Origin of the sequence: Mesorhizobium sp. WSM1293, from assembly GCF_000513875.1 — a bacterium.
Taxonomy (GTDB): domain Bacteria; phylum Pseudomonadota; class Alphaproteobacteria; order Rhizobiales; family Rhizobiaceae; genus Mesorhizobium; species Mesorhizobium ciceri.
In genome coordinates this window covers 836,521-945,643 of sequence record NZ_AZUV01000001.1, presented here as the reverse complement: position 1 = coordinate 945,643, position 109,123 = coordinate 836,521, and the positions used below count along the sequence as shown (strand labels likewise).

The following is a 109,123-nucleotide window of genomic DNA, read 5'->3' as shown; positions in this document are numbered from 1 at the left end:
CTGACCGTCGAGACGACGCAGTTCGCCACGGCCGAAAACCTCTTCAACCTGGTTGCCCAGGCGATGCCGCTGATCATCGCGGCGATCGGACAGCTCGTCGTCGTGCTCATCGGCGGGCTCGACCTGTCGGTCGGCTCGGTCATCAGCTTCACCACCGCGGTGCTGGCGCTCGACCAGCCAGCGATTGTGTTGATCCCGGCGGTCTTCGTGCTGGCGGCAGTCATCGGGCTGATCAACGGTCTGGCGATCACCCGTTTCAACGTCCATCCGATCATCGCGACGCTGTCGACGCAGTACATCGTGCTCGGCATCACGCGCATCCTGCGGCCCGTCTCCGGCGGCACGGTGCCGGAGATCGTCATCGATGCCGTCTCGGGCAGTTTCCTCGGCATTCCCTATCCGGTTTTCTGGGGCATCGTCGTGATCCTGGCAGCGTGGAAACTGCTCTACGGATCCCGGTATGGGCTGCATCTGTTTGCGATCGGCGGCGGCATCGCGTCCGGCGCCGAGAGTGCTGCCCGCAATTTCGGCGTCTCCGACCGCCGCAACATCATCCTCGCCTATGTGATCTGTTCCTGTTTCGCAGCCGTTGCCGGTGTCTTCCTGGCCGGGCGCATCGTGTCGGGCGATCCGAATGTCGGGCTGCTTTTCGAACTCGATACCGTCACCGCCGTGGCGCTTGGAGGCACCCAGCTTTCCGGTGGCATAGGCAGCCTGCACGGCACCGTGATCGGCGCGCTGGTCATGGCGCTGCTGGCCAATGGCATGAACCTCGCCAACGTCTCGCCGTTCGTCCAGACCGCGATCAAGGGCGGCATCCTGCTGGCGGTGGTCGGGCTGCAATCCCGCAAGAAGATGGGGCTCTGAAAGATGGCTGCCGTTCTCGCAAATCCGATCGCCCGGCGCCTGCTGCGCATACCGCCGTCCTATTTTGTCTTCCTCGTGCTGCTGGCCACGCTGTGGATCGCACGGCCGAACATGCTCAACCTCAACATCATGGGTATCTTCGTCAGGCAGATCGTCCCGCTCGGCATCCTGGTTATGGGGCAGCTCGTCGTCATGCGGGTGAAGTCGATCGACCTTTCCGGCGGCGGCATCATCCTGCTCATCAACTATTTCATTTCGTCAGGCACTTTCCCCGGCGCGTCGATGCCTTTCTTCGTCGTGCTGGCGCTCGGTACCGGCCTCGTCATCGGCCTGTTCAACGGCTTCATGATAGGGAGCCGGCGGGTGTCGGCGGTCATCGTCACGCTGGCGGTCAGCATCATCCTGGTCGGGCTGGTGCAGTTCCTGTCGAGCGGCAATCCGCCCGGCGATGTGCCGAAGCTGTTCAACGACCTCTACAACACGAAATTCCTGTCGGTTCCGACGCCGGTGCTGTTCTGGGTCTTGCTGACCGCTTTGGTGTGGCTGCTGCTGTCGCGGACCGTCTTTGGCCGCTACGTCGCCTCGGTCGGGGAGAATGCCGAAGCCGCGCATTTTTCCGGCGTGCCGGTCCAGCGCACGGTGATCCTTGCGCACACGCTCGCCGGCCTGATCGCGGCGATCGCGGCCCTGGTACAGACCGGTTCGATCGCCGTCGGCAGCGTCCGTGTCGGCCTCGACCTGCCGATCCTGGCGGTCGCGGCAACGATCCTCGGCGGCGTCGTCTTCGGTCGCGGCGACGGTGGCGTCTGGGGACCTTTCTTCGGGGCGTTGTGCTTTGCGCTGCTGTTCGTGGTGATGACCGTGCTCGGCATCGACGAGCCCGGCAAGCTTATCGCGCAGGGCGTCATCATCCTGGGTGCCGCGATCTTCTACGGAGTGCGGGTGCGAAACCCCTGACCTGAGACGGCGAAAGCAAGCCGACCGGTGTTCGCCGGGACCGACAAATCCACGCGTTCAGACAATTGCAAACAGATGGAGAAACATGGATGTCACCGCCAAAAAACATCATGTGCTACGGCGACTCGCTGACCTGGGGCTGGGTTCCGGTCAAGGAGGGGTCGCCGACCTACCGCTACCCCTATGACCAGCGCTGGACCGGTGTGATGGCGGCGGCGCTGGGAGGGGGCTACCACATCATCGAGGAAGGCCTGAGCGCGCGCACGACCTGTCTCGACGACCCCAACGATCCGCGCCTGAACGGGGCGAACTACCTGCCCTCGGCCATCGCCAGCCATCTGCCGCTGGACCTGGTCATCGTCATGCTCGGCACCAACGACACCAAGTCCTATTTCCGCCGGACGCCTTATGAGATCGCCAATGGAATGGCGAAACTGGTCGGGCAAATCCTGACCAGTGCCGGCGGCATCGGCACCCCTTATCCGGCCCCCAAGGCGCTGGTCATTGCGCCGCCGCCGCTGACCCCGATGCCCGATCCATGGTTCGAGGGCATGTTCGGCGGCGGGCACGAAAAATCCAGGGACCTGGCCAGGCAGTACAAGGCGATGGCGGATTTCATGAAGATCGATTTCCTCAATGCCGGCGATTACCTCACCACGGACGGTGTCGACGGAATTCATTTCACCGCCGCAAACAACGCCGATCTGGGACGCGCCGTCGCCGACAAGGTCAAGTCGATCCTCGAGCCGGGCCAGGTCAGCACCGCCGCTTGAAGCCGCCACGCCCGTCGGCTTGCGGCACACAGGCCCACGGCGCAGGTGTGTCGCAGGTTCCTCCGGCGATGCACATCGATGCGGGGCCGAACGATGCGTTTGGCCCCGCGTTGATATGGCGCCCGGCGCCGGCAGATGTGCGTCGATCTAGGGGCTTGGCCTCGGAACATCATCGGCCGATGCTTTGGTTTGACGATCGAAGACGACCGCCAGGCCGTTCTTGACGGCAAGTGAGGCGACCATGTCGTCGAGCTCGCGATCGGGAATGGCGGGTTTGAGGACCTGCCGGATGGCCCGATAGGCCTGCTCGGTCGACACATAGTCATAGCGCTTTTTACGCGCTTCCACATATTGCTCGATGAGAATGCCCAATCGGCGGGCGGCTATGTCATCTGGCTGCTGCAAGGGAGCCTCCTCAAGCGTCGATCGTTTGCAGACCCCTCGGATGTAAAAACCCACGCTGCGAAAGTTAAGGCCTGCGGCTGGTCCGAAGCCAAATAAATACGCTGTGGTCATCGACGATCCGCACGGCAGCCAAGCCAAGCGTCGGTCAAGGCCTTGGGCGAAATAGGGCGGCAGCGATCGGCTCCCAAGCGCGGAGCGATCCGCCCAGACGTGCATTCACAACAGCGCCGACAGAGCGGCCATGAAGTGGTCGTTTTCCGAAGTCGAGCCGATGCTGACACGCACATAGGTGTCAAAGCCCTGCTGCTTCCACGGTTTGACGATGACCCCTTGCCGCAGCAGGCCTTCGACGAAGACGGAGGCATCTTGCCGGCAGTTGAAGAACAGGAAATTGCCTCTGGAGGCGGCGACGTCGAGGCCCTTGCTCGCCAGGAAAGTCTCGACGCGTTTTCTCTCCGCCCTGGCCAGAGCTACGACCCTGGCGAGGTGTTCGTCATCGGCCAGCGCCGCGAATGCTGCGGCCTGGGCCATGCCGTTGGCGTTGAAAGGCGTGCGGACGCGGTCGAGCAGCGTGCGCAGCTCCGGGTCGCCGACGATGCCGAAGCCGATCCGCAATCCGGCCAGGCCGAACGCCTTGGAAAAGGTCCGAAGCACGATCCACGGCCGGTCGAGCTTTCCCAGATAGGGCAGGGATGACGCATAGTCGTCGCCCTTGGCATATTCGGCATAGGCTTCGTCGATGACGATCAGCGTCTCGTCGCTCGTCGCATCCAGAACCCTCGACAGATCGCCGCCGGAGAGCCAGCTGCCGACCGGGTTCATCGGGTTCGAGAACAGCAGCATGCGCGGCCGTTCGCGCACCGCCTCGACCAGCGCATCGACATTGATGGTCAGATCGTCGTTGACGACAACGCGCTTGACGGTAGCGCCCATCAACGTGGTGTAGTCCTCATGCAGCGGAAACGACGGATAGAGCGTGACGACGGCGTCGCCCGGCCGCAACACGGCGCGGCTGATGACGGAGAGAAGATCTTCGGAACCGTTGCCGAGGATAATCTGGTCCTCGGCGACGGCATATTTGTCGCCGATCGCCTGGCGCAGCTTGCGCCCGGCAGGGTCCGGATAGAGGCGGAACATCTCGGAGCCGGCATGCATCGTGGCGGCGAGGGTCGGGCTGGGCCCGAGCGGGTTTTCGTTCGAGCCCAGTTTGGCGATTCTGGCCGGTGCGTATCGTTTCCGCACCTCGTCAATGGTCAGTCCGGAATTGTAGGGCGACAGGCGGTTGACTTCGGTGCGGACCATATCCGAGGCTTTCGACACGGGCTGGCTCCTCTGCGGTGGATTTCGTCATCCGTACCGCAGCTGAAATGCTTTGTATATGCTTGTATATGTAAGCTGACCTGATAGTCTCTACGCCGAAGCGGAAACCGACACCGACCAGGAGGATCACATGCGCAACGCTTCTCTCTTCGATCTCTCCGGCAGGAAGGCGCTTGTCACCGGCGCCAGCCGTGGCATCGGGCGCAGCATCGCCGAAGCGCTGAGCGCTGGCGGCGCCGACGTCGCGGTCACGGCGCGCAGCCTGGCCGCGCTGGAGCACACGACGGTCGCCATCCGCGCGGCCGGTGGGGTGGCGCATGCCGTCGCTCTCGACGTCACCGATGTCGGCCGCTGCCGCGCAGCCACCAACGAGGCTGCCAGCCTGCTTGGTGGTCTCGACATTCTCGTCAACAATGCCGGGATGGAGGAGGTGCGGCCCTCGCTCGATGTCGACGAGGCGCTGTGGGACAGGATCGTCGACACGAATCTGAAGGGAGCGTTCTTCTGCGCCCAGGCCGCCGCGCGGCAGATGCGCGACGCCGGCCGTCCCGGCACCATCATCAACCTGTGCTCGCTGACGTCGGAAGTCGGAATCCCAACCGCGGTGCCGTATGGCTCGTCGAAGTCCGGCCTGCTCGGCATGACGCGGGCGCTTGCGGCCGAGTGGGCGGAGCTTGGCATAAGGGTCAACGCCATCGCGCCGGGCTATTTCAGGACGGCGATGACGGACGTTTTTTACAACAACGAGGCATGGCAGCACTCCATGCTGGCCAAGATCCCGCAGCGGCGTTTCGGTGATCTCTCCGACCTGCATGGCATCGCCGTGTTCCTCGCTTCGGATGCGGCGGCCTACATAACCGGCCAGTCCATTCCGGTCGATGGCGGCTTTCTCGCCTCGATCTGATGAGGCAGGTTTGTCTCGGTAGTTTCGACGGGAAGGATGACGGAAAAATCGCTGGCGACCGTCACATAGACATGTATATACTTTTGGCCGAGTGAAGCCTCTCGACGGCTTTGATCCTTGTCCAGGGTCGACCTGTCGGCCCGCAGCATATGGCCGGCCTGCGCCAGCCGTCATTGCGTTCCAAGAGTTCCAGGAGAACGAGCAGCCATGTCCGACATCAGCTTCCACGATTTGTCATCCATCGATGCCGACCAGCGCGCCAGTCTGCTGAAGCGCGCCGAGGCCGATCTGACGGTCTTCGTCGAGAAGGTCCGGCCGATCATCCAGGCCGTCAAGGACGAAGGCGACGCCGCCTTGATCCGCTTCGCCAGGGAACTCGACAAGGCCAATGTCGCCGAGGGCGAGCTGCAGGTGTCGGAAGCCGAGTTCGACGCGGCGTTCGACAAGGTGGAAAAGGACGTCGTCGAGAGCATCCAGTTCGGCATCGACAACATCAGGCATTTCCATGAGGAGCAGAAGCCGGAAACGATGTGGCTCAAGGAAGTCCGGCCGGGCGCCTATGCCGGCGACCGGTACACGCCGATCGCTTCCGTTGCGCTCTACGTGCCGCGCGGCAAGGGTGCTTTCCCATCGGTGACGATGATGACGTCGGTGCCGGCGGTGATTGCCGGCGTGCCGCAAATCGCCATCGTGACGCCGCCGACATCGGATGGTTCGGTGGACGCGGCAACGTTGGTCGCCGCACGCCTCGCCGGCATCGGAACCGTCTACAAATGCGGCGGCGCTCAGGCAGTTGCCGCCGTCGCCTACGGCACGGAGACGGTGAAGCCCGCGCTCAAGATCGTCGGCCCCGGCAGCCCCTGGGTGGTGGCGGCCAAGAGCGTGCTGTCTTCGGTCATCAACACAGGCCTTCCGGCCGGGCCGTCCGAAGCAATCATCTTTGCCGATGACAGCGTCGACGGCGGGCTTGCTGCGCTCGACCTGTTGATCGAAGCCGAACACGGGCCGGATTCTTCGGCCTATCTGGTGACGCACAGCCGCAAGATCGCCGAAGCCGCATTGGCTGCAATCCCGGAGCACTGGTCGCGGATGACCGAGCAGCGTGTCGAGTTTTCACGCGCGGTGCTGACCGGCAAGCGCGGTGGCATCGTGCTGACCGCGTCGCTGGAAGACAGCTACCGCTTCATCAACGACTATGCGCCCGAACATCTCGAGATCCTGTCGAAGGAGCCGTTCGCGCATCTCGGGCGCATCACGGAGGCGGCCGAAATCCTGATGGGGCCGCACACGCCGGTGACGCTGGCCAATTTCGTGCTTGGACCCAATGCGGTGCTGCCGACCAGCCGTTGGGCGCGGACCTACGGGCCGCTTTCGGTGACGGATTTCGTCAAGCGCTCGTCGGTCGGCTATGTCACCTCGGTGGCCTATCCGGAACTCGCTCTGCACGCCCGCAGGCTCGCCCGCTACGAGGGCTTCAGCTCGCATGAGAACGCGGTCTCGGAGATCCGCGACCGCTATCTTGCCGGCTGAGCGGAACCGATCGAGATGAAGGCGGCACGACTTTACGGGCCCGGCGATCTGCGCGTCGAGGACATCGCGACGCCGGGCGCGCCGGATGCAGGCTGGGTGAAGCTCAGGGTCGATGCCGCCGGCATCTGCGGTTCGGACCTGCACAATTTCCGCACGGGACAGTGGATAAGCCGGTCGCCTTCGACGGCCGGCCATGAACTCACCGGCACGGTGACCGCCACCGGCGCGGGCGTCGACGCCTTCGCTATCGGTGACAGGGTTGTCGCCGATTCCCGCTTCTGGTGCGGAGACTGCGCGCAATGCCAAGCCGGCAGGCGTCATCTCTGCGCGTCACTGGGCTTCGTCGGAGAGGTCTGCGACGGCGGTTTTGCCGAACAGGCCGTGCTGCCCGCACGGCTTTTGCATATCATCGATGCCGGGCTCGACGAGCGGGTCGCGGCAATGGCCGAGCCGCTGGCGGTGGCGCTGCACGCGGTGCGGCGCCTGCCGAAAACGACAGGCTCCGTGCTGGTCGTCGGTTGCGGACCGATCGGCGGTCTTGCCGCCCTGCTGTTGTCGCGGACCTTCGCCGGCACCGTGCTGATCGCCGACCGCAACCAGAGCCGCTGCGCCCGGGTGGCGCGGGTGACGGGTGCCCGGATCGTCGATCTGAGCCGGGACGCCGTTGCCGCCGCAACTGCCAATGCCCCGCTGCTCGCGGCCATCGAGGCGACCGGCAGCGTCGCGGCGCTCAATCAGCTGCTCGGCGTTCTCGATCCCGGCGGTACGATCGCCATGGTCGGCATCTTCCACGGCCGCCTCGACATTGATCCCAATACGCTGGTCGAACGCGAAATCGGGTTGCTGGGATGCCATGCCTTTGCCGACGAACTGCCCGAGGCCGTGCGGATGCTGGGTGAATTGAGCGAACCGCTGCTGGCGCTGATCGACCAGGAGATCGGCCTGGATGACATTCCGGCTGCCTATGGGCGGCTGTTGGCGGGGCGCAGCGACGGCTTGAAAACAATCATTCGCATGCGGCAACCTGTCGAGTCGTGATTTCCGATGAATCGCCGGAAAGGACTTTTGAAATGATCACTTTGCCCGACACCGCCAGCCCTCTTTACGAGAAGGTGAAGGACTACATCCTGGCAAACATCGGAACGGGCCGGTGGGGCAAAGATCGCAAGCTGCCGTCCGAGAATGAGTTGGTCGCTTCACTCGGCGTCTCGCGGATGACGGTTCACCGGGCGCTCAGAGAATTGACCTCGGCCGGGTTTCTGATCCGCCTGCAAGGTGTGGGGACCTTCATCGCGCCGCCTAGGCCACAGTCGACGCTGATCGAGATCAACAACATCGCAGCCGAGATCGTCGAGCGCGGCAACAGACATCGTTCCGAAGTCCTCGTCCTCGAAACCATCATGCCGACAAAAGAGCTGGCGCTGTCGTTCGAATTTCCAAAGCGCGTCTCGATCTATCATTCCGTCGTCGTCAATTTCGAGAACGATCTGCCGGTGCAACTCGAAGAGCGCTTCGTCAATCCGAGCCTTATCCCCGACTATGACAAGCAGGATTTTTCGAAGACGGCGACCTATGACTACCTCATGCAGAAAACCCCGGTGACCGAGGTCGAGCATATCATTTCCGCCGTCCCGGCGGATGCCGAGACGGCGCGGCATCTGGGCATCGATGTCGGCGCCTGCTGCCTTTTCCTGCACCGCCGGACATGGACGGGCGCGGTGGTGGCGACGATCAGCAAGCTGACTTATGCCGGCAGCCGCTACTCGCTCGGCAGCCGCTATTCCCCTTCAAAAAGCAGCTGACGGAAGCAGGTCGAATGCAAGAGCGACAGATGACGCCGGCACCGAGCCGCACGGCGCGGATCCGGGCACTCGCGCAGCATGATGTTGCCGAAGCACAAAGCGCGCTGGCGGCATTGCTGGGCGACCTGTTCGCGATGCGCCCCCGCAATGTCCGCATCAACTTCGATAAATACAGCCTCAATTCGTTGAACGGCTTCTTCGAGGACGACGGCAAGGCCTACTTCTTCAAGTTCCATCAGGAGGAGCGGGAAGAGGCGATGACGGGCGAGTATTACCGCGCCGAGATTCTGTCGCGCGCCGGCCTGCCGGTTGATCAACCCGTGCATATGTCGGTCCAACCGGGCGAGCAGATCCTTGTCTATCGCCGGCGCACGGATCCGAGGTTTTCGGATGTGCTGTTCGCGCTGGATGCGCAGGACGACGCCGGCAAACGGCGAGAAGCCGTTCTTGCCGAGCGCGACCTGTCGGCCAGGCTGCTCAAGGTCTACCTCGAAACGCTGCATCCGGTAACCGTCGAGGACGTGGCGGCGGAACCGATCCACAGGCTGTTTCATGAGCGGCTGATCGATGCCGACACGCGCTTGCCGCCAGGCGGCCGGCTGGCCGATTTCTATGTCGGCAAGCCGTTCGTCTTTCCCGGTGCCGAGCTGGATTGGGATAGGTTTTCCCGGCTGAAATTCGTCATCAATGGCGAGCAGTACACCGACAGCGTCGGTGAGCTTTTCGATGCCGCCGCTGTGCGCTTGCGGCCGGACCGGCTTGCCGATGCAGGCGGCGTGGTCGCGCATGGTGACGCCCACAACGCCAATGTCTGGTACACGGCGAAGGCGGGGAGGGCGGAGCTGTCCTTCTTCGATCCTGCCTTTGCAGGCTCGCATATCCCCACGCTGCTGGCGGAGGTGAAGGCGACGTTCCACAACATCTTCGCCCACCCGTTCTGGCTCTATGATCCGGCGACCGCGACCGAGGCTTTTCGCGCCCATGCGCGGCTGGACGGAAACCTGCTCCATGTCGACACGGACTGGGACCTGAGCCCGATCCGCCGCGACCTGCTGGAGGTCAAGGCCACAGCGCTGTGGCGGCCATTGCTGCTTGAGCTCAAACGGCGCGGCATGCTGCCGGCCGATTGGCGCGCGGTGCTCCGGGCCGGTCTCTTCCTGTCGCCGACGCTGGTCATGAACCTGCGCGCCGGCGCACGCAGCCACACGCCGGTTTCTTCCCTTATTGCCTTTTCGGTGGCGGTCATGGTCGGCAGCGAACCTGTTGCCGGAACCGATCGGGTGACCGGTTTTCTAGACCGGATCGATCCCGGAGAGCGTAAAAATTGAGTCTTTCCAACTTGTATATGCATGTATGTATTTTAGCCTTGACATCCGCTCCCGCTGACGCTGAAATATCCGAGCACTTCACCATGAAGTGGCAGGTAAGACGCCGAGGCACAGTGCCGCAAGAGCAGAAACCCGCAGTCTCACCGGACCGGCTACCTCAGTCAGAAAAAGCGGTCCGATCATCAAGGGGAACAAGGATGATGCGTAACCTAACAGGACAATTTCGCGCGCTCGTGATGGCCGCCGCCATCGGGCTCGCCGCCGCCCCGGCGGCCTACGCGGCCGATGCGGCCATTCCCACCACGCCCGAGGCAGGAGCGTTCAAGATCGGCATCGAGCCCTGGCTCGGCTATGGCCAGTGGCATGTCGCCGAGGCCAAGGGCCTGTTCAAGACGAACGGGCTGAGCGACGTCCAGATCGTCAACTTCGCCGAGGACAAGGACATCAATGCAGCACTTGCAAGCGGCCAGCTCGACGCCGCCAACATCGCCACCCACACGGCGATGGGCATGGTTGCGGCCGGCCTGCCGGTGAAGATCGTGCTGCTGCTCGACGTCTCCATGACCGCCGACGCGATCATCGCTGGCAAGGACGTCACCTCCATCGCGGACCTCAAGGGCAAGCAGGTGGCATTCGAGGAAGGCACGACGAGCGACATCCTGCTCAAATACGCGCTCACCAGGAACGGCATGTCGATCGACGATGTGAAGCCGGTTCCGATGCCTGCGTCCGACGCCGGCAGCGCCTTGATCGCCGGCCAGGTGCCGGTCGCGGTGACCTATGAACCGTACCTCACTGTCGCCATGGCGCAGAACAAGGACCTCAAGCTGCTGTTCACCGCCGGCGAGGATCCCGGCTTGATCAGCGACGTGCTGGTGGTGCGTGACGAGGTGATCAAGTCGCGGCCCGGCCAAGTGCTGGCCATGATCAAGAGCTGGGACGCAGCGCTCAAGGACTACAATGCCGATACGCCCGGTGGGCGCGCCATCATCGCCAAGGCTGTCGGTTCGGACGTCAAGGACCTCAACACCGCCTTTGACGGCGTGCGTTACTACTCACTCGCCGAAAACAAGGCGGCGCTGACCGGTGATTTCACCACCAGGACCTTCGCCGATGTCGAAGCCGCCGCCAAGAACGCCAAGCTGCTGCAGGCCGATGTGACGCCGGAGCAGATGATCGACCCGTCATTCGTCAAGGCGGCGGAATGACCAAGGCCGGATCGCGGTGGTGACGCAGATGCCCGGGGAGCGTCCCGCTCAAACGGATCCGGCTCGTCCCACGAAACAGGCGAGGCGTCGCCGATCCTCCGGCATCGGCGTGCCCATCGCCAGGTCGCGCTTCCTGGTGATCGCGGTGGCCGTGTTCGTCGGGCTCGGCCTTGCCTGGTGGGCGGCGACCGGACTGGGGTTGGTAAAGCCGATCTTCCTGCCATCGCCGGGCAGCGTCGCTATGCAGATCGCCAAGCTCGCGGCCGACGGCACGTTGTGGCTGGACCTCAAAGCCTCGATGTACCGTATCTCCATCGGCTTCCTCATCGCCTCGGCCCTGTCGATACCGATCGGCGTGCTGATCGGCAGTTTCCGTTCCTGGGAAGCGGCCATCGAGCCGCTGGTGGATTTCATCCGCTACATGCCGGTCGTCGCTTTCGTGCCGCTCTCCATCCTGTGGGCCGGCACCGGCGATTCGCAGAAATTCCTGATCATCTTTATCGGCACGTTCTTCCAGCAGGTGCTGATGATCATGGACAATGTGAAACGGGTTCCAGCCGATTTCATCGGCCTTGGGCGCACGCTAGGCCTGCCGGATCGCAAGATCCTGACGCGCATCGTCGTGCCCAGTGCCTTGCCGGGCATCTGGGATACGCTGCGCATCAGCCTGGGCTGGGCATGGACCTGGCTGGTGCTGGCCGAACTCGTCGCCGCCACTTCGGGGCTCGGTTATCGCATCACCGTGTCCCAGCGCTATTTCCAGACCAACACCATCATCGGCTACATCCTGCTGCTCGGCCTGCTCGGCCTCATCACCGACCAGGTGATGAAGGCGCTGGAAAAGGTGCTGTTCAAGCAAGAGGGCCGCTCGCAATGAGGTCCAGCCGATGAGCCCCAAATTGCGGATCGCCGGTCTCCACAAGAGCTTCGGCACGGGCGAGCGGCGCACGGAAGTACTGCGCGATATCAACCTCGATCTTGCCGACAACGAGTTCGTCTCCCTGGTCGGCACGTCGGGCTGCGGCAAGAGCACGCTGCTGTCGATCGTGGCCGGACTGCAGGACTTCGACGCGGGCGATCTCAGCATCGATGGCGCGCCGATCCTGCAGCCTGGTCTCGACCGTGGCGTCGTCTTTCAGTCCTACACGCTGCTTCCCTGGCTGACGGCGCGGCAGAACATCGAGTTTGCCCTCAAGGCCGCTGGTTACGATCGCCCGACCTGCCGCAGGATCGCGCTGGAGCATCTCGAACTCGTCAAGCTGTCTGGTAGTGCGGACCGCTATCCGGCCGAACTCTCGGGCGGCATGAAACAACGCGTCGCCATTGCGCGCGCGCTTTCCTACCGGCCCAAGATGCTGTTGATGGACGAGCCCTTCGGCGCGCTCGATGCCTTGACCCGGCATCAGATGCAGGAACTGCTGACCCAGATCTGGGAGGAACACAGGTTGACCGTCCTGTTTGTCACCCATGATGTGGAGGAGGCCGTCTATCTGTCGGACCGCATCGTCGTCATGGGCATCGGCCCGGGACGTATCACGCAGACATTCAACGTGGATATCGAGCGCCCGCGCCGCGAAGAGGTGATGGAAAGCCCTGTATTCATGGATCTGCAACGCGGCGTGCACAAGGCCATCCGCGAGGGGTCAAGACGCCCGGAAATGGCCTAGGCGCCTGCGGTCGTTTGCAGGTCCAATCACGTCGCCTTGCCGACTGCCGCGTCCAGTTCCAGCTCGCCTTCGGAAATGTCGTCGAACGAGGCGTAGTTCATGTTGTAGAGGCGGGCGTAGAGGCCTTTTCTTGCCATCAGCTGTTCGTGGTTGCCGCTTTCGACGATCTCGCCGTTCTGCAGCACGATGATGCGGTCGGCGCCGCGGATAGTGGCCAGACGGTGGGCGATGACCAGCCCGGTGCGGCCTTCCAGCAGCGTGATCAGCGCCTTCTGGATCAGCATCTCGGTGTAGGAATCGATGCTGGCCGTGGCTTCGTCGAGCACCAGGATCTTTGCATCCGCCACCAGCGCGCGCGCGAAGCTGATCAGCTGGCGCTGGCCCAGCGAGAGATTGCCGCCGCGCTGCTCGAGTTCGGTATCGTAGCCATCTGGCAGGTTCTCGATGAAATCGTGCGCGCCGACGGCTTGTGCGGCTCGGACCACCTCCTCGCGGCTGGCTGATGTCTTGTGGTAGCGGATGTTTTCCAGCACCGAGCCGGAAAACAGGAACGGCTCCTGCAGCACCATCGCGACCTGATCGCCGAGCGAATCCTGGGTCAGGTCACGCACATCATGGCCGCCGACCAGAACCTCACCCGACCAGACATCGTAGAAGCGGTGCACCAGCGCCATCGAGCTCGACTTGCCCGATCCGGTCGGACCGACCAGGGCCACGGTCTCGCCCGGATTGACGCGGAAGGAGATGTTCTTCAGCACCGGCTGGTTCGGCCTATAACCGAAAGTGACGTTCCTGAACTCGACCGAGCCGTCCATGTCGCGCGACAGCGCCACCGCACCTTGCCTGTCGCTGACGTCGACCGGTACGTCGAGCACTTCGGAGATGCGCTGGCCCGAAGCCATGGCGCGCTGCATGACGCTGTACTGCATGGTCAGCGAGCGGATCGGGTCGAAGAAGCGCTGGATGTAGAACAGGAACGCCACCATGACGCCGATGTCGAGGCTGTGCGAGAGCACCATCGACCCGCCGACGACGATGACAGTTGCCATGGCGATGCCGGTCAGCGTGTCGACGATCGGCACCATTACCTGCGCGTATTTCGCCGACCTCAAATGGGCATTGAGGTTGGCCAGCACCTTTTCGTCGTAGAGGTCGAAATTGACGTGCTGGCGCTCGAGGCTCTGCACCGTGCGCACGCCATGGATGCCTTCGGCCAGTGCGCCGTTGGCGATCGAGTTGGTTTCGTGCGCGGCCATGAAGGCGACCTTGGCGCGCGGCAGCCAGAAAAGGCGCACGATGAACAGCACCGGCATGGTCGACAGCGTCAGCAGGCCCAGCCGGAAATCGAGCCACAAAAGCACGCTGACAATGCCGAACAACAGCACGATGTCGCCTACCGACATGACGGATGTTTCGAGGAATTCCTGCATCGAATTGACGTCGCCCTGCAGACGCGACATCAGACGGCCGACCTCGGTCTTGTCCATGAAGCTCAACGAGGCCCGTTGCAGATGGCTGAACATGGCGCGGCGCAGGTCGGAGAGCACGTTCTCGGCCACTTTGCCGACGACGCTTTCCTGCACATAGGAGGCGGCATAGTTGATGAGGATGATCGCCGAGAAAGCGCCGATCGCGGCGATGATCACCGATTGGTCGAGCTTGCCTGCCGTCATGCCGTGGTCGATGGCGTAGCGGATGACCAGCGGGATCGCCAGTTGCGTCAGCGTGAACACCAGCACCGCGGCGACTGAGATGAAAATCCGGTTCTGATACGGCCTCACGAAGCTCCAGATACGCCGCACGATGCGAGGGTCATAAGCTTTGCCGAAGACCTCTTCGTCGTCGCGGTGCGAGCCCACGACCGCCTTTGTCGGTGGCCCGCTGGTGTCTTCCTCCTCGTCGTCGGCCGGTGTCTGCATCACGCGGCTCCCGCCACGGGCCGCTCATCGTCCGGCCGCAACTGCAGGTCATGGAGCGCGCGGTAGCGTCCACCGAGCGCCAGCAACTCCTCATGCGTGCCGCGCTCGACGATCCGGCCGCCCTCGACGAACAGGATCTGGTCGGCATGCATCAGCGAACTCAGCCGGTGCGAGATGATGAGCGTCACGCGATCCCTGGCGAAGCGCTTCATGGCCGCCCGGATCCGCTGCTCGGTGCCGGCGTCGATGGCCGCGGTTGAATCGTCGAAGACCAGCACCGATGGCCGCAGCATCAGGCTGCGCGCAATGGTCAGGCGCTGCCGCTGGCCGCCGGAAAGCGAGGCGCCGCGTTCGCCGACGACCGTGGTGTAACCGGCTGGGAGGCCCATGATGTAGTTGTGCAGCTGCGCGTACTCGGCGGCTTGCCCGATGCGGGTCTCGCGCGCCCAGGGATTGCCGTAGGCGATGTTGTTCTCGATCGAGGTGGTGAACAAGAACGCGTCCTGCTGCACGACGCCGACCGCCTTGCGCAGCGATTGCAGCGTCACCTTGCGGATGTCCTGGCCGTCGATGGTTATCGCGCCTGAGGTGACGTCGTAGAAACGCGGGATCAGGTGCGCGATCGTCGATTTGCCGCTGCCCGGCGGACCGACGATGCCGATGGTCTCGCCGGACCTCGCCTCGAAGGAGATGCCCGACAGAGTCGGCCGGTCGCCCGCGCCCTCGTAGCGGAAGCCGACATTGTCGAAGCGCAGCACGCCGTCTGTGACGACGAGATCCTTGGCGCCGGGCGCGTCCTCGATGTCGAGCTCGGCGTCGAGCAGTTCGAACAGCCGGCTGCCGCAGGTCGAGGCGCGCGCGAAGGAGTTGACCATAAGGCCGAGCTGGCGCACCGGCATCTGCAGGATGGTCATGAAGGTGAGGAACTGGGCCAGCGTGCCGACGCTGATCTGGCCTGCAATCACTTTCTGGCCGCCGAACCAGAGCACCAGCCCCATGGCGGCCAGGAACGAGAAGTTCATGGCGCTGGTGTTGGAGACGCGGATGTCGACGCGCTGATTGGCAAGCTCCAGCGCCGACAGCTTGGCGCGGTCGAATTTTTCCAGCTCATGCCGCTGTGCCGCAAAGGCCCGCACGACGCGGATGCCGCCGAGGTTCTCATCCATCACCCGGCTCAGCACAGACAGCCGCTCCTGCAAAGTCAACCAGGTGCTGCGCAACGCCAGCTGGGTGACCGAGGACCGCCAGGCGACGAGGGGCACGAAACTCAGGCTGAGCAGCCCGAGCATGAGATCGGTGCTGATCAGGAGATAGGCGCCGACGCCGATCAGCACGCCGAGCAGCACCACACGCAAAATGCCGGTGGAGAAGAACATGCGCACGCCGTCGAGATCGAGCAGGCCGAGCGTGATCAAATCGCCGGTGTGGACCCTGTCGTGGTAGGCGAAGCTCAGGCGCTGGATCTTCTCGTAGAAGGCCAGCCGCAGTTCATAGCCGGTGCGATGACCGACGGCCTCGCCATAGTAGTTCTGCGCCATGGTGAAGAGGCCGCGCAGGATCGAGACGACGAGCAGCGTCAGCGCCGTGTTCCACAGCGCCTGTTCCGCCGCAGCGCCGGCACCCGCGGCCATCACACCTTGCGCCTGGTCGATGGCGCGTCCCAGCAGGCGTGGAATGAAAAGCTGCAGCGTCGCGGCAATGAAGGTCGAGACGATGGTGATGGCGACCTGCCAGGGATGGCGCAGTGTCATGCGCACGATGCGAAGCAAGGTGCTGAGGCCCTTGCCCCAGGACGCTTCCGCCACATGGGCAAACGATTTGCCGCGCTCCGGTGCGCTGCTGGTTGCTTGCGTGTTCAAGGAAAATATCCAAACCAATCCGGACGTTAGCCCGGACTAATAAAGCAGACTCAATGTGAGCGGTTGACTTGGCGCTATGTTACGCGGGTCTGGCTTGGCCCTTCAAGAGCCAATGCCGGCATCGCACTGTGCCTGAAGGAAAGCGAACATGCGGCTGTGACCCGGCTGGCACCAGCGGCGTAATCCTGCCGATCTTGCCGAAGGGCGTTGGCCGGACGAGGTCAGCACCTAGTGTACGCAAGCGACGGCCGGACGGAATGCGACCTCCCATCCGGCCGGATTCCGGTTTGCTAGGCAGGTATCAGGACGGCGATCCGATGCACGCCGACCTCCTTGCTTGTATTTGTCGCCTCGTCGGTCTTGCCTTTGGCGCAGGTGTACATGTCACCCGTCTTGAGCTTGAATTCCTTGTCGGCCTTCTTGATCGTGAACGCACCTGAAGCAATGGTGCAGACCATATCGTTGTCCATCACCATCTGAGGCGCGTGTGCGCCGGGCTGAAATACCACGTCGACAATTGCGATGCTCTTGTAGGCGGGAATGTCGGAGTTGCCGGTGCTGACCTCAACCACCCTGACACCGGGCGCAATCTCCTTGCCTTCCTTCGGGCCGTATTTCTTCGCTGATGCCGCCAGGGTGAACAGAGGCGTTATCGCGGCAGCCGTCACACCGAGAGCAATTGCAGACCTGCGATTCATGGTTTTCATTGCATCCTCCCACGTCTTCGTCACGAACGAATGTGCATGACAGTTATATATTAGCACAAATGAATGTACTTGTATGCGAGGAAGCGGCCCAACCACGGCGGCAGGAACTCCGCAGCAGCCGTCGGAGAGGTTCCAGACATCGACGATCTGCTTGCCGCTAAAACCCTGCCACTGCTGCGGACCTTCGGGCGCTCAGACACCCTTGCCGTGCCGCCAGCAGGCGATCAGATGCCCTGCCGCGGTCTCTCGGGCCGGCGGCTCCGCCTTTCGGCAGTCGGGCAGGACCAGCGGGCAGCGGTCGGCGAAGGAGCACCCCGTATTCGGGACGCCGGCTGCCTCGATCTCGATTGGAGCGGATAGTCTCGGCGCAGCTTCGTCGGAGGACGCAGCCAAAAGCAGGGCCGTATAGGGGTGGTTGGGGCCGCGAAAAATCCGGTCGGAGGAGCCGGTTTCGACCAGGCGTCCGCGATAGAGCACGCCGATCCTGTCGGCCATGTAGCGCACCACCCTGAGGTCGTGGCTGATGAACAGATAAGTCGTGTCCTTGTCGCGCTGCAGGTCGTTGAGCAGGTTGAGAACGGTCGCCTGGACGGAGACGTCGAGCGCGGAGGTCGGTTCATCGAGCACGACGACCTTCGGCACGCCGGCGAAGGCGCGCGCGATTGCCGCCCGCTGCCGCTGGCCGCCGGACAGCGAACGCGATTTCTGCTCGGCCGTGGCGCCGGCGAGGCGAACCGATTGCAGCAGGTCGCCGACGCGGGCTCTCACTTCGCTGCGGCGCAGGCCGGCGAGCCTGCGCAGCGGGCGGCCGAGGATCGTGCCGATCCGCTGGCGCGGATTGAGCGTGCGATCCGGCGACTGGAAGACCATCTGCACGTCGCGGCGTTCGGCAAGGTTTCTCTTCTCGACGCGCGGCGCGACCGTCCTGCCGAACAGTTCGACCGATCCGGCGCTTGGCGTCTGCAGGCCGGTGACGATCCGTGCCAGGGTCGACTTGCCAGAACCGGACTCGCCGATCAGCCCGAAGGTCTCGCCCTGGCCGATGTCGAGATCGACGTGGTGCAGCACTGGCTGGCTGCCGAAGGCATGACTGATGCCTTTGCAGGCGATCGCGATGCGGCGTTCTTTTGGCAGGCCGGCGTCTTCCCCTTGGACCATTGGGTGCGCTGGCACGCCGTCCGTCTCCGCCAGTCTTCCGTCCCGCTTGGTGTAGTTGAGCGCCGGGATCGAGGCGATGAGCGCCTTGGTGTAGGCGTGAGAGGGGTTGTCGAAGACATCGCTCGCAACGCCGCTTTCGACCACGGTTCCCGCCTGCATCACCGCCACCCGGTCGCAGGAGCGGCGGATCATATTGATGTCGTGGCTGATCAGCAGGATGCTGGTTTTGTGATCCTTGCGTAAGTCGGAGAGGATGGCGATGATCTCGGACTGGACGCTGGCGTCGAGCGCCGTCGTCGGCTCATCCAGCACCAGCAGCGATGGGTCGAGCGCAATGGCAATGGCGATGTTGGCGCGCTGCTGCATGCCGCCGGAGAGTTCGTGCGGATAGAGATCCAGCACCCGCTCCGGATGGCTGACCCGGACGCGGCCGAGCAGTTCGGCGGCGCGCCCGCGCGCCTCTTCGAGGCAAACCGGGCGATGCCGCATGACCGTCTCGGTGATCTGGCGGCCGATCGTCATGCTTCGATTGAGGGCAGCACCGGGATGCTGGTAGACGGCGGCGATATGATTTCCCCTGAGCCGGCGCAGCTGCTCGGCGGAAAGGTCGCGGATTTCGCGGCCCTGGAATTCCAGCGCCGACGCAGCGATGCGGGCGTTTTTCGGCAGATAGCGCAATATGGCGAGCGCCACCGAGCTTTTGCCCGATCCCGACTCGCCAACCAGGCCGAGCGCTTCGCCTTCGCCGATGTGCAGTGACACGCCGCTGACGGCGGGATGCGATCCCTTGCGCCCGTCATAGGCCACGGACAGCTGGTCTACGTTCAGAACCGAGGAGGACATGGGGACTTGAAACCACTTTCTTCCAGCGCCGCCATCGAGGGCAATCGCTTCCGCTTTCGCAATGTATTATCTCTATAAAATTACTCGAATTAAGCCGGAGCGCAATCTACCTTTCTCGCATCAGCAGAGATTGTCGCCGTCTGCCGAGGCAGCGCGACGGTCTCCGGAGCAGATCTGGAAGGAGGCCCGGCATGGCTCGAGACCACATGATCCTCAGCGCATTCTTCTTCAACCCGCAGGGCGATCATCGGATGTCGTGGCGCCACCCGAGGGCGCCGGGGCGGGAGGTGCTGGATTTCGAATTCTACCGCGATCTCGTGCAGGCGGCCGAACGCGCCAGGATCGACACCATCTTCGTCGCCGACCACGTGTCGATCTGGGATTCAGTCAAGAGCGGCGTCGCCCATTACGCCAATGCCCGCCTCGAACCGCTGACGCTGCTATCGGCGCTGGCTAGCGTGACCAAGCATATCGGCCTGATCACCACGGCGTCGAGTTCCTACAGCGAGCCGTACAATGTGGCGCGCATGTTCGCCTCGCTCGACCATATCAGCAAGGGCAGGGCGTCGTGGAACGTCGTCACCTCGGCCATGGATGAGGAGGCGCGCAATTTCGGCCGCGACGGCAATATCGAACATGCTTTCCGCTATGAACGCGCGGCCGAATTCCTCGACATCGTCAAGGCGCTGTGGGACAGCTGGGAAGACGAGGCGCTGCTGATCGACAAGGCGTCAGGCCATTTCGCCGACCCCGACAAGGTCCATCCCATCGATCACAAGGGCAAGCACTTCAAGGTGCGTGGGCCGCTCAACGTCTCGCGGCCGCCGCAAGGCCATCCGCTAATCGTCCAGGCCGGCTCGTCCGAAGATGGCAAGAACTTCGCCACCGCCCAGGCCGATGCGCACTTCGCCATCTACAGCACCAAGGAGGATGGCATCAAATACCGTCAGGACATCAACGAGCGGCTGGCCCGCCACGGCAGGCGGCCGGAGAGCTTCAAGATCCTGCCCGGCATCCTGCCGATCGTCGCCGCCTCCGAAGCGGAAGGCCGGGAAAAGCAAGAATACCTGCAGACCTTGCTGCCGGATCAGGTCGGCATCGACCTTCTGTCGAGCTGGAGCGGGTTGGACCTGTCGCTGTTCCCGCCGGACGGGCCGCTGCCGCCGCTGCCGGACGAAAGCACGTTCAATGGCGGGCGCACATCGCTCAACCGGGTCAAGCAGTGGGCGAAGCAGAATCTCAGCCTGCGCGAGATCGCGCGCAAGCTCGCCAACAGCGGTTCGGTGCCGACGGTTGCCGGCACGCCGGTACAGATCGCGGACCAGTTGCAGGACTGGTTCGTTTCGGGTGCCGCTGACGGCTTCAACCTGATGTTCCCGCTGCTGCCAGAAGACTGGGTGAATTTTGCCGAACAGGTGGTGCCGGAGCTGCAGCGGCGCGGCGTCTTCCCGACCGAATACGGGCCGGGAACGCTGCGCGACCGTTTCGGCCTGGCGCGGCCCGCCAACCGCTTCGCCGAGCAGCGCGACAATGCGCGTGCCGTGTCCTGACCGGAAGAACGATCATGATCGTCGCACCAAGATTGCAGCCACGCGAAGCGACCGCGCCGCAGCTCGTCAATGTCCTGCACAGCCCCAAGCGTGTGCGCGTCAAATTCGGCGGCCGCACCATCGCCGACAGCCGCAACGTGCTGGTGCTGCGCTCCAACCATTTCCTGCCGATCTATTTCTTCCCGCCGTCAGCGGTCGACCCATCGGTGCTGAAACCTTCGCTGCATCGCGAGCCGCATCCGGTCGGTGGCGAGACCGCCTATTGGGATATCGACAGCGGCGACAGGCGCAGCGCCAACGCGGCGTGGTCGTTCGTGTCGCCGCCGGATGAAAACCTGGCGCCGCTGGCCGGCCGCATTGCATTCACCTGGAAGGCCGTCGACCAGTGGTTCGAGGAGGAAGAGGAAGTCTTCGTCCACGCCCGCGATCCCTATGCACGCATCGATGTTCTGCAAAGCTCGAGCCATTTGCAGATCTGGTTCGACGGCGAGCCGATCGCCGACAGCCACCGCCCGGTGCTGCTGTTCGAGACGCATCTGCCGACGCGTTTTTATCTGCCCGCGGAAGACATCCGGCTGGAGCGGCTGACGGCGTCCGTCACCACGACGCGATGTCCCTACAAGGGCATCGCCTCTTACTGGTCCGGCCTGCTGAGCGACGGTTCGGTGCGCCCTGATATCGCCTGGAGCTACCGGGATCCCATTGAGGAAATGCCGAAGATCAAGGGCCTCATCGCCTTCTATCCGCAGGCCGTCGACCGCATCCATCTCGACGGCGAGCCCGTCGCATAGATTTTCAATCTTCATTTCAAAGCAGGGTTTCAAAATGACCAGACGCAGAGATATCGACGCAGTTCGCAATCTGTCGGGGGACATCTGGAATGTCGCCGTCGACGAACATCAGGGCGGCTTTCTCAAGCGCCGCGATCTCCTCAGATATGCCGCACTGCTCGGCCTGACCGGCTTTGCCGCCTCGCAGGGGTTGGGAGGCGCACGCGCCGCGGCTGCCGGCGGCGGCACGGTTCGCGTCGGGCTCGGCCAGCCGACCAAGGCGATCGATCCGGTTTCGGTCACCGATCCGGCCAGCATCGGGGTGATCAGCCAGGTCGGCGAGTATCTGATCCTCGACGATCCGAAGGATGGTCTGCAGCCGAAGCTGGCTCTGTCCTGGGAGGCCAACGAGACGGCCAGCCGCTGGACCTTCAAATTGCGGCAAGGGGTAAAATTCCACGATGGCCGCGCGGTCACCGCCAAAGACGTTGTGGCGAGCTTCGAGCGGCTGGTCGATCCGGCCAGCGGCTCGTCGGCGTTGTCCGCCTACAAGGGCATCCTGTCCAAGGGCGGCGCCAAGCTGGTCGACGACGAAACCGTCGCCTTCGATCTCGACGGTCCGAACAGCAACTTCCCGTTCTATGTCTCCTCCGACGTCTACAATGCCGTCATCCTGCCTGCCGACTATGCCGGTGATTTCGAGAAGACTTTCAACGGCACCGGTCCGTTCAAGCTCGAATCCTTCCGCCCCAAGCAAGGCGCCAGCTTCGTGCGCAATGAGAATTACTGGGGCGACAAGGCGCTGCCCGACCGGATCGAGATCAAGTTCTTCGACGACGAGCAGGCACAGGTGCTGGCTTTGCAGGCCGGCCAGCTCGACGTGATCCCAAGCACGACGCGGCTGGAGCTGGCGATCGAGGGCAATCCCAACTTCAAGCTGCTGAGCGTGCAGGCGAGCTCGCACGACCAGGTGCATCTCAGGACCGACCAGGCGCCGTTTACCGACAAGCGCATCCGCCGCGCGCTGGCGCTCACGATCGACCGAGAGGCTGTGGTCAAGGGCCTGCTCAAGGGCCGCGCCATCGTCGGCAACGACACGCCGTTCGCGCCGATCTTCCCCTCGGCCGATCCATCGGTGCCGCAGCGCAAGCAGGACATTGCCGAGGCCAAGCGGCTGCTTGGCGAGGCGGGCGTGCCCAACGGCTTCGAGGTGACGCTGACCACCGAACGCGCCTATGACATTCCCGACTATGCGGTCATCATCCAGAACTTCGCCAAGAAGGCCGGCATCGACGTCAAGCTCAATGTCCTGCCGCAGGACGCCTATTACGGCTCGGCGACGTTCGGCAGTTCGCCATGGCTGGATTCGGTGCTCGGCATCACCGACTATGGCCACCGCGGCACGCCCGACATCTTCCTCAACGCCACGCTAAAGAGTTCGGGAGCTTGGAACGCGGCACATTTCAACAACCCGGCCTATGATGCGCTGCTGCTTGACTACTCGAAGGCGCGCGACCTGCAGGCACAGCGCCTTGTTGCCCGCAAGATCCAGACCTTGCTGCTCGACGAGACGCCGGCGATCATCAGCTACTTCTCGCAATACAGCCGCATCGTCAGCTCCAAGGTCGAGGGCGTGCGCTTCACCGCGATTTCGCATCTCCTGCTCGACCGCGTTTCCTTCGTCCAGGCATGATCGCGACATGCTGACCGGTCGCATTCTGTCAGCGCGTGTGGGCACACTTGTCCTCACGCTGTGGCTGGTCAGCATTCTGGTGTTCTTCGCCGGGCAGGTCCTGCCCGGCGATGTCGGCCGTGTCATGCTCGGGCCTTTTGCCGACGCGCAAGCGGTGGCGGAACTGAACAAGCGGCTAGGCGCCGACCAGCCGGTTCTCGTCCAGTATTGGCTCTGGTTCAGCAAAGCGGTCACCGGTGACTTCGGCACCTCGCTGTCGATGCGCGGGCCGGTGGCGCCCTTCGTGCTGGAAAGCCTCAAGCGCTCCGCGGCGCTTGCCGGGATTATTTTGCTCTTCCTCGTGCCGCTCGGCGTTGGTGCCGGCGTCATCGCCGGTCTCAATGCCGGCCGCCTCATCGACCGGCTGATCGTGATGGCGGGCGTCTCCTTCGGCATTGTGCCTGATTTCGTTTCCGGCCTGATGCTGCTCATCGTTTTCGGCCTGTGGCTGAACTGGTTCCCGATCTCCGGCGTTGCGCCCGATGGCGCGGGCTTCTGGACGCATGGCTATTATCTGATCCTGCCGGCGCTGCCGCTGGTGCTGAACCTTTCCGGCTATATCGCCCGGATGACGCGAGCGGGCGTGATCGAGGCGATCGCCGCCGATTACACGCGCACCGCCGTCCTGAAAGGGCTCGAGCGGCGCGAGATCATCTTTCGGCACGTGCTGCGCAATGCGCTGACGCCGACCGTCGCGGTGCTGGCGACGCAGACCGGATACATGCTGGGTGGGCTGGTGGTGATCGAGGCGTTGTTCGGCATCCAGGGACTTGGCAATCTGGTCCTGAACGCGGCCAAGGCACGCGATTTCCCGATGATGGAGGCAGGCGTATTGGTGATGGCGGCCATCTTCGTGCTGTCGGCGGCGGCCGGCGACCTCTTGCTGGCGCTGCTCGATCCGCGGCAACGCCGCCGGACCTCGCCATGACGGATCTGGCCGAGTTTCCCGCACCGCAGCGCGCCGTGGCGGGCTTTTCGACAATGCGCCGGATTCGCAGTGCTTTCGCCGGATTGCCGCCGTCGGTCGTGGTCGGATTGCTGCTGCTTTTGTTCTGGGTCGTTTGCGCCATAGCAGGCAACCTCTTCGTTCCCTACGATCCCTATGCCGAGGATTTCCTGGCGACGCTGACGCCGCCCGATGCGCTGCACTGGTTCGGGACCGATCAGCTCGGCCGCGATGTGCTGTCCCGCATCATCGTCGGTTCGCGCGACATCCTGCTGGTTGCGCCGTTGGCGACGCTGGCCGGGGTTGCCGCCGGCAGCATCATCGGCCTGGTGCTCGGCTATTTCGAGGGCCTCACTGATGCAATCGGGGCGCGGCTGCTCGATACGCTGATGGCGTTTCCGTTCATCGTTCTCGTCACCATGACGCTGGTGGCGATCGGCCCGTCGAACCTGACCGTCATCCTGGTGATCGGCATCGCCTACGCGCCGCTGGTGGCGCGCACCGTTCGCGCCGCCGTGCGTGAGCAGAAGCAGCGCGACTATGTCAGCGCCGCGCGCCTCGGCGGCGAAGGCCCGCTCGCCATCATGTTCCTGGAGATTTTGCCCAACATCAGGGAAACGATCCTCATCGAGCTCGTCACAAGGCTGGGCTACGCGTTCTTCTCGATCGCGACGCTGAGCTTTCTCGGCCTCGGCATTCAGCCGCCATCGGCCGACTGGGGACTGGCCGTCGCCGACGGCTATGGCTTCCTGACCGGCGGAAAATGGTGGGTCGTCGTCTTCAATTCCGGGGCAATCGTCTCGCTGGTGATGGCGACCAACCTGATCGCACAAGGCATTGGCGCCTTCGAGAATAGCGATGCATGAGCCTTGATCCGGGCGCCAAAAAATCTCTTTTGCATTGAAGCCTGACGCGCATCCTTATATCGCATGACTATGAAGAAATCGGTTTCCTGTCGTTCGGGCACTGGACGCCCTCGTCGCAATCGCAAGTGCGCTCGGCTTCGGACGCGCTTTTGCAATCCATCGACCTCGCCGTCGCCGCCGAGCAACTGGGCGCGGATGGCGCCTATTACCGCGTGCATCATTTCGCCCGCCAGCTCGCTTCGCCGTTCCCGCTGCTGGCGGCGGTCGGCGCCAAGACCAGCCGCATCGAGATCGGCACCGCGGTCATCGACATGCGCTACGAGAATCCGCTCTACATGGCCGAGGACGCCGGTGCCGCCGACATCATCGCCGGCGGCCGCTTGCAGCTCGGCATCAGCCGTGGCTCGCCCGAGCAGGTGATCGATGGCTGGCGCCATTTTGGCTACGCGCCGCCGGAAGGGCAGAGCGACACCGACATGGCAAGGCACCACGCCGAGGTCTTCCTCGAGACGCTGCGGGGCGAGGGGTTCGCCCAACCCAATCCGCGGCCGATGTTCCCCAATCCGCCCGGCCTCTTGCGCCTCGAGCCGCATTCGGAGGGTTTGCGCGAGCGGATCTGGTGGGGTGCGGCCACCAACGCCACGTCGGAATGGGCAGCCAGGCTCGGCATGAACCTGCAGAGCTCGACGCTCAAATTCGACGAGAGCGGCAAGCCGTTCCACATCCAGCAGGCCGAGCAGATCCGCATCTATCGCGAGGCCTGGAAGGCAGCCGGCCACAAGCGCGAGCCGCGCGTCTCGGTCAGCCGCAGCATCTTCGCGCTGGTCGACGATCGCGACCGCGCCTATTTCGGCCGCGGCAATGAGAGCCGCGACCAGATCGGCTTCATCGAGGAGAACACCAAGGCGATTTTCGGGCGCAGCTACGCGGCCGAGCCGGATGTGCTGATCAAGGAATTGGCGCAGGACGAGGCGATCGCCGAAGCCGATACGCTGCTGCTCACCGTTCCGAACCAGCTCGGCGTCGACTACAATGCGCATGTCATCGAGGCGATCCTGACCCATGTCGCTCCAGCGCTGGGCTGGCGCTGACGCCGGATCGATCAGGGCCGAGTTTTCCAGGGAGGTACACAATGCCAAAGAAGGCCTTGATCGCCTGGGGCGGCTGGGAGGGCCATACGCCGGAGCAGAGCGCGAAGCTCGTTCGCACCTTGCTTGAGCGAAACGGCTTCGACGTCACGCTGGGTGAGGGCACGGCGATGTTCGCCGGTCCGGAGCTTGCTTCCTTCGATCTCATCGTGCCCGTCATCACGATGTCGACGATCGAAAAGGCCGAGTTGCAGAACCTGACGCTTGCGGTTCGCGGGGGAAGCGGGCTCGGCGGTTTCCACGGGACGATGGGCGACAGTTTCCGCAATGAGCCCGACTATCAGTTCATGACCGGCGGCCAATGGGTGGCGCATCCCGGCAACATCATCGACTATCACGTCGCCATCACCCGGCCGGACGACCCGATCACAAAAGGCATCAGCGATTTCGCCTACCGATCGGAGCAATATTACATGCATGTCGACCCAAGCAATGAGGTGCTGGCGACCACCACCTTCACCGACGCGCATTTTCCGGGCATCGGCGGCGTTGTCATGCCGGTCGTCTGGAAACGGCGCTATGGGGCGGGGAAGGTTTTCTACAGTTCCCTTGGTCACACGGCGGATGAGTTCGCGGTGCCGGAAATGGCGCTGATGGTGGAGCGGGGTTTGCTTTGGGCGGCGCGGGGGTAGAAGCAGGCGAAGTTCGTGAAAATCTGATGGAATTCACAGGAAATCTACGGAGATATCCAATGAACGATTCCAGTTGGTCCGCTTCCGAAAAGAAGCTCGCCCGCCACGCCTTCGATAAGGCTCTTGAGGCGGCCCTCGCAAAGACGATGGCCGAATTCAAGAGCAAGGCCAGTGCGGTGACGGTTCCCTCCCAGATGTGGGAGCTGGAAGCCTATTTGCGTGAACAGCGGCGGGATATCGATCGGACGTTCGACTACCGCTATTCGCAGCTCCTTTATGTCTTCACTCATCTCATCCGAGCAGGCTGCCTCGATGAAAAGCTGCTTGCCGGTCTGTCGCAAGACAAGCGGGATGTCATTCGGCGGGACCTTGCCTTTGCGGCGGGACGCCCGGCCAGCGGATGACGACGGCAGGGAGTGCGGCCGCGTCCCAATCCCTGCCATGCTGGAAAGCGGCCGTTGTCGTACTACCATCCCGTCACATGGCGAGGGGGATGAGATGGACCATCAGCGTACTGTTTTTCTGATCGGAGCAGGTTCCGTTGGTGACGACGAGCAAGCCGTGTTCACGCTGCACGTGAACGGCGCTGCCTGCAATCTGAAATGCAGTTATCGGGACAAGGTGATCGAGGCAGAAGAGGAAGACTTTTTCGAGGCTCTGTTCCAAATCCGTCAGGCACTCGAAGTCGATGGCCTGCTACCCATCTGTTACGGAGCAAGCGCCAATGTTTATCCGGAAAATACCGTGATGGAGAAAAGTCGCGGATTGATAGCCTGCAAGGTGAAGACGGGGCAATTTCCGCAAGAGAGCGATCTGGTCGACATATTTGATGATGGCGTCGACGTGGTTCCGGTTTTCGTCCATATGCAGCAGGAATTTTGGGAAGAATGGCTGACTTCGCTGCCTTCCTAGCTGCTGGCGTTCATCCAATCCCGCCCGTAACCAGATAGGCGCCGGCGCTGCGCCCATCCTCCAGCCGCACAATAGCCGTCACGATCGAGCCATACGAGCCACGCCAGACGCTGTGGAACCGCTGGTGCTCTGCGGCCGGAACCAATGCCTGTCCACAGCAGCGCGCTCCGCTTCGCTGCATGGCGACAGGCTCGCCGTTGACATGCACCTTGACGCTGGCGTTTTCCGCCTCGGCGTCGATCGGCAGGTCGAGGGTGATGGTGATCTCGTCCTGATCGCCGGTCGTGCGCGTCTCGGCGGCAAGCGCGATGACGAGCGGAGGTGCCTTGCCGTTACCGGTTTGCGTGGGCCGGCGGGAAAATACATCTTCAGTCAGTTCCGGCGTGCGTGGGGGCAGGGTGCGGCGCCGGGTCGACAGTTCGTAGTCGCCGGCCATGCGCAGCAGCCTTTCGTCGTCATAGGCCTTACCGGCGAAGGTCAGGCCGACCGGCATGCCGATATCGGCCATGGTTCCCATGGGCACGGTGACGGTCGGGATGCCGAAATGGCGCCAGACCAGATTGCCGTTGGCGACCCAGGTGCCATTGCGCCAGGCAAGGGCGGCAGATGCCTCGTCGATGTCTGCATCGGCCGGTCCGACATCGGCGGCGGCGGGCAGCGCCACGGCGTCGATGTCTTGGCCGTCCAGCCAGTCCTCGAAATCGATCCGCCTTGTTGCTTCGAGGCCCTTCAGTCCGTCTTCCAGCGTTGGAATGTCTGCGAACGGCGTGACGCCGGACCGGGCCCGTTCCACATATTCTCTCAGATCGAAGCCGCCCTCATAGCGGTCGGGCAGCGTGCCGGGCGGCTGCGGGAAGATCTTTGGGCCGTCGACGGAGACGAGATCGGGCACGGCCGGGTCGGCATTGGCGCGCAAAAAGTCGTCCCAGCCCCAGATGCTGAGATCCCAGAGTTCGCGCTCGGCGAAGTCCTGCGGCACCAGCCCGCGCTCGACCATGGTGCGCGCCCCGGGGCGGTCGCGCTCGTAGTTGGAGACGACGGGGAAATCGACCTCGATCACCTCGGCGCCAAGCCGCTTGAGATCGGCCGCTGCCTGCTCCCACAGGGCAAGCACCGAGGCGCGGGTTTCGATCGGCGCATCGGCCTCGCTGTCGCGGCCGATATACATTCTGGGCACGCCCAGGCGCTTGCCTTTCAACGACCCCGCCAGTGCGAGATCGGTATAACGGGGCGGCCGCACATCGGAGCTTTTCGGCGGCTTGACCCAAGGCTGCGCGCGCCAGAAATCGCCTCGCGCCTCGGGATCGTCGGCGACGATCACATCGAGCAGTTCGAGCATGTCGGGCACGCTGCGCGTATGCGGCACGACGACATCCATGGTCGGCACCAGGGGCCAGTTGCCGCGCACAGAAATGACGCCGCGCGACGGCGTGTAGGCGACCAGCGCATTGTTGGTGGCCGGCGCGCGGCCGGACGACCAGGTTTCCTCGCCAAGCCCGAAGGCGCAGAAGCTGGCCGCTGTCGCCGTGCCGGAGCCATTGGACGAACCCGATGCGAAGGCGGCGGTGAGATAATCGCCATTGTACGGACTTTCGGCGCGGCCATAGACGCCCCGCTGCATGCCGCCATTGGCCATTGGCGGCATGTTGGTCAGCCCGAGCAGCACGGCGCCGCCGGCGCGCAGCCGGGCGATGGTGAAGGCATCCTCATTGGCAATGAGATGCTCGAAGGCCGGCGAGCCGGCGGCCACCGTCAGGCCTGCAACCTTGTAGCTGTCCTTGGCGGTGTAGGGGATGCCGTCGAGCGGTCCGAGCACGGCGCCATTGCGGCGGCGCCGGTCGGAGGCGGCGGCTTCCTCGAACATGTCAGGGTTGAGCACCGGGACGGCATTGAGGCTGATGCCGTGCCTGTCGAAATGCGCGATGCGCCTCAGATACGCCCCGACCAGTTCGACGCTGGTGACGGTGCCGTCATCGAGCGCGCGGCGCAGTTGGTCGATCGTCGCTTCGACGAGGTGAAGGCTGGCGTCGGTCATCACGGATCCCACATTTCCACGCACCATGGATGAGCGAGGCCGCAGGCTTCGGCAAGAGCCTATCGTGGTCTTCTCGGAACTTTTGTCCGGCTGGCGGTTTTGGATGTATGGTGCGATTCCGGAATGGCCAGAAGGGTGTGCCGATGACCACGAAATGCGTTGCGATCCTAGCTCTCGCGGTTGCTACGGGCGCGAGTCTTTGCGCCCCGGCCTTGGCTGGCGACCGGCATTACGACCGCCGGGTCCACTCCGAACGCTACGTTCCCGCCGAAGGCGATCTCATCGATATCCTGTTCGGCGGCCCGCACTACTACGATCAGCAGTTGGTGACGACGGCGGCTGGCGCGTGCTCCTACCATCGCGTTGGACCCGACGCGAATGCATTGAACAAGATCAACGATCATCACTGCGGGAAATAAGGCAGTAGGGCAGTAGGGCAGTAGGGAGCGCCTCAACGCTGGCCGCTCTCTTTCATACGCTCGATGATTTCGGCCATCAACGCCAGGTCGCGGCGGGAATCGGCGAGGTCGGTCAGCGGCTTTGTTCCTTCGGCGATGTGGCGGTGGAAAATCTCGAGTTCATTCGAGAAAGCATCGCCGTAGAGAGGGCCGAAGGCTTTCGTCACCGGGCCGAGCGGGCCGGCATCGGTGACCTCCAGCCGCGTCGGCAGGCTGCGGATGTAGGGCGTGTCGTAGATGATGCGCACGCGCCTGGTGTTGGAGCGCACCTCGATCATTGCGTCGAACAGGCCGAGATCGTCGACCACCGCGTCGTAGAGACAAGCGAAATGGCCGTAGTCGAAGGTGACCGATGTGTTGGCGCCGCCATTGGTGCGGTGCGCGGCCAGCACGCGCGCCGGCTCGCCGATCAGCCCGCGCATCGCTGAAATGTGGTGCGAGGAAAGCGCCGTCAGCCCGCGATAGGCGCGCACCAGGTCGGCCGGCGCGTCGGCACCGACGACTTCGCGGATCAGCGCGTCGCGCTCCTTGGCGCCATGCGCCAGCAGGGCCGGTCTATGTCGTTGGGATAGAGGACGTTCTGGCTCTTCTTGAGGAAATGCCGGCCCTCCGAGATCAGGTCGAAGATGCGGACATGGGTGATGTCGGCGAAGGCCGGCAGCTCGTCCCTGGCGGCCAGATATGCCGGCGCGTAGCGGCGCATATAGCCGACGAACAGGGTCTTGTCGTAGTCCGGCATCAGCGCCAGCAGATCGTCGATCTCGCGCACCGTCAGACAGGCGGGCTTTTCCAGCAGGATGTGCTTGTTGGCGGCAATCGCCGCGTGCACGAAGCGGCTGTGGGTGTCGTCGGATGACAGCACGAACACCGCGTCGATGTCGGGTGACGCTATTAGCGCCTCGGCCGTCTCGAAGGTTCTTGCCGTCGGGTGTTGCGAGGTGCACAGCGCCTTATAAAAGATTTAAAATGTGCGTAGCGATTTTTGACTGCGCGCCCTGCGGGCATGACTGTCCTGCCGGCATGCGCTACAACCAACGCGCGAAAAAAACTGCCGGCCTAGGGAACCACTGGGGGGTGTCCGCGTTGGTCGCTACTTTTGTGCAGAGGGAGGTTTGGGGTGGGGCGTTTCGAAATCGTGGAAGAGCCAACGGGTACGTTTTCGATTTTCGACACCGTCACGGAATTGCCGGCAACGGCCAAAGGGGGCGTGTGCATTGGGCTTTATCGGCACGAAGTGCCGCTGGCACTGCTTGCAGCGGTCGAAACGGTCCAGCCCGGCCATTTTTCGCTGCTGCCCTCATTGTCGGTGTTGAACGTCTGGCGGGCTCATCGAGACGATCTGCTGGCATGAGCAAAGCTGCCCGATGTCGCATCAAAAATCATACGGTATGGGAAATCACGCCCTGTTGTCGAAAGCGGCGGTGAGGCATGGAAAGCAAGGGGAGGTTGCAGTGCGTTGGGAGGTGAAGCAATGTCTGATCAGGACGACCTGATCCGAGCTGCCATCGGACGGCTGCTCGCCGAGAAGACAGGCGCCGCCGTCATATCGATGAGAGAGAGCGTCACCGAGCTTCTGGCGCAGACCGGTGCCGCACTGGACGAAAGACTCCAAGACCTGCTGCTGGAAATGGCCGAAGTCCGCGGTATGATGGTCGCTCTCGACTTCTGAACATATCCGGCTGGGATGCCGCTGCATGCACCGGCAGCGCTTTCATCGCCGGCAGCCTCTAACCTTACTGCGTCCAATATCGGGCATCGCGTTTTAGGCCCGAAAGCGGACAGGCAGTTTTGCACTTCCGATGAAGATAGCAGACCAAAGCCGAGAGTAGCGGTCGAACAATTTCGCGGGCGACCGGCAGTGTGATCGCCGTGCGCCGTCCAATGCACTATGCCATGGCGGCCAATGCGGCCGCTTTGACCGACAGGGTCGGGTGGACCATCACCCCGAATGCCGAGACAAATGCTCGTAAAGATTCGGGTTGGTGCGGGTTGAACTACTGAGCCCATGACTGATATTCGATTGTTGGGGTCTGACATGGGCGGCAAGATTGCGTGCGAAGTACTGCGGATGAAATCGGTTCCATTGGCTCGACAACGACGCCGGTGCGGGAATTGACGCCTGCCGAGCGCGACCGGATGTTTGCCTTGTATGAGACCTACTACGAGGCAGTCGATCGCAATGTCTTCGAACGTGATCTCGCTGAAAAGGATGCTGTCGTGATCATCCGGTGCGACCGGGAGATAATCGGCTTTTCGACTTACCTTGTCAGACCACAGACCGTCGGCGGGGAGACTGTCCACTATCTCTTCTCCGGCGATACTGTTCTCCATTCCGCGCGTTGGGGCGACCCCGTGTTGCTGCGCGGTTTCTTTCGCGCGGCCGGCGCCGCCAAGGCCGGGGTGGCGGGCCGGTTGTTCTGGTTCTCCATCATCGGAGGGCATAGGACGTTCCGCATTCTCCCCAATTTTTTCTGCGACTTCGTTCCAGCCGTCGATGGTCCGGTTTCGGCCCGCCTGCAGACGATCCGCGATGCCATCGCAACTGCCCGATACGGGCGTCAATTCGAGCCGTCGACCGGACTGATAGACTTCGGCCTGTCGCAAGGCCACTTGCGGGAACAGTGGGCGGATGTCGAGGAAACAGCATTCCGCAACCGTTTTGCCGCCTTCTTTCTCCAAGCCAATCCCTTCTACTTCCGAGGTGTCGAACTTGCCTGCCTCGCGGAATTCGAACTCGGCAATCTGAAGCGCTACGCCGCCGCGAGTTTCGCCGAAGGGCTGCAAGATGGGCGCTGAAGCCTGGGCACGGATTGCCGGCGCGACCGCGGCCGGGGATGCCGGTTTTCGGGCGCGGCTCGGTCAGATCGAGGCCGATGAAAGCGGTGCCACCCTTTTCGCGTGGCAGTCGGAGGCAGGCCTGGCCTGCGGGCCTATCGTGACCACAGGCTCCGGCCTCTATCGCTACGATACGCAAGACAAGGTCGAAGTCATTGGGGCCACCGGCGACACGCCGCGCCTGCGCCTCAGCGAGCGTACCACTCGGGGCCGCGCAAAGGCATGAAAACCGGACAAGCGACCATCCGGTCAGGCTGTCAGCCGCAAGGTCAGCGCATCCAGGCCGCGGATCGAGGAATTGTCCATCCAACGTGCAGCAACAGGCTCGACGGTTTTCCAGCGGTTGAGTGCGGCTTCCAGCACCGCGACACCTTCCATTTCGGCCAGCGCCCTGCCGATGCAGACGTGCGCGCCCCGGCCGAAGGCCAGGTTCTGCCTGCCGGCCCGGCCGAGGTCGAAACGCGATGCGTCGGCAAACTGGGCCGGGTCGCGGTTGGCAGCGCCGACAAGCAGCACCATCAGCCGGTTCTTTTCGATTTCCTGGCCGCCGATGATTACAGGCTCGAGCGGCCAGCGGCAGATCTTCTGCACTGGGCTTTCCAGCCGCAGCGTTTCGGTAACGGCACTGGCAGCAAGCCGGCGGTCGGCCCGCAGGGCCGCCCACTGGGCGGGCTGGTGAGCAAGATGGAACAACATGTTGCCGATGAGGTGCACCGTGGTCTCGTGACCGGCGAAGGCCAGGAAGGCGATGTTGCGACCGGCAGCCGTCAGCCCCAACGCATCGACCAGGCCGGCCAGCCCGGTCAGCAGCGGCGGCATTCGCCCAGTGGCAAGCAGATGGCGCAGATGCTCGACGAAATAGCAGGACATCTCGTCGGCGGAGTTGGCGCCGCCGAAGGCATCATCGAAACCAGTATCGAGAAGGGCGCGGATCGAACCCGACCATGCCCGGATCATCGGCATGTCCTGGTCCGGTACGCCAAGCAGGCGGCAGATGACACGTTCGGGCACGCCGCGCGTGAAGGCGGCCACGACTTCGGTCGTCCCGGACAAGCCGGAATCGCCCATGAGGTCTTCGATCGTTTCAGCTACAATGGGACGCAAAGCCGGCATGCCCTTGCCGACAAAGGGCTGCTGCAGAGCCTGGCGCAGGGCGGCGTGAGCGCTGCCTTCCTGATAGATCAGCCAGTCGCGTATCGCGGAATCCGGATCCGCCATTACATCGGCCGGCGGCACGTGCGAAAGCTTGCGATTGGCGAGGCTGCTCGAAACAAGATCGTAGCCGGTGAGATAGACATCGCCCCACGGCGCCTGCCAGACCGGAGCGCGCCGTCGCATTTCATCGTGAATAGCATAGGTGTCCGCGGCACCTTCGAAAGCACCGGCGCGAATCCCTTGCCAGAGATGCCGGCCGGAATTGAACACAGCATTGGAGGGGGATTCGGTATGCATTGCCTTGCGAGAAGTCCAATCTTGTCGGCCAAGACAGTGGTGTGTCGTGCACGCCCGGATATCGACACCCGGCCATGACCAACAATCAGGGGCCGATCTATTATTTCTGCACGCGCCAACACGCTTACACGATGGGCGTACTGCTTGGCTATTACCAGCATGGGCTTGGTGATCTTGTCCGGATCATTCCCTACGAGTTGGCCGCGAGGCTCGGCCCCCTCGCTCCCGGCACCTTCATCTTTACGGATTTTGAAAGGCTGGCGCCGGCTCAATTGCAGGCGGCGGTCTCCCTCCATGAGCGCATCGCCTCGCTCAATCCAGGCCTGTTGCTGCTCAACGATCCAGCAATCGTGCCACGCCGCTTTGACTTGCTGAAACGCCTGAAGGCCGCGGGCCTCAACCATTTCGATGTGCATCGGCTGGGTGAGCGCAAGTCGGTACGCCGGTTTCCAGTTTTCGTGCGCTGGGAAAGCCAGCATGAGCCGCCGCTGACCGGGCTGATCGACGGCGCGGATGCGCTGGAAGCAGCGATTGCCCGTCTGCCGGGCCATGTCCGTCAAGACCCGGACCTGATGATCGTCGAATACGGCGCGGCTCCCTCTGCCGATGGGCGGTTCCGCAAATATTCGGCTTTCAAGGTCGGCCCAACCGTCTATCCGCAGCACTGCTTCATCAATGAGAACTGGTACATCAAGTTTCTAAGCACCCGTTTCACAGAGGCGGACAGGGCCGAAAGCCGCGCTTACGTGGTCGACAATCCGCATGCCGAGCAGGTCGGGCGTGTCTTCGCCCTGGCCGGCATCGACTATGGGCGCATCGATTACGGCATCGTCGACGACCAAGTTCAGACCTTCGAAATCAATAACAACCCGTCCGTTCTGACGCGGCCGCCTGGCTGGGAGGCGGGGGTGGATTACAGCCGCTACGCCGAGATGCATGAGCGGGCTCTGCGTGGCATCATGCGCCCGGTCTCGGGCCCTGACCTTTTGCTCGGTAACGGCACCATGAGCGTCGATGCCATCCACGCCGATGCCATGCATGTGGTGCGGCAGAGGATTGCTGGATTCTCCCGGCGTCGGCGCCTGTCCCTGCGACCGCTCAAGAAGCGGCTGGCGCGGCTGTTTGGCTGGGGGTGACATGAGCGCAATTGGTGGGCTTCACACTTAATGCAATGCAGCCCCTAATCGCTCCACTGCCCACGCGGCGCGGCGTCCCACAACGAGGCATCGTTTGACCGCAGCGGAACCGCTTTGCACACTGCCGCGCTAACGCTGCTCGATCAGCGCGCGCGCCGCAGCTTTCCCTGCCGCAAGGATACGATCCGACAATTCCGTTCCCTCCACGGCACGGGCCAGCTGAAGCGTGCCAATGAGGGTCGCAAAGATAGCGAACGCAACGCCCTCCGGATCAGGAGTTTGCGGCGGCAGCTCTACCGACACCTGGTGCACCTGGGTCAGCAAACGCTCGGTATAAAGCTGACGCGTTTCGGGTGGCTCACGGGCGATTTCCGCCAGCAAGGCGGCAGAGGCGCAGCCCTTCCCGGGGTTATCCCGATGCGCCGCCGACAGATATGTGTCTATGGCCATTGCCAAGCCGCCGGAGGCCAATGCTTGCCGTATCTCGTCGGACTGATCCTCGAGAGCTGCAGCGACCGTTTCACGGACAAGCGCCGCCTTTGATTGAAAGTGGGGATAGAAAGCCCCGTTCGTCAGCCCGGCGTCGCCCATGATGGTTGCCAGCCCGGACGCCGCTATGCCGTTTTTCCGAAAGCGTTCCGCGGCGACCTCCAGGATCCGGCCGCGCGAGGCGTCCTTCCTGCCCTTTTCGTAGCGCATGGCTGCTATTCCTTTCTGCTATTGCATTATGGTCATAATCTGATATTACGACTGTAATTTAACGGATGAAAAAAAGCTAGCCCCCATGAGTTTGGAGCACGAAATGAAAACGAATGCCGGAAAAACCGCCGTTGTGACCGGGGCCTCTTCGGGCATTGGCCGCGCCAGTGCCGAAGCCCTTGCGCGGGCCGGGTTCACCGTCTTCGGAACCAGCCGGCGCAAGGCCGGCAACGATCCGGACGGGGTGACCATGCTGATCTGCGACGTGACCGACAGTGAGGCCGTTGCCGCACTCGTTTCGACGGTGCTCTCGCAGACCGGCCGGATCGACCTCTTGGTCAACAATGCCGGCGTCGGCCAGCTTGGAGGCGCCGAGGAATTCTCGATTACCCAGGTGCAGGCTCTGTTCGACGTCAATCTGTTCGGCGTCATCCGCATGACCAATGCGGTGCTGCCGTCGATGCGGCAGCGTGGCGAGGGGCACATCATCAATATCGGCTCTGTGCTGGGACTGGTGCCGGCGCCGTATTCAGCGCATTATTCGGCGGTCAAGCACGCGCTTGAGGGCTATTCGGAATCGCTCGACCACGAGGTTCGCGCCTTCAATATCCGCGTTTCGGTCATCGAGCCGGCATTCGTTCGTACTGTCTTCGACCAGAACGGGATCCAGCCGGATTCGCCGTTGCAGGAATACGATCAAGCCCGAGCTACGCTGGAAGCGCTGCTTCGCGACGTGATGCCTGTCGCCGACCGGCCGGAAGTGGTGGCGCAAGTGGTCGTCAAGGCAGCGACCGATGCCCGTCCGCAACGGCGCTACACCGCCGGCAAGGCTGCGCGCCAGGTCAGCCTGCTGCGTCGCTTTGCTCCCGCGGGGATATTCGACAAGAGCCTGCGGAAACAATTCCGCCTGCCCGTTTGAACACAGCGAGCAGAGGATTTCACGCACATGCGACACACCAAAATCACTCTCAGAAAGTCACTGCCATGAAGGCATTCGTCGTCGACAAGTACAGCAAGAACGGCACTCTGCGGCTGGCCGAAATGCCGGAGCCGAAACTCGGGGACAGCGATGTCCTGGTCGAGGTCCACGCCGCGGCGGTGAACCTGCTCGATTCCAAGGTCAAAACCGGAGAGTTCAAGCTGATCCTGCCCTATCGCCGGCCCTTCATCCTGGGTCACGACGTGGCCGGGAGGGTTGTGCGCGTGGGATCGAAAGTCCGCAAATTCAAACTCGGCGACGACGTCTATGCGCGGCCGCGCGATGGCCGGATCGGGACGTTCGCCGAGTTCATAGCCATGGATGAAGCCGACGTGGCCCTGAAACCCGGGAACCTCAGCATGGAGGAGGCGGCCTCGATCCCGCTGGTCGGCCTGACCGCCTGGCAGGCGCTCGTCGAAAGGGCCAAGCTGAAGAAGGGACAGAAGGTCTTCATTCAAGCCGGTTCCGGCGGCGTGGGGACATTCGCCATCCAACTGGCAAAGCATCTCGGCGCGACCATTGCGACCACCGCCAGCGCGGCGAGTGCCGGTCTGGTCAAGGGGCTCGGCGCCGATATCGTCGTCGACTACAGGAAAGACGATTTCGAGAAAGTCCTTTCGGGCTACGACGTCGTCTTGAACAGCCAAGACGCCAAGACACTTGAAAAATCACTGAATGTGCTGAAACCGGGTGGCAAGCTCATCTCCATCTCCGGCCCACCGGATCCGGAATTTGCCAGGGAAAAGGGACTGAACGTGGTGCTGAGGCTGGTGCTTCGCCTGCTGAGCCGCGGTATTCGAGCGAAAGCCAAGCGCCGTGGCGTGACGTTCTCGTTCCTTTTCATGTGGGCGCAGGGCGAGCAGCTGAGCAAGATCGCATCGCTCATCGAATCCGGCGCGATCCGCCCGGTCGTCGACCGGATATTTCCCTTCGAGGCGACCAATGAGGCGCTGGCCTATGTCGAAACAGGACGCGCCAAGGGCAAGGTCGTCATCAAGGTCAGATAGCAACTCAGCCGCGATCGAGGTCAGCCGCGCCGGGCTGCGTCGATCGCCGCGACGTCGATCTTCGTCATCTCCATCATCGCATCAAAGGCGCGTTTGGCTTCCTCGCCGCCGGCCGCCATGGCCTCGGTCAGCGTGCGCGGCGTGATTTGCCAGGACACGCCCCATTTGTCCTTGCACCAGCCGCACACGCTCTCCTGGCCGCCATTGCCGACGATGGCATTCCAGTAGCGGTCGGTTTCCTGCTGATCGTCGGTGGCGATCTGGAACGAGAAGGCCTCGTTCTGCTTGAATGTGGAGCCGCCGTTCAATCCGATGCAGGGAATGCCGGCGACGGTAAATTCGACCGTCAACACGTCGCCTTTCTTGCCGGACGGAAAATCGCTCGGCGCACGGTGAACGGCGCCCACGCTGGTGTCGGGAAAGGTCTCTGCGTAGAAGCGCGCCGCAGCCTCGGCGTCCTTGTCGAACCAAAGGCAAATCGTGTTCTTCGGTATCTTTGGCATTGCATGTTCCTTTCGGCGTTGGAGTTGGCGGAGGTCAACCCAGGAGATTGCGTGCCGTGCGCATGAAGATCCTTGACCCGATCGGGATCAGGTCGTCGGGAAAGTCATAGTCGGGATTGTGCAAGGCGGGGTGCCGCTCGCCCGCACCGAGGAAGAACATCGCCGACTTGGCACTATGGCCGAACAGGCCGAAATCTTCCGAGGCGCGCATCGGCAGGGCCTCTTCGCCGTGCGATACGCCCTCTTCATCGAGCGCGCGCCGCAGATGCTCCACCGCGTCCGGCGCGTTGACGCTGGCGACGAAGATCTCGTGATAGTCCCAGCGGGCGGTAAGGCGATGCTCGCCCGCGATCCTGGCGACCAGTGCTTCGGCAGCAGCACAAAGGTTCGCCATGCGCTCGTCACGCCGGGTGCGCAGCGTTGCCCACACCTGCGCATGAGCAGGCGCGATGCCGAACACGGCTTCGCCCATCGCGGCATGGGTGACGGTCAGCATGGAGAAGTCGTCGTCGGCGAAGGTTCCGCGCCCGAGCGCCGGCAGCGCCGGCATCAGCTCACTGATCGCCAGCATCGGCGAGGTGCCGGTCTCCGGCATGGATGAATGGGCGGTCTTGCCCTCCAGCACGATGCGCATGCCGCGTGACGCACAGTTGACCACGCCGGGCTTGAGCCGCACCTCGCCGAACGGCACGCCAGGCAGGTTGTGCAGCGAGAAAGCGAAATCCGGCGCGATCTCGCCGAAGCGGGGATCGGCAACGACGCCGGCTGCGCCATTGCCGGTTTCCTCCGCCGGCTGGAACATCAGCACGACGCGGCCGCTTGCAGGCCGCTCGCGCCCCAACTGCCGGCCGAGGGATGCCAGGATGGCGGTGTGTCCGTCATGGCCGCACATATGCGACTTGCCCGGCACGCGCGACGCATGCGGCACGCCTGAAAGTTCTTCGATAGGCAAGGCATCGAGTTCCGAACGGAACAGCACCGTCGGCCCTGCTTTGCCGCTGTCATATGTGACCGCGACGCCGTGCCCGCCGAGCTGTGTCAGCACCTTGTCCGGCCCCGTATCGGCGAGGAAGGCGACGACCTCCTTTGCCGTCTTCTCCTCTTCATTCGAGATTTCCGGATACTGGTGCAGCTGGCGCCGCCACGCCGTCAACTCGACGATGTCTCGGTTGGTCAGAGTCATGCTTTTTCAACCTCCGCTGCATTCTTCATCGACACGTCCAGGCACAGGGGTGCCGCAATGATGAATTGCTAGCGACAAAGGGCAGTTCCCGCCACAGTCCAAGTTTCAGGCTTCGGCAGGCCAGAAACGGCCGTTCTCCCGGCCATCCGCAGCCTACTGATTGATCTCGGGCTCGACGAGCTTTGCCAGATTTCTGAGCGATTCCTGCCAGCCGAGATAGCAGGCCTCGACCGGAATGACGTCCGGAATGCCGGCCTGGGTGATGTCGATTTCAGTGCCGACCGACACTTTTTTCAAGACCACGGTCACCCGTATCTCGCCGGGCAGGTTGGGATCGTCGAACCTGTCGGTGTAGAGCAGGCGCTCGCCCGGAACGAGTTCAAGGTATTCGCCGCCGAAGGCGTGGCTGTCGCCGGTGGTGAAATTGCGGAACGACATCTTGAACGTGCCTCCGACCTTTGCCTCGAAATTATGGACCGTGCAGGTGAAGCCGTTTGGCGGAAGCCACTTGGCCAGCGCGTCCGCTTCAACGAAGGCGCGATAGACCTTTTCCGGGCTGGTCGTCAGAACGCGGTGCAAACGTACGGTGCCGGGCATTGCTGGATCCTTTCATGAATGCCTGTTCGATACCCCAAGGACGGACGAAGCCTAGCCAGTCCGACATTGGTTTGCGAATTTTTTGACGGGAGGCGGCCTGCCTACGCCGCGGACATGCGTTCGACCCCGAGCTATCAACACGAAGCTCGGGCGAGGCGGCGGATGAACTGCACCGGCTTCGGAGCTGGCGCTCACCTGCTAAATCGAGCTCCTGAGCCATCTTGTTGTTCGGGGGCGGTTTTACCGAGCAGCGCGAATGGCCGCGTGCCCCGGTCAATGCTTCGAACGCCGCTAAATAGGGCAGCGCGTCTTTGCCGTCCATGTGCCGATCATTAGAATTTGCATCTGATCAGAGTTGATTTCCTATCAGGCCGTTAATGCGGCCATGCTGTTAATCAGCATTTGCTAATGAGTCTTTCGAACCTGAGGCAAGCAATGACCAAGAATCTCGGCAATGCACGTCATACGCCGGCGAAGGACCAGCAGGTCTCCCTTCTAGGCAAGGCCGCGCCGGCACTGTTTCCGCTGGTCGTAGCGGCGCTGGGCTACATGGTTGGCAAGCAGTTCTTCGGCATCTAGGCGCGAAGACGGGTCTTCCGTTCCCCAAACGCTCAACATCTCGGCGGACCGGCCACGCGCGGGCCGCCGTTTGCGTTGCCGCCATCTAATCCCGTTCCGACTCCAGCCGCTCGCGGAAATCGTCAAGCTCTGCCTGAGCCATGCCGGCGACCTCGGCGTTGCCGGGGTAGCTGCCGCCCGCGACCTCGTTGCGGAAGCCCGACAACGCTTCGACCCGCGCATCCCTCACTGCCTTTTGCAGCACGGCCAGGTCACCCCAGGCTCGCGCATGGCGGGGCAGGCGGGCACTCTCGCCACAGATGTCCGAGGTGAACAGGAAGACCACGTCGGCCTCGGCGCCCGAGCCGAGTGACACGGTAACCAGCGATGTGCGGCGGTTGATCTCGGCCATCACCTCAGCCGCGATGATCTCGCATTCGACGGCAAAGGCACCAGCGTCTTCCAGCCGGCGAAAACGGTCCCACAAGTCGAGCGCTTCGGCTGATGTCTTGCCGACGGCCCTGATGCCGCCGACCCAGGTGGATTTGCGCGGCACGAAGCCGAGATGGCCCATCACCGGGATCTGCTCGTTGGCGAGCATGCGCACGGTGTCGAGACCGCGCCCGGTGATGACGGCGTCGGCACCCGCCGTGATAGCGGAGAAGGCGGTTCGCAGGATTTCGTCCGATGTCACGGCATCGGCGAAGCCTAGCGCGGCGGTGACGAAGACGCGGCGCGATCCTTCGCGCACGCGGGGCACGTTGGCGGCGCGGCAGACGACCATCTCGATGCCGGCAGCCTCGGCGGCGGCTGCCTCTTCGGCGGTTTCGGCGGTCACCTGGGCGATACGCCGTCCGCTGCCCTTCAGCGCGCGCAGGCCAGCAACCGTCACGCTGCGCTCGACCTCGCGGCCGCCGAAGTCGAAGATGCGAGCCATCTCAGCCCTTCAGCTTCTTGGCATAGTAGTCGGGCGCGACGACGCCGGGCTTGGAGAACCATGCCGGCACGTCGACGCCGGAATAGAGCAGGATGTTGCCCCACGGGTCGAAGGCGCCGGTGCGCACGATGACCTTGGCCTTGGCAGCAATTTCGCCAAGGATGGTCTCGTGCGTCGTGGTCTCGAAGTCGGCGTCGGGGAACAGTCGTTTCAGCTTGGCCAGCAGCGGTGCGTTGTGCACCGGCAGTGTGTCGGCATAGCCGATGCGCTCGGCGATCAAATTGGCGGCGATCGGCGCCAGCACGGTTTCGAGATCGGGCACGTCGGGCGAGATGGCGAGGTCGATGCGCCAGGCGCTCGACGGGATCGGAAACCCCGCATCGCAGACGATCATCAGGTCGCCATGGCCCATCGAGGCGATGGCATGCGACAGTTCGGCGTTGAGCAGCCGGTTTCGGTTCATGTCGTTTCCTTCCATGTTGTCTTCATAGCCTCGGCGTAGAGCGCGTCGGCCTGTGCCCGTTCGGGCAGGCCGGGAATGACGCCGAGCCTTGTGCAGGCGATGCCGCCGCAGACGACGCCGAAGCGGACCGCATCGACGATATCGCGACCTTCGGCCAGCGCCACCGCGAAGCCGGAGTTGAACGCGTCGCCGGCGCCGGTGGTGTCGACCACGGCGACGGGCACGGCCGGTACCATGATGTCGAGATCGTCGGTCAGGATCAGCGCGCCGCTGCGGCCGAGCGTCACCACCACATTGCGCACGCCACGGCGGCGCAATTCGCCGGCAAGCTCGCGCGATGAGCGCGGATCGTCGGCGGGCAGGCCGAGCAGGATGCGCAGCTCGCTCTCGTTGGGGGTCAGATAATCGACGGAGGCGAAGATCGCGTCGGGAAGCTGGCGTGCCGGTGCTGGATTGAGGATGGTGCGGGCGCCATGCTTGCGGCCAAGCTGCATGGCGCGGGCGGCGGCGGCGATCGGCACTTCGAGCACGGTCATGACGACATCGCTCCCGGCGATGCGCTCTTCGGCCGCGTCGACGGTCGCGGCATCCATCAGCTCGTTGGCGCCCATGTCGAGGATGATGAAGTTCTCACCCTTGTCGTTGAGGATGATGAAGCCGACGCCGGTGGCGCGTTCGGTTGTCGTCGTGACCAGGCTCGCATCGACGCCCTCGGCGGCATAGAGGTCGGTTGCGATGCCGGCCAGCTTGTCGGTGCCGATGATGGCGACCAGCGCCGAGCGCGCGCCAAGCCTTGCGGTGGCCACCGCTTGGTTGGAGCCCTTGCCGCCGGCGCCCATGTCGAAGTCGGTGCCGAGCATCGTCTCGCCGAAGATCGGCAGTTTGGGCGCCCGCATGGTCAGGCCGACCGCGAAACTGCCGACGATTGTAATTCTTGGTGCGGTCTTGCTCATCAATGCCTCGTTCAGGATGCCATGGCGCGGGCCAGGATCGCTTCCTCGTTGATACCGGCTCCGGTCAGCTCGCCCGATATGCCACCATTGCGCAGCACCAGAACGCGTTCGGCGTTCATGATCAACTCGGGGATCTCCGACGAGATCATCACCACCGCGACGCCCTCGGCGGCGATGCCGCGCAATATGGCGTAGATCTCGGCCTTGGCGCCGACATCGACGCCGCGCGTCGGCTCGTGCAGCACCAGCACGCGCGGGTTTGTGACGAGGCTGCGCCCGAGGATGATTTTCTGCTGGTTGCCGCCCGACAGTGTCGCCAGCTTCTGGCCAAGATGTGAAATGCGCGCGTCGAGCCGCGCGACCTGCGCGCGGGCCTCGCGGCGCACGGCACCACGCCGCATGAAGCCAGCCAGCGAGAAGCGCGGCAGCGAGGCCGAGACGACATTGTTGGCGACGCTCATCGACAGCAGCGCACCGGCGCCGCGCCGGTCTGCCGGCACCAGCGCCATGCCACTGCGGATTGAGGCCTGCGGGTCGGCGGCGCGCAATTCCTTGCCGTCTACGGTGACGCGGCCGCTGCGCTGGCACAGGCCGAACAGCGCCTCGCCCAGCATGTCCTTGCCGGAATCCGGCAGGCCGCCAATGCCGAGAATTTCGCCGGCGCGGGCATGAAAGCTCAGCCTGTCCAGCCCTGGCGCGGTCAGCTTCTCGACCGACAGCACTATGGGCGCGTCATCCGACCGCGCTTCAGCTTGCAGCGACCATTGCGCCGCCGTATCGAGGTCGCGGCCGACCATGGCGCGGATCAACCGGTCCTCCGACAGGCCGTCATTGTCCATTGTCTCGATGGTACGGCCGTCGCGCATCACGGTGACGCGGTCGGCAAGGTCGAGCACTTCCTTCAGGTGATGCGAGACGTAGATCACGGTGACGCCTTCGCCGCGCAATTGCCTGACGATCTCGAACAGACGCTCGCTCTCGCGCTTGGACAGCGCCGAATTGGGTTCGTCGAGCACCAGCACGCGGGCGCGCTGGCGGATGGCGCCGGCGATCTCGACCAACTGCATCTCGGCCACCGACAGGCGCGAGACCCTGGTGTCGGGATCGAGCGCGCCCATGCCGAGCCGGGTCAATGCCGCGCGCGCCTCGCGCCGCATCTGGTCGCGCGGCACGAAGGATAGTGACGAGCGCGCCGCCATGTCCGACATCATGATGTTTTCGGCGATGGTCAGCGTCGGGCAGAGCGCCAGTTCCTGGTAGACCACCGTGATGCCGGCGGCGCGGCTGGCCAGCGGCGAGGCAATGGTGGCGGGGCTGCCGTCGATACGGATTTCGCCGCCGTCCGGCTGCAGGTCGCCGGCAAGGATGTTCATCAGCGTCGACTTGCCGGCGCCGTTCTCGCCGATGACGGCATGCACCTCGCCGGGCCGGAAGCCGACGGAAATGCGGTCGAGCGCCAGCACGCCGGGGAACCGCTTGGTCAGTCCGGAGATTTCGACGATGGGGGCGGGGGTCTGTTGCTCTGTCATTGGCGGGCTGGCCAAGCAGGTCCGCCGGCCCAAGGCCGGCGACCCCGCAGGGCTGGCTTGTTACTTCTTGGCCACCTCGGCGATGTTTTCCTTGGTGTAGATGCCGACGCCGGTGTCGACATTGTCGATCGGCTTGCCGCTGAGGAACTGCACGATCAGGTCGACCGCGGCAAAGCCCTGCTTTTCGGGCGCCTGGTCGATCGTGGCATCGACATTGCCGTCCTGGACCAGTTGCACCGTCTGGTCGAGCAGGTCGAAGCCGACCACCTTGACCTTGTCGGCGGCCTTGTTGCGTTCCACCCAGGTGCCGGCGGCCGGCGTCGAGCAGCATTCGAGCGACAGGACGCCGGAGATCGACGGATTGGCGAGCATGGCGTTCTCGATCGCCGCATAGATCTTCTGCGGGTCGGTGCCGGTGTTGAGCGTCGAGACGACCTCGATGCCGGGCTCGGCCTTCAGCGCCTCGCGCGCGCCCTTCTCGCGGTCGAGCGACCACTGCGCGGCAGCGTCGATGGTGGTGATCATCACCTTGCCCTTGCCGCCCAGCACCTTGGCCATCAGCTTGCCGGCCTCGCGGCCGGACTGGACGAGGTCCTGGCCGGCGAAGGCGAGGCGCTTGCTCTCCGGATTGTCGGTGTTGAAGGTGACGACCGGGATGCCGGCGGCGATGACGCGGTCGATCACCGGCGCCAGCGCGTCGGTGGAGACGGAGGAGATCGCCAGCCCGTCCATCTTGCCCATCAGCGTCTCGATCTCCGAGATCTGGCCGTCGGCATCGGCGCCGACCGGGCCGATGAACTGGGCGCCAACCTTGTCCTCCTTGGCGGCGCGCTCGACGCCGGCCTTCATGAACGGCGCGAATTCGTTGGAGACGTCATGGTAGGAAACGTAGATGTCGAGCGGCTGCCCAGCATCGATCTTGGCCTTGATGCGCGGCGCCAGGGCGAAATCGGCGAGCTTGGATTCGGCGTGGGCCGACAGGGGAAACAGACCGAGCGTGGCTGCGAGAATGACGTGTCTGATGTTCATGGATAGTCCTCCCTTTTTGGTTCTGGTTGCTTCTGTTTTTGCGATCAACCCGTTCGGCGCGTGCTCCATTTGTCGATGCCGACCGCGATGATGATGACCAGGCCGATCATCAGTTCCTGCACGAAGGGCGATACGCCCAACAGCACCAGGCCGTTGCGCATGACGCCGATGATCAGCACGCCCAGAATGGTGCCGAGGATGGTACCTTCACCGCCCGACAGCGAGGCGCCGCCGACGATGGTGGCGGCGATGACGTCGAGCTCCAGGCCGAGCCCGGTGCGCCCAGCCTGGCTGGAGGGCAGGAAGGCGAGGCCCAGAATGCCGGCGACGGCGGCGAGCACGCCCATCAGGATGAAGGCTGATATCTTGACCTTGTTGACGGAGATGCCGGAGACACGCGCGGCCTTGGCGCTGCCGCCGACGGCGTAGACGCGGAAGCCGAAATTGGAGAAGGACAGCACGATCCAGGCCAGCACCGCGACGATGACGAAGAACACCAGCTGCATGGGGATGATGGTGAACAGATAGCCCTGGCCGATGAAAGAGAAGGTCTGCAGCACGTCGGGCAGCGCGCCGTTGCGGGCGTTGACGGTCACCGGCTGGCCGTTGGTCAAGATGAGGGCGGCACCACGCACGATGGATAGCATGCCCAGCGTCGCGATCAGGGAGGGCAGGCGGCCATAGGTGGAGAGCACGCCATTGATGAGGCCAATGGCGACGCCGGTCATCAGGCCGACTCCGATCGCCGGCAGCAGCGCCCAGCCGGCAATGATCAGCATACCGGTGGCGAGGCCTGAGAACGCATAGGTCGAGCCGACCGACAGGTCGACCTCGCCGGCGATCAGCACGAACGTCATGCCGACCGCCATGATCCCGAGCAACGAGATCTGGCGTCCGACATTGAGCAGGTTCAGCGATGTCAGGAATCCATCGGTGGCGAAGGACAAAAACAGGCACAGCACGAGCAGCGCGATGAACACGCCCGCCTCGCGCGCCCGCAACAGCCGCGCCATCGTGAACCGGTCCGTGGCTGGCGCGCGCGCGCCGGTCCTGACCGCATCGGCCATACAACATCCTCCCTGTGCGTGGCCCGCCGGTCCTCACCAGCGTGGCCACTCTTCCGTTTCATCGACCCGAGCCGAGCTCGTGCGCGGGCCGTTGCCTCAGAGCCGGTCCCGAACTGATTCAGGATCGGGCTCTATCTCCCTGTTCGGCCATGATTTTTCGAAAAACCATTTTCGGCCCCCCGGATCATGGCCGGGCGTGGGCGTGACCGCCCATACCCTGTATTTGCAGCGTCAGGACGCCTCGCGAAAAGAGCCGGCCGGCACCTTGCGCATCTCGTCGAAGTTTCCGTAGTCGCGCACCTTCTTGAACGGCGCGTTCTCGACGGCGTTGTAGGAACAGATGTAGCCCCAGCGATAGGTGTCCGAACGGTTGGCATCGGAGCGGTGCAACAGATTACCGTCGAAGATCAGCGCGTCGCCGGCTTCCATCTCGACATAGATGTGCTCGAAGCGCTTCAGCGCCGCGTCCAGATGTTCCTGCTCGACATTTGTCTGGTCGTTCTCCCTGATATGGTTGAGGCGGCCGAGCTTGTGCGTGCCTTTCAGCACCTGCAGGCAGCCGTTCTCGCGGGTCGCCTTATCGAGCGCGACATAGATGCTCATCATCTCCGGTGCCAGGCAGCCGTAATTGTACCAGTAGCCGAAATCCTGGTGCCATTCCCAGGCGCCGCCCTCGTTGGGCTGCTTCATCGTCATCTTGTGGCTGTAGAGGTAGATCGGCTTGCCGACGGCGGCCTCGGCCAGATCGACCATGCGCTCGTCGCGGGCCAGAAGACCGTATTTGTCGTCTTCGGCCTTGGTCCACATCTTGAGAAGAGTGGTCTTGCCTTCCTTGTCGCCCTTGGCCATCACGGCGCCGCTCTTGTTCTCGGCCTCGAGCTGCTTGCGGGCGTGGTCGCGGAAATCGTCCACTTCCGCGACGCTGAGCAGCCCCCTGCGGATAATGTACCCGTCGCGGGCGTAGAGCTCGGTTTCCTGCTTGGTCATCGCCAACATCGTCCTGCCTCCCTGGTCTTTCGGGGCCGCCGCCGGCGCAAGGCGCCTGGTAAGCCCGCAAAACTCGAGGGATCCGGCCATTGCTTGCCGAGATCCCATCCTCTTGAGAGCGACCATAGCGGCGCCTGGCAGCAAACAAAATGGACAGCAAGGCACTCTCTTTGTATAAAACGCGCATGCAAGGAAAGACATCGGTTTTCGAGAGTTTCCACTATGTGCCGGCGGCCGGATGGACGCGCACGGCGTTCAGCGTGCTGCGCGCCGGCAAGGTTGCCGCGGCGCCCGATTATCGCATCGAGCGGCCCGTCTATCCCGGCCAGGACATCCTCTATTGCCTGTCGGGCCGGGGTTTCGTGGAGACGCTGGGGCAAAGGCTGGAGGTGCGCGCGAACCAGCTGGTGTGGATGGCCAACGAGGCGCCGCATGTGCACGCGGCCGATCCGGCCGATCCCTGGACCCTGCTCTGGTTCAGGCTCGACGGGCCCGATCCGGCCATCCTGCGGCGCAAATTGTTCGGCGAAGGGATATTGCGGACCGTGTTCACGGAAGGCACCGGCCCGGCGCCGTGGTTCGAGCGGTTGTTCGCGGCGCTGCGGCGACGTGACGCCGGGCTCGACCTGCGCCTCAACCAACTGGTCGCCGAATTCCTGCTTCTGGTCGACCGTGCGGTGAACGGCGCCGGCAATGACGATCTGCCGAAGCCGCTTGCTTCAGCGCTCGACGCCATGCGCGCCGCGCCCGGCTCCGCCTGGACGGCTCCCGACCTTGCCACCGTCACCGGCCTCGGCGCCTCACAGATAAGGCGGTTGTTCCAGAAACATCTGCGCACGAGCCCCCACCAATGGCTGATGCGCGAGCGGCTGATGCAGGCGCAATCGCTGCTGGTGCAGGGCGACCAGCCGCTGGCCGAGGTTGCCGAGGCCTGCGGCTTTTGCGACGTCTATCATTTCGGACGCGAGTTCAAGCGTTCGGTGGGAATTTCGCCGGCGGCCTGGCGGCGCAGCGAACTGAGTGCTGCGCCGGGGCGTTAGTCGATACTTACGAATGCTTTCAGGCGGTTGGCCGCAACCGTTCAGGTCTTGAGTCCGGCCGGCCCTTGAGAATCTCCGGTCCCTGGGCAACATGGCGACGATGGCCGGGGCACGAACATGAACAAGCCAATTTCCACCGCACCGCGCACGTCCGCGCCGCGCAAAGCGCCGATGGCTCTGACCGAGGACCTCATCGCCCACACCATGCGTGCTGTCGAGGATGCCGGGCCGACGCCGGGCATGGTTCACATGACCGATGCCGACTATGCGCGCATCCGCGAAGAGGTGCTGGCCGACGCTCCGGCCGGGCCGCTGAAACTATTTGCCTATGGCTCGCTGCTGTGGAAGCCCGCCGGCGAGGTGAGGGGCGGAGAACGCGCGGTGGCCAGCGGCTGGCATCGTTCGTTCTGCTTTACGGTGCAGCGTTTTCGCGGCACGATCGAGCAGCCCGGCTTGATGATGGCGCTCGATCGCGGCGGCCAGTGCCAGGGCATGGTGTTCGAGATCGCGGAGCCGGTGGCGGCTAACCTCGAAGCGCTGCTGCGCCGCGAAATGACCATCCTGCCCGCCGTCAACGTGCCGCGCTGGCTGCAGGTCAGGACCGAACGGGGTCCGTATCGCGCGCTCGGCTTCGTCGTCGATCCCGCCAATCCGCGTTATGCAGGCAAGCTCGACAACCAGGCGATCGCGGCGACGCTGGCCACCGCCGTCGGACATTGGGGCTCGGGCGCGCAATATCTTTTCGAGACGATCCGCCACCTCGAAGCCTGCGGCATCCGCGACCGCAATCTGTGGCGGTTGCAGGAACTGGTGGCCGTGGAGATCGGGCTGACGTCCCAACTCAGCCGTCCCTGAGCCATACCAGCATCTCGCCGGGCTCGCGGTTGTCCCAGGCGAAATAGGGAATGGCGGTCAGGCGCGTCTCGGCGGTGGCCGGCGGCTCGGGCCTGTAGAGCCCGTCCTGCCAGCCGTCGGAGACATCGGCAAGTGCCGCGGTCGACAGCGTCACCACGCCGCCGAGAAGTTCCGGCCGGTGCTGCGCTTCGATGGTGGCCGTCCGCGGCAGCGTCAGGCGATGCGGCTGGCTGTCATTGTCTGATGCCTCGACGCAATAGATCAGCGGGCCGCGTGACAGCGCGACGCGGCCAGCATCCTGGCGCACCTGCGGGTTGGCATAAAGCCGCTCGATCGGCATTTCGAGATCGAGCCGGACATTGTCGCCCTTTTTCCATGTCCGCTTGATCGCGGCGTAGCCGTCGCTGGTGATATCCGCCAGTCTGATGGCTTCGCCGTTTATCTTCAACCCGGCACTGGCGCTCCAGGCGGGAATGCGCAGGTGCAAAGTGAACTCGACCGGCGCCCGCGGTTCGAGCATGATGTCGACGGCGCCGTCCCAGGGATAGCTGCTGACCTGCGTCAGGCTCACCGGGACGCCCGATATATCGAAGCGCCCGGTCGAGTCGCCATAGAGGTGGACGGCCAGCGCATCGTCGGCCAGGCTGTAGAAATAGCTGCCGATCGAGGCGACCATGCGCCCGATATTGGGCGGGCAGCACGGGCAGCGGTGCCACTTCCACCTGTTGTGCTTGCCCCGGCTTTCCAATGGATTCTCGTAGAAAAACAGCGAGCCGTCGAGCGACAGGCCCGAGATCGAACCGTTGTAGAGGGCGCGTTCCATCATGTCGGCGTAGCGCGCGTTCGGCCCCATGCCGAGCATGCGGCTGGCCCAGAACACCAAGCCGACCGCCGCACAGGTCTCGGCATAGGCGCTTTCGTTGGGCAGGTCGTAGTCGCTGGTGAAGCCCTCATTGTGCGCCGACGGCCCCAGTCCGCCAGTGATGTAGAGACTCTTGGTGGTGAGATCGTCCCACAGAAGGTCGAGTGCTGCTCGCAGCGTATCATCGCCATATTCGGTCGCGATATCGGCCATGCCGGAATAGAGGTACATCGCCCTGACAGCATGGCCGACGACCTTGTTCTGTTCTCGCACCGGGATATGCGACTGGCTGTATTCATAGGTCTTGAAATGATAGGCCTTCGGGTCGGCGCCGCGGGCGCGGGCCTCCTCGTCGAAATAATGCGGCTGCTGACCGCGCTGGTCGATGAAGTATCTGGCCAACTCCATATATTTCCGCTCGCCGGTCACCCGGGCCAGCTTGACCAGCGCCAGCTCGATCTCCTCGTGGCCGCAATAGCCCTTCTTCTTGCCGGGCTCCGGGCCGAGTACCGACGCGATGTGGTCGGCATAGCGGCACATGATATCGAGCAGCTTGCGTTTTCCCGTCGCCTGGTAGTAGGCGACCGCGCCCTCGATCAGATGGCCGGCGCAATAGAGCTCGTGGCAGTCGCGCAGATTGGTCCAGCGCTTGCCGGGCTGGATGCGTTGGTACCAGCTGGAGAGATAGCCGTCCTCCTGCTGCAGCCTGCCATACATGTCGATGACGGCGTCGATCTTCTTCTCCAGTTCGGGATTCTTGCGCCGGTAAAGCGAATAGGCCGCGGTCTCGATCGTCTTGCCGAGATCGGAATCCCAGAACATCTGCGTGGTCACCGTCGATCCGGTGAATTCCGCGCCCTGGCGGTCGGCTTCGTCGGGAGAGGGCGAGTGGAAGGGGATGACTATGCCGGGCGAGGGACGGTCCGGATCGATCTGCTCCAGCATGCGGGCCTCCACGCAGCGCTCGTAAAGGATATCGGCGGTGCGGGCGGCGACAGCGTCGGCGCGATCGCCCCAGAAGCCGTGCACGTCGACCTGCGGCACCGGCAGCGGGCGGAAGGCGAGCTTCGGTTTCCCGGTTTTTGCGGATGGCGATGCGGTCATGAATTTACTCCATTCTATTTGACGGCCCCGGCCATCAGGCCGCGGATGTAGAAGCGCTGCAGCGCCAGGAACAGGATGAGGCACGGCACCATCATCACGGTGACGCCCGCCTGCACCGCGCCCCAGTCGATGGCGCCGAAGCGGCCCGACTGCAGTGCGGTCATCATCACGGGCAGCGTGAATTTGGATTGATCGGTCATCAGCACGAGGGCGGCGAGGAATTCGTTCCAGGCGCCGAGGAAGGCAAACAGGGCGATGGTGACGACGCCCGGCCAGACCAGCGGCAGCATCACCTTCCAAAGCATGGTGAGATTGCCGGCACCGTCCATGCGGGCGGCTTCCTCGATCTCGCGCGGCACCGCGTCGAAGGCGTTGCGCATCATGAAGATCGAGAACGGCAGTTGCAGCGTCACATAAACGCCGACCAGGCCGGTCAGCGTGTTGTGCAGGCCAAGCTTGGTCAGCACCAGGAAGATCGGCGTCAGGATCGACTGGAACGGGATCATGATCGTCGACAGGATGAGGATGAAGAACAGGTCCTTGAACGGAAACCGGAACCGCGAAAAGCCGTAGCCGGCCAGCACGCTGACGGCGACCGACAGCACGACGGTCATCACCGAGACGTAGATGCTGTTTTGCGCCGAGACCCACAGCCCGTCGCCGAAGCTGTTGAGCGTGGCGTAGTTCTCCAGCGAGAAGCCTGATGTCGGCCAGGGCGGCAGCGGCGGCAGGCGCGCTTCGGCCGCCGGCTTGAACGCCGACAGCACCGCCCACACGATCGGCGCGGCAAACAGCACCGAGGCGACGATGCCGGTCGAATGCTCGCCGATGCGGCTCAAGAGCCGGCGGTTGCGGGAAGCGGCCTGCGCCATCAGTCGAGCCCCTCCGGCTTGCGCAGCAGCCACAGCTGGACGAGGCTGAGCGCCACCAGGATCACCAGCAGCACCATCGACAAAGCCGCGCCGTAGCCGAGCTTGAACGACACGAAGGACTGGTTGAAGATCCAGTAGACCGCCGTCAGCGTCTGGTTGCGTGGGCCGCCGCGCAGGATGATGTAGAACTGGTCGAAGGCGAGGATCGAGCCGGCGACCGACAGGATCAGGGCCAGCGCCAGCGTGCGGCGCATCAGCGGCAAAGTGATCGCCCTGAACCTGGCGAACGGACCGGCGCCGTCGATGACGGCCGCCTCCTGCAGATCCTGCGGGATCGATTGCAGGCCGGCCATCAGAATGATCATGGTGAAGCCGGCGACCTTCCAGACGACCATGGCGATGATCGACCAGAAGGCCGGCTGGAAGGTGGCCAAAAGGTTGAACTTCCTGTCGATCAGGCCAAGGTCGTAGGCGGCCGGGCTGAACAGGCCGGAATCGACGTTCAACAGCCATGACCAGAGCAGGCTGGCCGAGGCAAAGCCGACAACCGCCGGCATGAAGAACATCGTCCGGTAAAGATTGGTCAGCGGCCGCGGCCGCTCGACGAACAGCGCCAGCGGAAACGCCACCACGAAGATCGCGATGGTGACGATCACGGTGTAGTAGGCGGTGAAGCGCAGCGCGTTCCAGAACCGGGTGTCGCGCAGGATGGCGACATAGTTGCCGAGGCCGATAAAGCTGTGCTCGCCCATCAGGGGCCAGTTGTGCAGCGACATCCACGCCGTCATGCCGAGCGGGATCAGGAAAAAGACGACGACCAGCGCGACAGCCGGCGCGACATAGAGCAGGCCGATCCATTGGTGGCGGCTGGCGACCTTGCGGGCGCGGGGCGGGGCAGGGGTTGCTGCGGTGATGACGGTCATGGCTGCGCGCTCGGTGCTATTGGGACATTGGCAAAGAACCCTCTCACCCGGATTGCCAACCGAATTGAAGAGAGCAATTCGGGGCAATCCGACCTCTCCCCGAGGAGAGGAGGTTGCCGGGGATGGTGCCAGCCTCTTCTCCCCAGCGGGGAGAAGGTGGCCGCGAAGCGGCCGGATGAGGGGGTCTTTTCTCAACGCGATAGCCCTGCCGTTGGCGATGCGGTATCCGGCCACCCGCCCAGGGAGACAGGCGGGCGGCCGGCAGGCGTCCGCTACTTCTGCGGCGCCTGGTCGATGATCGACTGCATCGTTTCCTGCGCATTGGCTATCGCGCCATCGACATCGTCGCCGAAGAAGACCTCGTTGATCATCTGCGTCCACGGGCCGTTGGCGGAGTTGATCAGGTCGTTGAACACCACCGAATAGGGCGTCTTGCCCTTGGCCATGGCTTCGGCGGCGATCTGGTAGCGCGGATCGAGATCCTTCAACGCGTCCTTGGCGATGTCGCCGCGCACCGGCAGGCTTCCGTATTTGGCAAGGATGGTCTGGCCCTCGAGCGAATAGGCGAAGTCGAGGAACTCCTTCACCACGGGCAGTTTCGTGGTGCCCTTGGTGACGACGAAATTGTCGCCGCCCGCAAAGGACGACCAGCCGCTGTCCTTGCCCGGCAGGAAGGTGACGCCGTAATCGATGTCGGGATACTGGGTGTTGAGCGCGCCGATGGCAAAGGCGCCGGACGGCGAGATGCCGATATTGCCGGCGGCGAAGGCGGCAAAGAAATTGGCGCCGGTGTCGGTCTGTGCGCCTGCCGGTACCAGATCCTTCTTGACCATCGAGCGGTAGAGATCGATGGCGCCGCGCAGCTGCGGGCTGTCCAGCGTCGCCTTCGAGCCGTCTTCGCTCAGGATGTCGCCACCAGACGCCCAGATCAGGGGCGTGAAGGTGAAGATGTTGCAGCCGCCGCAATTGCCGGAGAAGTAGAAGCCCTTGATGTTGCCGCCGAGCGCGTTGACCTTCTCGGCATCGGCCGCGATCTCGGCCCAGTTGGCCGGGCCTTTTTCGGGATCGAGGCCGGCCTGCTTGAACAGCTTCTTGTTCCAGATCAGCACCGAGGCGTCGGCGGAGAAGGGCAGGCCGTAAATGTGGTCTTTGTAGGTGCCGGTCTTCACATGCGCCGGCGACAGGCTGGCAAAATAGGGCAGGGACTTTGCCCAGTCGGTGATGTCCTCCAATTGGCCGGCTGCGGCGAAGGAGGGCGTGTAGATCAGGTCGAGCGACAGCGCGTCGGGCGCTGTGCCGCCGGCGGCCGCGGCACCGTATTTGGGGATGATCTCGGCATTGGGGATGATATCGAGCTTGACCTGGTTGGTGTGCGCCTTGTTGTAGGCATCGACGATCCTCGGCATGAAATTCGAACCGTCGGCGCGCACCCATATGTTGGCCGTCTCGGCGGCGGCAGTGCCGAGACCGCCGCCCAGAACGGCAGCGGCCAGGGCCAGTTTGGCAATCAGGTTCCTCATGTTCTCCTCCTCCAAGGTTGGCCGCGGTCCGCGGCTTGGCGCCGATTGCGCGGCGCTTCGTTTTCAGCCACCCGGCGGATGGCCGCATGACTGCCGCACCACCAGCCGGCACGGCAGTTTTCGAATGCCGGGCGCGGCGGGCTTGCCGCCGACCAGCGAAAGCAGGGTCAACCCGGCCTCGCGCCCGAGCGCGACCAGGTTCATGTCGACAGAGGTCAGCGGCGGGCGCGTCGCCTCGGCCACGATCTCCCAATTGTCGAAACCGATGACGCCGACATCCCTGGGTACGTCGAGGCCGCGTTCGCGCAGAGCATCGATGATGCCGCGCGCGATCTGGTCGTTGCCGCAGAAGACCGCGTCCGGCCTTTCGCTTTTGCCGTCGAACAGTTGCGCAATCGCCTGGTGACCCCAGGCTTCCGACCAGGAGCCGAGCAGCGGCTCGCTGACCGTCAGGCCGTTTTCGGCGAGCACGTCGCGGTAAGCCTGAACGCGCGCGTGCACCACGGCAAAGCTCGCCGGCCCGGTGACGTGGGCGATGCGCTTGCGGCCAAGCCGGCAAAAATGCTCGACGGCCAGCCGGGCGCCGCCAACATCGTCCGAGACGAAGGCAACGGCGTCGGGGTCGGGCTGCGTGAAGGCATAGATCACCGGGACGCGCAGATTGGAGAGGTCGACGGGCAGATGACGATCGATGCGCTTGCCAGTGGCGATGATGCCGTCAACGCGCTTGTCGAGCATGGCGTCGACATGCATCTGGCCCAGCCGCGGATCCTCCTCGACATTGCACAGGAACACCGAGACGCCATTGTCGACCAGCGCGTCCGAAATGCCCGACATCAGCGGCAGCGAGAAGCGGCCATAGGTATCGTTGGTGAGCAGGCCGACGGTGAAGCTGCGGCGTCGGAGCAGGCTTTGCGCCAGGCTGTTGGGCCGGAAGCCAAGCCGCCGGGCGGTCTCGCGAATGCGTTCGCGCGTCTCGGCTGTCATCCGGCCCTGGCTGTTGAGCGCCTTGGATGCGGTAGCGACGCTGACTCCGGCCTGCGCGGCCACGTCACGCAAGGTGACTGGCTTGGAAAAGACCGGAACAGGCAGATCGTCCGATGGCATCGCGCCGAGAGTCCTTAGTTGGAAAAAGGTTTTCTCTTACCGATCTGAAAGAGGCCCGGCAGGTGGCCGAGCCCGACTGAAATTGTTTGAGAAAACCTTTTCTCAGCTGAGGCTAGACCAGATTGGATCGCCGTTCAAGGGAAAAGCTGGTTGGGCCTCTGCTCTCTTCCTTCGAATGCAAACGCGGGTTAAAGCAGCGCCGGCAGCACTTAGCTCAGGGGAAGAGCGCCAGTCGCAGTGCTGGAGGCCCTCGGTCGAGACGGGGCGGGCTGCCGCTTGAGGCGTGAAGGATCGCAGCGTGCGCGGGATGCGAGGTCCGGCAAAGGGGTTGGCGCTGCCGGGCAGCAAACCTGGCCGCAATATGTGCTGGCGGACGGTCTGAAGATCGTGCCGAAAATTCTGAACAGTCCCTCGGGATTAACCTTTCCGTAAATATTTGGCCGCTACTTCAACAGCCATGGCCTCGTGGCGGAGCGGCTACGCTGGAGACGGCAAATCTCTGAAGCCTCGGTTCGATTCCGAGGCGAGGCCTCCAAAATTTCGCGTCGAACAGCAGTCCCAATCTGCCCCAAGGGCAGTCAGTCCCCACGAATAGATTTGTGCGTTACGAAGGCGGTGCGGACCGGACGTTAAAGCAGTCCTGTCTTGCATTTGGCATGCCGGCACGCGCGAAAAGAGTGGTATGGAAGGGAGCCGAGCGTTCTTGCTTCGCTTTTCCCTGACATTCGAGGCCTTTCGTGCGTGAACCGTCGCTGCTGCCCGTCTTTGGAAAACTTGGCCTTAAGGCCCCTGCCGCCCTGGCGGCGGCACCGGCCTCGTCGGCAGGTGTGTCGCACCTGCGGAAGCTTCTGGCCGTGCATGGCGGCATGGTGCTGAAACTGTCGGTCGTCGCCTGGACGGTGCTGATCCTGGGCGCCGTGTTTTTCACGATGCAAGGCTGACCGGCATGGCCAACCGCTACACGCTGCGTATGGAGCTTCCCCAGAGCTGGAGCATCATCGATGTCTTCACCGGCCAGCCTGCGGTGGTCCGGCAAAAGGTGATGGTCGGGATGGGGCCGCGCGAGGCCGAGGACATGGTCGTGCAGATGAATGTCCGCGATGTCAAACGCCGCGAACGGGCCGAGCGCAAGGCCTGATCCGTAGCGGCCCGCCGGCGGAAGCCTGCCGCACCGCAAATCAAGGGATTCCCGTGAGAGCCAGCCTGAAGCAGAAGATACTGGAGATTTGCGACCGCAAGATCTCCGAGAAGGGGGCCGGCGTCGGCGTGTCGTTCTATGCGTTTTTCGCCAACAGAAACGACAACCCCGAACTCCTGATGGAAGCCGCCGAATGGTGGATCAGAACCCACCGCCTCGACCATTTCGAAAAGGCTGCGAAGATACGCGCGATGGTCGAGGGGATGGATCTTTAATCGTCGTTTTGAGCGACATGCAATGGACTGATCAGCCGAAATCGGACGCCGTCAGAACATACATGCTCTTGTGGGTGCGGTCGTAGGCCTTCGACGCGACCTCGCGGATGGCACTGCTCTCGGTGTCGAATGTCTGGAGATAACCGGCTTCATCGGCCGCGGTTCCCGGCCGCATCTTGGCCATGGCGTCGGCGGCGACGGAGAACGAGATCTGGAACATGCCGTCATGGCCGACGAAACGGATGCGCTGGCCCGCCTCGTCATAGCTGCGGCTGCGGTTGGGGAAGGTGAGGCTCATGTCTTGGCCTCCGTGACTTTCTTGGTCACCCGCTTCTTCTTCGGCGTCGGGTTCAGGGCCTCGGCGACACGATCAGCCTCTTCCTTGGCCAGCCGAAGCTCCCTCAGCCTTGCCGTCTTGATCTCCCTGGCTCTTGCCTCGGACATATATTCGGCGGTCGCCTTGTTTTTCTCCGCTGTCTTCTTCTGCTTGTCGACAAAGCGGGCTTCAGCTTTTTCCATGATCGTCTGATTGCCTTCGGCCATCGAAGAAATCTCCCTTGTGCCTGAAATCGTGAAAGTGAACTTGTCCGATAAATAGGCACTCGATCGGCAAAATTCAATCTTTTGAATTATTTGACATTCTGCGGATATCACGAAACGGCCAGCTGAAATAATACTTTTGAATATTTAATTTGGTACGCGAATAATTTTTGGCACTCCTATCTATCGAGTGCCAACGCGTCTATAGAGGAGGGGCGTGGCCGCCTGTGCCGGCCCCCAGAAAGAAAGTTCCCATGAAATTTCGGCCACTCCACGACCGCGTCGTCATTCGTCGCGCCGAAGGCGATATCAAATCCAAGGGCGGGATCATCATCCCCGACACTGCCAAGGAAAAGCCGCAGGAGGGCGAAGTCATCGCTGTCGGCCCTGGCGCACGCGACGAAAACGGCGCGCTTGTTCCGCTTGACGTCAAGGCCGGCGACTTCATCCTGTTCGGCAAATGGTCGGGCACCGAGGTCAAGATCGACGGCGAGGACCTTCTGATCATGAAGGAAGCCGACATTATGGGCGTCATCGACAAGGACGAGACTGGCATCATCGACAAGGGCGAGACCGCTGCAACCGACAAGACCGTGGCCGCCAAGAAAGCTGCCTGACCTTATTTTCTCCGAACGTACTGGATAAAAATCATGTCTGCCAAGGAAATCAAATTCTCCACCGACGCGCGCGACCGCATGCTGCGCGGCGTCGAGATCCTCACCAATGCGGTGAAGGTCACGCTCGGCCCCAAGGGCCGCAACGTCATCATCGACAAGGCCTACGGCGCGCCGCGCATCACCAAGGACGGCGTCACCGTCGCCAAGGAAATCGAGCTTGCCGACAAGTTCGAGAACATGGGCGCCCAGATGGTGCGCGAAGTGGCCTCGAAGACCAACGACCTCGCCGGTGACGGCACCACCACCGCCACGGTGCTGGCCGCCTCGATCCTGCGCGAAGGCGCCAAGCTGGTCGCCGCCGGCATGAATCCCATGGATTTGAAGCGCGGCATCGACCAGGCGGTTTCCGCCGTGGTCAAGGAAATCCAGGCGCGCGCCAAGAAGGTCAAGTCGTCGGCCGAGATCGCGCAGGTCGGCACCATCGCCGCCAATGGCGATGCCAGCGTCGGCGAGATGATCGCCAAGGCTATGGACAAGGTCGGCAATGACGGCGTCATCACCGTCGAGGAAGCCAAGACCGCAGAGACCGAACTCGACGTCGTCGAAGGCATGCAGTTCGACCGCGGCTATCTCTCGCCCTATTTCGTCACCAATGCCGACAAGATGCGCGTCGAGCTGGAAGAGCCCTACATCCTCATCCACGAGAAGAAGCTCGGCAATCTGCAGGCGATGCTGCCGATCCTCGAAGCGGTGGTGCAGAGCGGCAGGCCGCTGCTGATCATCTCCGAGGACGTCGAGGGCGAGGCTCTGGCGACGCTGGTCGTCAACAAGCTGCGCGGCGGCCTCAAGGTCGCGGCCGTCAAGGCGCCTGGCTTCGGCGATCGCCGCAAGGCGATGCTGGAAGACATCGCCGTGCTGACATCAGGCCAGATGATCTCGGAAGATCTCGGCATCAAGCTTGAAAACGTCACCATCGAGATGCTCGGCCGCGCCAAGCGCGTGCTGATCGAGAAGGACACCACCACGATCATCGACGGTGCCGGCACCAAGGCGACCATCCAGGCGCGCGTCGCTCAGATCAAGGGCCAGATCGAGGAGACGACGTCAGACTACGACAAGGAAAAGCTGCAGGAGCGGCTGGCCAAGCTCGCCGGCGGCGTTGCCGTCATCCGCGTCGGCGGCGTCACCGAGTCGGAAGTCAAGGAAAAGAAGGACCGCATCGACGATGCGCTGAACGCCACCCGCGCGGCGGTCGAGGAAGGCATCGTGCCCGGCGGCGGCGTCGCTCTGCTGCGTGCCCGCTCGGCGCTTGGCGGCCTGACCGGCGCCAATGCCGATGTCACGGCCGGCATCACGATCGTGCTGCGGGCGCTCGAAGCGCCGATCCGCCAGATCGCCGAGAATTCCGGCGTCGAAGGCTCAATCGTCGTCGGCAAGCTCACCGACAGCAAGGACCACAATCAGGGTTTTGACGCCCAGAACGAGGTCTATGTCGACATGATCAAGGCAGGCATCGTCGATCCGGCGAAAGTGGTGCGCACCGCACTCCAGGATGCCGGCTCGATCGCAGCCCTTCTGATCACCGCCGAAGCGATGATCACCGACGTTCCGGCCAAGGATGCAGCACCTGCGGGTGGCGGCGGTGGCGGCATGGGCGGCTACTAAAACCCAGGATTTGTCCGATCTGTTGGAGATGTGAATGGCGGCCCCGATCGGGGCCGCTACGATTCTCAAGATGATCATCGCAAAGTTTACGCAGTCGCCCGGCTCAGTCCCGGGAGGCAATCATGATCTTGCGGCTTTCGAAGGGGACGCAATCCACGCTAGACTGTCCAGGCGGCCGTCTGGTTGCGGAGCTCGCCGGACTTTGGCAAGCGATCGGACGAACCGCCATCCCCGACACGGAGACACGTTCATGTTTGCGGCCAAGGCCATCGACACCTCAGACAAGCCCACGTTCTACCGCGACCTCGCCACCCAATTGAAGGCGCTGCTCGAGGGTGAGCGCGATTCGATCGCCAACGCCGCCAACACCGCAGCACTCATCTTCCAGATGGTGCCGGACCTCAACTGGGCCGGTTTCTATTTCCTGCAGTCGGACGAGGAAATGGTGCTCGGGCCGTTCCAGGGCAAGCCGGCCTGTGTGCGCATCGCCGTCGGCAAGGGCGTGTGCGGAACGGCGGTCGAACTCGGCACCTCGATGCTGATCAAGGACGTGCATGATTTTCCCGGCCACATCGCCTGCGATGCCGATTCGCGCTCGGAACTGGTGGTGCTGCTCGAGGACGATGAAGGCGTCTTCGGCGTGCTCGATCTCGACAGCCCGCTGCCCGGCCGCTTCGACAAGGCCGACCAGGCCGGCATCGAGACGCTGGCGGCGATCTATGCCGCGGCGAGTTCGTTCGAGGACTGATCAGCCTACGAACTTCACCAGCATCAGGCTGAAGCAGCCGATGAACAGGAAGGCCGAGAAGGCGAGCGCCAGCGGGCGCAGGCCGCGCGAGCGCAACTGAGAGATGTCGGCCTGCAGGCCCATGGCGGCCAGGCCCATGGTCAGCATGATGGTGGTGGCGAGCGCCATTGCCGATTTCACCTCGGTGGGCACCGTGACCAAGCTGTTCAACGCCACGACAGCGACGAAGGCGGCGACGAACCACGGCATGGGCGGCCGCGCCGCCACCTCACTGCTGCTCCTGCCGCGCGCCATCAGGCCGAGCGCGACGACCATCGGCGCCAGCATGGCGACGCGGGTCAGCTTGGCGACGGTGGCGATCTCGCCGGACTGGGTGCCGTTCTGAAAGCCGGCGCCGATGACTTGCGCCACCTCGTGGATCGAGGCGCCGGCCCACAGGCCGAAAGCGTGCTGGTCGAGGCCGAGCATGGGCGCCATGAGCGGGAAGCCGAGCATGGCGACGGTGCCGAACAAGGTGATCGAGGCGACGGCGTAGGTGACGTCCTCGTCGCGCGCATCGGTGACGATGTTGGTGGCGACGATGGCCGAAGCGCCGCAGATCGAGGTGCCGGCGGCGATCAACTGCGCCAGCTTGGCGTCGACGCCGATCAGCCGGCCAAGCGTGATGGTGAAAACGAAGGTGGCGCCAAGCGTCGCCGCGACAATGCCGACGCCGCCAGCGCCGATCGAGACCACCTGGCCGAGCGTCAGCTGGAAGCCGAGCAGCACGATGGCGAAGCGCAACAGGCGCTTTTGCGAGAATGCGATACCGGCTTTGGCGTGCACGGGCGTGCCGAGCACGTTGGAGTAGATCATGCCGGCGACGACGGCGAGGATCATTGGACTGAACAGCGCGAGGCCGGAAACATTGCGCGCCGAGAAGGCGACGGCAGTGATCATCGTGACCAGCACGATGCCGGGGACGATGCCATTCCAGCCAAGGGATTTTCGCCCTTGCGCGACATCGGCAGGAAACGCGCTTTTTGGAATATCGTTCGCGAAGTGGGAAACGGAAGACAATGCAATGCTCCAGGCGGGTATGCCGGGAGAATGCCATTCCTAAACCAATCTTTCCAACGAATTATTTTCGTTAGAATAATCGATTTTTACGAACGATCCACGGACGCTGCCGCGCAGACGTCGCTTTCTGGGCGACCTGGATTAAAGCTGCGCCTCGATCGCGGCCTTGTCGATCACCGACCAGACGTTCCTGATCCGGTCGTCGAGGAATTCATAGAAGACGTTCTCGCTGAAGGACACCTTCCTGCCGTTTACAGGGAGCCCGAAGAAGGTTCCCTTCGGCGTGCAGTTGAACTGAAGCCGGCTGGCTAGGAACGGCGGTTCGGCGATCAGCAACTGGATATCGAAATAGAGGTCTGGGATTTCCCGAAAATCGCGCTCCAGCATGTCCTGGTAACCCGACAGTCCGACGCGGTCGCCATTGTAGTGCACCTCGTCATGAACGAAGCGATGCAGCTTCTGCCAGTCCTGATTGTTGAGGCAGGCGATGTAGCCTCGATAGAGGTCGGTCACGGTCACGGCGATGGCTCCGGTGCTGATGCCCGCCATATTGCGACAGGGCTGAAGGCCAGGACGTACAATAAAAGCAACACATAGCGGGCCGTAGTCCTGTTGCCAGTGCCCAAGTTCAGGGAACAATTCCGAATTCGTGTCCGCTCATCACCTGGTCCAATGCACGCTGATCAACGTGCTCGCTGTCAACCGAGGCCTCAAGTTGGGTCAACGGTGCTTGCAGCGTCCAGGTGACACCGTGGCTATCATGCTCGAGAACACCGGTGCCGCTCACCGCGGCTGGAGCGACGCGCCGCAGCACCACGCTGCCGAAACCACCATGGCCGATCGTCTGTACTTCAGGACCATCTCTCTCTTTCCAGATCAGCTGGAACTGTTTCTGGCCGACCAGTCCGGTTACCTTCCATTGCACCGTTATCGTTCCCTCTGCGGCCGAAAGGACGCCGTATTTAGCGGAATTGGTCGCGAGTTCATGAAACGCTATGCCGAGGTACTGGACGGCATTGGGGCTCAGCGTCAGGGAAGGGCCCGACATTGAGATCCGCTCCTCGTTGCCGAACGGTTTGGCCTGCGCAAGCAGCAGTTCGAAGATCGTGGCGCCCTTCCAGTCGCCGGAAACCAGAAGGTCATGCGAGAGCGACAACGCCATGATGCGCTCGCGCACCTGACGTTCGAACTGGGCCGGCGTCGATGACCGCTTGCTGGTCTCCCGGATCATCGAGATGATGACGGAATACTGGTTCTTCACCCGGTGGTTGACCTCGCGCATCAGCATGCGGATGCGATATTCGTTCTCCTTGGCTACTGATATGTCGCGGGCGATCTTCGAGGCGCCGACGATCTGCCCGACGGCGTTGCGCACCGGCGAGATTGTCAGGGATACGGGCACAAGGCTGCCGTCCTTGCGGCGGCGGATGGTTTCGTAGGTCTCGACCTGCTCGCCTTTGCGGATGCGCTCCAATATGCGCGGCTCTTCGTCCAAATGGTCGTCCGGTATCAGCATAGTTACCGACCTTCCGATTGCTTCGTCGGCGGTGTAACCGAACAGACGTTGGGCGGCTGAGTTCCAGCTCCTGATGACTCCGTTCAAATCCTTGCTGACGATGGCATCGAAGGAAGACTCCACGATGGCTGACAGATGATGCCTGGCCTCGTCGGCATGATGGCGGTCAGTGAGATCGAACAGCATATTGACGGCGCCGACCAGTCTGCCCTGCTCGTCATGAAGCGGCGTGGGATAGGGAAGGAACGGCACACGCGTGCCGTCCGGGCGTTGGGAGATAGCCGACTGGTTTCTGACCGGCCGGTTCTCCTTTAGCGCGACAGCCATCGGGCATTGGTCATGCGGCAACATTTCACCGTCGGTCGTGAACAGCTTGTGCGTCACACACCATCGGTCTTTTCCGAGCTCGGGTTCGCGCCCAGCGAAATCTGCCGCGGCCCGATTGAAATAGGTGATCTTGCCTTCGGTGTCGGTGGTGTAGATTGCTACGGGAAGATTATCGAGGATTTGGTGGGGCAGATCAAAGGTCGAGCTCGAGGTTTTCGTCACTTGCGCCACGTATAGGAGTTCCAGTTAACCGCAGTGAACGCGGTGCCGCGGAAATGGTTCCGCGACCATTTCCGGGGATAGTCACCGCAGGCGGCGGCGAGTCAAAGCCGGGTGGAAGCTGCTCACCGACTTACACCTTGCCCCGGTATCGCAGCGCTTCGACCAGCAGCGAGAAGGCCGGCGTGGCTTGCCGGCGGCTGGGGTAATAGAGATGGTAGCCGGGGAAGGGCCCGCACCAGTCGGCGAGCACACGCACCAGCCGGCCGTTGGCCAGATGGGCCGTCACCTGCTCCTCAGGCAGATAGGCAAGGCCGAGGCCGGCGAGCACCGCGTTCATGCGCAGCGCGGCCGTGTTGAACACAAGCTGGCCTTCGACCCGAACCTTCAGCTCGCGTCCGGCCTTCTCGAACTCCCAGGCATAGAGCCCGCCATAGGTGGGCAGCCGCAGATTGATGCAATTGTGGGTGGTCAGGTCCTGCGGCGTGCGCGGCTTTGGTCGGGTAGCGAAATAGGCTGGCGAGCCGACCACCGCCATGCGCATGTCGGGGCCGATGCGCACCGCGATCATGTCGCGCGCCACCTGTTCGCCCAGCCGCACGCCGGCGTCGAAGCGCTCGGCGACGATGTCGGTCAGTCCATAGTCGACGATGATCTCGACCTTGATGTCGGGATAGTCGGGCAGCAGCGGGGCGATCGCCGGCCACAGGGTCGCATCGGCGGCGTGCTCACCGGCGCTGATGCGGATGGTGCCGGCGGGTTTTTCCCGCAATGCGCTCAAGGCAATGAGCTCGGTCTCGATCTCGTCCAGCCGCGGCCCGACGGTGCGAAGCAGCCGCTCCCCGGCTTCGGTGGGCGACACGTTGCGCGTGGTGCGGGTCAGGAGCCGTAGACCCAGCCGCTCCTCCAGCGCCCGCACCGTGTGGCTGAGCGCCGATTGGGAAACCCCGAGCTTGGCCGCCGCCCTGGTGAAGCTTTCCTCGCGCGCCACAGCGAGGAAGGCGGTTAGCTCATTCAGGTTGTCACGTGGCATTCATGAGCCCCCTTCATAAGATCATGCTGGATATAGCACCTAGTCGGCACCAATCGCAGACCCTAGATAGGCGTTATCACACCGGGCACCTCCGGCCGTCTCTAAAGCCGGGCGGTCGTGTCATGGCTGTTGCCAGGAAGGGACAAAACCATGGACATCACGCGAAACGGCTCTCAGGCCTCGGCCAAGGGATCGGCCGACTATTTCACCGGTGCGGTGCGCATCGACGCGCCGTTCAAGGGCAGCGAGCCCGCCCGGGTCGGCGGCGCCACCGTGACTTTCGAGCCCGGCGCGCGCACCGCCTGGCACACGCATCCGCTCGGCCAGACGCTGATCGTTCTCTCGGGCGCCGGCCTGGCGCAGCGCGAGGGCGGCCCGATCGAATCGATCCAGCCCGGCGACATCGTCTGGTTCGCGCCCGGAGAGAAGCATTGGCATGGCGCCGCGCCGACCACGGCGATGAGCCACATCGCTATCGCCGAAGCGCTCGACGGCAAGGTCGTCGACTGGTTGGAGCATGTCAGCGACGAACAATACGGGATTTGACCAGGTATCGGCGCGTGGCGCCGAGTTCAACGCCCGAACTCTACGAAGGAGACCACCATGACCGATGTTCCAAGGCTGAAAAGCCCATTCTCCGATATCGCTCCCGCGCTTGGCAGATACAGCCCTGGATCGTTCCGATCCCCGGCACCACCAAGCTCAATCGCCTCGAAGAGAACATCGGATCGGTCACTGTCGCGCTGACGGCGAACGATCTTGCCGACATCGAGAACGCGGTCTCGGCGATCGCCGTACAGGGAGCGCGCTATTCTCCGCAACAGGAAGCAAGGATCGATTGCTAGAGCCAGGCGCAGGCTGAGGGCACTCGACGACCGGGTAGCCATTCCGGCCGACGGCGCAGGAGTTGAGGGGATTGTGCGCGGATCGGGCGGCAGCGTTTCAGTTTGAAATTTGGCCTTCTGCGAACTCGCGTCTTGCGGCCGTGAAAACCTCGCGGGCAGCATCCGCATTCATGACGGCGATTGCCAGCCCAATGACAATATCGGGCCAAGCCGAATTCCACACAAATGCCGTGACCAGGCCGGCGGCAATGATTGCCACATTGGCCAGGACGTCGTTGCGCGCCGACAGGAAGGCGGCGCGGGTGAGGCTGCCGCTGTGATCGCGATAGCGAGCGAGCATGAGCGCGCACGACAGGTTGACGAGGATCGCGCCAGCCGCTGTGAGCGTTAGCGGAACGGGAGCTGGCGGAATTGGAATGTTGAATTTCTCCCAGGCTGTCCAAAGGGTCGCCAATGCGGGGATCAGAAGTATCCCGGCCAGCGCCATTCCGAGCCGCGCTCGATTGCGGACGGTCCAGCCCAACGCGACCATGATCAGGAGATTGACGGATGCGTCCTCCAGAAAATCGATGCTGTCCGCGAACAGCGATACCGATCCGATCCAAACGGCTACGGCAAATTCGATCCCGAAATAGGCCAGGTTCAGGATGGCCACCATCCGCACCGCTTTGTTCAGCGTCCCGGTCATAGTTTGCCCATCGATCAGCTGCCGTTGGCACAAAGCATATAGCGATTCTATGCCCTGCGGCGCGAGGACCAGAATCTTGTCGCCATTCGAGACACTGTCGATCGAGCGGTCGCCTTGACATCGCCGCGCTTCCTGTTCCAACTTGGCGCCATGTTCGTTTTCGCGCCCGCCAACACCAAGCGACGTCGCCCCTGCACAGTGCGGAGCGGCAAGCTGATTGCGCGACGACAAAGACCGGCAGGATAGACCCGGTTCTTTCGTTTCCAGCCCCGCCCGCGAAACCGCCGGCGGGATTTTTCATGTCTGGAGCAGTTTGATGACCAACAATTCTTCCATCCGGCTTCGGCCGGCCGCGCCCGCTGACGCCGCCGCGATCCGGGATATCGTGCGCGCCGCCTATGCCAAATGGGTAGCGGTGATCGGCCGCGAGCCTCTGCCGATGCGCGCCGACTACGAGAAGGCTGTTGCCGAGCATCCGTTCGATCTCGCCGTCGAGGATGATCGGATCGTGGGAATGATTGAAACCATGCTGGCCGAGGATCACCTGTGGATCGAGAATGTCTGTGTCGCACCGGATGCGCAGGGCAGGGGGATTGGCCGGCTGTTGCTGGAGTGGGCCGAGCGCAAGGCGATCGAGTCGGGCCGCGACGAGCTTCGCCTGCTGACCAATGGCGCGTTCGAGGCGAACGTATCGCTCTACAAGAGGCAGGGCTATATCGTGGATCGGGACGAGCCGTTCATGGGCGGCATGACGGTCTATATGAGCAAGAGGCTAGCGGGATCACCGGCGATCTGAGGAAGGATTTCGATAATGGCTGCCAAGGTCAGGCTTAAGCAACTCCCGGGGTCTTACGCGGTTTCCCGGCTGGCGGCGGGCGAGACCATTCCCGGTTGGGCGGACGGACCAGGCTTCGTCAGCATCACAAGGACCGACGACGAGTTTTCGATCGTTTGCCTGCAGGACCGCGTGCCGCATGCCGTCAAGCAGGATATCGACTGGGTGGCCTTCAAGCTCCTGGGCCCGTTCGCCTTCGACGAAACCGGTATCGTGCTGTCGGTCATCAGGCCGTTGTCGGAAAACGGGTTGGGCATCTTCGTGGTGTCCACTTTCGATGGCGACCATCTCCTGGTGAAAGCCACGGATCAGGCCGCGGCGAGGCGGTTTCTGGTCGAGGCCGGGCATACCTTGCTGTAGTCCATCCTCACCAAGCCGGTTGCTGCCCAACCGCTCTGGCTCAATCACTGCCGCACTGGCTCAACCACTTCGGGGGTTGTGTTTGACAGCGGCGTTTGTGCATCGTTATCTCCAGCCAGATATGACGGCCCGGCGCGACCATGCGGCCAAGGAGAAAACGATGTCACACAATCTGCAGTTCTACATCGATGGCGCGTGGGTCGATCCTGTTGTGCCCAACACATTGGACGTCATCGATCCCTCGAATGAGGACGCTTTTGCGCAGATTTCGCTCGGCTCAAAGGCCGATGTCGACAAGGCGGTGGCTGCCGCCAAGCGCGCCTTCAACGGCTTTGGTTTCACCGAAGTTAGCGAGCGGCTCGACCTGTTGAACCGCATCATCGCGGTCTACAAGAAGCGCAGTGGCGATCTTGCGGTTGCCGTGTCGCGCGAGATGGGCGCGCCGCGCCAGATGGCGTTGGACAGCCAGGTCGGCATTGGGCTGGCGCATCTGACCAAAATGGCCGAGACGCTGAAGGCTTTCGAATTCCGCCACGTGAAGGGCAATCATCTCGTGGTCAAGGAGCCGATCGGTGTCGTCGGGCTGATCACGCCGTGGAACTGGCCGCTCAACCAGATCACCTGCAAGGTGGGTCCGGCGCTCGCCGCCGGCTGCACCATGGTGCTCAAGCCATCCGAGATCGCGCCGCTCGACGCCATCATCTTCGCCGAGATCCTCGACGAGGCCGGCGTGCCGAAGGGCGTCTTCAACCTCGTCAATGGCGACGGACCGGGCGTCGGCCAGGCGTTGTCCAGCCATCCTGACATCGACATGATGTCGTTCACCGGTTCGACCCGCGCCGGCATCCTAGTGGCCAAGGCCGCCGCCGACACGGTCAAGCGCGTGCATCAGGAGCTTGGTGGCAAGTCGGCCAACATTCTGTTCCCCGACGTCGACCTCGCAAGCGCGGTCAGCAAGGGCGTGGCCGGTTGCTTCAGCAACAGCGGCCAGTCCTGCAACGCGCCAACGCGCATGTTCGTGCCGCGCGAGCGCCATGACGAGGCGGCCGGCTATGCCAAGGTTGCGGCGGAAAAATTCAATGTCGGTCCGGCCGACGTTGCCGGCACCAAGCTCGGCCCGGTCGTCAGCCAAGTTCAGTTCGACAAGATACAGGACCTGATCCAGGCCGGCATCGACGAGGGTGCGACGTTGGTCGCCGGCGGCCCCGGCCGTCCGGCCGAACTCAACCGCGGCTACTATGTCAGGCCGACAGTGTTCGCCGACGTCACCCACGACATGCGCATCGCGCGCGAGGAGATCTTTGGGCCGGTACTGGCGATCATGCCCTATGACAGCGTCGACGAGGTGGTCGAGACCGCCAACGACACCGTCTATGGCCTCGCCTCCTACATCCAGGCCAAGGACATGAAGAAGGCGCGCGAAGTCGCGGCGCGCATGCGCACCGGCAATGTCTACATCAACTATCCCCAGTGGGACGCCGGCCTGCCGTTCGGCGGCTACAAGCAGTCGGGCAATGGCCGCGAATATGCCGAATACGGACTTGAGGATTTCCTCGAGATCAAGGGCATCGCGGGATATGAGGCGGCTGAGTAGGCACCGTACAGTGTGATGCAATAAAGGGCGCGGCCTGCGGTGTGGGCCGCGCCTTTTCATTTTGCAGCCAAGCCTTGCCATCTCCCGCATTCTTGCCAATTGGCAAATACATGCTATATATCTGCCAATCAGCAAGGTGAACGCAATGCAGCTTCAGTCCATCGTCACCACGCCGGCCACGTTCGGAGCCGCTATCTCGGATGAAGAAGCGGGCGCGCTGGCGCGCACCACGGTCAATCTGTTCAAGGCCTGGAACCTCACCGACCTGGAGGCCTGCATCCTGCTTGGCGGTATGTCGGCGCGCACCTGGGCACGCTGGAAGACTGGGGCGAAGGAAGGTGGCATCGGCAGGATCGACCGCGACCTGCGCACCCGCATGGCGCATCTGATGGGCATCCACAAGGGCCTGCGCTACCTCTTCACGGAGCCGGCGCGCGGCTATGCCTGGATCCGCAAGCCCAATGCCACCTTTGGCGGCCAGTCGGCGCTCGACCTGATGCTGCGCGGCGAAATCTCCGATCTCTCGGCGATGCGCGAATGGCTCGATGCGGAGCGTGGTGCATGGTGAGTGGGCTTGCGGTCCGTCGCCGCGTCGACTGGCACCAGACCTTCCGCATCATCCGTTCCATCCACCCACCGATCGACCTGTTCGAAGACATTGCCGACCCGCGCGACTGGGAGGCGCTGGCCGCCGTCGAGGCGAAGACCAACCCGCGCGTACGGTTCGAGATCGGCGACCTCGGCAAGGTGGCTGCCGCAAGGCGGGTTTCCGGCCCCGGCGCCAGTTTCGTGATGGCGCCCTTCGTGCATTGTTCGACGCTGCGGCCGGGGCGCTTCTCGGATGGCAGCTACGGGATCTATTATGCCGGCGACAGCGAGGAGGTGGCGCTGGCCGAGACCATCCACCACCATCAGAAATTCATGGGCGCCACAAACGAAGGGCCGGGCTGGACGGCGGATTTCCGCGTGCTGATCGGCAACGTCGACCGCGATCTCGATGACGTCAACGCCGTGCCCGGCGTGCTCGACCCGGACGACTATTCCGCCTCGCAGGCGGAAGGGCGGGCGCTGCGGGCAGCAGGCAGCGACGGGCTGGTGTGGAACAGCGTGCGCATGCCGGGCGGCGGCTGCATCGGCATCTTCTGGCCCGACGTCATTGCCGTTCCAGTGCAGGGCCGCCACTACAGCTACCACTGGGACGGTGCCCGGGTGGACTTCGTGCGCCAGCACGATACGGGAAAGGTGCTTGCCGTCACATCATAGCGGCGGACATCCTTTACAGATCGTGGGGGAGTCGATATTCACGAATCCATAAATCCAAGGATTCGGATATATGAATAGGAAGGGCACTTTGAACGCGCTGGCCGCACTTGGCCAGGAGACGCGGCTGGATGTCTTCCGGCTGCTCGTGCGTGCCGGCCCGGAAGGCATTCCAGCCGGCGAGATCGCAACGAGGCTGGACACGATCCAGAACACCATGTCGGCGCATCTGAAGGTGCTCGCCCATGCCGGGCTGATCCGTCCCGAACGCGACGGAAGGACCGTGCGCTATGTCGCCGACATGACCGGCTTGCGCGACCTGCTGGCCTATCTGATGGAAGATTGCTGCAATGGCGCGCCGGAGCTCTGCCGCCCGGTCATCAATGCCGTGACCTGTGACTGCTGAGGGGCTTGTGACTGTCCGCCGCGCGCCGTTCGAACAAGGAAGCCATCATGACCGATCATGCTCTGAACGCAGCTGAGGCGGTGCGGCCCGGCATCGGCTTCGTCGAGAAATATCTGACGGTGTGGGTGGCACTGTGCATCGTCGCGGGCATCGCGCTTGGCCATCTGCTGCCGGGCGTGTTCGGCGCCATCGCGTCGACCGAGATCGCCAGGGTCAACATTCCTGTCGCCGTACTGATCTGGCTGATGATCGTGCCGATGCTCTTGCGCGTCGATTTCGCCTCGCTGGCCAAGGTCGGCACTTATTGGCGCGGCATCGGCGTGACGCTGTTCATCAACTGGGCGGTGAAGCCGTTCTCGATGGCGCTGCTGGGCTGGCTCTTCATCGGCTGGTTGTTCCGGCCGTGGCTGCCCGCCGTGCAGATCGATTCCTACATTGCCGGGCTGATCATCCTTGCCGCGGCGCCCTGCACGGCGATGGTTTTCGTCTGGTCGAACCTGACGCGCGGCGAGCCGAATTTCACGCTGTCGCAGGTGGCGCTCAACGACGCGATCATGATCGTCGCCTTCGCGCCAATCGTCGGCCTGCTGCTCGGCCTGTCGGCGATCACCGTGCCATGGGGCACGCTGATGCTGTCGGTCGCACTCTACATCGTCGCGCCGGTGATCGTCGCGCAGTTGGTTCGTGGCCGGCTGCTGGCAGCGAGGGGACAGGCCGGGCTTGAGGCCCTGCTTGCCACGCTGCAGCCTCTGTCGCTGGTTGCCTTGCTGGCGACGTTGGTGCTGCTGTTCGGCTTCCAGGGCGAGCAGATCATTGCGCAGCCGTTGGTGATCGTGCTGCTGGCAGTGCCGATCCTGATCCAGGTCTACTTCAACTCCGGTCTTGCCTATCTGCTCAACCGCCTCAGCGGCGAACGGCACTGCGTGGCTGGACCATCGGCGCTGATCGGCGCGTCGAACTTCTTCGAGCTGGCGGTGGCCGCCGCGATCGCGCTGTTCGGGCTGAATTCTGGCGCGGCCCTTGCCACTGTGGTCGGGGTGCTCATCGAGGTTCCGGTCATGCTCTCGGTGGTGTGGATCGTGAACCGCAGCAAGGGCTGGTACGAGATGGGCGGCGCCGTCCGGAATACCATGTCGGCTGAGAGGACCTCGAAATGACCATCACCATCTACCACAATCCCGATTGCGGCACGTCGCGCAACACGTTGGCCATGATCCGCCAGTCGGGCGAGGAGCCGGAGGTGATCGAATATCTGAAGACGCCGCCATCGCGCGAAAGATTGGTCGACCTGATCGCGGCGATGGGCATTACACCGCGCGGCCTGCTGCGCGAGAAGGGCACACCCTATGCCGAACTCGGCCTTGCCGACCCGAAATGGTCCGACCAGCAGATCCTCGATTTCATGCTGGCACATCCAATCCTGATCAACCGGCCGATCGTCGTCAGTCCGCTCGGCGTCGTACTGGCGCGGCCGTCGGAAAAGGTGCTGGACATTCTGCCCAATCCGGACATCGGCACGTTCACCAAGGAGGATGGCGAGGTGGTCATTTACGCCTCGGGCAAGCGCGCCGGCTGATGCTATTTCCATATTTTCGAAATTGGGTTGACGGCGCGAAAAGTGCCGCGTAGCTTATTTCCATGAAACTCGAAAAAGCAGCCGCGCAGCTTGAAGCGCTCGGCAATCCGACGCGGCTTCAGCTCTATCGCATCCTGGTGCGGGCCGGTGATGACGGGCTTGCCGTCGGCAGCGTCCAGGGCAGGCTCGACATTCCGTCCTCCACGCTGTCGCATCACCTCAAACGGCTGGTCGATACCGGGCTTGTCACGCAGGAACGGCAAGCGACGACGCTGATCTGCCGCGCCAACTATCCCGGCATGAATGCGCTGATCGGCTATCTCGCCGACGAGTGCTGCGCGGATGCTGTCTGCGCGCCCGCCGTCGGCAAAGCACTGGCCTGATTTTTCTGCGCGTATAATTCGAAGATACCGGAAGGATCGAACCTATGGACATGATGACAGATCTTCCCGTCGCGGTAATTGGCGCCGGCCCGGTCGGCCTTGCCGCCGCGGCGCATCTGGTCGAGCGCGGCATCCGCCTGCTGATCCTGGAGCGCGGCGAAAGCGTTGGTGCCGCACTGCTCGAATGGGGCCACGTGCGGGTGTTCTCGCCGTGGGAATACAACATCGACGCGGCGGCGCGGGCGCTGCTCGACCGCTCCGGCTGGACGGCGCCGGACAGCCAGGGCCTGCCGACCGGCGGCGAGATCGTGCGCGACTATCTGGCGCCGCTTGGCCGGCTTCCGGCGATCGCCGCCAATCTGAAGCTCGGCGCCGAGGTCACCGCGATCACCCGTCAGGGGCACGACAAGGTCGCCAATGACGGCCGCAAGGACGCGCCCTTCGTCATCCGCTACCGCGATGGCGGCGGTGAGCACCGCTTTCTCGCACGCGCCGTCATCGACGCATCCGGAACATGGTGGCGGCCAAACCCGATCGGCATCGACGGGCTGCCGGTTGCCGGCGAAGGCAAGGCGTCGGCACGCATCGCCTATGGCATTCCCGACGTGGTCGGCAAGGCGAGAGAAGACTATGCGGGCAAGCGCATCCTGGTCATCGGCGGCGGGCACTCGGCCATCAACGTCGCGCTGGCGCTGATGGAGTTGCAGGATGGCGCGCCTGGCACCGAGATCTTCTGGGCGCTGCGGCACGCCAGCATCGAGAGATTGCTCGGCGGCGGGCTGAACGACCAATTGCCGGAACGTGGTGCGCTTGGGCTGGCCGCCAGGCAGGCGATGGCGGACGGCAGGCTGAACATGCTGACGGGCTTCGCCGTCGACCGCATCGAGACGCAAGGCGAGAAGCTTGCCGTCGACGCCCACCTCGCCGGCAAGCCGTTCAGCATGGCCGTGGACCGCATCGTCGTCACCACCGGCTTCAGGCCAGACCTGTCGTTCCTCGGCGAAATCCGCATCGCGCTCGATCCCGTCGTCGAAGCGCCGCCGGCACTGGCGCCGCTGATCGATCCGAACTTCCACTCATGCGGCACGGTTCCCGCGCATGGCATTGCGGAGCTCGCGCAGCCCGAACTCGGTTTCACCATCGTCGGCTCGAAATCCTACGGCCGTGCCCCGACCTTCCTGATGGCGACCGGCTACGAGCAGGTCCGCTCGGTGGTGGCCGATATTGCCGGAGACCATGCCGCGGCCCGCGAGGTGCGGCTGGTGCTGCCGGAGACCGGCGTGTGCAGTGCCGTCGGTGTCGCGACGGTATCGGAAAGCGCCGGCTGCTGTGGCGGGCCTGCTCCCGCCGCTGTCGATGCCTGCTGCGTCAGGGATGCGGACGCCAAGGCAACCGGCGCATCGGGTTGCGGCTGCGCAACCGCGCCGGCCACCGAGACGCGAGAGAATATGGCGGCCGGCGTCGATGCCTGAACGATCCGTCCTGCGCAAGGCGATCTGGGCGCTTGGGCTGACCCAGATCATCGGCTACGGCACGCTCTATTACAGCTTCTCGATCCTGGCGCCGGCAATGGCACGCGAGTTCGGGCTCACGGAAGGCTGGGTATTCGCAGCCCTGTCGGCCTCGCTGTTTGCCGGCAGCCTGTTCGCGCCGACTGCCGGGCGGTGGGCCGACCGCTTCGGCGCCGGCCGCATCATGACCGCCGGCTCGGTCGCGGCGGCTGTGGCGCTGGCGCTGTGCGCCGTCGCACCCGGCCGCGTGAGCTTCGTTCTGGGATTGCTGGCGATGGAACTGGCCTCCAGCTTCGTCCTCTACAGCGCTGCCTTCGTGGCGATCGTGCAGGTCGGGGTTCCCCGGCCGCAACGCAGCATCACCCATCTGACGCTGATCGCCGGGTTTGCCTCTACCCTGTTCTGGCCGCTGACCTCGGCGCTGCATGCGCATCTCACATGGCGCGAGGTCTACCTTTTGTTCGCCGCTCTCAATCTCGGCCTATGCCTGCCGATCCACGCCTGGCTGATGCGCCTGTCGCGTCGCCACGCAACGGTCACGCCGCATGAGCGCGGTTCCGCCCCCCATGAAGCGGGAATGCCGCTCGATGCGCGGCGCGGCCGGGCCGCATTCCTGCTGATGCTGGCGGGGTTCGCCACCGAGGGCTTCGTGCTGTCGGCGATCCTCATCCACATGGTGCCGCTGACGGCGGCCCTTGGGCTCGGCACCGCAGGCCTCTTCGTCTCGACCCTGTTCGGGCCGGCGCAGGTCGCCAGCCGGTTGATCAACATGCTGTTTGGCGGGCGGCTGCAGCAGACGCACCTTGCCGTCATTGCCGCGTCACTGCTCACGGCCGGGCTGTGTGCGCTGTTGCTGACCACGCCATGGCTGCCCGGCGCCTTCGTGTTCGTGTTCCTGTTCGGCCTCGGCTCCGGCCTCACCAGCATCGTCGGCGGCACCTTGCCGCTCGAACTCTTCGGCCGCGAAGGCTATGGCGCGCGGCTGGGATGGGCGAGCGCTGCCCGCCAGTTCACCTCGGCCTTCGCGCCGTTCGCGCTCGCCTTCATGATGGCGCGGACATCCGTCGCCAATTCCTTGTGGGTGCTGGTGGTCGTCGCCGCGAGCGGGGTCATCGCCTTCCTCGCCATCGCGCTGCTCAGGCGGCGCGGCGGCCCGGCAGCGTTTGCGATTGGCGGCAGCGCGGAAGAGGCGACCTGACCGCCCGCCTTTAGTGCCGCAGAATCTTGCTCAGGAAAGCGCGGCTGCGGTCGGTTTTGGGGTGTGAAAAGAACTCGTCGGGCGTGCCGCTTTCGACGATGGCGCCGGCGTCCATGAACACCACGCGCTGGGCGACCTTGCGGGCAAAGCCCATCTCGTGCGTCACCACCATCATGGTCATGCCTTCCTCGGCGACCGCGACCATGACGTCGAGCACTTCGGAAATCATCTCGGGATCGAGCGCCGAGGTCGGCTCGTCGAACAGCATGATCTTGGGCCGCATGCCGAGGCAACGCGCGATCGCCACGCGCTGCTGCTGGCCGCCGGAGAGCTGTGCTGGATAGGCATTGACCTTGTCGGCGAGGCCTACCTTGGCCAGCAATTCGCGGCCGGCCTTTTCGGCTTCGGCACGCGGGATCTTGCGGACATGGATGGGGGCGAGCGTGACGTTTTCGAGTGCCGTCTTATGCGGGTAGAGGTTGAACGACTGGAAGACGAAGCCGATCTCGGTGCGCAGCTGGGTCATGTTGGTGGCGGGGTCGCCCAGGCGCTGGCCGTCGACGACGAGATCGCCGTCCTTGATCGCCTCCAGGCCGTTGACGCAGCGGATCAGAGTGCTTTTGCCCGAGCCGCTCGGGCCGCAGACGACGACCACCTCGCGGGGTTCGACGCTCAACGTGATGTCCTTGAGCACATTAAGCGTGCCGAACCATTTGTTGACGCCGCGAAAGTCGATCATGCCGGTTTTGGCGAGGCCCGTTTTGGTCATGTTTTCTGGACCTTTGGGGTTGGAAGTCACAACTGCACCTCGCCATGCGCCGCGCCCATGCGCTGCTCCAGCCGGCGGGCCAGCATGATCAGCGGATAGCAGACGATGAAATAGCCGACGCCGACGAGGAAGAACACCAGCAGGCCGTTGGGCACACGCTGCACCACCAGCCAGCCGACGCGGGTGAGGTCGGTCAATCCGATGGCCGAGACGACAGAAGAATCCTTGATCAGCAGCACATACTGCCCGACCAATGGCGGCAGCACGATGCGCATCGCCTGCGGCAGCACCACCTGGCGCATGCGCTGCCAGCGCGACAGGCCGGACGCCAGTGCCGCCTCGACCTGGCCGGTCGGTACCGAGCGGATGCCGGCGACGACGATCTCGCAGATGAAGCAGGCGGCGAGGTTGGTCAGCGCGATGATGCCGGCGGTGAAGGCGTCGAGCTCGACGCCGAACTCCGGCAGGATGAAGAAGATCAGGAAGATCTGCACCAGGAACGGCGTGCCGCGGATCAGGTCGACCCAGGCGCCGATCAAGCCCGAGATCAGCCGGTTGCCGCCGGTGCGCAAGATGCCGAGGCCGAAGCCGAGCATGGTGCCGAGCACCAGGCTGATCAGCGACAGCAACACGGTCATGCCGAGGCCGCGCAGGGCCAGTGGATAGGAGCCGGCGAGGCTTTGCAGTTGTTGCCAGATCATGTCCGCGCCCCCGCTGTGCCGAGCCAGCGGCTGGAGAGCCCAGCCAGTCCTTTCAGGCCGTAATAGAGCAGCAGATAGAAGGCGGCGATGGTGAGGAAACCTTCCGCCGGCATGAAGCGGTCGGAGGCGAGCAATTGACCGGCGCGCGTCAGTTCCGAAACCGAGATCAGCGACAAAAGGGCGGAATCCTTGACCAGCACGATCGCTTGGCCGAGCAGCGGCGGGATCGTCACCTTGAAGGCTTGCGGCAGGACGACAAGGCGCATACGCTGGACATAGGTCATGCCCGAAGCGACGCTGGCCTCGACCTGGCCGCGCGGGATCGACAGGATGCCGGCGCGAATGATTTCAGCGATATAGGCGCCGCTGTTCAGCGACAACGCGAGGATGCCGACGACGAGTTCCGGCAGAACGAAGCCGAGCCGGGGCAGGCCGAAATAAAGAAAATAGAGCTGCGCCAGCAAGGGCGTGGCACGCACCGCATCGATATAGGCCTTGGCTGGGGCGCGAAACAGCCAGCCGCGCTGCAGATTCATGGCGCACAGCACGATGCCGACGATAAGCGCGCCGACAAAGGACAGCGCCGACAGCCAAACGGTCGTGACCAGGCCCTGTCCGAACAACGGCAGGTATTCGACGATGGTGCGGAAACTGAAATTTTCGAGCATCGTTGGGTGAAATCCCCAGAGCGCAGGCAACGACGATGAAACGAAATTCCGGGCGGCTTCGCGGCGTTTAAGATGCGCGCGAAACCGCCTGGATTTATCGCTGCTTAGTGATCCTTCTTCCAGGCGTCGGAATTGACCCAGTAGTCGAGGTTCTTCTGCAGGCGGCCGTCGATAGTGACCTGGTTGAGGAACAGGTTCATCCAGATCAACAGGTCCGGCTCATCATAGCGGGTGGCGAAGGCAAGCGGCTCCTTCGACAGAAGGTCCGGCATGATGGTGAAGGTGCCGGCCGGATAGGCGGTCGACTGGCCCTTGACCGCCGAGACGTCGTTGACGCCGCAATCGGCCTGGCCGTTGTTGACGGCGTCGAGCAGCAGCGGACCGCCACCCTTGTAGCTCTTGATGTCGGCATCGGGGAAGGCGTTCTTGGCTTCCTTCTCGCCGGTGGCGCCGAGCAGCACGGCGATCTTGGTGCCCTTGGCCTTGCAGTCCTCGGTGGTCTTGAACTTGCTGTCGGCCTTGGTGAAGACGGTGCTGCCCGTGTACATGTAAGGCGTGGTGAACGCGACCTTCATGCCGCGCGCCAGCGTCGGTGTCATGTCGGCGACCAGCAGGTCGGCCTTGCCCGACAGCAGCGCCGGGATCAAACCATCCCAGTCGAAGTCGAGGAAGGTGATTTTCACACCCATTTCCTTGGCCATCAGTTCGGCCAGTTCGACCGAACTGCCGGTGCGTTCGCCATTGGCGCCGACCAGCGAGAAGGGCGGTCCCTGGGTCTGCACGGCGACGCGCAATTCGCCGCGCTTGGTGATGTCGTCGAGCGTACCCGCACTGGCCGCAGCGGTGAGCCCGGCGAGCGCAAGCCCGGCGATGAAAAGTCTTCCGGCGATGAAAAGTCTGGCAATCTTCATTTCGGTATTCCTCCCTGTTGTCGTTAATGTGTGCCCGCGGTTCTCCTTGGGCTCCTTTTTGAGCGGCAGCGCCGTTGCCGGCGGCAGCCACCGTTCGAAAATCTTTCGCCTCAGTCCCGTGCCACCGTCTCGGAAACCGTGATGCCACGCCTGGCCAATTCATCGAAGAACCTGATGTCGGGCACATCCAGCAGCGGGTTCAAAAAGCCGGGTCTGGTGATCTCGCCCCTCGCCAGCATCTGCGCCACGATGCTGGCGGGATAGCCGACGCCGAGGCTCATGCCGAACAGGCCGGAAACGAGATCGCGTTCGATGATCAGGTCCGACGTCACCGTCTTGGCGCGGCCGCCTTCGAGGCCGGAAAAGACATTGCGCATCACGCAAAGATCCTTTTCGCCGGGGCCGTATTGCAATTGCGGGTCGAGCAGCCGGCCAAGGAATTCGCGCGGGCTGTTGGAGGTGCCGGGCACCTTGTCCTCAGAGAGGAAACCGAGTTCCTTCAACGGCGCCCAGAAGGCCGACCATCCCGGCCAGCGCAGTGTGTAGCGGCCGGAGCGGCGCAGCCCTTTTGCGGCGTCCAGCATCTCGACATAGTGCAGCGCGTCGCCATTGGGGAAGGCCTCGAGCCTGCCGAGGCCGGCAACCTCGATTTCATGGATGAACGGATTGTCGTGCTGCTGGCCGGCAGGCACTGCGACACGGTTCCCGTCCTCGATCATCACGCTGTCGCGGTTCTGGCTGACCAGGACCATGTCGAAATTCCAGCTCACCTTGTAGCACAGCGGCTTGGCCATCGCCTGCGGCTCGGGGATGCCGCCGCAATAGGAATCGATCGAAGAAATCGAGTCGAACTGCCTGGCGGCGCGCGCGTAGAGCACGAGGTCGATGCCGGGGTCGAGCCCGCATTCGGTCATGATCGAGACACCGGCCTGTTCGGCGGCCGGCGCCAGGTCGGCGATCGACTTGGCGTAATTGGTGGTGACCAGCGGCGTGCGCGTGGCGATCGCGGCCTGCACCGCCTCGCGCATCAGCGGCTGCGGCAACAGGTCGATGACGGCGTCGACATCATCAAGCACAGTGGCCAGCGCCGGGCCGATCGCGCCCTCAGGCACGACGAAGCGCACGCGGGCAAGATCGGTCAGGCCGGCAAGCCGGGCCGGGCCGTCCGCTGCGGTATCGACGCAGACGATTTCCTCGACGCCGTCGCTGGCGACGAGGTCGGTGATTGCCGCCCGGCCCTGCAGGCCGATGCCGCCGAGTACCGCGATCTTCATGCCGGCTCCTTGCGGTCGTCCGACCAGCAGCCTTCCGGCAGGCTGACCCATTTGTTGCAGGACGCCATGACGACGAAGGTCTCGCTGCGCACCACTTCGCCCGGCTCGCCGGCGCCGGGGATCAGTTCGCTGGTGACGCGGTAGAGGTCGGCGACGTCACCGGCCACCGTCACGTCGACGATGATATCGAAGCGCCCGGTGACCACCGAAGCCGAGTTGACGAAGGGCAGTTCGGCAATGCGCTGCGCCAGTTCGCGGGCCCGGCCGCGCCCTTGGGCATTGATGCCGACAATGGCGGAGATCAGCTCGGGGCGCTCGGTCAGGTTCAGCAGCCCGACGATCTTGAGCAGGTTGCGGTCGAGCAGGTTGCGCAGCCGCGAGCGCACCGTCGGCACCGAAATCGCCAATATCTCGGCGATCCGGTTGATGCCCGGCTGGGCGTCCTGCGACAGCTGTTTGACCAGCCGCCGATCGGTCAGATCGAGATGTTCCCGCAAAGTCCCCGTCTTTCACAAAAGGAAAAAAGTTTGGCGATTTTTTTGCCAATGTGCAAACAAGCTACGTCACGAATATTTGAAAAGCAAGGCAATGATTCAGCGCTGATGGGGATAGGTGCTCGCTGTCCGGCTCACGCCAGCGCTGTCGCGAGCAATTTTGCCTGCGGTGTCAACTCGTCGAAGTGGCGGGCGCAGAGGTTGAGCTGGCGCGTTGCCCAGTCGTCGGTCAGCCGCAGTGTGCGTAGTGTCCGCGCCGAGCGGCGGGCGGCACTTTCCGGCACGATGGCGATGCCGGCCCCTTGCGCGACCAGCCGGCAGACATTGTCGAGGCCGGGAACGCGGATGCGGACATGCAGATGGCCGCCAAGGCGGGCCGCCTGGCGGGCGATGTGCTCCTGCAGCGCATGGCCGGTGCTGAGGCCGACGAAAGATTCGCCGAGAAGCTCAGTGAGGTTGACGGTGCGGCCTTCAAGGCCGGGCCGGTTTCGCGCGGCGATCACCACCAGCCGGTCTATGAAGAACGGTTTCTGCTCGAGGTGCGCAAGGCCGGCCCAGGTGGCGGCGATGCCGAGATCGGCCGCACCACTGGCCACGGCTTGCGCGATCTCATGGCTGGGGCGCTCGTCGAGCTCGATGTCGATGCCGGGGTGCGCGACAAGGAAGGCGGGCAGGATCTCGCGCAGCAACTCGGCTGTGGCGGCGGTGTTGGCCATCAGCCGGACGCGGGCGCGCAGGCCGGTGGCATAGGCGGCGAGGTCGCCGGCCATCGCCTCGATCTGGTTCTGCACCGCGCGCGCATGATGCAGCAGCGCCTGTCCGGCCGCCGTCGGCACCACCCCACGGCGCCGGCGCTCCAGCAGCGGCGCGCCGAGCCGCTCCTCCATGCCCTTGATGCGGGCGCTGGCCGACGCCAGGGCCAGTCCGGCAAGCTCGGCGCCATGGGTGATGCTGCCGCGTTCGGCGACCAGCAGGAACAGGCGGAGATCGACCAGATCGAAGCGCATTCTCTTGCTCCTGCGAATATTCAGCGCCGGGAAGGCGGTCGGCTCTCCAGCCTTCGCCCTGGCCGAAGGCTGGCAGCGCAACTTCCACATTGTGATCGGCCAGGATTTTCGTCAAACAGTTTCGAAGGAGATCTTGTGATGAACGAACGAACATCAGGGCGGCTCGGCATTCTTGAAAGCACGGCGATCGTGCTGGCCATTGCGGTGGCCGGCCTTGCCATGGCGCGAGCGGGATCAGGCCTGCGGGGATGCGCGGCGACGGTCGTATCCACCAGCCGCGATGCGGCGCCGGCAAAGGCCGTCAGCCCGGATGCCGAAGCAACCGATATGCTGCTGCATGACTGATCCGGCCCTGAAGATACGATCATGCTGAGCGCCGGCATCCTCGCCTGGATCGCCGCCGTGTTCCTCGCCGCCGGCTTCGTCAAGGGCGTCGTCGGCATGGGCCTGCCGACCGTGGCGATGGGCCTGCTGGCGGTGACGATGCCGCCAGCACAGGCCGCGGCACTGCTGCTGATCCCGTCGCTGGTTACCAACCTCTGGCAATTGCTGACCGGCCCGTCCTTCGGCCGGCTGTGCAAGCGGCTGTGGACGATGATGGCCGGCGTGATGCTCGGCACCGTTGCCGGCGCCGGCCTGCTGACCGGCACGCATACGGGCGCGGCCTCAGCGGGGCTGGGCGCCGCACTGGTGCTTTATGCGATCCTCGGCCTCGCCAAAGCCGGCTTCACCACGCCGGCGCGCCGCGAAGCCTTGATGTCACCGCTGGTCGGGGTGGCGACCGGGCTGGTCACCGGCGCCACCGGCGTCTTCGTCATCCCGGCGGTGCCCTATCTGCAGTCGCTGCGGCTGGAGAAAGAAGACCTGATCCAGGCGCTCGGCCTGTCCTTCACCGTGTCGACGGCGGCGCTCGCCATCGGGTTGTTCAAGGCAGGCGCCCTGGCGTCGCCGAGTGCGCAACTGGTGGGGTCGGTCGCAGCCCTTGTGCCGGCGCTGGCCGGCATGTTCGCCGGCCAGGCGCTGCGCCAGAAGATGAGCGTCGAGACCTTCCGCAAAGTGTTCTTCGCGGGGTTGCTGGCGCTTGGGGTCTATCTCGTGGGGGAGTTGGTGTTCTAGGCGCCGGACTTCCCCAGAGCACTGGCAGGAAGTCGTCAGCCAATGCTTTCGCTGAGATCAGCGAGCGTGACCATGAGTGTCAACGGCTCGACCGGCGAGGGCTCGAACCCGATGGTGATGTAGAAAGCTCGGGCATCGTCGGAAATCGCATGCACCACTATGCCTTTGATGCCCAGTATTTCAGCAGCCTGGAGAATTCGTAGACCGGCATCCCTTACCAGCGCCCGACCGATGCCCCGACCGTGATAGGCTTGGTCTACGGCCAACCTGCCTAGCACTGCGACGGGGATCGGATCGGGCATGTCGCGCCGGAAACGGCTGGAAGCTTCGACCATTTTCACGGCGCCGCTGGCAACGGCATAGTAGCCAATCACACGGTTGCCTTTGCAAGTCACATAGGTCCGGGATGCACCGCCCGCTTGATTGGTGCGAGCACGTTTTTTCAACCAATCGTCGAGCGCTGTAATGCCCGACGAAAATTCCCCGAGTTCGTGATGATCCGCGAGTGGAACCGGGACCGACAGCGTCACGCAGCTTCCCACGGAGCCTTTGTCGTCATCGTGCGGCGCAATCGGTCGTTGGGCTGCGGCGGCGCGTCGAGGCGTGCCAGAAACGCAGCGTAGACATCCGGTTCGACGGTAAACACGAGACGGTTGAGCAACGCTTCCTCAGCGGCGCGTTGCGAGGCTTCAAGCATGAAGTCGGTGCGATTCTTACCGAGCAATTCGGCTGCGCGGTCGATCAGATTGCGAACTTCCGGCTTGACGCGGATGTTGAGCGGAACGCTCTTCGGCACCGGATGATGTGACGTTGGCATGGACGGCTCCTTCGTTGCACATATCTAGCACAGCGTAACGACATTGTCATTACCCGGTTCGATGGAGCATGCGATCCGTAGTAGCCCTAGCGCACGACCAGCACCGGGATCTCCGTGTAGGACAGCACTTCCGCCGTCTGGCTGCCGAGGAGCAGCTTGCCCAGCCCGCGGCGGCCGTGCGAAGCCATGACGATCAGGTCGCAGCCCAGGGCCTGCGACAGTTCCAGAATGGCTTCGGCGGGCCGCTTGTCCTCGACATGCACGACCTCCGCCGAGACGCCGGCGGCGTCGGCCGATGCCTTGCACTTGTCAAGAACTTCCTTGGCGTATTTGCGCGCCTCTTCCTGATAGGCGGCCAGTTCATCGCCGGCGGCGTAGCCGGCCATGGCGCCGCCCCAGGCGAAGATCGGGAATTGTTCGGAGACGGTGATGAAAGTAACAGAGGCGCCGAGGCCCTTGGCCAATGTCAGGCCGTGGGTAACGCCCTTGTCGGCCAGTTCCGATCCGTCCGTGGCGATGAGCAAATGTTTGTACATGATGACATGACCTGTTGCGCAAGGGCCAATGCCCTTGAGGTGGCGGGAGCCTTGTGGAGGCTGGCCTTGATATAGTTGCGGCCTCGGGCCGATCACAGGGCCGGCCCCGCCGCGGATCAAGGCCAGGCGACCACGCAGTCTTGTACCAAGCGGATTCCCCTTTGCCGCATCGTCGCCTAAGGTGCGGGTGACATTGAAAGGCAGTCCATGAGCAACTCGTATCCGCAAATCCATCTGGTCCGGCATGGTGAGACGGCATGGAGCCTTTCGGGGCAGCATACCGGCCGCACCGACATGCCGTTGAGCCCGGTTGGCGAGGCCGCCGCGCGGGGTCTCGCGGACAGGCTCGAGGGCCTGTCTTTTTCGGCGGTATGGTCGAGCCCGTCGCAGCGCGCCTACAACACCAGCGTACTGGCTGGCTTCGGCGCGCAGAGCGTCAAGAAGGACGATCTGCAGGAGTGGGACTATGGCGCCTATGAGGGGCTGACGACAAAACAGATCCTGGCCGAGCGCCGCGGCTGGAATGTGTTTCGCGATGGGTGTCCAAAGGGCGAGATGGCGGCCGATGTCGGCGCGCGGGCCGACAGGATTATCGCTGGGCTGCGCGAGGCCAATGCCAGCACATTGGTGTTTTCCAGCGCACATTTTCTGCGCGTGCTGGCGGCGCGCTGGATCGGGCTGCCGCCGGAGGGCGGCGCGCTGCTGGTGCTCGATACGGCCAGCATCAGCGTGCTCGGCTACGAGCACGATTTGAGCGAGCCGGTCATCCGGAAATGGAACCAGAAATAGAGCAGCTTCGGCCAGCGGCGCCGCTTACGCCCTATCTGTCGAATTTCCTGATCGCCTCAGCGGTTACCGGCGTGAAGAAATTCACCAGATTGCCGTCAGGGTCGCGAAACAGCAGCGAGCGGTTGCCCCAGGGCATGGTGGTCGGCTTCTGCACAGTGATATTCCTGAGGAGGTCCGAGAGCCTGGCGAATTCAGCATCGACGTCGCCGACGCGGAACTCGATGATGGCGGTGTGGTTGTCGGCGGGGCGGGCGATGTCGCCGCCGAACAGCATCAAGGTGCGTGTGCTGCCGATCGCCAGCGTGCAGGTCGGCGTCGCCAGTTCGGCGAAGTCTTCCGTGTACACCGTCACGGGCATGCCGGTGATCTCACCGTAGAAGTGAACGAGACGCTGGACGTCCGACGTGATGATGCGGACGGAGACGAAATTCATTGCATTGGCTCCCTGATCGTTGAGGCCGTGGCCGGCTCCCATCCGACCTATAGGCCAAGCCTGCTGACAGCTTTCCGTCAGGAAGGATCGCCGTGCGCCTGCACCAGCGGCACGCCCTGCTTACCCCCTCAGCAGCGCCAACTCTTCTGCTGTCAAATGCCGTGCCGTACCCTTGGCGAGGTCGCCGAGCGGCAGGCGGCCGATAGCGATGCGGATGAGGCGCAGGACCTCGACGCCGTGCGCGGCGAGCAGGCGACGGATGTGGCGGTTACGGCCTTCGTCGAGCACGATCTCCAGCCAGGCGGTGCGGCCGCCACTGCGCAAAAGTTCGATCGCGTTCGCGGTGAGCACCTCGCCGTCGACGGTCACGCCCGCGCGTAACGTCTCCAGCATCGCCTCGTCCGGCACCGTGCCGATCTGCACGTGATAGGTCTTGGGCAGATGCGAGGCCGGGTCCATCAGCCGGTTGGCAAACCGGGTGTCGTTGGTCATCAGCAGCATGCCTTCGCTGGCTTTGTCGAGCCGGCCTACCGGCGAGACGAAGGGCAGATCGAGCCCTTCCAGGCAGGCATAGACGGTGTCGCGCTGTTGCGGGTCGTCGCGGGTGGTGACCAGCCCGCGCGGCTTGTTGAGCATGAGATAGACTTTGCGCTCGGCAACCACCGTCCTGTCGTCGACGACGATGCTGTCGCGGTTGAGGTCGACGCGCAGCGCTGCATCGCGCACCACCTTGCCGCCGACGCGCACGCGGCCTTCGGCGATCAGCACCTCGGCCTGCGTGCGCGAGCATAGGCCAAGCTTCGACAGCGCCCGGTTGAGACTGACGCCGGGCGCCGCCTGCCTGCCGCTCTGCCGTGTCTGCCGTGGTGTCATGGTGCCGTCTGCGCTGGTGGAGCCGACAGATGCCACGGGCCGCAATGGCTTCGCAAGCGTGGTGCTGTCTTCCTATACGGGGCAAGGGGCAATGGCGGCATCCGTACCGCCTGGAACAGCGATATTGTCGCCGCCGCATCCGCTATAATCTGCACCCCATGAGTGAGTCCGCTGCGCCGATAACCAAGACCGTCGTCATCGGTGCCGAGCCGGCCAAGGTCTGGCGGATACTGACGACGCCAGAAATGATCCCGCAATGGATGTCCGACGAGGAGTTGACCGTCAGCCTGCAAGGGCAGGCCGGCGGCGCGATCGTCATGCGCGGACTGCTGCACGGAATACCGTTCGAAAACCACGGCACCATCCGCACTTTTGAGCCGGGAATGAGCTTCGCCTACAGCTATTGGAGCACGCTGTCGGCCTCGCGTCTGGCGGACGTGCCCGAAAATCACACCGTGGTCAGCTTCGACCTGGCGCCGGCGGATGGGGGAACACTGTTGACACTGACGCTCAGCGACTTCGCCGAACCGGCGATCCGTCCGCACGCCAATCTCTACTGGGGACCGACCTTGCAGATCCTGAAGGCAGTCTGCGAGCGCGCTTGAGAGCGGGCGGGAGTCATCGCAGCGGATAGGTCGTCCCGCCCTTACTCTTTGGGGTGTCGGGTGAGGGCCAGCGTGCGAATACGGTCGGCGACGGCGCTGTCGACCGGGTTGTAGACGGTCAGGCTCAAATCCGGCCGGCCGTCGACCGCGAAGCCCGAATATTCCAGTTCGATATCGCCAAGTTCCGGGTGCTTCAGGCGCTTTGTCCCGTCGCCATGGCTGAGCACGCCGTTTTCCCGCCACAGGGCGGCAAACTCGGGGCTGGCGCTGCAGAGTTCGTCGACGAGTTCACGCACCTGGGAGACAGCGCCGGCGCGTGCCGCATCGGCCCGGAACGCGCCCACCACGAAACGGGCGAGGTTTTGCCAGTCGTGCTGCCTGGCGCGGATATGGGGACTGAGGAACATGAAGCGCAGAATGTTGCGCTCGCCCTCGGGCAGGGTGCTGTAGTCGGTCAGCACGACCCTCGCGGCACGGTTCCAGGCAACGACGTCCCAGGTAGCGGTCCTGACTATGGCGGGGCTGGCATCGAGCGTGTCGATGAGGCGCTGCAGCCGGGGGCTGACGCCTTCGACGCCCCTGTAGCGGACCTCGGGCGGGCGCCCCAGCCCGAGCATGAAAAGATGTTCGCGCTCCGCCTCGGTCAGCAGCAGCCCCTTGGCGATGCGGTTGAGGACATCGGCCGAGGGTGCGCCGCCGCGGCCCTGTTCCAGCCATGTATACCAGGTCGGGCTGATGTTGGCGCGTTGTGCGACCTCTTCGCGGCGCAGCCCCGGCGTGCGTCTGCGTCCGGAAAACCCGAATGATGCGGGATCAAGCCGGGTGCGCCGGTCTTTGAGGAACGCTGCTAGTGAGCCGGAATTGGAGGGCATCCTGTTAGCCATTATACCACGATAAGATCACTACTTTAATAGAATAATAGACCAGCAATATTACGCAGGCAACTGTACAGGAGATTTTGCATGCGTATCTTTCTCACCGGCGCGACCGGTTTCATCGGTTCGGCGATCGTTCCCGAACTCATCAAGGCAGGCCACCAGGTGGTCGGCGTGACCCGCTCCGACGCCGGCGCCGAGGCGCTGGCCGCCGCCGGTGCTGAAGTGCATCGCGGAACGCTCGAGGAGCCCGAGGGGCTGTGCGATGGCGCGGCCAAGGCGGACGGCGTGATCCACACGGCATTCGACCACGACTTTTCGCGGTTTGCCGAGAATTGCGAAAAGGACAAACGCGTCATCGCGGCACTGGGCGCCGCGCTCGCCGGCTCCGACCGGCCGCTGGTGATCACTTCCGGCGTCGGCATGGGCAGCCCCGGGCATGGCCAGTTGGCGATCGAGGACGTCTTCAACGCCAGCCATCCCAATCCGCGCATCGCCTCGGAGCTGGCCGGCAATGCCTTGCTGGACGCCGGCATCAATGTGTCGGTGGTGCGGCTGCCGCAGGTCCACAATCCGGTCAAGCAGGGCCTTATCACGCCGCTCATCGAGATCGCGCGTGAAAGGGGCGTCTCGGCCTATGTCGGCGAAGGCCGCAATCGCTACTCCGCGGGCCACCTCCTCGATGCGGCGCGGCTTTACCGGCTCGCCGTGGAAAAGCGGCAGCCGGGCGCGCGCTATCACGCGGTCGGCGAGGAAGGTGTCGAAGTGCGCGCTATCGCCGAGGCGCTCGGCCGGGGTTTGAAATTGCCGGTGGTTTCCATTGCGCCGGAAAAGGCGGCGGAGCATTTCGGCTGGATGGCGATGTTCGCGCCGATGGATCTGCCGGCCTCCAGCGCTCTGACCCAGGCACGGCTCGGCTGGCACCCCACCGGCCCGACGCTGATCGCCGATCTCGACGCCATGCGGTATTGATGCGCTTAGCAACGCTCGAGGTGAGCCGAAGTCTCTGACTTCGTCATCCCTGGACGAAGCAGGAGCGCAGCTCCGTCGCGGAGACCCTGGGCCACGCCGCGACCTTTCGGGATTATGCTCCAGGGCTGACCGCGTAGCGCAGATGGACGAGCCCATGCGCCAGCGCCTCGCAGCTCTTCAGGGACAGCTGCGTCTTGCCCGCCAGGCCGCTCTCGCCGAACTCGACGAAACCCTGATTGGCGGCCCGCCCGTCGATCGCGGGTGCAACGAGAAGGCTCAATTCATCGACGAGCCCGGCGGCGAGGAAGGAGCCGTTGATGCTGGCGCCGCCCTCGAGCAGCAGCCGGCTTATGCCGAGTTCGCGTCCGAGGACCTCAAGCATCGCGGCGAGATCGACATCGGCGGTTTCCGCGACGATATAGGACACGCCGTCGGCGGCAAGCTCTGCCAAATGGCTGTCGGCAACGTCGCGCCCAAGCAGCACCACGACATGGTCGCCACCGATGTCGGGTTTGGAAAAGTGAAGCTTGCCCGAGGCATCGAGCGCCACGGCATAACTGCCCGCACCTATTTGCGCGAAATGATAGGGCCGGTCGACCTTGCCGGCATTGGCCGGCGGATGCGCGCCGGCCTTGCTCATCTCGGCCATGGTGACGCGCCCGACGATCCAGGCATCAGCCGCGAGATCATTATGGATATGCTCGTAGAGGCTCGACCACTCGGCCCGGGTGCCATCGGGGCTCGAGGTATAGCGGCTGGGGTGGAGGCCGCCGTCAAGGGATGCCAGCATATGGCAGATGATTTGCGGCTTCATGTTGTTCTCCAGTCGAGTGCTTTGGGTTCAGTCCAAAGTAGTGCCACGCCGGGAGAATGGAAGCCGCACGCCTCATGACGTACCCAGCCGTTGAGACGGCATGTGCCGGCAGGTATCATGACCGGATGTCCGCGAACATAATCCTGTTTCATTCGGTTCTGGGGCTGCGCGAGCACGAGCGGCATCTCGCTGGAAAGCTGGGCGCCGCCGGTCACGCCGTTTCGCTGCCGGACCTCTATGCGGGCGTGGCGACGGACGATCTCGAGCAAGGCTTCGCGATCAAGGCGCGGATCGGCTGGGAGGTCATTTGCCAAAGGGCGCGCGATGCCCTGGCCTCGACGCCCGGCGATACGGTGCTGGCGGGGATTTCGATGGGTGCAGGCGTGGTCGCGTCAGTCTGGGCCTTGCGGCCGCTGACGGCCAAGGTGCTGCTGTTGCATGGGCTGGCAACCGTGCCTGCGAACATCCGGCCCGGCCTGCCGGTTCAATTGCATGTCGCCGACACCGATCCGTTCTTCCCCGAGCCGGATGTCCGCGCCTGGCAGCACGCCGCCGAGGCCGCGCAAACCGATGTGCGGATCTTCCGCTATCCAAACTCGGGACATTATTTCTCGGATCCAGCTCTGCCCGACTACAACGACACAGCCGCGGCGCTGCTTTGGCAGCGTGTTCTGGCGTTCCTGGATTGAGAAGCAGAGGGGGCGGCCTTGCCTTGGAGGTCTTCCGACAAAGCGGTCCCCACGCCGGAAATCGAAAATCCGACAATTCCGATAATTTGCCTGGCACCGCTGTTATATCGATGTTGCACAAATGGTTGGCTCTGGGTTAGCATCCCTGCGCAGGCGTCGGTGGGAGGCTCTTTTTACAGCGGCGGCCAGCTGGAGCGGCATGCGTTTTCGGGCGCAAGGAGGATGCTCCACACTTTGAACCGACGCATGATCCTTCCTGAAACCGATCCCGGTTTTCGGGTCGTGCGTTCTTGTGGAGGAGGATCCCATGAACAGACGTGAATTCCTGCTGTCGTCCGCGGCTTTCGGCGCCATGATGGTTGCCGCGCCTTCTGTGTTTGCGCAGGACAAGCTCACTATCCTTGGCTCGGTGCCCAGTCTCGGCTTTCCGTTCTTCGTGCACATGCTGAACGAGATCAAGGCGGAAGCCGCCACGCAAGGCGTCAATCTGACCGAAAGCGACGGCCAGAACTCGGCCACCAAGCAGACCGCCGACATCGAGGCCGCCCTGGTGCAGAAGGTCAACGCCATCGTCATCTCGCCGCTCGACGTCAACGCCCTGGCGCCGGCCATCGAAGAAGCGGTCAAGGCCGGCGTTCCCGTGGTGACGATCGACCGCCGCGTAGACGGCGTCGAGGGCATCCTCGCCCATGTTGGCGCCGACAATGTGAAGGGCGGCGAGGCGGAAGCCAACGCCGTGGTGGCGGCGTTTCCCAACGGTGCCAAGCTGTTCCATCTGCAGGGCCAGCCCGGCGCCGGCCCGGCGATCGACCGCAACAAGGGCGTGCACAATGTCCTCGATCCTCTGAAGGACAAGTATCAGATCGTCTTCGAGCAGACCGCCAACTTCGCCCGCGCCGAGGCGCTGTCGGTGACCGAGGCTGGCCTTGCCGCCAACGGCAAGCCCGACGCCATCGTCTGCGCCAATGACGACATGGCGCTGGGCGCCATGGAGGCTTGTGCCGCGCGCAACTTCACCGACGTCAAGATCTACGGCTTCGATGCACTGCCCGAAGCGCTGGTCGCCGTGCGCGACGGCAAGCTTGCGGGCACCGTCGAGCAATTCCCCGGCGAGCAGTCGCGCACTGCGGTGCGCATCGCGGTGGCCTTTGCCAAGGACAAGACCGAGCCGAAGGAGAAGCTGGTGCTGCTGACGCCAATCGTCATCGGCAAGGACAATCTCGACAAGGCGGAGCGGATTGGCGAGACGAAGTAGGGGTTTGGCGGGGATCGGCCGATTGGCAAAGCCGGCGGGACAGCGCCCCCCTCTGTCCTGCCGGACATCTCCCCCTCAAGGGGGAGATCGACTGTTCCTCCTGCTTTCGCCAGTTCCCAAATGTTGAAAGAAAAGGTGTCGCCGGTGACACAGCCAATCTCCCTTGAGGGGGAGATGTCCGGCAGGACAGAGGGGGGTGTTCAAGCGCTGACAGGCGACATCAACTGCATGGAAGGAGCCACCCTTGCCGCCAGCCGCTGAAGCCGCCTCGCCCGAACCCATCCTGCTTGCCGTCGAAGGCATCACCAAGCATTTCTCGGGCGTCACCGCGCTCAGCGATGTCTCGCTCGATATCCGCCCCGGCGAGATCCTCGGCCTGCTGGGCGAAAACGGCGCCGGCAAATCGACGCTCTTGAAAATCCTGTCGGGTGTGATGCCGCCATCGGGCGGCCGCATCACTTTCGACGGTGCCAATTATCATCCCTCCAGCCCGCAGGATGCCAAGCGGCTTGGCATCGTCACCATCTATCAGGAACTGAGCCTGATCCCGACGCTGACTGTGGCGGAGAACATTTTCATCGGCCGCGCGCCGATCGGCCCGCTCGGGCTGGTGAACTGGCGCAAGATGGAGGAAGATTCCCGCACGATCATCGCCCGCGTCGGTCTCTCCATAGACCCGATGACGCCGGTCTCGGCACTGTCGGTGGCCGAGCAGCAACTGGTCGAGATTGCTCGGGCGCTGTCGCTGGAAAGCCGGCTGATCATCATGGACGAGCCGACCTCGGCGCTGACCGAGACCGAGGTGCAGCGGCTGCTGTCGATCATGGACCGGCTGCGCAAGGACAGGGTCGCCATTATGTTCGTCACCCACCGGCTGGAGGAAGCGTCCGCCATATGCGATCGCATGACGGTGCTGCGCGACGGCAGGCTTGCCGGCCACCTTAACCGTGAAGGCGGGCCGATCGCGCTGCCGAAAATCATCGAGAAGATGGTCGGCCGCGCGGCGTCCGAGCTCTACGCCCGGCCGGCGCAACGCGCGGTGGCCGGCGATGTCGTGCTGTCGGTGCGCGGCCTGCGCACCGTGCGCGACCCCGAGGCGCCACACGCCATCGTGCTCGACGGCGTCGACATAGACCTCAAGGCCGGTGAAATCCTCGGCGTTGCCGGGCTTGTCGGCTCAGGCCGCACCGAATTGGCGCGCGCCATCTTCGGCGCCGACCGCATCGCGGCCGGCACCATCACGCTCGACGGCGAGCCGATCGCCCCGGCATCGCCCGCGGACGCCATTGCGCTCGGCATCGGCCTGGTGCCGGAGGACCGCAAGCACCAGGCGATCTTTGCCGCGCTGGGCATCCTGCCGAATTTCTCCATCGCTTCGCTGGGCAGCTTCAGCAACGGTTTCGGCTTCATGGCCGAGCGGCGCGAGCGCGATGCGCTGTCCGAGTTTCGAAAGATGCTGTCGATCCGCATGGCTTCGGCCGAGCAGGCGATCGAGGGCCTGTCGGGCGGCAACCAGCAAAAGGTGATCCTGGCGCGCTGGCTGGCGCGCGATCCGAAAGTGCTGATCGTCGACGAGCCGACGCGCGGCGTCGATGTCGGCGCCAAGACCGAGGTGCACCAGATCCTGGTGCAGCTTGCGGCGCGCGGCATTGCGGTGATGATGATCTCGTCCGAGCTGCCCGAGGTGCTGGCGGTGTCGGACCGCATCGTCACCATGCGCCGCGGACGCATCACCGGCCAGATGCCGGGCGTCGAAGCAAACGAGGAAAGACTGATGGAACTGATGGCACTCGACCGCAAGGAGACACTATGAGCGTGGCGGGGGAGCAGGATCAGCGCGGCGGCATCAACTTCGCGCGGCTTTTGATGAGCTTCGGGCCGCTGCTGTTCCTGGTGGCGCTGATCATCGTCTTCACGGTGCTGAAGCCGAGCTTCATGGACCCGATCAACCTGTTCAACATCACAAGGCAGATCTCGATCACCGGGCTGATCGCGCTCGGCATGACCTTCGTCATCCTTACCGCCGGCATCGACCTGTCGGTCGGCTCGCTGCTCGCCTTCTGCGGCATGGTCGCCGCCGTGGTCGCCAAGGGCGGCACGGCCAACACGCTGTCGCTGTCGACGAGCGGCACGCAAGGGTTCGGCTGGTTCGCCGCGCTGCTGGCCGCCATCATCGTCGGAGCCGCTGCCGGCGGCGTGCAGGGACTTGTCATCACCCGGCTGAAAGTGCCGCCCTTCGTCGTCACGCTGGGCGGGCTGACGGTGTTTCGCGGGCTGACGCTGACCATCTCCAATGGCGGCCCGATCTCGGGCTTCGACGCCTCGATGCGCTGGTTCGGCACCGGGCTGATCGGCCCGGTGCCGGTGCCGGCGCTGATCTTCGCGGCGGCCGCCATCCTGTGCCACATCGTGCTGCGCTACACGCGCTATGGCCGCGCCGTCTATGCCGTCGGCGGTAATGCGGAAGCAGCGCGGCTGTCGGGCCTGCGCGTCGACCGCATCCTGGTCTCGGTCTACGTCATTGTCGGCTTCTTCGCCGGGCTCGCGGCCTTCGTGCTGTCGGCCAGGCTGAACTCCTCGGAAGCGGTGGCGGGCATCGGCTACGAACTGACCGTCATTTCGGCCGTCGTCATCGGCGGGACCTCGCTGTTCGGCGGCATCGGCTCGGTCGGCGGCACGGTGGTGGGCGCGGCGCTGATCGGCGTGCTGCAGAACGGGCTGCAGTTCAACAATGTCTCGTCCTACACGCAAAGCATCGTCATCGGGCTCATCCTGATCCTGGCGGTGGCGTTTGATCGGTGGCTGAAGTCGAGGGTAAGAAGGTGAGGGGGACGGTTCTCCCTTCTCCCACAGTGGGAGAAGGGAGCCCCATTCCTTGCAAAACAATCATGCTTTGCTAGAAAGGTTTTGGCGGGTGGCATCGTGAGAGAACCTCATGTTTGCCGATATCATCAGACCGATCACCCTAGGTTTTTCGCTGCTGCGGCGGTTCTGGCCGCAGCTCATGGCACTCGTGCTGGCCGGCGTGCTGGTCGGCGATCTCCTCATGCTGCTGGCGGCGAAGGTGGCGCTGGCCAATCACTTCGCCGGGTTGGCGATGCTGACGCTGGTGGCGCTGGCGCAGCTGGTGATGACGGTGGCAATGTTCCACGTGCTGCGCCCCGGCCTGCCGCATGTGGTGGCCGCGCAGCGCGGCGCCGACAAGGCCGCAACCACCGAGACGCAAACGAAGCCGGGTGCCGAGGCTGACCGGCGCGGCTCGCGGCTGGTGCGGATGATCACCATCGCGCTTCTGCCGTTCTTCGCCTATTATGCCGCCTGGGGATTTCTGGGCGACATCGTGCGGCAGTATTCGCGCGAAACACTCGACCAGGCCGATTTCGGCCAGAGCGCTGATGTGCTCGACGTGCTCGACTCGCGCTGGCTGCTGGTCTCCGTGGCGGTGTCCTGGCTGATCCGCCGGCTGGCCAAATTCATGCAGGCTAAGACAGGTGCGGAGTCGTTCTGGCAGATCGTGGTGGTGATCTGCGAGACCAACTGGATCTTCGTCGGTCTCTACGTGATCAGCCGATGGAAGGATTCGGCCCTGCAATGGCTGATGAGCCGCAATTTCTGGTCGGCCCTGCAGGCATCGGTGGACGGGCTGGCAAACCCGGTGCCGATGGCCTCGGCCGCACCCATGGTGCCGGTCGAGATCTCCTCGATCGCGCCGTCGACGGCTGCCGTCAACCTGTTCTTCTTCATGCTCCTGCCGCTGATCTGGCTGGTGATGACGGCGCTGATCTACGGCTATGATGTGCGCGACGATGCTGCCCTGATGCGCGTGCACGGCCGGCTGGAGCGTGCCGGCCAGCGCTATGCCGGCCTGCCGAAATTCCTGCGCGATTTCGTCGAGCATTTCATCGCCGGCTACCGCTCGCGCTATCTGCCGATCGCCAACGGCGTGCGGCTGACGGTCAGCGCCAGCCTGGTGCTGTTGTGCACGCTGGTGGTCGGCTACCGGTTGCTCGACTGGGGCGCGGCCTGGCTGTGGCTCGGCGCGACGCGGCTGATCGGTCCACACGAGCTCGATATCTGGCAGATTTTTTCGCATGCCGTGACGCTGCTCTTCGGCAGCCCGTTCCAGGATTCCTCCACCGGCATCCTGATCGAGCCGCTGCGCATATGCTTTCTCGCCGCCGTGCTGGAGACGGCGTTTTCGATGGCGAAGCGGGCGGGGAAGTGAGCTTTCTTTACGGGGAGAAGGATGCTGTCACTTCGGCGGCCGCTGAAAACGCAGGAACCATGGGCGCTCGCTGCCCAGGCCAACGGCCGGGCGGATGGTCTCGATGGCATCCTCAGGCACGATGAAGGTCTCGCCGACGCTGATGATTTCGCCCTTTTTGGCGCCGGAGAAGATCGCCGAGGTGCAGTTCATCACGCCGTCCGGCAGGCTGACGCCGGAGATGAAGTCGGGCAGCCAGCGGCGGCCGGCGGCGTCGGTCAGCATCACCTTGCAGCCCAGCCACTGCTTTTGCAGATCGGGATCGCCGACCGTGACGGCGAAGGTGGCGATGACGGCCAAGGCATGCTCGGGCAAGCGGCCGGCCTTGCCGCCGCGCAAATCGGCCAGCCGCCATTCGCTGCCGCCGAACGGCGCGCCTTGGCCAAACTCGACATCCCTGGCGATGAGGTCCTCGCCATGCAGCCATTCACGGATGCTCTCATAGCTGGTTTCGGCCAGCGTCAGCGGCAGCAGGATAGCGAGCGCGGCAAGACCGCGCCGTCGCCATTTTTTCTCGCCACCGCCGGCTGGGTCGATGTCGGTTGAAACCGCGCTCATGTCTTGCCCTGCCGTGTCTGGCCCTGCCGTGTCTGGCCCTGCGGCGGTGCAGGAGCGTCGAGATCGTATAGCGGCAAGACATCCGCCGGTTGACCATCGGCACCGGTCGGAACGGCATCGAGGCTGATGCGAGCCTGGGCGTCGAGCGGGCCGAACTGACGTGCGGCGATAAGCAGGCTGGCGCCTCGGATCTGGTCGGCCGGCAACTCGAAGACGAACAGGCCGCTTCTCTCCAGCCCTGGATCGACGGCATGTGGCGGCATATCCTGGCGATAGCTGAGCCGCTCCGTCTGGCGGTAGCGCAGGCCGGTCGGGCCTTGCCAGGTGCCGTCGGCGACCGTGGTGGAGGTGCTGGTGGCGGTGAGATCGGTCGTCGCCACCGCCCACAGGCCGCTGGTGGTCAGCAGCCTTTCCTGGCCGAACTGGTTGGTCTTCAGCGTGCGCGCAAAGACCATTCTGTCGAGGCGGACATCGAAGCTGCGCGCCCGCACCGTGTCGTGCATGGCGCCATCAATGGGGATCGGCGCGGTGAGTTCGGCATAATGCGGCTTCGACACCTGCATGCCGTAGCTGAGCGCCACGGTGGCGGCGACGATCAGGAGATTGCCGATGGCGCGGATCCTCATGAGCCGCTCTCGGGCAGGTCGGCGACCGGCATGGTGACGGTGCCGAGCCGATAGGGATTGAACCAGCCCGGCGTGCCGTAAAGATTGTCGCGCGGCTTGAAGATCTCGGCGGTGACGCCGAAGCTGAGATTTGCCGGCACGGCGGCGTTACCGGCAAGCGGCCAGACATAGGCCATGCGTTCGGTCATGCCGGGATGCAGTTCCGGCGTCAGCGTCGAATCGCGGGCCAGCGCGATCATCGGCGTGGAATCGGGCAGGTCGATCCCGTCCGGCTTGAAGACGTTGAAATAAGCCTTGTCGGATTGCGCCGTGCGATTGGTCAGATCGGCCTCCAACACCAGCGCCTTCTGGCCTGGTTTCAGCGCCACGCCATAGACCTTGGCGCGGCTGACATAGGCGCGCGCGGGCTGGACCCGCCAGCGCCCGGCATCGATGGCGGCATCGGGCGGCAATTGCGGCGGGGCGTGGGCGGGCAGGGCGCCGAACGCGCCCATCAGGCCGGCGACGAGCAGGGCGGCGATGGTTCCCGCGCCGGCCGTTATCCAGGTTTGAAATTTTGAGCGGGCAGTCTTGAACATTCCAAACTATGCACGTCGAACGGTCAGCCACCCCTGCGCAGTCTAGAAAGAAAAAATGGCTGATGGAACCCGCAAATGGCTGGTCCAGTCCTCACACCGCTTCCCTTGCCCAGAGCCTGTGGCCATGGCGGCGGAAATAGCGCGCCACCAGGCGCTGCTGCTTGGCCCTGATCAGGTCGGGCAGGCGCCGCTCCTGGCGCCAGCGCGGTATGTTGCGCCAGCAGGCTATGAAGCGGGCGGCGTCCTCGATTACCTCCTGCGCCGAGAGTGCCGGACCGATAGCGGCCAGGAACAGCGCCTCCGACGGTTTCAACTCGTCGATCACCGCCTTGCGCCTGACGTGATCCTGACGGGCGTGGGCGATGCCGCTGCGACGGATTGCTTCGAAGGCTTCAAGCAAGGCCAGGCTGTCGCCGGCGTAGCCGCAGGAACGGGCAAAATCGGCGGCAAAAGCGTCCATTATCGCTCCCGGGTCTGATGCAGTGGGCAGGTTCGTACCCGACTCACATTTTCATACATTTATGAAAGCATAACTCAAATTACGCTAGAAGAAAAACTTCTGGGAAAGTTTGAAAACTGCGACTCGACTCCCGGCGTAAAACACAGGAATATGCGAACAAATCAGGAACAAAGACGAGGCAGGGGCGATGGCATTGCCGGGCAAGGAACCAACGATCGCGCATGTCGCCTCGATCTCGGTCGAGTGCGCCGATTGTGGCCGCAACAGGTGGTGGCGACCCGATCAGCTGAAGCGGTTCGGGGTGACGGGGAATACGCCGCTGTCCGCTCTGTCGGGCCGTATCGTCTGTTCGGCCTGCCGCGCCGACGGACTGCCGGGGACGGCGATTTCGATCCAGGCGGCGTTTGTCGACGAGCGCCAGCGCGTGCGCAGCGAAGCGCGGATGCTGAGCGACAGGGATGTGCCGCTGGAGGGATCGCGGCGGGCTTGAGTGGGAGGGTGCCAGCGCTGGTTCTTCCTTCTCCCGCAGGGGGAGAAGGAAGAGCATCCCTTGCTCAATACCCCAGCAATTCCTTCAGCGGAATCACGCGCCAGACATGTTTGATGGCGTAGCGGTTGAAGGTCAGCGTCTTCGGCGGGTTGTACTGCTCGACGACCAGCTCGCCCGCCGTGCGCTTGACCAGCTTTTTGATGAAGGCCTTGCCGTTGCGCTCGTTTTCCTCCGGGAAGGTCTCGATCACCACATGGTCGCCCGGTACGGCGTCGCGGCCGCCGCAATAGATCAGGTCGCCGGGCTCGTAACGCGGCACCATGGAATCCGAGAGCACGTGCAGGGCGAACACCTTCGGCAGGTTGCGCACGCCCGGCGGGCGCTGGACGTAACCCGCCGGCTCGCCGTTGAAGGTGAAATCGCCATCGTCGCCACCGACGGCCGCGCCCAGCACCTCGATGTCCATCGAGCTGGCGGGTAGTGGACCCGCATCGGTGACGATCTCCGCATCGGCAACCGGTCCGGCATCGTCGAGAAACACGACCTGCCCCTGGCCCAGCGCAACCGGGTCGACGCGCAGGAAGGCGGCGGTCTTCAGCAGGTTCTCGGTCTTGGGCAGATTGCGGCCGGTTTCCCAGTTGCCGACGGCGGCGACATCGGTGTCGTTGTGCTCGGCGATGTGGCGCATGACCAGGCCGCGCTGCTTGCGCGCCTTGCGGATCGCCGCTCCGACCTTGATCGACAGTTCCGTTTTTGCCATGGCGCCCATGTGAGGGATGAAAGCCGCTCTCGTCTATGAAAGAATGGCTTGCATCTATTTTCGAGTTATGCTTATATCCGGTCATGCAAAACCTGTCCAGCTTTGATGGCGCCGAGTCGCCGGCCTCACGCGAGGCGCGCCCGGCGTTCATAACCGCCCATTCCCTTTCGTCCCGGCCGTCCTCCTCCCCGGCCCGGATGAAGCCCGAGGCCCAGTGCTTGACCGCACCAGCCTCGGGTCCGGTCCGCCTGTCTCCGGCGACCGGAACGGCCGGAGCCGCCGCTCCCAGCGGCTTCGGCCCCCAATTCGGCCGGCATGGCGCCGGCGCTGTTTTTGCGGCAGGCCGATCCTGCATCCGCACCGAGGACGGCACCGTCATCCTGTTCGACAGGCTGACGGGCAGGGCGGTTTCCGCCCTGGACAGAAACACGGCCGAAGCGCGGCTTCTGCACCTTGCCGGCGGGAAATCGGCCCAAGCCGGCTGAGGCTGGTCGGCTGAGAGCCGGCTCTTGAAAAACAACTGACTGCGGCCTGGCGACCGGGTCGAACCTTGACGCTGCCCGACGGCGCGCGGCCGAACTTTGGATGGAGCTGGATATGGCAAGCTATAGCGACGCGGAATTGCACGAGATCGCCCGCTGGCTGAAGGATGGGTTCTCAGCCTCCAGGATTGCAGTCGCGTTCAGCGCGTTGCGCGGCAGTCCGGTGTCGCGCGACGCCATCATCGGCATCGTGCACCGCAACGCCATGCTCGGCGCGATCGGCTTTGCCAATGGCAAGGGGCCGCCGCCGCGATCCAGGCAGGCCGTGGGCAAGCGCGCTGGAAGCAAGCGGGCGAGTGGCGCGTCGGCGAAAGCGACGCCTGTCGTCGGCAAGATGGAGGGCGTGCTTGCCGCCAAGGACATCCATGCGCGTGAAGTGGCCCGGCCCAGGCGCGCGCATTCGTTCGTGCGCGAGGTGGGCGTGCTGATCGCCGACGGCGTGGCCTATCGCCTGGAGGCGCCGGCGCCGCCGCGCGCGGCCATCGGCCGGCAGCCGCATGGCGTGGCGATGCGCTTCATCGATTGCCTGTTTTCACGCTGCCGTGCGCCGCTGGATCTGACGGTGGAGGGGGATCCGGACATTTCTATTGCCGAAGAGGGGGCGCCAGGCAGCCGCCCAGGCGCCGACATGCTGTGCTGCGGCATGCGCACCAGGGCGCTGAAAAGCTATTGTACCTACCACCAGGCGCGCTTCCAGCGCCGCGTATTTGTTGCGACGGGGTGAGGTTTGATCTCTTCTCCCCCGTTCACGGGGAGAAGGTGCCGGCAGGGCAATGAGGGGCAGCGCTGACGAGGCAGGATGGAAGCTGACATGAAATTCAAGCATCCGATTCAGATGCCACTTACCGAAGCGCTGGCGCCGCCCCTCATTGCCCTGCCGGGCGTTCGCTGTTCGAAAAGCCAAGCAATTGGCTTTTCGTCCGCTGCGCGGATCACACCTCGCCCCCGTAAACGGGGAGAAAGAAGCAAAGCCCTATTTCGGCATCTGCCGGCCTTGCTTGGGCGTGCGGCTCTGCATGCTCCTTGCGTCCATCGCCATCGGCGGGTTGCCCTCGCCGACCAATATGCCAGTCACCCGGGCAAAGCCGGTAAACACCTTCATGGCGTCGGCTTCGGAAATCTGGGCGGCGATCGCCGCGCTGCAGGCGTTCAGCGCGCTGCGGTAGACATGGCCGCGCCGCTCCAGCGGCCAGCGCTGGAGAAAATCGGCGGCTTCGCTGACGCTGTCGATCTCTTCGATCTCATCTTCCACCCGCACTTTGAGCGGCACTCCGGTTTTCATCGTACCCACGGCGTTCACCTTCGCTTTGCGCGCGGCTCCAGCTACCGCACCCATAAACGCGCCCCGCTGGGGGCCGGTTGCATCAATTTTTCGGGCGGCGCCCGCTCCTCACGGGCTAGCCACCGCATCCAGCCAGTCATGGGCGCGGCTTTTGGGCCTGTCGACCAGTATGTTCTGTTGCTTGGCCGCCCTGGTGAAGGCGTCGAACGCGATGCGCTGGCAGCAGATGCCGTCCACGGCGAGCGTAACCAGCCGGGAAGCCTCGAGATAGCCAGGCGCTGTCTTGTCGGGCCATTGGTGGCGCAGTGCCTCGGCGGCTCCGGCCACCGAACTGACCAGCATGGTTTTGTTGTCGCAAAAGCGCACGGTAACCGGCATGAAGGCTGTCATCGGCGAACCTCCCCTTGGCATGGACGCGACATAACGTCGAAAGCTCGCGCCGGTTCCATCAGCCTGGATGGCGGGCGGCAAGGATGCTGGCGCGGCGGCGAAGAGGCGACGACCTCCGGTTCATTGAAGGCCAACCGAGCAGCGCTCCGCTCCGCTCTGCCACCGCGTGGGGAGATGCCCGGCAGGGCCGAGGGCGCGCGAAGGATCGCCACGTGCCGGCCTCCCACCACCATCCCAACCAGGAGCCTCCCATGAGCAAAAAGACCAGACCCGCAAAACCGCAGGCGCCGAAATTGCCGAAGGGCGAGGCCGAGCAGGTGCGCATACGCCGCGAGATCGGCCATGATTTCGCGCTCAGGGATGACGCCTTCGGCCGCAAGCGGCTGGCAGCGGGCACGCTGGAGGCTGCGCGTGTCTACGAAGTGTCGAATGACGGCTGCGCCGCGACCGGCGGCATCGTGCGGCTGCGCGCCATCGATGCGCTCGTCGGCATCACCTCGCTGTCGCGCCAGCAGCGCGAGGCAGGCCTGCGCTACCGCGAGGATTTCCGCTGCAGTCAGCAGGCTGATGTCAAGCCGATGCGCTGGACCGAGCGCATCGACGGCGGCCGCGAGGGCGGCGGCATCGCCGACAGCGTTCTCGACGCCGGCAGGGCCTATGCCGCCGCCACAAGAGCGTTAGGCCATTGGGAGGTGGCCGCCGTGGTACGACAAGTCTGCTGCGCGGACGGTTCGCTCAAGCGCCTGTCCGAGCAGACCGGCGAGGGCCGGAACGTGGTGACGAAGCTGCTGAAGGTGGGGCTGGATTTGTTGGCAGTGCATTATGGGATGATGATGAGGAGGCGGGTGGGGTGAGCGGCGCAAATATCCGGCCGGCGGCGCCGGCCGGATCATTTTTCACAGGATCAGATCATCGGCAGACGCGGATTTCCTCGACGATCCTGTGGTGATGGCGCCAATGCTTGACCAGTGCGATGTGGCAACGGTGGTGACGGTGGTAATAGCGCGGCCTGTAGCCGTTGTCATAGGCGTCGTACTGGTAATAAGGGCGATAGTAGCGATCGCCATAGTCGTAACCATTGTAATAATCGTCGCCGTAATAGTCGTCTGCATAGCCGCCAATGCCGATACTGATACGGCTGCGGGCGTCGGCGGGGGCGATCATCGCCGCCGCCGAAGCAATGGCGATAACCGAAACAAGCAGGAGCTTTTTCATAGCTGCCTCCTTTTCAAGGTTAGGCTAATATAACTGCCGAGTTGCAGCCTCGTTCCACAGATTCGTAAGATGTGACGAACAATGCAGACCGGGGCGCAGATGCCCAGGCGTCTAAAACAAGGCCCTCTCCAATGGCCCCGCCAGTGTCTCGGCAAAGCCCGTCGCCAGATGGTGCCTGTCACGAAACGCCAGCTTGCCTGATATGACGACGTGGCAGGTGGTCGGGCCGCAGAATTGGTTGGTGAGGTCGATGTAGCGGGTGTCGGGCACGCTGGTCACCACGGCGCGCTCGGTGGCGGCGGTGCTGTCGTTGGCGGCTTCGGCCCTTGGCGTGTCGCAGTGCGGCGAGGGTGCCTCGCGCCACCACAGGGTGCGCGCCACGCAGGAGCCGGCGAAGCTGGCGTTGATCGGCGTGTCGCGGATAACAGCCGTCTCGACACCGGCCCGGCTGAAGGCCTGCAAGGTCGAGCGCAGGCCGGCCTGCCAGCGCGCTACTTCGGCGGTGCGTTCGGCAGCGGACAGGTCGCGGGTCAGATTGCCGATGGAAAATTCGGAGATCACCACCAGGCGCGGCTTGCGGCGGATGATCTCTGATATGGCCTGCTCGCGCCAGGCGTCGCATTCGGTGTAGTCGCGCTTCAGCACCGTGTTGAAGGTGGAGAGCCGCGAGGCGCGGCACGATGATTTGAGGTAGGTGACCACCTTGGTGTCGTTGCGCCTGGCTGCTTCGATCAGCGGCGTCGACCAGTGGTCGGCGTGCGAATCGCCAAACAGCACGATGGTGCGGGTGGCATCGGCCGGGCCGAATGTGCAGGGTTTCGGCGTCACCGTTTGGAAGTCGGCCAGGCAGTTCTTGTCGACGGCCCGCGCGATGGAAGGTCTTTCGGCCGCCTGCTCGATGCCGCGCTGCTCGGGACCGATGTTGCGCGTGGCCAGATGCGCATTGGCGTAGGCGACCGCCACGCCGGCACCGGTCAGCGCCAGCGCGGGTGCGAGCGCGCGAGCGCCCACCGTCAGCCAGGCGCCGCGTCGTGCCGGGTTCTCGATGAGGTGATAGGTGAGCACCGACAGCGCCAGCGCCAGCACGCCGCAGCCCAGCCGCTGCGGCACCGTAAGATCGGGCGTCAGCATCCCGGCGTAGACGATGACCGGCCAGTGCCAGAGATAGAGCGAATAGGAGAGCGTGCCGATCCATTGCAAGGGCGGCAGCGACAAAGCGGTGGCCGGGCCAAGGACGTGCCGGTCGGTCCGCCCGTTGGTCTGTTCCCCGCAGCCGCCGCTCAGCAGCACCAGCACGGTGCCGGCAACCGGCAGCAGTGCATACCAGCCGGGGAAGGGCAGGTCCTCGCTCAACAGGCGATAGGCCGTCGCGATCAGCGCCAGGCCGAGCCAGCCAAGGGCTGGCCGCAGCCAGGTGCGGTGCTGCAGCAAAGCCATGGGGACCAGCGTCGCCAGGCCGCCGGCAGCGAACTCCCAGGCGCGCAGCGGCGAGAAATAGAAGGCCCAGGCCGGCGCCGCGCTGGTCAGCCACAGGCAGGCGGCGAAGGAGGCGAGGCCGACCACGCCGATCATGGCTGCGGCCGTTCGCCGGCCCGGCCGCAGCCAGGCGGCCAGCAGAAGCAGCGCCGGCCAGGCCAGATAGAACTGCTCCTCCACCGACAGCGACCAGAAGTGGATGAAGGGATTGCTGGTGGCGTCGGCGGCGAAATAGTCGAACGACCAGCGCAGCAGCCACAGATTGATGGCATAGGCGGAGGCAAACATGGCGCCGCGCGAATAGAGCGCCTGCTCCTGCGGCGCCAGGATGAAGTAGCCGGCGGCCAGCGTGACCAGGATGACGAACAAAGCTGCCGGCAGGAGCCGCCGCGCGCGCCTGGCATAGAAGCGCCAGAGGTCGAGCCGGCCGGTCTCGCCGATCTCCTGCATGAGATGGGTCGATATCAGCCAGCCCGAGATGACGAAGAAGATGTCGACGCCGGCAAAGCCGCCGGGGAGCGCGGTGAGGCCGAAATGGTAGGCGACGACGCCGCCGACGGCGAGCGCGCGCAATCCTTGTATGTCCGGCCGGAACGATGCTGCCACGACGGCTCCCTCGTGCAAGCCCAGCCCCTGTGCAATGTCGGCGGTGCAGGCCGATATCGCAATGCAACAAATTTATCGCAGTGCAACATGGCAGAAATGGGGAGATGGGCCGGGTGCCGGCCGGGCCGATCCTTGCGTGGCTGGCTTGTCTGCACACCTGCGGCAGACGCAAAACAGCCCCGCGCGGGGCTGTTTCTCATTCGGGTTGCTGGACTGCTACTTGCTGCCGCCGTTCGCTTTCACGCTGCTGCAGAATTCGGGATGGCTGTTGGCCGCAGTGGCGTCCTTCGCCTCGTCCTCGCAGGCCTTCATCATCGCGGTCTGGTCGTCCGGCGTAAGGGCCTTCCAGGCTTTCACGAAGTCGTCGTTGCTGACCATCGTCTTCATGCTGCTATCGGTGTAGAAGGGCTGCATCTTGGCTGGATCGTCGAGAGCCGACGTTTTGGCAAACGCCGCGCCGCCGACCATCGAAAGTGCCATGGCGCCCAAGCAGATCATCTTGATGTTCATGGGTACTCTCCTGTTGCTTTGGGATCGTCGAAGCAACGATCCATTGGAAAACGACAGGTTTGGGTGAAAGTTCCGGCATTTTTTGCGCAGAAAAGCCGAAACGAGGAAAAATATAGCCGAAAAACTTGAAACTTTCCCCGATTTTTCCCGTAGGAGGCGAGTTTATCGGGTCTCTCGTGCGAGACTGACCACCAGTCGATCGACGCTGGGGTCGTCGAGGCTGACGATATGGGCCATCTGCAGCGCCCGCTTCATGCTGACCCTGGTGACGTCCTGCCGCATGATGACCGGCACAAAGGCCGGCCCCGATCCTGTGAGGACGATCGCCCTGCCGACCAGAACCGGTTCGGAGATGGGAGCCCACTGTACGGTCATGATCGAGGGCTCGCTTGTCTGGCGGCGGTTGATGCCTGTGAAATAGATCCAGTTCAGGCGCGAGATCGCTACGCCGTAGTGGTTGCCGGGCATTCTGGCGCCACCCTGGCCATCGCCCGGGGCCCACCGCGTCACCCGCCTGAAGGTGACCAGCTCGGCCTCACGTCGCAGGAAGGTGACCGAGCGCATCAGAAGGTCGGGGCGGCCGGGAACCGAAAAATAGGTGAAATAAGTGCCGCCGGCGATGGCGGGCGACGGCGGCCGCACCATGTTTTCGTACAGTGCCTCGCGCAGCGATGCGTTGCCGTCGCCCTTGGCTGCGGGAACAGCCGGCTCGCGATACAGCTCGTTTTCGTCGATCTTGAAATAATCGCAGATCAGCCTGGCGGTGGCTTTGTTGGGCACTGCCTTGCCTTGCAGATAGCGCTCGAACTGGGTGCGATTGATGCCAAGCTCACGGCACACCGCGCTGACGGAAGCGTGGCGCTGGACCAGCCGCCTAAGATTGGCGGCGAGATTCTCGCGAATTGGCACGACATCTCCCCGACAGACGTACGGACCAGTACTCAAGCGATAGCTTATATACACTTGCATGCCGTGGCGCTGGCGCGAAGATGGACCTTTGGCCAATAGGCAACGATCCCGTAGAGCGTAGGCTGTACGATTCTGACAGTCCGGCTATGCAAGCCGCGTAAAGGGGCGTATTTCGGTGGCAAGAGCGACCTCGGATCGGCCTCTCGACATCCTGTAATGGAGGGCGGTTTGGATCATACCGGCCTGGTCGAGCTTCTGGACTACACGCAGGCGCAATTGACGAAAATCCGCCAGGCGGTCGCGGCAAGCGATCACGCCGGTGCCATGTTCACCATTGATTGCCTTGTCGGAGCGGCGGCCGAGCAGACGAAGTGCAAGCTTGCAAGCCTGGAGCATGCCGGCTTGCCGATCAGCAAGGATGGGCCGATCGGCAGGGATGGGCCGATCGGCAGGGATGGGCCCATAGAAGGCGGTGCGGCACCGCCCGGCAAAGCGACATCGGGCAAGCCGGATGCCGGCGGCAGCCGCTCCTGATCAGGCCGCGCCGATCTCGCCGATCAGCCTTGCATATTCGGCCTCGGCTTCGCCGTAACTGCCATTGGCGAGTTCCAGCAGCCCGGCGCGGTCGCGAATGACGATCTCGCCCCGTCTCGAGCGAATCAACGCGCGGCCTTCGAGCAATTGAAGCGCGACGGTGACGCCTGGCCGCCTGACACCAAGCATGATGGCCAGGAATTCGTGGGTGATGGCGAGATGTTCGCCGGGCACCCGGTCGTCGCACATGAGCAGCCATCGCGCCAGCCGCTCCTCGAGCTTCAGCCGCGCGTTGACGAGCGCGGTGCAGCCGGCCTGGGTTTGTAGTGCGTTGACGAAGCGCAGCAGGAACATGCGCAAGGTCGTACTTGCCTCCAAAGCTGCCTTGAAAGCGCCGGCTTCGATGCGGATCGCTTCGCCTTCGAGTTGGACAAAACAGGCATGCGGCGCACGGTCGTCGCCCATCACCAGGGAGTATCCCGTCATGCCTTCGAAGCCGATGAAGCCCACTTCGGCCTCTTGGCCGCTTGCCGTGCTGGCGACCACCGAACCAATGCCCTGTTCGATGAAGTAGACGGCCTCGATCGGAACATTCGGGGTCACCAGCATCATGCGCAATGGCAAGTCGCAGCGCTGCATGTGCGGCTCGAGCAACGCCAGATCATCCGCAGGCATGCGCCGCAGCAGTTGGTTTCGGTACGGATGGTTCCCGTCGGGATCAGAGTTTTTGTTGGGATCAGACATGGCGTGGCCCAATGCAGGGCAAGAGCCATCCAATCTCCCAGCCGTCCGTGCCCGTAAAAACGTGAGGACGATGGCCTATGTTTAGGGGCTCTGAACGCAGAAAGATATCAATGCGATATGAAATTCGAAGCACGGCGCCCCCCAACGCCTGTTCGCATATGAAAAGATCGGCCTGAATGTTAGTGTCGGAAACGTACCAAACGCCATTTGGTACAAAACCGACATATTTCACGAGAGCGCCGGATCACGCCGATAAAATCCGCTGGCCAATGAAAAGCGCCATGTCGCGCTGGGCCTGGGGACCGTTCGAAGAAGGGGGAGGACCGGGGGGAGAATTGTACGATAGTTACTGTGATGAAGGCCGATGTTGACTCTTGCTCAGCCCGATTTCATTTTTTGACCCACAGCGTCTAAAGCGCATCGCGTTTGATCCGATTTATGCGATGCGCTTTAGGGTCTTTGTTTATGCATGTCGTTCTCCCAAAGCCGAGGTCACCTTTGGACGACATGCATTAGAAAGTGGCGCTGCTCCGAAAGGGGCTTCTTATGTCGAGCCTTCGTAAGCGCAATCCCGGTCTCCATCCTTCCGATCTGCAACTGTGCCAGCGCGTCTTCGATCGGGTCTGCCTGGAGCGCAAATTTGATCGCATGTCGGGGGAGTCGGACGTGCAACTTCTGGCAGCCACGGTGTTTTCGCTGTTCCAGAATGGCTGCCGCAATGAAGGCGAGTTGCTTGAGAGTTTCAGGCGGACCCGCCAATGACCAAGGCCAGGATCACGTCCGCGGCACCGGCCGAAAACGAACCTTACGACGCTGCGGTCTTCGCCCGGAAATACGGCATGTCGCGGAAGGCCGCGGAGGTCGTGCTGTCCGCGAATGGACCGTCCAGAACAGCCTGTGACGCTGCCGCCCGCTCTTTTATGGAAGCGGTTGCCCGCAGAGCGAAGAGCAGCCATAAACACTGATGCTGCGCCTGGAGCGATTGCCGTCTCGCCGCCGACCCGCGGGCGCCTCCAATGCTACCTTCATCGAACACCGTGAGGCGTCAGCCTGCCGGGCCTGTCGGGCCGATCGGACCGGTCACTCCTGAAGTGGCTTGCTGCGCCGTCACGGCGGAGAGTTTCTGCCGTTTGAGCAGCATCGGCTTTTCATAGATCTTCTTCATGGTCACGGCCTCCCTCCGCAAAGTTCGATTGCGGTAGCGTCATCGCCGGCCGCGCTCCTGTCAAGCCGACCTGGTCGAGGGCCGGCCAACCCGAACGAAAATCCACGCCTCAATTCCTGTCGGCCGGCTT

At 63.8% G+C, this 109,123-nt stretch carries 126 protein-coding genes, 1 tRNA gene and 1 pseudogene (2 of these 128 running past the window's edge); 67 read left to right on the top strand and 61 right to left on the bottom strand.

The window, feature by feature from the left end; genetic code table 11:
* The 3 genes from M729_RS0104825 to M729_RS0104815 form a co-directional block, all read left to right on the top strand.
* Positions 1-867, top strand: the 3' portion of a protein-coding gene (locus M729_RS0104825; protein ID WP_013530475.1) for an ABC transporter permease. 96 nt of this gene lie to the left of the window's left edge; 867 of the gene's 963 nt are visible here — the last part of the coding sequence; its start codon lies off the left edge, out of view; it ends in the stop codon at positions 865-867.
* Between the two features lie 3 nt (positions 868-870).
* On the top strand, positions 871-1,824 hold the full coding sequence (locus M729_RS0104820; RefSeq protein WP_027160911.1) for an ABC transporter permease: 954 nt from the start codon (positions 871-873) through the stop codon (positions 1,822-1,824).
* Between the two features lie 89 nt (positions 1,825-1,913).
* Positions 1,914-2,597, top strand: coding sequence for an SGNH/GDSL hydrolase family protein (locus tag M729_RS0104815; protein WP_013530477.1), 684 nt, complete (start codon positions 1,914-1,916; stop codon positions 2,595-2,597).
* A gap of 147 nt (positions 2,598-2,744) precedes the next feature.
* Here the strand turns inward: M729_RS0104815 and M729_RS01000000134665 are convergent, their stop codons facing one another.
* Entirely contained in the window at positions 2,745-3,113 is a 369-nt protein-coding gene (locus M729_RS01000000134665; RefSeq protein ID WP_224620654.1) for a hypothetical protein, read from the bottom strand.
* A gap of 105 nt (positions 3,114-3,218) precedes the next feature.
* Positions 3,219-4,322, bottom strand: a complete 1,104-nt coding sequence (locus tag M729_RS0104805) for a histidinol-phosphate transaminase (protein WP_027160910.1) — start codon at positions 4,320-4,322, stop codon at positions 3,219-3,221.
* Between the two features lie 130 nt (positions 4,323-4,452).
* Here M729_RS0104805 and M729_RS0104800 point away from each other — a divergent pair, with 130 nt between their 5' ends.
* From M729_RS0104800 to M729_RS0104760, 8 genes are all read left to right on the top strand, one after another.
* Positions 4,453-5,226: a glucose 1-dehydrogenase gene (locus tag M729_RS0104800; protein WP_027160909.1), complete on the top strand. Its 774-nt coding sequence runs from the start codon at positions 4,453-4,455 to the stop codon at positions 5,224-5,226.
* Between the two features lie 207 nt (positions 5,227-5,433).
* Positions 5,434-6,756 carry a histidinol dehydrogenase gene (gene hisD / locus M729_RS0104790; RefSeq protein ID WP_027160908.1) on the top strand — a complete coding sequence of 441 codons (1,323 nt, stop codon included), beginning with the start codon at positions 5,434-5,436 and terminating at the stop codon, positions 6,754-6,756.
* Between the two features lie 15 nt (positions 6,757-6,771).
* Positions 6,772-7,794: a zinc-binding dehydrogenase gene (locus M729_RS0104785; RefSeq protein WP_027160907.1), complete on the top strand. Its 1,023-nt coding sequence runs from the start codon at positions 6,772-6,774 to the stop codon at positions 7,792-7,794.
* Positions 7,795-7,826: 32 nt separating this feature from the next.
* Complete coding sequence (hutC, locus tag M729_RS0104780) at positions 7,827-8,558, top strand: histidine utilization repressor (protein ID WP_027160906.1); 732 nt, start codon at positions 7,827-7,829, stop codon at positions 8,556-8,558.
* A 29-nt stretch (positions 8,559-8,587) separates the two neighbouring features.
* Positions 8,588-9,886, top strand: a complete 1,299-nt coding sequence (locus tag M729_RS0104775; protein WP_027160905.1) for a hypothetical protein — start codon at positions 8,588-8,590, stop codon at positions 9,884-9,886.
* A gap of 200 nt (positions 9,887-10,086) precedes the next feature.
* Entirely contained in the window at positions 10,087-11,094 is a 1,008-nt protein-coding gene (locus M729_RS0104770; RefSeq protein ID WP_027160904.1) for an ABC transporter substrate-binding protein, read from the top strand.
* A gap of 109 nt (positions 11,095-11,203) precedes the next feature.
* Positions 11,204-11,971 carry an ABC transporter permease gene (locus M729_RS0104765; protein ID WP_027160903.1) on the top strand — a complete coding sequence of 256 codons (768 nt, stop codon included), beginning with the start codon at positions 11,204-11,206 and terminating at the stop codon, positions 11,969-11,971.
* 10 nt (positions 11,972-11,981) lie between these two features.
* Complete coding sequence (locus M729_RS0104760) at positions 11,982-12,761, top strand: ABC transporter ATP-binding protein (RefSeq protein WP_027160902.1); 780 nt, start codon at positions 11,982-11,984, stop codon at positions 12,759-12,761.
* Positions 12,762-12,787: 26 nt separating this feature from the next.
* Here the strand turns inward: M729_RS0104760 and M729_RS0104755 are convergent, their stop codons facing one another.
* The 4 genes from M729_RS0104755 to M729_RS01000000134660 all read right to left on the bottom strand — a co-directional run bounded on the left by M729_RS0104755 (position 12,788) and on the right by M729_RS01000000134660 (position 19,247).
* Entirely contained in the window at positions 12,788-14,680 is a 1,893-nt protein-coding gene (locus tag M729_RS0104755; protein ID WP_027160901.1) for an ABC transporter ATP-binding protein, read from the bottom strand.
* Entirely contained in the window at positions 14,680-16,539 is a 1,860-nt protein-coding gene (locus M729_RS0104750; RefSeq protein ID WP_027160900.1) for an ABC transporter ATP-binding protein, read from the bottom strand. The genes M729_RS0104755 and M729_RS0104750 overlap by 1 nt, the downstream gene beginning before the upstream one ends.
* A 290-nt stretch (positions 16,540-16,829) precedes the next feature.
* Positions 16,830-17,270, bottom strand: coding sequence for a hypothetical protein (locus M729_RS0104745; RefSeq protein ID WP_245267540.1), 441 nt, complete (start codon positions 17,268-17,270; stop codon positions 16,830-16,832).
* 168 nt (positions 17,271-17,438) lie between these two features.
* Positions 17,439-19,247, bottom strand: a complete 1,809-nt coding sequence (locus M729_RS01000000134660) for an ABC transporter ATP-binding protein (RefSeq protein ID WP_032807999.1) — start codon at positions 19,245-19,247, stop codon at positions 17,439-17,441.
* Between the two features lie 191 nt (positions 19,248-19,438).
* On the opposite strand from M729_RS01000000134660, the gene M729_RS0104735 reads away from it, so the two are divergent.
* The 9 genes from M729_RS0104735 (at position 19,439) to M729_RS0104695 (ending at position 27,803) form a co-directional block, all read left to right on the top strand.
* On the top strand, positions 19,439-20,797 hold the full coding sequence (locus tag M729_RS0104735) for an LLM class flavin-dependent oxidoreductase (RefSeq protein ID WP_024503940.1): 1,359 nt from the start codon (positions 19,439-19,441) through the stop codon (positions 20,795-20,797).
* 14 nt (positions 20,798-20,811) lie between these two features.
* A complete protein-coding gene (locus tag M729_RS0104730) occupies positions 20,812-21,588 on the top strand; it encodes a DUF427 domain-containing protein (RefSeq protein ID WP_027160899.1) in 777 nt (258 codons plus the stop codon).
* Positions 21,589-21,622: 34 nt separating this feature from the next.
* Positions 21,623-23,260 carry an ABC transporter substrate-binding protein gene (locus M729_RS0104725; protein ID WP_024503938.1) on the top strand — a complete coding sequence of 546 codons (1,638 nt, stop codon included), beginning with the start codon at positions 21,623-21,625 and terminating at the stop codon, positions 23,258-23,260.
* 7 nt (positions 23,261-23,267) lie between these two features.
* Entirely contained in the window at positions 23,268-24,227 is a 960-nt protein-coding gene (locus M729_RS0104720) for an ABC transporter permease (protein ID WP_027160898.1), read from the top strand.
* Entirely contained in the window at positions 24,224-25,111 is an 888-nt protein-coding gene (locus M729_RS0104715) for an ABC transporter permease (RefSeq protein WP_027160897.1), read from the top strand. The genes M729_RS0104720 and M729_RS0104715 overlap by 4 nt, the downstream gene beginning before the upstream one ends.
* A gap of 56 nt (positions 25,112-25,167) precedes the next feature.
* Complete coding sequence (locus tag M729_RS0104710; protein ID WP_032807996.1) at positions 25,168-26,202, top strand: LLM class flavin-dependent oxidoreductase; 1,035 nt, start codon at positions 25,168-25,170, stop codon at positions 26,200-26,202.
* 41 nt (positions 26,203-26,243) lie between these two features.
* Positions 26,244-26,891 carry a ThuA domain-containing protein gene (locus M729_RS0104705; RefSeq protein ID WP_027160895.1) on the top strand — a complete coding sequence of 216 codons (648 nt, stop codon included), beginning with the start codon at positions 26,244-26,246 and terminating at the stop codon, positions 26,889-26,891.
* A gap of 59 nt (positions 26,892-26,950) precedes the next feature.
* The gene (locus M729_RS0104700; protein ID WP_013530500.1) at positions 26,951-27,295 is read left to right on the top strand and encodes a hypothetical protein; all 345 of its coding nucleotides are present in this window, start codon (positions 26,951-26,953) and stop codon (positions 27,293-27,295) included.
* A gap of 94 nt (positions 27,296-27,389) precedes the next feature.
* Positions 27,390-27,803 (top strand): hypothetical protein, encoded by a 414-nt coding sequence (locus tag M729_RS0104695; protein ID WP_027160894.1) that lies wholly within the window; start codon positions 27,390-27,392, stop codon positions 27,801-27,803.
* A 10-nt stretch (positions 27,804-27,813) separates the two neighbouring features.
* Here M729_RS0104695 and M729_RS0104690 read toward each other — a convergent pair whose 3' ends face one another.
* Positions 27,814-29,838 (bottom strand): amidase, encoded by a 2,025-nt coding sequence (locus M729_RS0104690; protein WP_027160893.1) that lies wholly within the window; start codon positions 29,836-29,838, stop codon positions 27,814-27,816.
* 143 nt (positions 29,839-29,981) lie between these two features.
* Here M729_RS0104690 and M729_RS0104685 point away from each other — a divergent pair, with 143 nt between their 5' ends.
* Complete coding sequence (locus M729_RS0104685; protein ID WP_024503933.1) at positions 29,982-30,257, top strand: hypothetical protein; 276 nt, start codon at positions 29,982-29,984, stop codon at positions 30,255-30,257.
* Positions 30,258-30,289: 32 nt separating this feature from the next.
* Here the strand turns inward: M729_RS0104685 and M729_RS1000000139145 are convergent, their stop codons facing one another.
* Positions 30,290-30,769 carry a hypothetical protein gene (locus M729_RS1000000139145; protein WP_245267539.1) on the bottom strand — a complete coding sequence of 160 codons (480 nt, stop codon included), beginning with the start codon at positions 30,767-30,769 and terminating at the stop codon, positions 30,290-30,292.
* A gap of 38 nt (positions 30,770-30,807) precedes the next feature.
* Positions 30,808-31,164, bottom strand: a complete 357-nt coding sequence (locus M729_RS1000000139140) for a Gfo/Idh/MocA family oxidoreductase (protein ID WP_245267538.1) — start codon at positions 31,162-31,164, stop codon at positions 30,808-30,810.
* A gap of 249 nt (positions 31,165-31,413) precedes the next feature.
* On the opposite strand from M729_RS1000000139140, the gene M729_RS0104675 reads away from it, so the two are divergent.
* The 4 genes from M729_RS0104675 to M729_RS0104660 all read left to right on the top strand — a co-directional run bounded on the left by M729_RS0104675 (position 31,414) and on the right by M729_RS0104660 (position 33,357).
* Positions 31,414-31,647, top strand: a complete 234-nt coding sequence (locus M729_RS0104675; protein ID WP_027160892.1) for a hypothetical protein — start codon at positions 31,414-31,416, stop codon at positions 31,645-31,647.
* Between the two features lie 120 nt (positions 31,648-31,767).
* A complete protein-coding gene (locus M729_RS0104670) occupies positions 31,768-31,965 on the top strand; it encodes a hypothetical protein (RefSeq protein WP_027160891.1) in 198 nt (65 codons plus the stop codon).
* Between the two features lie 443 nt (positions 31,966-32,408).
* On the top strand, positions 32,409-33,092 hold the full coding sequence (locus tag M729_RS0104665; protein ID WP_156949269.1) for a hypothetical protein: 684 nt from the start codon (positions 32,409-32,411) through the stop codon (positions 33,090-33,092).
* Positions 33,082-33,357: a GH3 auxin-responsive promoter family protein gene (locus tag M729_RS0104660; RefSeq protein WP_027160889.1), complete on the top strand. Its 276-nt coding sequence runs from the start codon at positions 33,082-33,084 to the stop codon at positions 33,355-33,357. Before M729_RS0104665 ends, M729_RS0104660 begins: the two co-directional genes overlap by 11 nt.
* A gap of 23 nt (positions 33,358-33,380) precedes the next feature.
* Here the strand turns inward: M729_RS0104660 and M729_RS0104655 are convergent, their stop codons facing one another.
* Positions 33,381-34,583 (bottom strand): cytochrome P450, encoded by a 1,203-nt coding sequence (locus M729_RS0104655; RefSeq protein WP_027160888.1) that lies wholly within the window; start codon positions 34,581-34,583, stop codon positions 33,381-33,383.
* A gap of 74 nt (positions 34,584-34,657) precedes the next feature.
* Here M729_RS0104655 and M729_RS1000000136435 point away from each other — a divergent pair, with 74 nt between their 5' ends.
* Positions 34,658-35,719, top strand: a complete 1,062-nt coding sequence (locus M729_RS1000000136435; protein ID WP_050596177.1) for a hypothetical protein — start codon at positions 34,658-34,660, stop codon at positions 35,717-35,719.
* Between the two features lie 129 nt (positions 35,720-35,848).
* Here the strand turns inward: M729_RS1000000136435 and M729_RS0104645 are convergent, their stop codons facing one another.
* Positions 35,849-36,418, bottom strand: coding sequence for a TetR/AcrR family transcriptional regulator (locus M729_RS0104645; RefSeq protein WP_027160887.1), 570 nt, complete (start codon positions 36,416-36,418; stop codon positions 35,849-35,851).
* 103 nt (positions 36,419-36,521) lie between these two features.
* On the opposite strand from M729_RS0104645, the gene M729_RS0104640 reads away from it, so the two are divergent.
* Together M729_RS0104640 and M729_RS0104635 are read left to right on the top strand one after the other, a co-directional pair.
* Positions 36,522-37,337 carry an oxidoreductase gene (locus M729_RS0104640; protein WP_027160886.1) on the top strand — a complete coding sequence of 272 codons (816 nt, stop codon included), beginning with the start codon at positions 36,522-36,524 and terminating at the stop codon, positions 37,335-37,337.
* Positions 37,338-37,402: 65 nt separating this feature from the next.
* Positions 37,403-38,404: an NADP-dependent oxidoreductase gene (locus M729_RS0104635; protein WP_024503923.1), complete on the top strand. Its 1,002-nt coding sequence runs from the start codon at positions 37,403-37,405 to the stop codon at positions 38,402-38,404.
* Between the two features lie 20 nt (positions 38,405-38,424).
* Here the strand turns inward: M729_RS0104635 and M729_RS0104630 are convergent, their stop codons facing one another.
* The 3 genes from M729_RS0104630 to M729_RS0104620 form a co-directional block, all read right to left on the bottom strand.
* Positions 38,425-38,898 carry a VOC family protein gene (locus M729_RS0104630; protein ID WP_027160885.1) on the bottom strand — a complete coding sequence of 158 codons (474 nt, stop codon included), beginning with the start codon at positions 38,896-38,898 and terminating at the stop codon, positions 38,425-38,427.
* 43 nt (positions 38,899-38,941) lie between these two features.
* On the bottom strand, positions 38,942-40,090 hold the full coding sequence (locus M729_RS0104625; RefSeq protein WP_013530516.1) for an amidohydrolase: 1,149 nt from the start codon (positions 40,088-40,090) through the stop codon (positions 38,942-38,944).
* A 153-nt stretch (positions 40,091-40,243) separates the two neighbouring features.
* Positions 40,244-40,687, bottom strand: coding sequence for an SRPBCC family protein (locus tag M729_RS0104620; protein ID WP_013530517.1), 444 nt, complete (start codon positions 40,685-40,687; stop codon positions 40,244-40,246).
* Between the two features lie 435 nt (positions 40,688-41,122).
* Between M729_RS0104620 and M729_RS1000000136880 the strand changes: the two genes are divergently transcribed.
* Positions 41,123-41,266: a hypothetical protein gene (locus M729_RS1000000136880; protein ID WP_081714329.1), complete on the top strand. Its 144-nt coding sequence runs from the start codon at positions 41,123-41,125 to the stop codon at positions 41,264-41,266.
* 85 nt (positions 41,267-41,351) lie between these two features.
* Here M729_RS1000000136880 and M729_RS0104610 read toward each other — a convergent pair whose 3' ends face one another.
* The 7 genes from M729_RS0104610 to M729_RS01000000134640 form a co-directional block, all read right to left on the bottom strand.
* Positions 41,352-42,182, bottom strand: a complete 831-nt coding sequence (locus tag M729_RS0104610) for a 3-methyl-2-oxobutanoate hydroxymethyltransferase (protein ID WP_027160884.1) — start codon at positions 42,180-42,182, stop codon at positions 41,352-41,354.
* A 1-nt stretch (position 42,183) separates the two neighbouring features.
* Positions 42,184-42,645 (bottom strand): D-ribose pyranase, encoded by a 462-nt coding sequence (gene rbsD, locus M729_RS0104605; protein WP_027160883.1) that lies wholly within the window; start codon positions 42,643-42,645, stop codon positions 42,184-42,186.
* Positions 42,642-43,598: a ribokinase gene (locus tag M729_RS01000000134645; RefSeq protein ID WP_032807994.1), complete on the bottom strand. Its 957-nt coding sequence runs from the start codon at positions 43,596-43,598 to the stop codon at positions 42,642-42,644. Before M729_RS01000000134645 ends, rbsD begins: the two co-directional genes overlap by 4 nt.
* A gap of 11 nt (positions 43,599-43,609) precedes the next feature.
* A complete protein-coding gene (locus M729_RS0104595) occupies positions 43,610-45,127 on the bottom strand; it encodes a sugar ABC transporter ATP-binding protein (RefSeq protein WP_024503918.1) in 1,518 nt (505 codons plus the stop codon).
* Positions 45,128-45,187: 60 nt separating this feature from the next.
* Positions 45,188-46,156, bottom strand: coding sequence for a sugar ABC transporter substrate-binding protein (locus M729_RS0104590; RefSeq protein ID WP_024503917.1), 969 nt, complete (start codon positions 46,154-46,156; stop codon positions 45,188-45,190).
* Between the two features lie 44 nt (positions 46,157-46,200).
* Entirely contained in the window at positions 46,201-47,223 is a 1,023-nt protein-coding gene (locus tag M729_RS0104585; protein ID WP_024503916.1) for an ABC transporter permease, read from the bottom strand.
* A 231-nt stretch (positions 47,224-47,454) separates the two neighbouring features.
* Entirely contained in the window at positions 47,455-48,210 is a 756-nt protein-coding gene (locus M729_RS01000000134640) for a phytanoyl-CoA dioxygenase family protein (protein WP_245267537.1), read from the bottom strand.
* A gap of 185 nt (positions 48,211-48,395) precedes the next feature.
* Between M729_RS01000000134640 and M729_RS0104575 the strand changes: the two genes are divergently transcribed.
* On the top strand, positions 48,396-49,250 hold the full coding sequence (locus M729_RS0104575) for an AraC family transcriptional regulator (protein WP_245265341.1): 855 nt from the start codon (positions 48,396-48,398) through the stop codon (positions 49,248-49,250).
* A gap of 117 nt (positions 49,251-49,367) precedes the next feature.
* The gene (locus tag M729_RS0104570; RefSeq protein ID WP_032807991.1) at positions 49,368-50,105 is read left to right on the top strand and encodes a gamma-glutamylcyclotransferase; all 738 of its coding nucleotides are present in this window, start codon (positions 49,368-49,370) and stop codon (positions 50,103-50,105) included.
* Here M729_RS0104570 and M729_RS0104565 read toward each other — a convergent pair.
* From M729_RS0104565 to M729_RS0104545, 5 genes are all read right to left on the bottom strand, one after another.
* Positions 50,092-52,071, bottom strand: a complete 1,980-nt coding sequence (locus M729_RS0104565) for a glycoside hydrolase family 127 protein (RefSeq protein WP_027160881.1) — start codon at positions 52,069-52,071, stop codon at positions 50,092-50,094. The two genes, M729_RS0104570 and M729_RS0104565, sit on opposite strands and share 14 nt — an antisense overlap.
* A 14-nt stretch (positions 52,072-52,085) precedes the next feature.
* On the bottom strand, positions 52,086-52,943 hold the full coding sequence (locus M729_RS0104560; protein WP_013530524.1) for a carbohydrate ABC transporter permease: 858 nt from the start codon (positions 52,941-52,943) through the stop codon (positions 52,086-52,088).
* Positions 52,943-53,866 (bottom strand): sugar ABC transporter permease, encoded by a 924-nt coding sequence (locus M729_RS0104555; RefSeq protein ID WP_024503911.1) that lies wholly within the window; start codon positions 53,864-53,866, stop codon positions 52,943-52,945. Before M729_RS0104555 ends, M729_RS0104560 begins: the two co-directional genes overlap by 1 nt.
* A 272-nt stretch (positions 53,867-54,138) precedes the next feature.
* Positions 54,139-55,386, bottom strand: coding sequence for a sugar ABC transporter substrate-binding protein (locus M729_RS0104550; protein WP_013530526.1), 1,248 nt, complete (start codon positions 55,384-55,386; stop codon positions 54,139-54,141).
* 63 nt (positions 55,387-55,449) lie between these two features.
* Positions 55,450-56,493 carry a LacI family DNA-binding transcriptional regulator gene (locus tag M729_RS0104545; protein WP_027160880.1) on the bottom strand — a complete coding sequence of 348 codons (1,044 nt, stop codon included), beginning with the start codon at positions 56,491-56,493 and terminating at the stop codon, positions 55,450-55,452.
* A 459-nt stretch (positions 56,494-56,952) separates the two neighbouring features.
* Between M729_RS0104545 and M729_RS0104540 the strand changes: the two genes are divergently transcribed.
* The 4 genes from M729_RS0104540 (at position 56,953) to M729_RS0104525 (ending at position 57,906) form a co-directional block, all read left to right on the top strand.
* A tRNA-Cys gene (locus tag M729_RS0104540) sits at positions 56,953-57,028 on the top strand.
* 202 nt (positions 57,029-57,230) lie between these two features.
* Complete coding sequence (locus M729_RS0104535) at positions 57,231-57,434, top strand: hypothetical protein (protein WP_027160879.1); 204 nt, start codon at positions 57,231-57,233, stop codon at positions 57,432-57,434.
* A 5-nt stretch (positions 57,435-57,439) separates the two neighbouring features.
* A complete protein-coding gene (locus M729_RS0104530; protein ID WP_027160878.1) occupies positions 57,440-57,631 on the top strand; it encodes a hypothetical protein in 192 nt (63 codons plus the stop codon).
* A gap of 53 nt (positions 57,632-57,684) precedes the next feature.
* The gene (locus M729_RS0104525; protein WP_027160877.1) at positions 57,685-57,906 is read left to right on the top strand and encodes a DUF6500 family protein; all 222 of its coding nucleotides are present in this window, start codon (positions 57,685-57,687) and stop codon (positions 57,904-57,906) included.
* Between the two features lie 31 nt (positions 57,907-57,937).
* On the opposite strand, the gene M729_RS0104520 is transcribed toward M729_RS0104525, so the two are convergent.
* Positions 57,938-58,204: a DUF1488 domain-containing protein gene (locus M729_RS0104520; RefSeq protein ID WP_013530531.1), complete on the bottom strand. Its 267-nt coding sequence runs from the start codon at positions 58,202-58,204 to the stop codon at positions 57,938-57,940.
* Positions 58,201-58,449: a hypothetical protein gene (locus M729_RS0104515; protein WP_013530532.1), complete on the bottom strand. Its 249-nt coding sequence runs from the start codon at positions 58,447-58,449 to the stop codon at positions 58,201-58,203. The genes M729_RS0104520 and M729_RS0104515 overlap by 4 nt, the downstream gene beginning before the upstream one ends.
* Before the next feature lie 251 nt (positions 58,450-58,700).
* On the opposite strand from M729_RS0104515, the gene M729_RS01000000134635 reads away from it, so the two are divergent.
* From M729_RS01000000134635 to M729_RS0104500, 3 genes are all read left to right on the top strand, one after another.
* Positions 58,701-59,063 (top strand): co-chaperone GroES, encoded by a 363-nt coding sequence (locus tag M729_RS01000000134635; RefSeq protein ID WP_013530533.1) that lies wholly within the window; start codon positions 58,701-58,703, stop codon positions 59,061-59,063.
* Positions 59,064-59,096: 33 nt separating this feature from the next.
* The gene (groL, locus tag M729_RS0104505; RefSeq protein ID WP_013530534.1) at positions 59,097-60,728 is read left to right on the top strand and encodes a chaperonin GroEL; all 1,632 of its coding nucleotides are present in this window, start codon (positions 59,097-59,099) and stop codon (positions 60,726-60,728) included.
* A gap of 250 nt (positions 60,729-60,978) precedes the next feature.
* Complete coding sequence (locus tag M729_RS0104500) at positions 60,979-61,476, top strand: GAF domain-containing protein (protein ID WP_013530535.1); 498 nt, start codon at positions 60,979-60,981, stop codon at positions 61,474-61,476.
* On the opposite strand, the gene M729_RS0104495 is transcribed toward M729_RS0104500, so the two are convergent.
* The 4 genes from M729_RS0104495 to M729_RS0104480 form a co-directional block, all read right to left on the bottom strand.
* The gene (locus tag M729_RS0104495; RefSeq protein ID WP_027160876.1) at positions 61,477-62,535 is read right to left on the bottom strand and encodes a YeiH family protein; all 1,059 of its coding nucleotides are present in this window, start codon (positions 62,533-62,535) and stop codon (positions 61,477-61,479) included.
* 141 nt (positions 62,536-62,676) lie between these two features.
* Positions 62,677-63,054, bottom strand: coding sequence for an ester cyclase (locus tag M729_RS0104490; RefSeq protein ID WP_027160875.1), 378 nt, complete (start codon positions 63,052-63,054; stop codon positions 62,677-62,679).
* 109 nt (positions 63,055-63,163) lie between these two features.
* Entirely contained in the window at positions 63,164-64,609 is a 1,446-nt protein-coding gene (locus M729_RS0104485; protein ID WP_027160874.1) for a PAS domain S-box protein, read from the bottom strand.
* A gap of 121 nt (positions 64,610-64,730) precedes the next feature.
* Positions 64,731-65,630, bottom strand: a complete 900-nt coding sequence (locus tag M729_RS0104480) for a LysR family transcriptional regulator (RefSeq protein ID WP_027160873.1) — start codon at positions 65,628-65,630, stop codon at positions 64,731-64,733.
* Positions 65,631-65,780: 150 nt separating this feature from the next.
* Between M729_RS0104480 and M729_RS0104475 the strand changes: the two genes are divergently transcribed.
* A complete protein-coding gene (locus M729_RS0104475; RefSeq protein WP_027160872.1) occupies positions 65,781-66,176 on the top strand; it encodes a cupin domain-containing protein in 396 nt (131 codons plus the stop codon).
* Between the two features lie 101 nt (positions 66,177-66,277).
* Positions 66,278-66,475, top strand: a pseudogene (locus tag M729_RS0104470) (aldo/keto reductase); the annotation flags it as partial.
* A gap of 97 nt (positions 66,476-66,572) precedes the next feature.
* Here the strand turns inward: M729_RS0104470 and M729_RS0104465 are convergent.
* Positions 66,573-67,163: a cation diffusion facilitator family transporter gene (locus tag M729_RS0104465; RefSeq protein ID WP_024501789.1), complete on the bottom strand. Its 591-nt coding sequence runs from the start codon at positions 67,161-67,163 to the stop codon at positions 66,573-66,575.
* Between the two features lie 316 nt (positions 67,164-67,479).
* Between M729_RS0104465 and M729_RS0104460 the strand changes: the two genes are divergently transcribed.
* From M729_RS0104460 to arsK, 11 genes are all read left to right on the top strand, one after another.
* Positions 67,480-67,959, top strand: coding sequence for a GNAT family N-acetyltransferase (locus M729_RS0104460; RefSeq protein ID WP_024501788.1), 480 nt, complete (start codon positions 67,480-67,482; stop codon positions 67,957-67,959).
* Positions 67,960-67,974: 15 nt separating this feature from the next.
* Positions 67,975-68,358, top strand: a complete 384-nt coding sequence (locus M729_RS0104455; protein WP_024501787.1) for an ACT domain-containing protein — start codon at positions 67,975-67,977, stop codon at positions 68,356-68,358.
* Between the two features lie 160 nt (positions 68,359-68,518).
* The gene (locus M729_RS0104450) at positions 68,519-69,952 is read left to right on the top strand and encodes an aldehyde dehydrogenase family protein (RefSeq protein ID WP_027160870.1); all 1,434 of its coding nucleotides are present in this window, start codon (positions 68,519-68,521) and stop codon (positions 69,950-69,952) included.
* 145 nt (positions 69,953-70,097) lie between these two features.
* A complete protein-coding gene (locus M729_RS0104445; RefSeq protein ID WP_013530547.1) occupies positions 70,098-70,520 on the top strand; it encodes an MbcA/ParS/Xre antitoxin family protein in 423 nt (140 codons plus the stop codon).
* Positions 70,514-71,215, top strand: a complete 702-nt coding sequence (locus M729_RS0104440) for an RES family NAD+ phosphorylase (RefSeq protein WP_024501785.1) — start codon at positions 70,514-70,516, stop codon at positions 71,213-71,215. The genes M729_RS0104445 and M729_RS0104440 overlap by 7 nt, the downstream gene beginning before the upstream one ends.
* Before the next feature lie 70 nt (positions 71,216-71,285).
* Positions 71,286-71,618 (top strand): metalloregulator ArsR/SmtB family transcription factor, encoded by a 333-nt coding sequence (locus M729_RS0104435; RefSeq protein WP_024501784.1) that lies wholly within the window; start codon positions 71,286-71,288, stop codon positions 71,616-71,618.
* Between the two features lie 92 nt (positions 71,619-71,710).
* On the top strand, positions 71,711-72,775 hold the full coding sequence (gene arsB / locus M729_RS0104430; RefSeq protein ID WP_032808051.1) for an ACR3 family arsenite efflux transporter: 1,065 nt from the start codon (positions 71,711-71,713) through the stop codon (positions 72,773-72,775).
* Positions 72,772-73,194 carry an arsenate reductase (glutaredoxin) gene (gene arsC, locus M729_RS0104425; RefSeq protein WP_027160868.1) on the top strand — a complete coding sequence of 141 codons (423 nt, stop codon included), beginning with the start codon at positions 72,772-72,774 and terminating at the stop codon, positions 73,192-73,194. Before arsB ends, arsC begins: the two co-directional genes overlap by 4 nt.
* Positions 73,195-73,256: 62 nt before the next feature.
* On the top strand, positions 73,257-73,577 hold the full coding sequence (locus M729_RS0104420; RefSeq protein WP_013530552.1) for a metalloregulator ArsR/SmtB family transcription factor: 321 nt from the start codon (positions 73,257-73,259) through the stop codon (positions 73,575-73,577).
* 44 nt (positions 73,578-73,621) lie between these two features.
* Entirely contained in the window at positions 73,622-75,049 is a 1,428-nt protein-coding gene (locus M729_RS0104415; RefSeq protein WP_027160867.1) for an NAD(P)-binding domain-containing protein, read from the top strand.
* Entirely contained in the window at positions 75,042-76,286 is a 1,245-nt protein-coding gene (arsK, locus tag M729_RS0104410) for an arsenite efflux MFS transporter ArsK (protein WP_027160866.1), read from the top strand. The genes M729_RS0104415 and arsK overlap by 8 nt, the downstream gene beginning before the upstream one ends.
* Positions 76,287-76,296: 10 nt before the next feature.
* Here arsK and M729_RS0104405 read toward each other — a convergent pair whose 3' ends face one another.
* From M729_RS0104405 to M729_RS0104375, 7 genes are all read right to left on the bottom strand, one after another.
* Positions 76,297-77,025 (bottom strand): amino acid ABC transporter ATP-binding protein, encoded by a 729-nt coding sequence (locus tag M729_RS0104405; protein WP_027160865.1) that lies wholly within the window; start codon positions 77,023-77,025, stop codon positions 76,297-76,299.
* Positions 77,026-77,081: 56 nt separating this feature from the next.
* Positions 77,082-77,756: an amino acid ABC transporter permease gene (locus M729_RS0104400; RefSeq protein ID WP_027160864.1), complete on the bottom strand. Its 675-nt coding sequence runs from the start codon at positions 77,754-77,756 to the stop codon at positions 77,082-77,084.
* Positions 77,753-78,424 (bottom strand): amino acid ABC transporter permease, encoded by a 672-nt coding sequence (locus M729_RS0104395; RefSeq protein WP_013530557.1) that lies wholly within the window; start codon positions 78,422-78,424, stop codon positions 77,753-77,755. Before M729_RS0104395 ends, M729_RS0104400 begins: the two co-directional genes overlap by 4 nt.
* 104 nt (positions 78,425-78,528) lie before the next feature.
* Positions 78,529-79,335 (bottom strand): ABC transporter substrate-binding protein, encoded by an 807-nt coding sequence (locus M729_RS0104390; protein WP_013530558.1) that lies wholly within the window; start codon positions 79,333-79,335, stop codon positions 78,529-78,531.
* Positions 79,336-79,445: 110 nt separating this feature from the next.
* Positions 79,446-80,609 (bottom strand): saccharopine dehydrogenase family protein, encoded by a 1,164-nt coding sequence (locus M729_RS0104385; RefSeq protein WP_027160863.1) that lies wholly within the window; start codon positions 80,607-80,609, stop codon positions 79,446-79,448.
* Positions 80,606-81,106: an Lrp/AsnC family transcriptional regulator gene (locus tag M729_RS0104380; RefSeq protein ID WP_024501775.1), complete on the bottom strand. Its 501-nt coding sequence runs from the start codon at positions 81,104-81,106 to the stop codon at positions 80,606-80,608. Before M729_RS0104380 ends, M729_RS0104385 begins: the two co-directional genes overlap by 4 nt.
* A 131-nt stretch (positions 81,107-81,237) precedes the next feature.
* A complete protein-coding gene (locus M729_RS0104375; protein ID WP_027160862.1) occupies positions 81,238-82,110 on the bottom strand; it encodes a LysR substrate-binding domain-containing protein in 873 nt (290 codons plus the stop codon).
* A gap of 138 nt (positions 82,111-82,248) precedes the next feature.
* Here M729_RS0104375 and M729_RS0104365 point away from each other — a divergent pair, with 138 nt between their 5' ends.
* Both M729_RS0104365 and M729_RS0104360 read left to right on the top strand, forming a co-directional pair.
* Positions 82,249-82,455: a hypothetical protein gene (locus tag M729_RS0104365; RefSeq protein WP_027160861.1), complete on the top strand. Its 207-nt coding sequence runs from the start codon at positions 82,249-82,251 to the stop codon at positions 82,453-82,455.
* A gap of 21 nt (positions 82,456-82,476) precedes the next feature.
* Positions 82,477-83,226: a sulfite exporter TauE/SafE family protein gene (locus tag M729_RS0104360; protein ID WP_027160860.1), complete on the top strand. Its 750-nt coding sequence runs from the start codon at positions 82,477-82,479 to the stop codon at positions 83,224-83,226.
* 35 nt (positions 83,227-83,261) lie between these two features.
* Here M729_RS0104360 and M729_RS0104355 read toward each other — a convergent pair whose 3' ends face one another.
* From M729_RS0104355 to M729_RS0104345, 3 genes are all read right to left on the bottom strand, one after another.
* Positions 83,262-83,756: a GNAT family N-acetyltransferase gene (locus tag M729_RS0104355; RefSeq protein ID WP_013530563.1), complete on the bottom strand. Its 495-nt coding sequence runs from the start codon at positions 83,754-83,756 to the stop codon at positions 83,262-83,264.
* The gene (locus tag M729_RS0104350; protein ID WP_013530564.1) at positions 83,753-84,043 is read right to left on the bottom strand and encodes a DUF1778 domain-containing protein; all 291 of its coding nucleotides are present in this window, start codon (positions 84,041-84,043) and stop codon (positions 83,753-83,755) included. Before M729_RS0104350 ends, M729_RS0104355 begins: the two co-directional genes overlap by 4 nt.
* Positions 84,044-84,129: 86 nt before the next feature.
* Positions 84,130-84,579, bottom strand: coding sequence for a universal stress protein (locus tag M729_RS0104345; protein ID WP_027160859.1), 450 nt, complete (start codon positions 84,577-84,579; stop codon positions 84,130-84,132).
* Positions 84,580-84,786: 207 nt separating this feature from the next.
* On the opposite strand from M729_RS0104345, the gene M729_RS0104340 reads away from it, so the two are divergent.
* Positions 84,787-85,368, top strand: a complete 582-nt coding sequence (locus M729_RS0104340; protein ID WP_027160858.1) for a histidine phosphatase family protein — start codon at positions 84,787-84,789, stop codon at positions 85,366-85,368.
* Positions 85,369-85,399: 31 nt separating this feature from the next.
* Here M729_RS0104340 and M729_RS0104335 read toward each other — a convergent pair whose 3' ends face one another.
* Together M729_RS0104335 and M729_RS0104330 are read right to left on the bottom strand one after the other, a co-directional pair.
* On the bottom strand, positions 85,400-85,801 hold the full coding sequence (locus tag M729_RS0104335) for a VOC family protein (protein ID WP_013530567.1): 402 nt from the start codon (positions 85,799-85,801) through the stop codon (positions 85,400-85,402).
* Between the two features lie 120 nt (positions 85,802-85,921).
* Positions 85,922-86,674 carry a pseudouridine synthase gene (locus M729_RS0104330; protein ID WP_027160857.1) on the bottom strand — a complete coding sequence of 251 codons (753 nt, stop codon included), beginning with the start codon at positions 86,672-86,674 and terminating at the stop codon, positions 85,922-85,924.
* A gap of 158 nt (positions 86,675-86,832) precedes the next feature.
* Between M729_RS0104330 and M729_RS0104325 the strand changes: the two genes are divergently transcribed.
* Entirely contained in the window at positions 86,833-87,279 is a 447-nt protein-coding gene (locus M729_RS0104325) for an SRPBCC domain-containing protein (RefSeq protein ID WP_027160856.1), read from the top strand.
* A gap of 41 nt (positions 87,280-87,320) precedes the next feature.
* On the opposite strand, the gene M729_RS0104320 is transcribed toward M729_RS0104325, so the two are convergent.
* A complete protein-coding gene (locus M729_RS0104320; RefSeq protein ID WP_027160855.1) occupies positions 87,321-88,163 on the bottom strand; it encodes a helix-turn-helix transcriptional regulator in 843 nt (280 codons plus the stop codon).
* A gap of 78 nt (positions 88,164-88,241) precedes the next feature.
* Between M729_RS0104320 and M729_RS0104315 the strand changes: the two genes are divergently transcribed.
* The gene (locus M729_RS0104315; protein WP_027160854.1) at positions 88,242-89,126 is read left to right on the top strand and encodes an SDR family oxidoreductase; all 885 of its coding nucleotides are present in this window, start codon (positions 88,242-88,244) and stop codon (positions 89,124-89,126) included.
* A gap of 112 nt (positions 89,127-89,238) precedes the next feature.
* Here M729_RS0104315 and M729_RS0104310 read toward each other — a convergent pair whose 3' ends face one another.
* A complete protein-coding gene (locus M729_RS0104310; protein ID WP_027160853.1) occupies positions 89,239-89,940 on the bottom strand; it encodes a RibD family protein in 702 nt (233 codons plus the stop codon).
* A 125-nt stretch (positions 89,941-90,065) separates the two neighbouring features.
* Here M729_RS0104310 and M729_RS0104305 point away from each other — a divergent pair, with 125 nt between their 5' ends.
* The 5 genes from M729_RS0104305 (at position 90,066) to M729_RS0104280 (ending at position 96,109) form a co-directional block, all read left to right on the top strand.
* Complete coding sequence (locus M729_RS0104305) at positions 90,066-90,629, top strand: dienelactone hydrolase family protein (RefSeq protein WP_024501764.1); 564 nt, start codon at positions 90,066-90,068, stop codon at positions 90,627-90,629.
* A gap of 307 nt (positions 90,630-90,936) precedes the next feature.
* A complete protein-coding gene (locus M729_RS0104300; protein ID WP_013530574.1) occupies positions 90,937-91,884 on the top strand; it encodes a substrate-binding domain-containing protein in 948 nt (315 codons plus the stop codon).
* Positions 91,885-92,128: 244 nt separating this feature from the next.
* Entirely contained in the window at positions 92,129-93,697 is a 1,569-nt protein-coding gene (locus M729_RS0104290; protein WP_027160852.1) for a sugar ABC transporter ATP-binding protein, read from the top strand.
* The gene (locus M729_RS0104285; RefSeq protein WP_013530576.1) at positions 93,694-94,710 is read left to right on the top strand and encodes an ABC transporter permease; all 1,017 of its coding nucleotides are present in this window, start codon (positions 93,694-93,696) and stop codon (positions 94,708-94,710) included. Before M729_RS0104290 ends, M729_RS0104285 begins: the two co-directional genes overlap by 4 nt.
* A 109-nt stretch (positions 94,711-94,819) precedes the next feature.
* Positions 94,820-96,109 carry a hypothetical protein gene (locus tag M729_RS0104280; protein ID WP_027160851.1) on the top strand — a complete coding sequence of 430 codons (1,290 nt, stop codon included), beginning with the start codon at positions 94,820-94,822 and terminating at the stop codon, positions 96,107-96,109.
* 27 nt (positions 96,110-96,136) lie between these two features.
* Here M729_RS0104280 and M729_RS0104275 read toward each other — a convergent pair whose 3' ends face one another.
* The 4 genes from M729_RS0104275 to M729_RS0104260 form a co-directional block, all read right to left on the bottom strand.
* Positions 96,137-96,706 carry a hypothetical protein gene (locus M729_RS0104275; RefSeq protein WP_027160850.1) on the bottom strand — a complete coding sequence of 190 codons (570 nt, stop codon included), beginning with the start codon at positions 96,704-96,706 and terminating at the stop codon, positions 96,137-96,139.
* Positions 96,703-97,332, bottom strand: a complete 630-nt coding sequence (locus M729_RS0104270; protein WP_027160849.1) for a hypothetical protein — start codon at positions 97,330-97,332, stop codon at positions 96,703-96,705. Before M729_RS0104270 ends, M729_RS0104275 begins: the two co-directional genes overlap by 4 nt.
* Positions 97,329-97,910, bottom strand: a complete 582-nt coding sequence (locus tag M729_RS0104265; protein ID WP_027160848.1) for a hypothetical protein — start codon at positions 97,908-97,910, stop codon at positions 97,329-97,331. The genes M729_RS0104270 and M729_RS0104265 overlap by 4 nt, the downstream gene beginning before the upstream one ends.
* Positions 97,911-98,001: 91 nt before the next feature.
* Positions 98,002-98,370: a hypothetical protein gene (locus M729_RS0104260; RefSeq protein WP_027160847.1), complete on the bottom strand. Its 369-nt coding sequence runs from the start codon at positions 98,368-98,370 to the stop codon at positions 98,002-98,004.
* 187 nt (positions 98,371-98,557) lie between these two features.
* On the opposite strand from M729_RS0104260, the gene M729_RS0104255 reads away from it, so the two are divergent.
* Complete coding sequence (locus tag M729_RS0104255; protein ID WP_024501757.1) at positions 98,558-98,860, top strand: hypothetical protein; 303 nt, start codon at positions 98,558-98,560, stop codon at positions 98,858-98,860.
* Between the two features lie 64 nt (positions 98,861-98,924).
* Here M729_RS0104255 and M729_RS0104250 read toward each other — a convergent pair whose 3' ends face one another.
* Positions 98,925-99,629, bottom strand: a complete 705-nt coding sequence (locus M729_RS0104250) for a helix-turn-helix transcriptional regulator (protein WP_013530583.1) — start codon at positions 99,627-99,629, stop codon at positions 98,925-98,927.
* Positions 99,630-99,838: 209 nt separating this feature from the next.
* On the opposite strand from M729_RS0104250, the gene M729_RS0104245 reads away from it, so the two are divergent.
* Both M729_RS0104245 and M729_RS0104240 read left to right on the top strand, forming a co-directional pair.
* Positions 99,839-100,105 carry a hypothetical protein gene (locus M729_RS0104245; RefSeq protein WP_245267535.1) on the top strand — a complete coding sequence of 89 codons (267 nt, stop codon included), beginning with the start codon at positions 99,839-99,841 and terminating at the stop codon, positions 100,103-100,105.
* Between the two features lie 112 nt (positions 100,106-100,217).
* Complete coding sequence (locus tag M729_RS0104240) at positions 100,218-100,886, top strand: GcrA cell cycle regulator (protein ID WP_027160845.1); 669 nt, start codon at positions 100,218-100,220, stop codon at positions 100,884-100,886.
* 249 nt (positions 100,887-101,135) lie between these two features.
* Here M729_RS0104240 and M729_RS0104235 read toward each other — a convergent pair whose 3' ends face one another.
* Complete coding sequence (locus M729_RS0104235) at positions 101,136-101,444, bottom strand: DUF982 domain-containing protein (RefSeq protein ID WP_032808047.1); 309 nt, start codon at positions 101,442-101,444, stop codon at positions 101,136-101,138.
* 108 nt (positions 101,445-101,552) lie between these two features.
* Positions 101,553-101,834 carry a DUF982 domain-containing protein gene (locus M729_RS0104230; protein WP_013530587.1) on the bottom strand — a complete coding sequence of 94 codons (282 nt, stop codon included), beginning with the start codon at positions 101,832-101,834 and terminating at the stop codon, positions 101,553-101,555.
* Positions 101,835-102,085: 251 nt separating this feature from the next.
* Here M729_RS0104230 and M729_RS0104225 point away from each other — a divergent pair, with 251 nt between their 5' ends.
* A complete protein-coding gene (locus M729_RS0104225; protein WP_024501752.1) occupies positions 102,086-102,688 on the top strand; it encodes a DUF6456 domain-containing protein in 603 nt (200 codons plus the stop codon).
* 55 nt (positions 102,689-102,743) lie between these two features.
* On the opposite strand, the gene M729_RS0104220 is transcribed toward M729_RS0104225, so the two are convergent.
* The 4 genes from M729_RS0104220 to M729_RS0104205 form a co-directional block, all read right to left on the bottom strand.
* Positions 102,744-103,049, bottom strand: a complete 306-nt coding sequence (locus tag M729_RS0104220) for a hypothetical protein (protein WP_027160843.1) — start codon at positions 103,047-103,049, stop codon at positions 102,744-102,746.
* Positions 103,050-103,160: 111 nt separating this feature from the next.
* Complete coding sequence (locus tag M729_RS0104215; RefSeq protein ID WP_027160842.1) at positions 103,161-105,131, bottom strand: acyltransferase family protein; 1,971 nt, start codon at positions 105,129-105,131, stop codon at positions 103,161-103,163.
* 216 nt (positions 105,132-105,347) lie between these two features.
* Positions 105,348-105,641, bottom strand: a complete 294-nt coding sequence (locus tag M729_RS0104210; RefSeq protein ID WP_013530594.1) for a hypothetical protein — start codon at positions 105,639-105,641, stop codon at positions 105,348-105,350.
* 162 nt (positions 105,642-105,803) lie between these two features.
* Complete coding sequence (locus M729_RS0104205) at positions 105,804-106,550, bottom strand: helix-turn-helix transcriptional regulator (protein ID WP_027160841.1); 747 nt, start codon at positions 106,548-106,550, stop codon at positions 105,804-105,806.
* Between the two features lie 228 nt (positions 106,551-106,778).
* Between M729_RS0104205 and M729_RS0104200 the strand changes: the two genes are divergently transcribed.
* On the top strand, positions 106,779-107,084 hold the full coding sequence (locus M729_RS0104200) for a hypothetical protein (RefSeq protein ID WP_082827579.1): 306 nt from the start codon (positions 106,779-106,781) through the stop codon (positions 107,082-107,084).
* Here the strand turns inward: M729_RS0104200 and M729_RS0104195 are convergent, their stop codons facing one another.
* Positions 107,085-107,828, bottom strand: a complete 744-nt coding sequence (locus M729_RS0104195; RefSeq protein WP_027160839.1) for a Crp/Fnr family transcriptional regulator — start codon at positions 107,826-107,828, stop codon at positions 107,085-107,087.
* 519 nt (positions 107,829-108,347) lie between these two features.
* On the opposite strand from M729_RS0104195, the gene M729_RS0104190 reads away from it, so the two are divergent.
* Entirely contained in the window at positions 108,348-108,590 is a 243-nt protein-coding gene (locus M729_RS0104190) for a hypothetical protein (protein WP_198032077.1), read from the top strand.
* Positions 108,591-108,873: 283 nt separating this feature from the next.
* Here M729_RS0104190 and M729_RS1000000136875 read toward each other — a convergent pair whose 3' ends face one another.
* The gene (locus M729_RS1000000136875; protein WP_013530600.1) at positions 108,874-108,993 is read right to left on the bottom strand and encodes a hypothetical protein; all 120 of its coding nucleotides are present in this window, start codon (positions 108,991-108,993) and stop codon (positions 108,874-108,876) included.
* Between the two features lie 109 nt (positions 108,994-109,102).
* On the bottom strand, positions 109,103-109,123 hold the 3' end of the coding sequence (locus tag M729_RS0104175; RefSeq protein ID WP_024501745.1) for a hydroxyacid dehydrogenase. The gene runs 1,011 nt beyond the window's last position; only the last 21 of its 1,032 coding nucleotides appear in the window; its start codon lies off the right edge, out of view — the gene reads right to left on this strand; it ends in the stop codon at positions 109,103-109,105.

Excerpts from the sequence above, each read along its gene's own strand:
- M729_RS0104550 (WP_013530526.1), bottom strand. The coding sequence starts at position 55,386 with ATGAGGAACCTGATTGCCAAACTGGCCCTGGCCGCTGCCGTTCTGGGC.
- M729_RS0104240 (WP_027160845.1), top strand. The coding sequence starts at position 100,218 with ATGGCAAGCTATAGCGACGCGGAATTGCACGAGATCGCCCGCTGGCTG.
- M729_RS0104670 (WP_027160891.1), top strand. The coding sequence starts at position 31,768 with ATGTCTGATCAGGACGACCTGATCCGAGCTGCCATCGGACGGCTGCTC.
- M729_RS0104500 (WP_013530535.1), top strand. The coding sequence starts at position 60,979 with ATGTTTGCGGCCAAGGCCATCGACACCTCAGACAAGCCCACGTTCTAC.
- M729_RS0104735 (WP_024503940.1), top strand. The coding sequence starts at position 19,439 with ATGGCTCGAGACCACATGATCCTCAGCGCATTCTTCTTCAACCCGCAG.
- M729_RS0104260 (WP_027160847.1), bottom strand. The coding sequence starts at position 98,370 with ATGGACGCTTTTGCCGCCGATTTTGCCCGTTCCTGCGGCTACGCCGGC.
- M729_RS0104195 (WP_027160839.1), bottom strand. The coding sequence starts at position 107,828 with ATGTCTGATCCCAACAAAAACTCTGATCCCGACGGGAACCATCCGTAC.
- M729_RS0104285 (WP_013530576.1), top strand. The coding sequence starts at position 93,694 with ATGAGCGTGGCGGGGGAGCAGGATCAGCGCGGCGGCATCAACTTCGCG.
- M729_RS0104560 (WP_013530524.1), bottom strand. The coding sequence starts at position 52,943 with ATGGCGCAGGCCGCTTCCCGCAACCGCCGGCTCTTGAGCCGCATCGGC.
- M729_RS0104545 (WP_027160880.1), bottom strand. The coding sequence starts at position 56,493 with ATGCCATCGGACGATCTGCCTGTTCCGGTCTTTTCCAAGCCAGTCACC.
- M729_RS0104655 (WP_027160888.1), bottom strand. The coding sequence starts at position 34,583 with ATGCATACCGAATCCCCCTCCAATGCTGTGTTCAATTCCGGCCGGCAT.
- M729_RS0104275 (WP_027160850.1), bottom strand. The coding sequence starts at position 96,706 with ATGAGCGCGGTTTCAACCGACATCGACCCAGCCGGCGGTGGCGAGAAA.
- M729_RS0104720 (WP_027160898.1), top strand. The coding sequence starts at position 23,268 with ATGCTGACCGGTCGCATTCTGTCAGCGCGTGTGGGCACACTTGTCCTC.
- M729_RS0104340 (WP_027160858.1), top strand. The coding sequence starts at position 84,787 with ATGAGCAACTCGTATCCGCAAATCCATCTGGTCCGGCATGGTGAGACG.
- M729_RS01000000134660 (WP_032807999.1), bottom strand. The coding sequence starts at position 19,247 with ATGTCCTCCTCGGTTCTGAACGTAGACCAGCTGTCCGTGGCCTATGAC.
- M729_RS0104760 (WP_027160902.1), top strand. The coding sequence starts at position 11,982 with ATGAGCCCCAAATTGCGGATCGCCGGTCTCCACAAGAGCTTCGGCACG.
- M729_RS0104375 (WP_027160862.1), bottom strand. The coding sequence starts at position 82,110 with ATGCGCTTCGATCTGGTCGATCTCCGCCTGTTCCTGCTGGTCGCCGAA.
- M729_RS0104570 (WP_032807991.1), top strand. The coding sequence starts at position 49,368 with ATGAACAAGCCAATTTCCACCGCACCGCGCACGTCCGCGCCGCGCAAA.
- hutC (WP_027160906.1), top strand. The coding sequence starts at position 7,827 with ATGATCACTTTGCCCGACACCGCCAGCCCTCTTTACGAGAAGGTGAAG.
- rbsD (WP_027160883.1), bottom strand. The coding sequence starts at position 42,645 with ATGAACCGAAACCGGCTGCTCAACGCCGAACTGTCGCATGCCATCGCC.
- M729_RS0104230 (WP_013530587.1), bottom strand. The coding sequence starts at position 101,834 with ATGACAGCCTTCATGCCGGTTACCGTGCGCTTTTGCGACAACAAAACC.
- M729_RS0104250 (WP_013530583.1), bottom strand. The coding sequence starts at position 99,629 with ATGGGCGCCATGGCAAAAACGGAACTGTCGATCAAGGTCGGAGCGGCG.
- M729_RS0104310 (WP_027160853.1), bottom strand. The coding sequence starts at position 89,940 with ATGAAGCCGCAAATCATCTGCCATATGCTGGCATCCCTTGACGGCGGC.
- M729_RS0104450 (WP_027160870.1), top strand. The coding sequence starts at position 68,519 with ATGTCACACAATCTGCAGTTCTACATCGATGGCGCGTGGGTCGATCCT.
- M729_RS1000000136875 (WP_013530600.1), bottom strand. The coding sequence starts at position 108,993 with ATGAAGAAGATCTATGAAAAGCCGATGCTGCTCAAACGGCAGAAACTC.
- M729_RS0104520 (WP_013530531.1), bottom strand. The coding sequence starts at position 58,204 with ATGAGCCTCACCTTCCCCAACCGCAGCCGCAGCTATGACGAGGCGGGC.
- M729_RS0104405 (WP_027160865.1), bottom strand. The coding sequence starts at position 77,025 with ATGATCGACTTTCGCGGCGTCAACAAATGGTTCGGCACGCTTAATGTG.
- M729_RS0104555 (WP_024503911.1), bottom strand. The coding sequence starts at position 53,866 with ATGACCGTCATCACCGCAGCAACCCCTGCCCCGCCCCGCGCCCGCAAG.
- M729_RS0104770 (WP_027160904.1), top strand. The coding sequence starts at position 10,087 with ATGCGTAACCTAACAGGACAATTTCGCGCGCTCGTGATGGCCGCCGCC.
- M729_RS0104270 (WP_027160849.1), bottom strand. The coding sequence starts at position 97,332 with ATGAGGATCCGCGCCATCGGCAATCTCCTGATCGTCGCCGCCACCGTG.
- M729_RS0104220 (WP_027160843.1), bottom strand. The coding sequence starts at position 103,049 with ATGAAAAAGCTCCTGCTTGTTTCGGTTATCGCCATTGCTTCGGCGGCG.
- M729_RS0104345 (WP_027160859.1), bottom strand. The coding sequence starts at position 84,579 with ATGTACAAACATTTGCTCATCGCCACGGACGGATCGGAACTGGCCGAC.
- M729_RS0104695 (WP_027160894.1), top strand. The coding sequence starts at position 27,390 with ATGGACCATCAGCGTACTGTTTTTCTGATCGGAGCAGGTTCCGTTGGT.
- M729_RS01000000134665 (WP_224620654.1), bottom strand. The coding sequence starts at position 3,113 with ATGACCACAGCGTATTTATTTGGCTTCGGACCAGCCGCAGGCCTTAAC.
- M729_RS0104700 (WP_013530500.1), top strand. The coding sequence starts at position 26,951 with ATGAACGATTCCAGTTGGTCCGCTTCCGAAAAGAAGCTCGCCCGCCAC.
- M729_RS0104255 (WP_024501757.1), top strand. The coding sequence starts at position 98,558 with ATGGCATTGCCGGGCAAGGAACCAACGATCGCGCATGTCGCCTCGATC.
- M729_RS0104565 (WP_027160881.1), bottom strand. The coding sequence starts at position 52,071 with ATGACCGCATCGCCATCCGCAAAAACCGGGAAACCGAAGCTCGCCTTC.
- M729_RS0104625 (WP_013530516.1), bottom strand. The coding sequence starts at position 40,090 with ATGACTCTGACCAACCGAGACATCGTCGAGTTGACGGCGTGGCGGCGC.
- M729_RS0104775 (WP_027160905.1), top strand. The coding sequence starts at position 8,588 with ATGACGCCGGCACCGAGCCGCACGGCGCGGATCCGGGCACTCGCGCAG.
- M729_RS0104385 (WP_027160863.1), bottom strand. The coding sequence starts at position 80,609 with ATGAAGATCGCGGTACTCGGCGGCATCGGCCTGCAGGGCCGGGCGGCA.
- M729_RS0104420 (WP_013530552.1), top strand. The coding sequence starts at position 73,257 with ATGAAACTCGAAAAAGCAGCCGCGCAGCTTGAAGCGCTCGGCAATCCG.
- M729_RS0104400 (WP_027160864.1), bottom strand. The coding sequence starts at position 77,756 with ATGATCTGGCAACAACTGCAAAGCCTCGCCGGCTCCTATCCACTGGCC.
- arsC (WP_027160868.1), top strand. The coding sequence starts at position 72,772 with ATGACCATCACCATCTACCACAATCCCGATTGCGGCACGTCGCGCAAC.
- M729_RS0104685 (WP_024503933.1), top strand. The coding sequence starts at position 29,982 with ATGACCACGAAATGCGTTGCGATCCTAGCTCTCGCGGTTGCTACGGGC.
- M729_RS0104305 (WP_024501764.1), top strand. The coding sequence starts at position 90,066 with ATGTCCGCGAACATAATCCTGTTTCATTCGGTTCTGGGGCTGCGCGAG.
- M729_RS0104585 (WP_024503916.1), bottom strand. The coding sequence starts at position 47,223 with ATGGCCGATGCGGTCAGGACCGGCGCGCGCGCGCCAGCCACGGACCGG.
- M729_RS01000000134635 (WP_013530533.1), top strand. The coding sequence starts at position 58,701 with ATGAAATTTCGGCCACTCCACGACCGCGTCGTCATTCGTCGCGCCGAA.
- M729_RS0104350 (WP_013530564.1), bottom strand. The coding sequence starts at position 84,043 with ATGCCAACGTCACATCATCCGGTGCCGAAGAGCGTTCCGCTCAACATC.
- groL (WP_013530534.1), top strand. The coding sequence starts at position 59,097 with ATGTCTGCCAAGGAAATCAAATTCTCCACCGACGCGCGCGACCGCATG.
- M729_RS0104595 (WP_024503918.1), bottom strand. The coding sequence starts at position 45,127 with ATGACAGAGCAACAGACCCCCGCCCCCATCGTCGAAATCTCCGGACTG.
- M729_RS0104640 (WP_027160886.1), top strand. The coding sequence starts at position 36,522 with ATGAAAACGAATGCCGGAAAAACCGCCGTTGTGACCGGGGCCTCTTCG.
- M729_RS0104705 (WP_027160895.1), top strand. The coding sequence starts at position 26,244 with ATGCCAAAGAAGGCCTTGATCGCCTGGGGCGGCTGGGAGGGCCATACG.
- M729_RS1000000136435 (WP_050596177.1), top strand. The coding sequence starts at position 34,658 with ATGACCAACAATCAGGGGCCGATCTATTATTTCTGCACGCGCCAACAC.
- M729_RS0104620 (WP_013530517.1), bottom strand. The coding sequence starts at position 40,687 with ATGCCCGGCACCGTACGTTTGCACCGCGTTCTGACGACCAGCCCGGAA.
- M729_RS0104530 (WP_027160878.1), top strand. The coding sequence starts at position 57,440 with ATGGCCAACCGCTACACGCTGCGTATGGAGCTTCCCCAGAGCTGGAGC.
- M729_RS0104300 (WP_013530574.1), top strand. The coding sequence starts at position 90,937 with ATGAACAGACGTGAATTCCTGCTGTCGTCCGCGGCTTTCGGCGCCATG.
- M729_RS0104440 (WP_024501785.1), top strand. The coding sequence starts at position 70,514 with ATGGTGAGTGGGCTTGCGGTCCGTCGCCGCGTCGACTGGCACCAGACC.
- M729_RS0104465 (WP_024501789.1), bottom strand. The coding sequence starts at position 67,163 with ATGACCGGGACGCTGAACAAAGCGGTGCGGATGGTGGCCATCCTGAAC.
- M729_RS0104235 (WP_032808047.1), bottom strand. The coding sequence starts at position 101,444 with ATGAAAACCGGAGTGCCGCTCAAAGTGCGGGTGGAAGATGAGATCGAA.
- M729_RS0104575 (WP_245265341.1), top strand. The coding sequence starts at position 48,396 with ATGCAAGGAAAGACATCGGTTTTCGAGAGTTTCCACTATGTGCCGGCG.
- M729_RS0104390 (WP_013530558.1), bottom strand. The coding sequence starts at position 79,335 with ATGAAGATTGCCAGACTTTTCATCGCCGGAAGACTTTTCATCGCCGGG.
- M729_RS0104365 (WP_027160861.1), top strand. The coding sequence starts at position 82,249 with ATGAACGAACGAACATCAGGGCGGCTCGGCATTCTTGAAAGCACGGCG.
- arsK (WP_027160866.1), top strand. The coding sequence starts at position 75,042 with ATGCCTGAACGATCCGTCCTGCGCAAGGCGATCTGGGCGCTTGGGCTG.
- M729_RS0104320 (WP_027160855.1), bottom strand. The coding sequence starts at position 88,163 with ATGGCTAACAGGATGCCCTCCAATTCCGGCTCACTAGCAGCGTTCCTC.
- hisD (WP_027160908.1), top strand. The coding sequence starts at position 5,434 with ATGTCCGACATCAGCTTCCACGATTTGTCATCCATCGATGCCGACCAG.
- M729_RS0104635 (WP_024503923.1), top strand. The coding sequence starts at position 37,403 with ATGAAGGCATTCGTCGTCGACAAGTACAGCAAGAACGGCACTCTGCGG.
- M729_RS0104360 (WP_027160860.1), top strand. The coding sequence starts at position 82,477 with ATGCTGAGCGCCGGCATCCTCGCCTGGATCGCCGCCGTGTTCCTCGCC.
- M729_RS0104315 (WP_027160854.1), top strand. The coding sequence starts at position 88,242 with ATGCGTATCTTTCTCACCGGCGCGACCGGTTTCATCGGTTCGGCGATC.
- M729_RS0104335 (WP_013530567.1), bottom strand. The coding sequence starts at position 85,801 with ATGAATTTCGTCTCCGTCCGCATCATCACGTCGGACGTCCAGCGTCTC.
- M729_RS0104690 (WP_027160893.1), bottom strand. The coding sequence starts at position 29,838 with ATGACCGACGCCAGCCTTCACCTCGTCGAAGCGACGATCGACCAACTG.
- M729_RS0104325 (WP_027160856.1), top strand. The coding sequence starts at position 86,833 with ATGAGTGAGTCCGCTGCGCCGATAACCAAGACCGTCGTCATCGGTGCC.
- M729_RS0104590 (WP_024503917.1), bottom strand. The coding sequence starts at position 46,156 with ATGAACATCAGACACGTCATTCTCGCAGCCACGCTCGGTCTGTTTCCC.
- M729_RS0104610 (WP_027160884.1), bottom strand. The coding sequence starts at position 42,182 with ATGGCTCGCATCTTCGACTTCGGCGGCCGCGAGGTCGAGCGCAGCGTG.
- M729_RS0104725 (WP_024503938.1), top strand. The coding sequence starts at position 21,623 with ATGACCAGACGCAGAGATATCGACGCAGTTCGCAATCTGTCGGGGGAC.
- M729_RS0104280 (WP_027160851.1), top strand. The coding sequence starts at position 94,820 with ATGTTTGCCGATATCATCAGACCGATCACCCTAGGTTTTTCGCTGCTG.
- M729_RS0104820 (WP_027160911.1), top strand. The coding sequence starts at position 871 with ATGGCTGCCGTTCTCGCAAATCCGATCGCCCGGCGCCTGCTGCGCATA.
- M729_RS0104515 (WP_013530532.1), bottom strand. The coding sequence starts at position 58,449 with ATGGCCGAAGGCAATCAGACGATCATGGAAAAAGCTGAAGCCCGCTTT.
- M729_RS0104225 (WP_024501752.1), top strand. The coding sequence starts at position 102,086 with ATGAGCAAAAAGACCAGACCCGCAAAACCGCAGGCGCCGAAATTGCCG.
- M729_RS0104330 (WP_027160857.1), bottom strand. The coding sequence starts at position 86,674 with ATGACACCACGGCAGACACGGCAGAGCGGCAGGCAGGCGGCGCCCGGC.
- M729_RS0104480 (WP_027160873.1), bottom strand. The coding sequence starts at position 65,630 with ATGCCACGTGACAACCTGAATGAGCTAACCGCCTTCCTCGCTGTGGCG.
- M729_RS01000000134645 (WP_032807994.1), bottom strand. The coding sequence starts at position 43,598 with ATGAGCAAGACCGCACCAAGAATTACAATCGTCGGCAGTTTCGCGGTC.
- M729_RS0104785 (WP_027160907.1), top strand. The coding sequence starts at position 6,772 with ATGAAGGCGGCACGACTTTACGGGCCCGGCGATCTGCGCGTCGAGGAC.
- M729_RS01000000134640 (WP_245267537.1), bottom strand. The coding sequence starts at position 48,210 with ATGACCAAGCAGGAAACCGAGCTCTACGCCCGCGACGGGTACATTATC.
- M729_RS0104460 (WP_024501788.1), top strand. The coding sequence starts at position 67,480 with ATGACCAACAATTCTTCCATCCGGCTTCGGCCGGCCGCGCCCGCTGAC.
- M729_RS1000000136880 (WP_081714329.1), top strand. The coding sequence starts at position 41,123 with ATGACCAAGAATCTCGGCAATGCACGTCATACGCCGGCGAAGGACCAG.
- M729_RS0104730 (WP_027160899.1), top strand. The coding sequence starts at position 20,812 with ATGATCGTCGCACCAAGATTGCAGCCACGCGAAGCGACCGCGCCGCAG.
- M729_RS0104660 (WP_027160889.1), top strand. The coding sequence starts at position 33,082 with ATGGGCGCTGAAGCCTGGGCACGGATTGCCGGCGCGACCGCGGCCGGG.
- M729_RS0104715 (WP_027160897.1), top strand. The coding sequence starts at position 24,224 with ATGACGGATCTGGCCGAGTTTCCCGCACCGCAGCGCGCCGTGGCGGGC.
- M729_RS0104415 (WP_027160867.1), top strand. The coding sequence starts at position 73,622 with ATGGACATGATGACAGATCTTCCCGTCGCGGTAATTGGCGCCGGCCCG.
- M729_RS0104800 (WP_027160909.1), top strand. The coding sequence starts at position 4,453 with ATGCGCAACGCTTCTCTCTTCGATCTCTCCGGCAGGAAGGCGCTTGTC.
- M729_RS0104455 (WP_024501787.1), top strand. The coding sequence starts at position 67,975 with ATGGCTGCCAAGGTCAGGCTTAAGCAACTCCCGGGGTCTTACGCGGTT.
- M729_RS0104435 (WP_024501784.1), top strand. The coding sequence starts at position 71,286 with ATGAATAGGAAGGGCACTTTGAACGCGCTGGCCGCACTTGGCCAGGAG.
- M729_RS0104755 (WP_027160901.1), bottom strand. The coding sequence starts at position 14,680 with ATGCAGACACCGGCCGACGACGAGGAGGAAGACACCAGCGGGCCACCG.
- M729_RS0104395 (WP_013530557.1), bottom strand. The coding sequence starts at position 78,424 with ATGCTCGAAAATTTCAGTTTCCGCACCATCGTCGAATACCTGCCGTTG.
- M729_RS0104265 (WP_027160848.1), bottom strand. The coding sequence starts at position 97,910 with ATGTTCAAGACTGCCCGCTCAAAATTTCAAACCTGGATAACGGCCGGC.
- M729_RS0104475 (WP_027160872.1), top strand. The coding sequence starts at position 65,781 with ATGGACATCACGCGAAACGGCTCTCAGGCCTCGGCCAAGGGATCGGCC.
- M729_RS0104445 (WP_013530547.1), top strand. The coding sequence starts at position 70,098 with ATGCAGCTTCAGTCCATCGTCACCACGCCGGCCACGTTCGGAGCCGCT.
- M729_RS0104210 (WP_013530594.1), bottom strand. The coding sequence starts at position 105,641 with ATGAACATCAAGATGATCTGCTTGGGCGCCATGGCACTTTCGATGGTC.
- M729_RS0104815 (WP_013530477.1), top strand. The coding sequence starts at position 1,914 with ATGTCACCGCCAAAAAACATCATGTGCTACGGCGACTCGCTGACCTGG.
- M729_RS0104645 (WP_027160887.1), bottom strand. The coding sequence starts at position 36,418 with ATGCGCTACGAAAAGGGCAGGAAGGACGCCTCGCGCGGCCGGATCCTG.